The organism is Acinetobacter sp. X9 (genome assembly GCF_054889255.1).
The window spans coordinates 2,364,530-2,479,872 of the sequence record NZ_CM142679.1 but is presented as its reverse complement, the minus strand read 5'-3'; the positions used below and the strand labels follow the sequence as shown (position 1 = coordinate 2,479,872).

Annotated in this window: 102 protein-coding genes, 5 pseudogenes and 1 riboswitch (1 of these 108 cut by a window edge); of the genes and pseudogenes, 71 read left to right on the top strand and 36 right to left on the bottom strand. The window is 38.4% G+C overall.

Annotated features, from left to right (window positions below; all coding sequences use genetic code 11):
- A protein-coding gene (gene cysS / locus ACYU0V_RS11745) for a cysteine--tRNA ligase (protein WP_005076856.1) crosses the window boundary here: on the bottom strand, positions 1-712 show its 5' portion. Its footprint begins 710 nt before the window's first position; only the first 712 of its 1,422 coding nucleotides appear in the window; its start codon is at positions 710-712; its stop codon lies off the left edge, out of view.
- A gap of 213 nt (positions 713-925) precedes the next feature.
- On the opposite strand from cysS, the gene ACYU0V_RS11740 reads away from it, so the two are divergent.
- From ACYU0V_RS11740 to ACYU0V_RS11690, 11 genes are all read left to right on the top strand, one after another.
- Entirely contained in the window at positions 926-1,903 is a 978-nt protein-coding gene (locus ACYU0V_RS11740; protein ID WP_461847563.1) for a KpsF/GutQ family sugar-phosphate isomerase, read from the top strand.
- A 3-nt stretch (positions 1,904-1,906) separates the two neighbouring features.
- Positions 1,907-2,446, top strand: coding sequence for a KdsC family phosphatase (locus ACYU0V_RS11735; protein ID WP_002122322.1), 540 nt, complete (start codon positions 1,907-1,909; stop codon positions 2,444-2,446).
- Between the two features lie 37 nt (positions 2,447-2,483).
- Entirely contained in the window at positions 2,484-3,032 is a 549-nt protein-coding gene (lptC, locus tag ACYU0V_RS11730) for an LPS export ABC transporter periplasmic protein LptC (RefSeq protein WP_005070181.1), read from the top strand.
- Positions 3,016-3,564, top strand: coding sequence for a lipopolysaccharide transport periplasmic protein LptA (gene lptA, locus ACYU0V_RS11725; RefSeq protein WP_002122334.1), 549 nt, complete (start codon positions 3,016-3,018; stop codon positions 3,562-3,564). The genes lptC and lptA overlap by 17 nt, the downstream gene beginning before the upstream one ends.
- The gene (gene lptB / locus ACYU0V_RS11720; RefSeq protein ID WP_002122331.1) at positions 3,564-4,307 is read left to right on the top strand and encodes an LPS export ABC transporter ATP-binding protein; all 744 of its coding nucleotides are present in this window, start codon (positions 3,564-3,566) and stop codon (positions 4,305-4,307) included. The genes lptA and lptB overlap by 1 nt, the downstream gene beginning before the upstream one ends.
- Positions 4,308-4,580: 273 nt before the next feature.
- Positions 4,581-6,047: a TolC family protein gene (locus tag ACYU0V_RS11715; protein ID WP_005076852.1), complete on the top strand. Its 1,467-nt coding sequence runs from the start codon at positions 4,581-4,583 to the stop codon at positions 6,045-6,047.
- Positions 6,044-8,185, top strand: coding sequence for a type I secretion system permease/ATPase (locus ACYU0V_RS11710; RefSeq protein ID WP_005802602.1), 2,142 nt, complete (start codon positions 6,044-6,046; stop codon positions 8,183-8,185). Before ACYU0V_RS11715 ends, ACYU0V_RS11710 begins: the two co-directional genes overlap by 4 nt.
- Positions 8,182-9,378: an HlyD family efflux transporter periplasmic adaptor subunit gene (locus ACYU0V_RS11705; RefSeq protein ID WP_005076849.1), complete on the top strand. Its 1,197-nt coding sequence runs from the start codon at positions 8,182-8,184 to the stop codon at positions 9,376-9,378. The genes ACYU0V_RS11710 and ACYU0V_RS11705 overlap by 4 nt, the downstream gene beginning before the upstream one ends.
- Before the next feature lie 93 nt (positions 9,379-9,471).
- On the top strand, positions 9,472-10,071 hold the full coding sequence (locus ACYU0V_RS11700) for an IMPACT family protein (RefSeq protein WP_461847559.1): 600 nt from the start codon (positions 9,472-9,474) through the stop codon (positions 10,069-10,071).
- On the top strand, positions 10,064-10,675 hold the full coding sequence (locus ACYU0V_RS11695) for a chloramphenicol acetyltransferase CAT (RefSeq protein WP_002115833.1): 612 nt from the start codon (positions 10,064-10,066) through the stop codon (positions 10,673-10,675). The genes ACYU0V_RS11700 and ACYU0V_RS11695 overlap by 8 nt, the downstream gene beginning before the upstream one ends.
- Positions 10,676-10,830: 155 nt before the next feature.
- Positions 10,831-11,673: a universal stress protein gene (locus ACYU0V_RS11690; protein ID WP_002115820.1), complete on the top strand. Its 843-nt coding sequence runs from the start codon at positions 10,831-10,833 to the stop codon at positions 11,671-11,673.
- A gap of 116 nt (positions 11,674-11,789) precedes the next feature.
- Here the strand turns inward: ACYU0V_RS11690 and ACYU0V_RS11685 are convergent, their stop codons facing one another.
- The 5 genes from ACYU0V_RS11685 to mutS form a co-directional block, all read right to left on the bottom strand.
- Positions 11,790-12,458, bottom strand: a complete 669-nt coding sequence (locus ACYU0V_RS11685; protein ID WP_002115787.1) for an O-methyltransferase — start codon at positions 12,456-12,458, stop codon at positions 11,790-11,792.
- A gap of 138 nt (positions 12,459-12,596) precedes the next feature.
- A complete protein-coding gene (locus tag ACYU0V_RS11680; RefSeq protein ID WP_005802595.1) occupies positions 12,597-13,319 on the bottom strand; it encodes a D-Ala-D-Ala carboxypeptidase family metallohydrolase in 723 nt (240 codons plus the stop codon).
- Between the two features lie 130 nt (positions 13,320-13,449).
- Positions 13,450-13,773 (bottom strand): ferredoxin FdxA, encoded by a 324-nt coding sequence (gene fdxA / locus ACYU0V_RS11675; protein ID WP_002051033.1) that lies wholly within the window; start codon positions 13,771-13,773, stop codon positions 13,450-13,452.
- Positions 13,774-14,116: 343 nt separating this feature from the next.
- Positions 14,117-14,647 (bottom strand): GNAT family N-acetyltransferase, encoded by a 531-nt coding sequence (locus ACYU0V_RS11670; RefSeq protein WP_119684791.1) that lies wholly within the window; start codon positions 14,645-14,647, stop codon positions 14,117-14,119.
- Between the two features lie 61 nt (positions 14,648-14,708).
- On the bottom strand, positions 14,709-17,348 hold the full coding sequence (gene mutS, locus ACYU0V_RS11665; RefSeq protein WP_002115830.1) for a DNA mismatch repair protein MutS: 2,640 nt from the start codon (positions 17,346-17,348) through the stop codon (positions 14,709-14,711).
- A gap of 404 nt (positions 17,349-17,752) precedes the next feature.
- On the opposite strand from mutS, the gene ACYU0V_RS11660 reads away from it, so the two are divergent.
- Positions 17,753-19,093 carry an aspartate aminotransferase family protein gene (locus ACYU0V_RS11660; RefSeq protein WP_461847555.1) on the top strand — a complete coding sequence of 447 codons (1,341 nt, stop codon included), beginning with the start codon at positions 17,753-17,755 and terminating at the stop codon, positions 19,091-19,093.
- Between the two features lie 148 nt (positions 19,094-19,241).
- On the opposite strand, the gene qhpR is transcribed toward ACYU0V_RS11660, so the two are convergent.
- The 3 genes from qhpR to ACYU0V_RS11645 all read right to left on the bottom strand — a co-directional run bounded on the left by qhpR (position 19,242) and on the right by ACYU0V_RS11645 (position 22,975).
- Positions 19,242-20,276, bottom strand: a complete 1,035-nt coding sequence (gene qhpR / locus ACYU0V_RS11655; protein WP_014206266.1) for an AraC-like transcriptional regulator QhpR — start codon at positions 20,274-20,276, stop codon at positions 19,242-19,244.
- Between the two features lie 297 nt (positions 20,277-20,573).
- The gene (locus ACYU0V_RS11650) at positions 20,574-21,899 is read right to left on the bottom strand and encodes an HAD family hydrolase (RefSeq protein WP_461847553.1); all 1,326 of its coding nucleotides are present in this window, start codon (positions 21,897-21,899) and stop codon (positions 20,574-20,576) included.
- 74 nt (positions 21,900-21,973) lie between these two features.
- Positions 21,974-22,975, bottom strand: coding sequence for a phosphotransferase enzyme family protein (locus ACYU0V_RS11645; RefSeq protein ID WP_461847551.1), 1,002 nt, complete (start codon positions 22,973-22,975; stop codon positions 21,974-21,976).
- Positions 22,976-23,156: 181 nt separating this feature from the next.
- Between ACYU0V_RS11645 and eat the strand changes: the two genes are divergently transcribed.
- A complete protein-coding gene (eat, locus tag ACYU0V_RS11640) occupies positions 23,157-24,572 on the top strand; it encodes an ethanolamine permease (RefSeq protein ID WP_461847550.1) in 1,416 nt (471 codons plus the stop codon).
- 160 nt (positions 24,573-24,732) lie between these two features.
- Positions 24,733-25,359, top strand: a complete 627-nt coding sequence (locus ACYU0V_RS11635) for a hypothetical protein (protein WP_461847549.1) — start codon at positions 24,733-24,735, stop codon at positions 25,357-25,359.
- 158 nt (positions 25,360-25,517) lie between these two features.
- Here ACYU0V_RS11635 and ACYU0V_RS11630 read toward each other — a convergent pair whose 3' ends face one another.
- From ACYU0V_RS11630 to ACYU0V_RS11620, 3 genes are all read right to left on the bottom strand, one after another.
- Entirely contained in the window at positions 25,518-25,751 is a 234-nt protein-coding gene (locus ACYU0V_RS11630; protein WP_024436173.1) for a hypothetical protein, read from the bottom strand.
- 340 nt (positions 25,752-26,091) lie between these two features.
- Entirely contained in the window at positions 26,092-26,208 is a 117-nt protein-coding gene (locus ACYU0V_RS11625) for a hypothetical protein (RefSeq protein ID WP_119026689.1), read from the bottom strand.
- A 172-nt stretch (positions 26,209-26,380) separates the two neighbouring features.
- Positions 26,381-26,533 carry a hypothetical protein gene (locus ACYU0V_RS11620; RefSeq protein ID WP_081309097.1) on the bottom strand — a complete coding sequence of 51 codons (153 nt, stop codon included), beginning with the start codon at positions 26,531-26,533 and terminating at the stop codon, positions 26,381-26,383.
- A 385-nt stretch (positions 26,534-26,918) separates the two neighbouring features.
- Between ACYU0V_RS11620 and ACYU0V_RS11615 the strand changes: the two genes are divergently transcribed.
- From ACYU0V_RS11615 to ACYU0V_RS11605, 3 genes are all read left to right on the top strand, one after another.
- Positions 26,919-27,239, top strand: coding sequence for a hypothetical protein (locus tag ACYU0V_RS11615; RefSeq protein WP_032038393.1), 321 nt, complete (start codon positions 26,919-26,921; stop codon positions 27,237-27,239).
- Between the two features lie 239 nt (positions 27,240-27,478).
- A complete protein-coding gene (locus tag ACYU0V_RS11610) occupies positions 27,479-27,688 on the top strand; it encodes a cold-shock protein (protein ID WP_014206275.1) in 210 nt (69 codons plus the stop codon).
- A 172-nt stretch (positions 27,689-27,860) separates the two neighbouring features.
- Positions 27,861-28,049 carry a hypothetical protein gene (locus tag ACYU0V_RS11605; RefSeq protein WP_075382782.1) on the top strand — a complete coding sequence of 63 codons (189 nt, stop codon included), beginning with the start codon at positions 27,861-27,863 and terminating at the stop codon, positions 28,047-28,049.
- Positions 28,050-28,148: 99 nt separating this feature from the next.
- Here ACYU0V_RS11605 and ACYU0V_RS11600 read toward each other — a convergent pair whose 3' ends face one another.
- The 3 genes from ACYU0V_RS11600 to folE2 form a co-directional block, all read right to left on the bottom strand.
- Entirely contained in the window at positions 28,149-29,504 is a 1,356-nt protein-coding gene (locus ACYU0V_RS11600) for a dihydroorotase (protein WP_461847546.1), read from the bottom strand.
- Positions 29,494-30,054 carry a gamma carbonic anhydrase family protein gene (locus tag ACYU0V_RS11595; protein WP_461847544.1) on the bottom strand — a complete coding sequence of 187 codons (561 nt, stop codon included), beginning with the start codon at positions 30,052-30,054 and terminating at the stop codon, positions 29,494-29,496. The genes ACYU0V_RS11600 and ACYU0V_RS11595 overlap by 11 nt, the downstream gene beginning before the upstream one ends.
- Positions 30,055-30,184: 130 nt before the next feature.
- Positions 30,185-31,087 carry a GTP cyclohydrolase FolE2 gene (gene folE2, locus ACYU0V_RS11590; protein WP_032007517.1) on the bottom strand — a complete coding sequence of 301 codons (903 nt, stop codon included), beginning with the start codon at positions 31,085-31,087 and terminating at the stop codon, positions 30,185-30,187.
- A 911-nt stretch (positions 31,088-31,998) separates the two neighbouring features.
- Here folE2 and ACYU0V_RS11585 point away from each other — a divergent pair.
- From ACYU0V_RS11585 to ACYU0V_RS11570, 4 genes are all read left to right on the top strand, one after another.
- Complete coding sequence (locus ACYU0V_RS11585; RefSeq protein WP_461847542.1) at positions 31,999-32,562, top strand: TetR/AcrR family transcriptional regulator; 564 nt, start codon at positions 31,999-32,001, stop codon at positions 32,560-32,562.
- 316 nt (positions 32,563-32,878) lie between these two features.
- Positions 32,879-33,943, top strand: a complete 1,065-nt coding sequence (locus ACYU0V_RS11580) for a catalase family peroxidase (RefSeq protein WP_017386646.1) — start codon at positions 32,879-32,881, stop codon at positions 33,941-33,943.
- Positions 33,944-33,955: 12 nt separating this feature from the next.
- Entirely contained in the window at positions 33,956-34,552 is a 597-nt protein-coding gene (locus ACYU0V_RS11575; protein ID WP_461847539.1) for a cytochrome b, read from the top strand.
- Positions 34,553-34,901: 349 nt separating this feature from the next.
- Positions 34,902-36,206, top strand: a complete 1,305-nt coding sequence (locus ACYU0V_RS11570; RefSeq protein WP_461847537.1) for an MFS transporter — start codon at positions 34,902-34,904, stop codon at positions 36,204-36,206.
- Positions 36,207-36,292: 86 nt separating this feature from the next.
- Here the strand turns inward: ACYU0V_RS11570 and ACYU0V_RS11565 are convergent, their stop codons facing one another.
- Complete coding sequence (locus ACYU0V_RS11565) at positions 36,293-36,730, bottom strand: DUF2147 domain-containing protein (RefSeq protein WP_410242466.1); 438 nt, start codon at positions 36,728-36,730, stop codon at positions 36,293-36,295.
- Between the two features lie 512 nt (positions 36,731-37,242).
- Between ACYU0V_RS11565 and ACYU0V_RS11560 the strand changes: the two genes are divergently transcribed.
- Entirely contained in the window at positions 37,243-37,713 is a 471-nt protein-coding gene (locus tag ACYU0V_RS11560; RefSeq protein WP_461847535.1) for a Csu type fimbrial protein, read from the top strand.
- A gap of 124 nt (positions 37,714-37,837) precedes the next feature.
- Here the strand turns inward: ACYU0V_RS11560 and ACYU0V_RS11555 are convergent, their stop codons facing one another.
- Together ACYU0V_RS11555 and ACYU0V_RS11550 are read right to left on the bottom strand one after the other, a co-directional pair.
- The gene (locus ACYU0V_RS11555) at positions 37,838-38,866 is read right to left on the bottom strand and encodes a MerR family transcriptional regulator (protein ID WP_461847534.1); all 1,029 of its coding nucleotides are present in this window, start codon (positions 38,864-38,866) and stop codon (positions 37,838-37,840) included.
- A gap of 186 nt (positions 38,867-39,052) precedes the next feature.
- Entirely contained in the window at positions 39,053-39,952 is a 900-nt protein-coding gene (locus tag ACYU0V_RS11550; protein ID WP_461847532.1) for a LysR family transcriptional regulator, read from the bottom strand.
- A gap of 134 nt (positions 39,953-40,086) precedes the next feature.
- On the opposite strand from ACYU0V_RS11550, the gene ACYU0V_RS11545 reads away from it, so the two are divergent.
- Positions 40,087-41,475 (top strand): amidohydrolase family protein, encoded by a 1,389-nt coding sequence (locus ACYU0V_RS11545; protein WP_461847530.1) that lies wholly within the window; start codon positions 40,087-40,089, stop codon positions 41,473-41,475.
- A 24-nt stretch (positions 41,476-41,499) separates the two neighbouring features.
- On the top strand, positions 41,500-41,961 hold the full coding sequence (locus ACYU0V_RS11540) for a DMT family transporter (RefSeq protein WP_461847528.1): 462 nt from the start codon (positions 41,500-41,502) through the stop codon (positions 41,959-41,961).
- Positions 41,962-42,118: 157 nt separating this feature from the next.
- Here ACYU0V_RS11540 and ACYU0V_RS11535 read toward each other — a convergent pair whose 3' ends face one another.
- From ACYU0V_RS11535 to ACYU0V_RS11515, 5 genes are all read right to left on the bottom strand, one after another.
- Positions 42,119-43,744 carry a WD40/YVTN/BNR-like repeat-containing protein gene (locus tag ACYU0V_RS11535; protein WP_005132453.1) on the bottom strand — a complete coding sequence of 542 codons (1,626 nt, stop codon included), beginning with the start codon at positions 43,742-43,744 and terminating at the stop codon, positions 42,119-42,121.
- Positions 43,745-44,083: 339 nt separating this feature from the next.
- On the bottom strand, positions 44,084-44,782 hold the full coding sequence (locus ACYU0V_RS11530) for a DUF1826 domain-containing protein (RefSeq protein ID WP_069122736.1): 699 nt from the start codon (positions 44,780-44,782) through the stop codon (positions 44,084-44,086).
- Between the two features lie 154 nt (positions 44,783-44,936).
- Positions 44,937-47,468, bottom strand: a complete 2,532-nt coding sequence (locus tag ACYU0V_RS11525; RefSeq protein ID WP_130121160.1) for a TonB-dependent siderophore receptor — start codon at positions 47,466-47,468, stop codon at positions 44,937-44,939.
- Between the two features lie 67 nt (positions 47,469-47,535).
- Positions 47,536-48,492: a FecR domain-containing protein gene (locus ACYU0V_RS11520; RefSeq protein WP_461847526.1), complete on the bottom strand. Its 957-nt coding sequence runs from the start codon at positions 48,490-48,492 to the stop codon at positions 47,536-47,538.
- Between the two features lie 30 nt (positions 48,493-48,522).
- The gene (locus ACYU0V_RS11515) at positions 48,523-49,029 is read right to left on the bottom strand and encodes a sigma-70 family RNA polymerase sigma factor (RefSeq protein WP_005076797.1); all 507 of its coding nucleotides are present in this window, start codon (positions 49,027-49,029) and stop codon (positions 48,523-48,525) included.
- A gap of 363 nt (positions 49,030-49,392) precedes the next feature.
- On the opposite strand from ACYU0V_RS11515, the gene ACYU0V_RS11510 reads away from it, so the two are divergent.
- Positions 49,393-50,772 (top strand): putative bifunctional diguanylate cyclase/phosphodiesterase, encoded by a 1,380-nt coding sequence (locus tag ACYU0V_RS11510; protein WP_262729521.1) that lies wholly within the window; start codon positions 49,393-49,395, stop codon positions 50,770-50,772.
- Between the two features lie 124 nt (positions 50,773-50,896).
- On the opposite strand, the gene ACYU0V_RS11505 is transcribed toward ACYU0V_RS11510, so the two are convergent.
- The 3 genes from ACYU0V_RS11505 to ACYU0V_RS11495 are packed head-to-tail and all read right to left on the bottom strand — an operon-like array spanning position 50,897 to position 53,768.
- On the bottom strand, positions 50,897-51,811 hold the full coding sequence (locus ACYU0V_RS11505) for an alpha/beta hydrolase (RefSeq protein ID WP_461847524.1): 915 nt from the start codon (positions 51,809-51,811) through the stop codon (positions 50,897-50,899).
- Positions 51,795-52,694, bottom strand: coding sequence for an alpha/beta fold hydrolase (locus tag ACYU0V_RS11500; RefSeq protein WP_461847522.1), 900 nt, complete (start codon positions 52,692-52,694; stop codon positions 51,795-51,797). Before ACYU0V_RS11500 ends, ACYU0V_RS11505 begins: the two co-directional genes overlap by 17 nt.
- Positions 52,695-52,715: 21 nt before the next feature.
- Positions 52,716-53,768: a sugar phosphate isomerase/epimerase family protein gene (locus tag ACYU0V_RS11495; RefSeq protein WP_461847520.1), complete on the bottom strand. Its 1,053-nt coding sequence runs from the start codon at positions 53,766-53,768 to the stop codon at positions 52,716-52,718.
- A 180-nt stretch (positions 53,769-53,948) separates the two neighbouring features.
- Here ACYU0V_RS11495 and ACYU0V_RS11490 point away from each other — a divergent pair, with 180 nt between their 5' ends.
- The 4 genes and pseudogenes from ACYU0V_RS11490 to ACYU0V_RS11475 all read left to right on the top strand — a co-directional run bounded on the left by ACYU0V_RS11490 (position 53,949) and on the right by ACYU0V_RS11475 (position 62,703).
- Positions 53,949-54,548, top strand: coding sequence for a TetR/AcrR family transcriptional regulator (locus tag ACYU0V_RS11490; RefSeq protein ID WP_461847519.1), 600 nt, complete (start codon positions 53,949-53,951; stop codon positions 54,546-54,548).
- 738 nt (positions 54,549-55,286) lie between these two features.
- Positions 55,287-55,484 (top strand): annotated as a pseudogene (locus ACYU0V_RS11485) (hypothetical protein); the annotation flags it as partial.
- A 678-nt stretch (positions 55,485-56,162) separates the two neighbouring features.
- Positions 56,163-62,378 carry a polymorphic toxin-type HINT domain-containing protein gene (locus ACYU0V_RS11480; protein ID WP_461849939.1) on the top strand — a complete coding sequence of 2,072 codons (6,216 nt, stop codon included), beginning with the start codon at positions 56,163-56,165 and terminating at the stop codon, positions 62,376-62,378.
- Position 62,379: 1 nt separating this feature from the next.
- Positions 62,380-62,703, top strand: a complete 324-nt coding sequence (locus ACYU0V_RS11475; protein WP_461847517.1) for a hypothetical protein — start codon at positions 62,380-62,382, stop codon at positions 62,701-62,703.
- Positions 62,704-63,163: 460 nt separating this feature from the next.
- On the opposite strand, the gene ACYU0V_RS11470 is transcribed toward ACYU0V_RS11475, so the two are convergent.
- Complete coding sequence (locus ACYU0V_RS11470; protein WP_461847516.1) at positions 63,164-63,784, bottom strand: NUDIX hydrolase; 621 nt, start codon at positions 63,782-63,784, stop codon at positions 63,164-63,166.
- Between the two features lie 38 nt (positions 63,785-63,822).
- Entirely contained in the window at positions 63,823-64,332 is a 510-nt protein-coding gene (locus ACYU0V_RS11465; RefSeq protein ID WP_461847514.1) for a GNAT family N-acetyltransferase, read from the bottom strand.
- Positions 64,333-64,551: 219 nt separating this feature from the next.
- Here ACYU0V_RS11465 and ACYU0V_RS11460 point away from each other — a divergent pair, with 219 nt between their 5' ends.
- Complete coding sequence (locus tag ACYU0V_RS11460; RefSeq protein WP_032003265.1) at positions 64,552-64,794, top strand: CPCC family cysteine-rich protein; 243 nt, start codon at positions 64,552-64,554, stop codon at positions 64,792-64,794.
- 709 nt (positions 64,795-65,503) lie between these two features.
- Positions 65,504-66,058: pseudogene (locus ACYU0V_RS11455) on the top strand (TetR/AcrR family transcriptional regulator).
- An 83-nt stretch (positions 66,059-66,141) separates the two neighbouring features.
- Here the strand turns inward: ACYU0V_RS11455 and ACYU0V_RS11450 are convergent.
- Positions 66,142-66,498: a winged helix-turn-helix transcriptional regulator gene (locus ACYU0V_RS11450; RefSeq protein WP_032003267.1), complete on the bottom strand. Its 357-nt coding sequence runs from the start codon at positions 66,496-66,498 to the stop codon at positions 66,142-66,144.
- A 127-nt stretch (positions 66,499-66,625) separates the two neighbouring features.
- Here ACYU0V_RS11450 and ACYU0V_RS11445 point away from each other — a divergent pair, with 127 nt between their 5' ends.
- From ACYU0V_RS11445 to ACYU0V_RS11405, 9 genes are all read left to right on the top strand, one after another.
- Positions 66,626-67,483 carry an SDR family oxidoreductase gene (locus ACYU0V_RS11445; RefSeq protein WP_032003269.1) on the top strand — a complete coding sequence of 286 codons (858 nt, stop codon included), beginning with the start codon at positions 66,626-66,628 and terminating at the stop codon, positions 67,481-67,483.
- Between the two features lie 483 nt (positions 67,484-67,966).
- Entirely contained in the window at positions 67,967-69,133 is a 1,167-nt protein-coding gene (locus ACYU0V_RS11440) for a carbohydrate porin (protein WP_461847512.1), read from the top strand.
- A 10-nt stretch (positions 69,134-69,143) separates the two neighbouring features.
- Positions 69,144-70,439, top strand: a complete 1,296-nt coding sequence (locus ACYU0V_RS11435) for a serine hydrolase domain-containing protein (RefSeq protein ID WP_461847510.1) — start codon at positions 69,144-69,146, stop codon at positions 70,437-70,439.
- 285 nt (positions 70,440-70,724) lie between these two features.
- Entirely contained in the window at positions 70,725-71,429 is a 705-nt protein-coding gene (locus tag ACYU0V_RS11430; RefSeq protein ID WP_461847509.1) for a hypothetical protein, read from the top strand.
- Between the two features lie 140 nt (positions 71,430-71,569).
- On the top strand, positions 71,570-71,887 hold the full coding sequence (locus tag ACYU0V_RS11425; protein ID WP_005802557.1) for a hypothetical protein: 318 nt from the start codon (positions 71,570-71,572) through the stop codon (positions 71,885-71,887).
- Positions 71,888-72,061: 174 nt separating this feature from the next.
- Positions 72,062-72,256, top strand: a complete 195-nt coding sequence (locus ACYU0V_RS11420) for a hypothetical protein (RefSeq protein WP_133480554.1) — start codon at positions 72,062-72,064, stop codon at positions 72,254-72,256.
- A 250-nt stretch (positions 72,257-72,506) separates the two neighbouring features.
- A complete protein-coding gene (locus ACYU0V_RS11415) occupies positions 72,507-72,965 on the top strand; it encodes a hypothetical protein (RefSeq protein WP_262729510.1) in 459 nt (152 codons plus the stop codon).
- A 314-nt stretch (positions 72,966-73,279) separates the two neighbouring features.
- Positions 73,280-73,624 carry a hypothetical protein gene (locus ACYU0V_RS11410; RefSeq protein ID WP_017481463.1) on the top strand — a complete coding sequence of 115 codons (345 nt, stop codon included), beginning with the start codon at positions 73,280-73,282 and terminating at the stop codon, positions 73,622-73,624.
- Positions 73,625-73,746: 122 nt separating this feature from the next.
- A complete protein-coding gene (locus ACYU0V_RS11405; protein ID WP_199992801.1) occupies positions 73,747-74,691 on the top strand; it encodes a DUF4424 family protein in 945 nt (314 codons plus the stop codon).
- 128 nt (positions 74,692-74,819) lie between these two features.
- On the opposite strand, the gene ACYU0V_RS11400 is transcribed toward ACYU0V_RS11405, so the two are convergent.
- Positions 74,820-75,422: an HvfX family Cu-binding RiPP maturation protein gene (locus ACYU0V_RS11400; RefSeq protein ID WP_461847505.1), complete on the bottom strand. Its 603-nt coding sequence runs from the start codon at positions 75,420-75,422 to the stop codon at positions 74,820-74,822.
- A 164-nt stretch (positions 75,423-75,586) separates the two neighbouring features.
- Between ACYU0V_RS11400 and ACYU0V_RS11395 the strand changes: the two genes are divergently transcribed.
- The 15 genes from ACYU0V_RS11395 to ACYU0V_RS11325 all read left to right on the top strand — a co-directional run bounded on the left by ACYU0V_RS11395 (position 75,587) and on the right by ACYU0V_RS11325 (position 90,173).
- Positions 75,587-75,895 (top strand): HvfA family oxazolone/thioamide-modified RiPP metallophore, encoded by a 309-nt coding sequence (locus tag ACYU0V_RS11395; protein WP_004642275.1) that lies wholly within the window; start codon positions 75,587-75,589, stop codon positions 75,893-75,895.
- Positions 75,896-75,964: 69 nt separating this feature from the next.
- Positions 75,965-76,828 (top strand): HvfB family MNIO-type RiPP peptide maturase, encoded by an 864-nt coding sequence (locus tag ACYU0V_RS11390; RefSeq protein WP_461847503.1) that lies wholly within the window; start codon positions 75,965-75,967, stop codon positions 76,826-76,828.
- The gene (locus ACYU0V_RS11385) at positions 76,779-77,534 is read left to right on the top strand and encodes an HvfC family RiPP maturation protein (protein ID WP_086265093.1); all 756 of its coding nucleotides are present in this window, start codon (positions 76,779-76,781) and stop codon (positions 77,532-77,534) included. Before ACYU0V_RS11390 ends, ACYU0V_RS11385 begins: the two co-directional genes overlap by 50 nt.
- 2 nt (positions 77,535-77,536) lie before the next feature.
- Positions 77,537-78,157: an RNA polymerase factor sigma-70 gene (locus ACYU0V_RS11380; protein WP_086265092.1), complete on the top strand. Its 621-nt coding sequence runs from the start codon at positions 77,537-77,539 to the stop codon at positions 78,155-78,157.
- Positions 78,151-78,330, top strand: a complete 180-nt coding sequence (locus tag ACYU0V_RS11375) for a zf-HC2 domain-containing protein (protein ID WP_017400102.1) — start codon at positions 78,151-78,153, stop codon at positions 78,328-78,330. The genes ACYU0V_RS11380 and ACYU0V_RS11375 overlap by 7 nt, the downstream gene beginning before the upstream one ends.
- A 91-nt stretch (positions 78,331-78,421) precedes the next feature.
- Positions 78,422-79,333, top strand: coding sequence for a LysR family transcriptional regulator MumR (mumR, locus tag ACYU0V_RS11370; protein WP_014206319.1), 912 nt, complete (start codon positions 78,422-78,424; stop codon positions 79,331-79,333).
- A gap of 345 nt (positions 79,334-79,678) precedes the next feature.
- Complete coding sequence (locus ACYU0V_RS11365; RefSeq protein ID WP_014206320.1) at positions 79,679-80,932, top strand: NRAMP family divalent metal transporter; 1,254 nt, start codon at positions 79,679-79,681, stop codon at positions 80,930-80,932.
- Between the two features lie 34 nt (positions 80,933-80,966).
- Positions 80,967-81,731 (top strand): LamB/YcsF family protein, encoded by a 765-nt coding sequence (locus tag ACYU0V_RS11360; RefSeq protein ID WP_461847499.1) that lies wholly within the window; start codon positions 80,967-80,969, stop codon positions 81,729-81,731.
- Positions 81,732-81,733: 2 nt separating this feature from the next.
- Positions 81,734-82,549 (top strand): putative hydro-lyase, encoded by an 816-nt coding sequence (locus tag ACYU0V_RS11355; RefSeq protein WP_447511658.1) that lies wholly within the window; start codon positions 81,734-81,736, stop codon positions 82,547-82,549.
- Between the two features lie 33 nt (positions 82,550-82,582).
- The gene (locus ACYU0V_RS11350; RefSeq protein WP_461847497.1) at positions 82,583-84,169 is read left to right on the top strand and encodes a 5-oxoprolinase subunit B/C family protein; all 1,587 of its coding nucleotides are present in this window, start codon (positions 82,583-82,585) and stop codon (positions 84,167-84,169) included.
- Entirely contained in the window at positions 84,166-85,884 is a 1,719-nt protein-coding gene (locus tag ACYU0V_RS11345; protein WP_461847495.1) for an acetyl/propionyl/methylcrotonyl-CoA carboxylase subunit alpha, read from the top strand. The genes ACYU0V_RS11350 and ACYU0V_RS11345 overlap by 4 nt, the downstream gene beginning before the upstream one ends.
- 303 nt (positions 85,885-86,187) lie before the next feature.
- Complete coding sequence (locus tag ACYU0V_RS11340; protein ID WP_032038307.1) at positions 86,188-87,408, top strand: chloride channel protein; 1,221 nt, start codon at positions 86,188-86,190, stop codon at positions 87,406-87,408.
- A 109-nt stretch (positions 87,409-87,517) separates the two neighbouring features.
- A complete protein-coding gene (locus ACYU0V_RS11335) occupies positions 87,518-88,318 on the top strand; it encodes a tetratricopeptide repeat protein (RefSeq protein ID WP_119684758.1) in 801 nt (266 codons plus the stop codon).
- A gap of 61 nt (positions 88,319-88,379) precedes the next feature.
- Positions 88,380-88,964, top strand: a complete 585-nt coding sequence (locus ACYU0V_RS11330) for an FAD-binding oxidoreductase (protein WP_461847494.1) — start codon at positions 88,380-88,382, stop codon at positions 88,962-88,964.
- A 642-nt stretch (positions 88,965-89,606) separates the two neighbouring features.
- Positions 89,607-90,173: a TetR/AcrR family transcriptional regulator gene (locus ACYU0V_RS11325; RefSeq protein WP_461847493.1), complete on the top strand. Its 567-nt coding sequence runs from the start codon at positions 89,607-89,609 to the stop codon at positions 90,171-90,173.
- A gap of 51 nt (positions 90,174-90,224) precedes the next feature.
- Here ACYU0V_RS11325 and ACYU0V_RS11320 read toward each other — a convergent pair whose 3' ends face one another.
- Positions 90,225-90,656, bottom strand: coding sequence for an SRPBCC family protein (locus tag ACYU0V_RS11320; protein ID WP_002114206.1), 432 nt, complete (start codon positions 90,654-90,656; stop codon positions 90,225-90,227).
- A 128-nt stretch (positions 90,657-90,784) separates the two neighbouring features.
- Complete coding sequence (gene yddG, locus ACYU0V_RS11315) at positions 90,785-91,717, bottom strand: aromatic amino acid DMT transporter YddG (RefSeq protein WP_461847492.1); 933 nt, start codon at positions 91,715-91,717, stop codon at positions 90,785-90,787.
- Positions 91,718-91,921: 204 nt separating this feature from the next.
- On the opposite strand from yddG, the gene ACYU0V_RS11310 reads away from it, so the two are divergent.
- The 5 genes from ACYU0V_RS11310 (at position 91,922) to uca (ending at position 99,605) form a co-directional block, all read left to right on the top strand.
- Positions 91,922-92,872, top strand: coding sequence for a 3-hydroxyacyl-CoA dehydrogenase NAD-binding domain-containing protein (locus ACYU0V_RS11310; RefSeq protein ID WP_461847491.1), 951 nt, complete (start codon positions 91,922-91,924; stop codon positions 92,870-92,872).
- 238 nt (positions 92,873-93,110) lie between these two features.
- The gene (locus ACYU0V_RS11305) at positions 93,111-94,274 is read left to right on the top strand and encodes a zinc-dependent alcohol dehydrogenase (RefSeq protein WP_461847490.1); all 1,164 of its coding nucleotides are present in this window, start codon (positions 93,111-93,113) and stop codon (positions 94,272-94,274) included.
- A 189-nt stretch (positions 94,275-94,463) separates the two neighbouring features.
- A riboswitch (guanidine-I (ykkC/yxkD leader) is annotated at positions 94,464-94,559 on the top strand.
- A 28-nt stretch (positions 94,560-94,587) separates the two neighbouring features.
- Positions 94,588-95,328, top strand: coding sequence for an urea amidolyase associated protein UAAP1 (locus ACYU0V_RS11300; RefSeq protein WP_461847489.1), 741 nt, complete (start codon positions 94,588-94,590; stop codon positions 95,326-95,328).
- Positions 95,329-95,343: 15 nt separating this feature from the next.
- On the top strand, positions 95,344-95,997 hold the full coding sequence (locus ACYU0V_RS11295; protein WP_461847488.1) for an urea amidolyase associated protein UAAP2: 654 nt from the start codon (positions 95,344-95,346) through the stop codon (positions 95,995-95,997).
- Between the two features lie 2 nt (positions 95,998-95,999).
- Positions 96,000-99,605 (top strand): urea carboxylase, encoded by a 3,606-nt coding sequence (uca, locus tag ACYU0V_RS11290; RefSeq protein ID WP_461847487.1) that lies wholly within the window; start codon positions 96,000-96,002, stop codon positions 99,603-99,605.
- 39 nt (positions 99,606-99,644) lie between these two features.
- On the opposite strand, the gene ACYU0V_RS11285 is transcribed toward uca, so the two are convergent.
- A complete protein-coding gene (locus tag ACYU0V_RS11285; protein ID WP_001196261.1) occupies positions 99,645-100,181 on the bottom strand; it encodes an NAD(P)H-dependent oxidoreductase in 537 nt (178 codons plus the stop codon).
- Between the two features lie 93 nt (positions 100,182-100,274).
- Here ACYU0V_RS11285 and ACYU0V_RS11280 point away from each other — a divergent pair, with 93 nt between their 5' ends.
- The 5 genes from ACYU0V_RS11280 to ACYU0V_RS11260 all read left to right on the top strand — a co-directional run bounded on the left by ACYU0V_RS11280 (position 100,275) and on the right by ACYU0V_RS11260 (position 104,228).
- Complete coding sequence (locus tag ACYU0V_RS11280; RefSeq protein WP_000024061.1) at positions 100,275-100,628, top strand: winged helix-turn-helix transcriptional regulator; 354 nt, start codon at positions 100,275-100,277, stop codon at positions 100,626-100,628.
- A 192-nt stretch (positions 100,629-100,820) separates the two neighbouring features.
- The gene (locus tag ACYU0V_RS11275; RefSeq protein ID WP_001000625.1) at positions 100,821-100,946 is read left to right on the top strand and encodes a hypothetical protein; all 126 of its coding nucleotides are present in this window, start codon (positions 100,821-100,823) and stop codon (positions 100,944-100,946) included.
- 4 nt (positions 100,947-100,950) lie between these two features.
- The gene (locus ACYU0V_RS11270; protein ID WP_001118705.1) at positions 100,951-101,385 is read left to right on the top strand and encodes a CopG family ribbon-helix-helix protein; all 435 of its coding nucleotides are present in this window, start codon (positions 100,951-100,953) and stop codon (positions 101,383-101,385) included.
- Between the two features lie 12 nt (positions 101,386-101,397).
- The gene (gene atzF / locus ACYU0V_RS11265) at positions 101,398-103,209 is read left to right on the top strand and encodes an allophanate hydrolase (protein ID WP_461847483.1); all 1,812 of its coding nucleotides are present in this window, start codon (positions 101,398-101,400) and stop codon (positions 103,207-103,209) included.
- A complete protein-coding gene (locus ACYU0V_RS11260) occupies positions 103,206-104,228 on the top strand; it encodes an ABC transporter substrate-binding protein (protein WP_262441307.1) in 1,023 nt (340 codons plus the stop codon). The genes atzF and ACYU0V_RS11260 overlap by 4 nt, the downstream gene beginning before the upstream one ends.
- 51 nt (positions 104,229-104,279) lie before the next feature.
- Here the strand turns inward: ACYU0V_RS11260 and ACYU0V_RS11255 are convergent, their stop codons facing one another.
- From ACYU0V_RS11255 to ACYU0V_RS11245, 3 genes and pseudogenes are all read right to left on the bottom strand, one after another.
- Positions 104,280-105,161: an ABC transporter ATP-binding protein gene (locus tag ACYU0V_RS11255; protein ID WP_032070481.1), complete on the bottom strand. Its 882-nt coding sequence runs from the start codon at positions 105,159-105,161 to the stop codon at positions 104,280-104,282.
- On the bottom strand, positions 105,161-106,105 hold the full coding sequence (locus ACYU0V_RS11250) for an ABC transporter permease (protein WP_009389057.1): 945 nt from the start codon (positions 106,103-106,105) through the stop codon (positions 105,161-105,163). Before ACYU0V_RS11250 ends, ACYU0V_RS11255 begins: the two co-directional genes overlap by 1 nt.
- A 95-nt stretch (positions 106,106-106,200) precedes the next feature.
- Positions 106,201-106,600: pseudogene (locus ACYU0V_RS11245) on the bottom strand (hypothetical protein).
- Between the two features lie 144 nt (positions 106,601-106,744).
- Here ACYU0V_RS11245 and ACYU0V_RS11240 point away from each other — a divergent pair.
- The 6 genes and pseudogenes from ACYU0V_RS11240 to ACYU0V_RS11215 form a co-directional block, all read left to right on the top strand.
- Positions 106,745-109,822 (top strand): DUF2345 domain-containing protein, encoded by a 3,078-nt coding sequence (locus tag ACYU0V_RS11240; protein ID WP_461847482.1) that lies wholly within the window; start codon positions 106,745-106,747, stop codon positions 109,820-109,822.
- Positions 109,822-111,393: a hypothetical protein gene (locus tag ACYU0V_RS11235; protein WP_347745948.1), complete on the top strand. Its 1,572-nt coding sequence runs from the start codon at positions 109,822-109,824 to the stop codon at positions 111,391-111,393. Before ACYU0V_RS11240 ends, ACYU0V_RS11235 begins: the two co-directional genes overlap by 1 nt.
- An 11-nt stretch (positions 111,394-111,404) precedes the next feature.
- Complete coding sequence (locus tag ACYU0V_RS11230) at positions 111,405-112,412, top strand: PoNe immunity protein domain-containing protein (RefSeq protein ID WP_461847481.1); 1,008 nt, start codon at positions 111,405-111,407, stop codon at positions 112,410-112,412.
- A 61-nt stretch (positions 112,413-112,473) separates the two neighbouring features.
- A pseudogene (locus ACYU0V_RS11225) lies at positions 112,474-114,270 on the top strand (RHS repeat-associated core domain-containing protein); the annotation flags it as partial.
- A gap of 16 nt (positions 114,271-114,286) precedes the next feature.
- Positions 114,287-114,817 (top strand): hypothetical protein, encoded by a 531-nt coding sequence (locus ACYU0V_RS11220; protein ID WP_032034488.1) that lies wholly within the window; start codon positions 114,287-114,289, stop codon positions 114,815-114,817.
- 88 nt (positions 114,818-114,905) lie between these two features.
- Positions 114,906-115,244, top strand: a pseudogene (locus ACYU0V_RS11215) (hypothetical protein); the annotation flags it as partial.
- Positions 115,245-115,343: the final 99 nt, after the last annotated feature.

Sequence of the window (115,343 nt, the reverse complement as noted above, 5' to 3'; positions counted from 1 at the left end):
GCGGGAACATTAAATCTGAACCACCACCATGAATGTCAAAGTGATTGCCTAGGCAGCAAGTCGACATTGCAGAACATTCAATGTGCCAACCCGGACGGCCATTACCCCAAGGAGATGCCCAAGACGGTTCATTTTCTTTGGCATGTTTCCAAAGTACAAAGTCAAACGGATGTTTCTTTTCCACTTCTACATCAACACGCTCACTTGCGCCAGCTTGCATATCATCAAGCTTACGGCCAGAGAGGCGACCATATTTTTCAAATTTGGTGACTTCAAAATAAACATCGCCGTTTGAAGCAGGGTACGCAGCGCCTTTATTCACCAGATTGCCAATCATATTTTGCATCTGGTCGATATATTCCGTTGCTTTAGGTGCTTCATCAGGAGCTAAACAGCCTAGGTTCGCTGCATCTTCATTCATTGCATCGATGAAACGAGTAGTGAGTTGTTGGATTGTTTCACCATTCTCATTCGCACGTTTGATGATTTTGTCGTCAATGTCGGTAATGTTGCGAATGTAGCGAACATTCCAGCCTTGGCTACGTAAGAAACGAATAATGTAGTCAAATGCAACCATAACTCGAGCATGCCCGATATGACAGTAGTCGTAAACGGTCATACCGCAGACGTACATATCGATGTGACCTTCTTTGCGAGGTACAAATTCAACTTTTTTTCGTTGCTCAGAGTTATATAAAACAAACGGTTGCATAAGGGTTTTCAAACACTCAACAAAAACAGTGTTACATCATAACTGATGCATCATTTTTCACAAAGGTTTATGCAAGAATTTTATAAGCTTGTGAAATCTTATACATTTAAAAACGTGTAGATGATTGAGTTATGTTAGAATGCCCCCAAATCTTTTGATTAAAATCACCGATCTTCACAAGAGATCAGATCAATTATTTTGAGTCAAACTCGTATGCCCAATCCTACAGATTTCCAAAGCAGCGCATTAGCAACATTGCGTATTGAGCAACAAGCCTTAGACGTGTTAGCAACACAAATTGGTGACAGTTTTAACCGAGCTTGTGAAATATTGTTACAGTGTAAAGGTCGTGTTGTGATCACTGGCATGGGTAAGTCAGGGCATATTGGCCGTAAAATGGCTGCAACTTTCGCCTCAACTGGTACACCATCTTTCTTTATGCATCCGGGTGAAGCTGGACATGGCGATTTGGGAATGCTGGTTCGTGGTGATGTTTTAATTGCGATTTCCAATTCTGGAAAAAGTGATGAAATCATGATGTTGATGCCTTTAATCAAACATCTTGGCGTTCCTCTTATTACAATTAGCCGTGATGATAAAGGCCCAATGCCACAAAATGCCGACATCGCTTTAACTTTAGGTGAGTCTGACGAAGCGTGCCCATTAGGTTTGGCGCCTACGTCGAGTACTACAGCAACTTTAGTATTGGGTGATGCACTGGCTGTTGCTTTACTTGAAGCGCGTGGTTTTACTGCAGATGATTTTGCTCGTTCGCATCCAGCAGGTGCGTTGGGTAAACGCTTACTTTTACATGTAAAACATCTGATGCATACAGGCGATGAACTGCCAAAAGTTTCACCAGATACACCAATGAATCGAGTGCTTTATGAAATTTCTAATAAACGTTTAGGCTTGACGACAATTGTAGATGAACAAGAACATTTGCTTGGTATTTTCACCGATGGTGACTTGCGCCGTTTAATTGATAAACAGCAAGGTTTTGATGTGAATTTGCCTGTTTCAGAAGTGATGACAAAAAAACCATCAACGATTTCTCAAGAAGCACGTGCGGTAGAAGCTCTACAACAGCTGAACCTGAAAAAAATTAGTCAGTTTGTTGTGGTAGATGACCAAAACAAAGTGATTGGTGTAATTAGTATGCATGACCTTATTCAGGCAGGGGTAAATTAATCAATGGCATCTTATGCATTGTTAGAACAAGCACGTCATTTACAGGCATTGGTTCTGGATGTTGATGGTATTTTGAGTGATGGCTTCGTAACGTTAACCAATAGTGGCGATGAAATTAAATCATTCGATATTCGTGATGGTTTAGGAATGAAGCTTGCACAGCAAGCCGGCATGAAAGTTATCATTATTACAGGCAGGAAAAGTAATATTGTTGAAAAACGTATGTCTGATTTAGGTGTAGACCTCGTTTTTCAAGGCCGTGAAGACAAAGGCTCAGCACTTCGTGAAGCTTGTGCGCAGTTTAATATTTTGCCGTCAGATTGCTTGTATATGGGCGATGATTGGCCTGATTTATCTGCTTTTGCAATCGCAGGTATGAGTGTTACTGTGCCAAATGGTCATGAAGAAGTACGTCGCCGTGCGCATTTGGTTACGCAGTCGATGGGTGGGCGTGGTGCTGTGCGTGAAGTCTGTGATATGTTGCTGATCGCAAAAGGCATTTACCAAGAACTTCTTGAAAAATATCTTGCAGTACCGCATTAATAATAAGATTACTTAAAAAGGTAGGCTATTCCTGCTCATGGATACCAGAGTTTTATCAATTGTTGCTGTAGTGGTTGCTGCTATAAGTGGTGGTTACTACTACTATAGTGGCAAGGCAAAAAAACTAGACATTGGTTCTGCGAAGAATATGACATATTCAGCGCAGGGCGTCCATTTGACTCAAACTGATGATCAAGGCAATTTGTATATCCGTGCTGAAGTTCGTCAGCTTGAACAGGATATGCAACAAAAAACATCAAAGTTGGATCAACTTAATGCCTCGATGTATAAAGATGGCAAAGTTGATGCAACATTCTTTGCAAAACAGGCAAATGGCTACGATGATAACCGTAAAGTTATTTTATCGGGTGATGTGGTCGCAACTAAACTGGCGCCACAAGGGAAGATTGAGTTCCAAACTGATGAATTAACTGGATATCCAAAAACCAGAGAAATTGAAACAGATCACCAAGTGGTTGTTCAATCTCCGCAAGCCGAGTTTGTCAGCAAAGGGTTAAAAGCTAATTTGAATAATGGTCAGTACGAATTTTTTAATATTCGAGGAAAGTATGCACCAAAGTCTTAATTTAAAACGTTCTTCAGCTTTCCTAAAACAAGCTGCGGTAATTACATTCGTTGCTTTATCATCTGCTTCGACTTTTGCTTTACCGTCTGACCGTAATCAACAAATTTCGTTAGTTGCAGACCGTGCAACTTATAATGAGAAAACGGGTTTAACGACTTATACGGGTAATGTCGTGATTGAGCAAGGTACGATGAAGCTTCAAGCCGACTCAATTGTTGCTACGCTAAACTCTAAACGTGAAATTCAAACGATTACTGCCAAAGGTAGACCGTCTAAATTCCAACAGCAAATTAGTGCTGACAAGGGCGTTGCACGAGGCGAAGGTCAAACTATTGTTTATAATGCAGATACAGGCATTATTACTTTGACTGGTGGTGCATATCTATATCAAGATGGTTCAAGCATCCGTGGTAACTCATTGAAATATAGTATGAACAAAGGAGATGTTGAAGCTCAAGGTTCATCATCAAATCGTGTTCAAATTATTATTCCGCCATCAACTTCAAAAAGTTTCCCGGGAGCGCGTGACTAATGCAACAAGCTCTTCAACCCCAAACTTTGTGTATTAAGCACTTAGCAAAAAACTATAGTAAACGTTGGGTCGTCAAAGACGTATCTTTTAGTATGCAAAGTGGACAGATTGTTGGTTTGCTTGGCCCTAACGGTGCAGGAAAAACAACAAGCTTCTATATGGTTGTTGGGCTAGTGCGTATGGACAAAGGTGAAATTCACCTTGATGATCTTGATATGTCCGATTTGGCAATGCATGAACGGGCACGTAAAGGAATCGGATATCTTCCGCAAGAAGCTTCTATTTTTAGAAAGCTGACAATTGCTGAAAATATTATGTCTATTTTAGAAACACGCAAAGACTTAAATAAGCAACAGCGCCAACAACGTCTTACTGAATTGTTGAATGACTTTAAAATCAGTCATATTAAAGATTCATTGGGAATGAGTGTGTCTGGTGGTGAACGTCGCCGTGCTGAAATTGCACGTGCATTGGCTGCTGATCCTAAGTTTATGTTACTTGATGAACCGTTTGCCGGTGTCGATCCAATTTCGGTAGGTGATATTAAAGATATTATCCAAACCTTAAAAGATCGTGGTATTGGTGTGCTCATCACAGACCATAACGTACGTGAAACTTTGGCAATCTGTGAACGTGCATATATTGTGAGCGAAGGCGCGGTAATTGCGGAAGGTACTCCACAAGAAATTTTGGATAATGAACAGGTACGTAAAGTCTACTTAGGTGACGATTTTACAGTTTAAATAAAAAAGTTAATCTGTTTGGCTAAAAAGAGGTCAGTACCTCTTTTTAGTTTTTTTATATTTATTTTTTAAAAACAATAAATTAGAATCTTTATTTAATGAAAAAGTAATGTGTGAATTATTCCTGCATTTATGCTTCTTTATGCAAAAAAATATGTAGAATGTAAAAGCTTTTAAACGATAACAAACAAGATCAACAAGACAAGCATGATTGGATATAACCAGAGAAGAGTAAAAAGGACATGTAAAAAGCCAGCTTTCCTGAAAGGGTTGATGCTTTTAACTTCACTGCATGTACCTATGGTGATATATGCCGCTAAACCAAGTGAGCAATATCACACATTAAAAGACAACTTATCACAACTTTTTGCCCCTAAAAGTAGTGATGAATTTAAAGTCGCTAAGATGCAAGAGTTGAGTAATTTTAGGCTAGATCGTTCTAGAGTGCAGGAGTTTCCGACTGTTCAACTCAATGATAGAGCAGCTTCATCTTATTCAAATTTGCCATCAAGGAAAATGACTCTGCAGGAAGCGGTGAAAATCGCTATCCAGCGTAACCCTGATATTTCCCAAGCCATTTCTACTTTAGCTGGCCAAAACGCCGGTATTGATGTTGCAAAGGCGGGTTATTACCCTCAAATTTCAGGTGGTATCACCACAGGTGACTTGAGTAGCGGTGAGCGTGGTCGGCAGTTATTAACTTTAAATGCAACTCAAATGCTCTATGATTTTGGTAAAGTCAAATCAGGTGTATCGGTTGAGAAAGCCAAACTCCAAGTCGAACAGGCGAATGTTTTGGTCAGTATTGATGATATTGCACTTGATGTGGCTCAGTCGATTATCAATATTCAGCGCTATCTCCAATTAAATAAAATTGCCGAGCAGCAAATTGCAGGTATTCAGCGAATTCAGGAAATCGCTAATTTACGTGCAAATGCTGGTATTAGCAGTCAGGCTGACCCGATCCAAGCTCAGTCTTATTTACAAGCTGCACAGTCCGGTTTGATTGCACAGCAATCTTTACTACGTCAGTACCAACAACATTTAAGAACATTGTTGGGTGGTGATGTTTCACGTACAGGTTGGATTATTTCAGATGATTTGGTGAAAGTATCTGATTTATATGGTGAACCTGAGTTTAATACCATTCCAAAAATGATCGCTGCACAAGCGGGCATTGAAGTGGCTAAAGCTCAAAAGGAACAGACCCGTTTAACTCGCTATCCAACTTTGGCAGTGAAAGGCTCGGTCAGTCAGGCCATTAATGGAAAAAACCCAAACAATGATGAAGACGACGGTTTATATAGTTCCATCATGCTTGAAGCCACCAGTCAGTTTTATCAAGGTGGGGCAGTTTCTTCCCAAGTAAAAATGGCTAGTTATGCAGAAGAAGCCGCTAAATCTAAAGTGAATTCTGTGTATCTGGATGTGCTTGATCAGATCAGAACTAGTCGTGAACAAATTGAAAATAAACAACGTCAAATGCAGGTTTTAGCCAACCGCCAAGCGACAACAGTTCGTACACGCGAACTTTATCAAGAGCAGTACAAACTCGGTACCCGTTCATTGGTTGACTTATTGAATGCTGAACAGGCGATTCACAGTGCCAATTCGGAACTTGAAACTGCACGTTATGACATCTACAGCAGTATTGTTCAGTACATTGCAGCAACAGGACGTTCCCGCCAAGCTTATGACTTAAATAATATTTCAATTCAGGGGTTCGAAGTACAACCATGATGACAAAAATAAACTACCAGCCCTGGTTACAGGCGGTCTTAACGATTGCTAAACATTATAGAATTGAGCCTTCAGAAGAAAGAATTCGTTTACAACTTGACTGGAACCAAAATCAAAACCTTGATGATGTTTTGCAGTTAATGACCCGTCAGGTTGGACTCAATTTACGTAAAGTACCTTTTTCATTAGATTTACTTAATCCATGGCGTTTACCTGTCATGGTCGAGTTTAATGACGGACAAGTTGGTGTAATTGATAAAGCTGATACTCAAGGAAATGTCAGTATCCAGTTTAGTGGAGATCACGGCCTTTCCCAAAATTTAAGCTTAGATGTCTTAAAAACAACAATTAAGAATGTCTATATTCTGCGTCCTGAAACGTCTATTCCCGATGCGCGTATTGACGAATATATTAAACCATACGAAGCAAGCTGGTTCTGGTCGATTGTTTTAAGAGACTGGAAACGCTACGTTGATATTATGTTTGCCTCACTGATTGCCAACGTATTGGCACTGGCAACCATTATTTTCTCAATGCAAGTGTATGACCGTGTTGTACCATCTCAGTCTATCCCGACTTTATGGGTGTTGGCAGGTGGTGTACTCATTGCAGCACTTTTTGAGTTTACCTTGCGTATATCACGCGTGTACTTATCCGATATTATTGGTAAGCGTGCTGACTTACGAGTGTCTGATCGGGTATTTGGTCATGCCTTACGCATCAAGAATAAAGACCGTTCAAAATCTACCGGTAGTTTTATTTCCCAGATTCGTGAGCTCGAAGGTGTTCGTGAGCTGGTAACTTCAACCACCATTAGTGCAATTGCCGATTTCCCATTCTTTTTCCTCTTCCTGATCATTTTTGCGATTATTGGTGGAAAACTGTTTTGGGTGATGCTGCTGGTTGTGCCACTTATGCTTTTGCCGGGTATTCTGGCACAGAAGAAGCTAGCGCAACTCGCACAAGAAGGTATGAGAGAATCTTCAATCCGTAACGCCATTCTTGTTGAAGCGGTGCAGGGCATTGAAGACATTAAGCTATTACGTGCTGAGTCTCGCTTCCAAAACCAATGGAACCACATGAACGAAGTTTCAGCCGATATCGGGATGAGACAGCGTAAAATCGTCGGTACTTTAATGGCATGGACTCAAATGCTTCAAGGTTTGACCTATGCAATTGTGGTGTTGGTAGGATGTTTTGCCGTGATGGAAGGTGAAATGACTACAGGTGCGTTAGTAGCTTGTTCAATTTTATCTTCACGTATGTTGGCACCGATTGCTCAAATTACAGGTGTGTTAGGACGTTTACAGCAAGCAAAAGTCGCAAAACAAAGCCTTGATGAACTCATGCAACGTCCGATCGATCAGGCAGATCGTTCGCATTTGGTACATAAAGCAGTTTTAAATGGCGATTACGAATTAAAAAATGTCTTATTCCAATATGGCGAAGAAGACCCAAAACCAAGTTTGGCAATCCGTCATTTAAAAATTCGTGCTGGTGAAAAAATTGCCATATTAGGGCGTAACGGTGCAGGTAAATCGACACTGCTCCAGCTTCTATCTGGTATGCAAGTTCCAACTCAAGGCGCAGTGCATTTAGATGGTCTGGATCTTTCATTAATTGATCCGTCTGATGTACGTCGTGATATGGGTTTACTTAACCAGAATGCGCATCTTTTCTACGGTACGATTCGTGAAAACCTCACTTTAGGTGCGCCGCTTGCAACGGATGAAGAGATTCTTCGTGCGTTAGTAGTGACTGGTGCATTACCTTTTGTTCAAGAGAAAAAAGAAGGGCTAGATCACCTGATTTTAGAAGGTGGTGTTGGTTTCTCTGGTGGTCAGAAACAAGCGTTGTTACTGGCTCGTCTATTGATTCGTCAACCGAACATTTTATTGTTAGACGAACCGACAGCAGCCATTGATGACGTGGCAGAGAAACAACTGATTGATCATTTAAAAGGTTGGCTGGCACATCGTACTTTGGTCGTTGCGACCCACCGCCGCGCTGTTTTAGAACTTGTAGACCGTATTATTGTCGTGAACGAAGGCAAAATCGTGATGGACGGTCCAAGAGATCAGGTACTCAATCAATCAACAGCCCAACAAAAACAAGTGAGCCAAGGGGGTAATTCATGAGCGAACCACAACAAGAACAACAACTCACCCGTTCAATGAATGTATCTTATAGTGAGCCACCCTTACCACGTGCCAGTTTAGTGATCTGGATTGTGGGCATTGGCTTGGTTATTTTCTTTATCTGGGCGTGGGTATTTAAACTTGAAGAAGTTTCTACCGGTACAGGTAAAGTCATTCCATCATCTAAAGAGCAGGTGATTCAGTCTTTAGAAGGCGGTATCTTAACCAAGCTGAATGTACAAGAAGGTGACATCGTTCAAAAAGGCGAAATTCTTGCGCAGCTCGATCCAACCCGTTTTGCATCAAATGTCGGTGAATCAAGATCTTTACTAATCTCTGCTCAGGCGACAGCAGCGCGTTTGCGTGCGGAAGTAAACGGTACACCTTTGGTTTTTCCGGAAATTGTGATGAAAGAACCAAAGTTAGTACAAGAAGAAACTGCATTATATCGCTCGCGTCGTGCTGATCTTGAACAAACCCTTGCAGGTTTAAGACAGGCGTTGCAACTTGTGCAACAAGAACTGGCGATGACAGAACCGCTGGTTGCTAAAGGTGCAGCAAGTGAGGTTGAGGTTTTACGTTTACGTCGTGAAGCAAATGATTTGCAAAACAAAATGAATGATGCGCAGAACCAGTACTATGTGAAAGCGCGTGAAGAGTTATCTAAAGCGAATACGGATAGCGAAACGCAACAACAAATTGTACTGGGTCGTAGTGACAGTTTAGATCGCGCAGTGTTCAGAGCACCGGTACGTGGTGTGGTCAAAGAAATTGCGGTGACTACCCGTGGTGGTGTTGTTCCTCAAAACGGTAAACTGATGACGATTGTACCGATTGATGAGCAATTGCTTATTGAAGCGCGTATTTTGCCGCGCGACATTGCCTTTATTCGTCCGGGACAAGAAGCACTGGTTAAGATCACGGCCTATGACTACTCAATTTATGGTGGTTTAAAAGGTAAGGTTACGGTTATTTCACCCGACACGATTCGTGATGAAGTAAAACAGGACCAATTCTATTATCGTGTTTATATCCGCACTGATTCCGACAAACTTTACAATAAAGAAGGTAAAGCATTTGGTATTACACCGGGTATGGTGGCAACAGTAGATATTCGTACTGGTCAAAAAACAGTACTCGATTACTTACTTAAACCATTTAATAAAGCCAAAGAAGCGCTACGAGAAAGATAATAAAAAAAGCCCCGAGATTCGGGGCTTTTTTTATGGGTTTGATTCTATTAAATTCACGTTATAATTTGATTTTTATTGTGCTTTATCTTATTTATGGCTTTTACGATTGCATCACAGTTTACATTTGAAGAAGAAATTAAAAAAAGTAGATTTCAGGCGATTGCTGCGCCAGTAGAAAATGAACAGCAGGTTAAAGAGTTTTTAGAATACAACAAGGATATCTCGACCACTCACCAATGTTGGGCGTGGAAAATTGGGCATAACGTACGCTTTAACGATGATGGTGAACCGTCAGGAACAGCAGGCCGTCCAATCTTGGCGACCATTGAAGGGAATGACCTGACGAATATTATTGTAATGGTTAACCGCTGGTATGGCGGTATAAAACTGGGAACGGGTGGCCTTGTTAGAGCATATGGTGGCTGTGCTGGACAATGTTTATTATTGGCTGAGCGTATTGAACTCATTGCAAAGAAGACAATTCACTTTTCTTGTCATTTTAATGAGTGGGCGATATTTCAATATGAATTGACTCAACAGCAGATTGAATATCAGGAAACCTACACGGCAACAGGTGTAGATATCGAAGCGAGACTACAGATACATCAAATTGAACCGCTCGCCTTAAAACTCAGAGACGTAACACGTGGTCGTGAAGAATTAAAAATTGAAGAGGAATTAACAGATGACTGATTCCTTACTGAAATATCGTGAGCAACATAAGCACCGCTTAAACTATATGCCATGGTTATATTGGACTTTAAAACCTAAAAACCGTGCTTGGGCTGAAGAGTGGCAAAAGGAATATCAAGCTTATTTAATGGATATGGAAACAGTTGAGATTGGTGAAAATTGTTTTATTTCGCCGCTAGCACATATTTTTGCTGAACCAGGCCGCAAAATTATTATTGGGGATAATAGTTTTATTGCGGCTGATTGCACATTGCATGGACCACTCGAAATCGGCAATGAAGTCGCGATTAACCATCATTGTATTTTAGATGGGGGACGAACGGGCATAAAGTTGCATGACCAAGTCCGTATTGCCGCGTATTGTCATTTATATGCATTTGACCATGGGATGCAACTAGACCGTCCACTTTACCAGCAGCCAGTTACGTCCAAAGGAATCGAAATTGAGCAAGATGTTTGGTTGGGTGCACATGTGGGGATCAAAGACGGTATTAAAATCGGTAAACATGCTGTAGTCGGGATGAATAGTATGGTGACCAAAGATGTTGAGCCGTACCATATTGTCGGCGGAAATCCCGCAAAATTTATTCGCTTAAGAGAATAATGCAGTCTTAAGAATGTAATAAAATGTTTGATCTTTAAACAAAAAAGTTGGTTTTTATACATAAACCTTAACATACCAATTTTTATCTATGTTAAGTTAAAGCTAAGTTTTAATAATAATCTCCAAGGCAATAGACCTGAAGAAGAGAGGCTAACATGAACCGTGTTATTGCGTGTATTGACTCATCACCGTGTATTAATGCTATTGCTGATGCAGCAGCATGGGTTGCTAAAGCAACCGGACGGGAACTTGTATTATTACAAATTCTGGACTATTACCCAGCCAGTTACCATCTTGGTGAAATCAGTGGGGTAATCGGCTTTGAAAGCAATGCAATGCTGCTAAAAGAGTTAGCTGAGCTAGAGCAAAAACAAAGTGAACTCGCGTTAGATTATAGTAATAATTTACTCCGCCATATTTCTGATCTTATTCAAGAAAAACACGGAATTACCAGTTCGAAAATTCAAGAAAAAGGTGATTTTTTAGAACAAAGTTTTAATCTCTTACATGAAAATGACATCGTTATTTTAGGTCGAGTCGGGGAAAGAGCAGCCGAGAAACACAAACCAATCGGTAGCAATGTTGAAAACTTCATCCGCGGTGCGAACTGTACTGTTTTGACTATTGGTGAAAACTTTAAAGTGCCAACACGATTTATCTTTGCTTATGAATATTCGCCAACTTGTCAAAAAATGATGCGCCGTATTGCCCAAAGTGACTTATTGCGAACACTGCAATGTCATTTGGTGTATGTAGGTGATCATCCAGAAATATTAAATGAACCAGAACATTATCTTAAACAAGCGGGTCTAGATGTAGTCACCGTTTACCGTTATGGCGATGTTGCACAAAATATTTTAGAGTACCAACAAGAACACGGTATTCAAATCATTGTGTTAGGGGCATTTAGTCATAGCAAAATTCATCAATTCTTCTTGGGAAGTATTGCGACAACCATTTTCCGAAACGCGACTGTACCATTACTTGTGGCTAAATGATGAGATTTGCATATAGTTATCCGCAAATCTTGTGGATAACTATATGGAAAAGCAACAGTAATAAAAGTAATTAATTGATTATAAATAATAAAATAAAAAAGATGATTTTTTAACCATTATTTCACAATTGCAATTGCGAAGCCATCATGACCTTTTGAGCCAACTGTTTGTAAGGCTGTACAAGACAATATTTGCGGATGATTTTCTAAGGCTTTAAACATTTCACGGATGCCTTCAATACTCGGTTTTTTATTGTCAGGATTTAAAATATCACCTGCTCGAATTACATTATCGAGTACGATAATCGTACCTGATCTTGAGAATTTCAGACTCAATTCTAAATATTCAGGATAACCCTGTTTATCTGCATCAATGAAAATAAAATCAAAAGGCTCGATAGATTGAGGATCAATCGCAGAAAGGATATCTGCAGCACGACCAGCTCGAAGATCAACTTTTACAGGAAGATTGGCATGATCGATATTTTTTTGTGCCATTTCTGCATGAGTAGCACGGCCTTCTATTGTGAGTAAATAACCATCTTCAGGTAAGGCACGACCTAACCAGATGGTACTGTATGCAGCAAAGGTTCCGATTTCTAAAACTCGTTTGCATTTATTCATTTGAATAAGCATCTGCAAGAACATACCTTGGTTAGGAGCTACTGCAAGATGATTTGAAAAGCCGTGTTCGTCGGTATTCTTTAATGCATATTCGAGTCGCGGGTCTTCGGGAATTAAATGTGAATCGATATATTGGTCAATGTCTGTCCACATCTGCTGCATAATCAAATTTACCTATATGTTGATCGGGCTATTTTAAACGTTTATGCATAGAGTGCAAAAATCTTCGTTTCAAGAAATTTTGGTTGATTGGGAAATGTACAATAAAAAAACTCCTTTCAGTTGAAAGGAGTTTTTTTATTAGAAATTACACATCGAACTGTTTCGAGTGAGGTCAGGGCCCCAAGTACGATAGCCTTGAGTGTCGATATGAATTTGACCTGAACTATATAGACCAATACCCATATTTAAGCTCTGACCATGCTGAGCCCAGAACTGACAAAGTTTAAACTTGGTATTTTCGATAAATGCATAATCTTGAGCTTGTGGGAACTCAGGGCCAATACGGAAATCGATTGCCGAGTTAAATAAATGTTTAGATGAGCTTGCGCCGCCTGCACATTCATTTAAAGGTAAGTCTCGGTAAACCGAGGTAACTTCAAAGTCGGTTAGAACTTTTGCTGCAACTAAATATTTAAATACGCGTAGGGTAGATAAAGAATTTCCCCATAGCTCGCGATTAGGTACAGCATATTCAGAGCGGCCACATTTTTGCCAATCACGTGCTGAACGTAATAACTCAAAGCTTGGCACAATGCCTGCAACATTATTTCGGGTTAAGAATTTTTCGTATTCCCGAACACGTTGGTAATTTTCACCAGAACTTAACCAACTTCGATAAGATGCAGGCTCAACTTTAGGGGGAATTGGGCGCTCGATAATAACGCGCTCTTGTGGAATAAAGATTCGTTTACCACTTGGAGAGGTTTTGCCTGTTGTTGTGTGTTGGGGAGAGCTGACACAACCTACCATAACCGCTGGGATTATGCATAAGGGCACCAGACTCTGCAAAAACTTCCGCATAAGAAAAATTAAGCACTTATAAATATTGCGGGTATTTTAATGCAAAACAGTGCACAAATTACGAGGAATTTGCAATGAAATGTTTGAATAGGGTATAAAAAAAGATCAGCGATTGCTGATCTTTTTGAAATTACTTTTCAAGATATTGTAATTTATCAGGTTTGCCGTTCCATTCTTCACGGTCAGCTGGTTGATCGCCAATTTGAGTAATGTTAGGCCATTTTTGAGAAAGTTCAGCATTTAATTCAATAAACACTTCTTGACCTTCAGGTAACTCATCTTCAGAGAAAATTGCATTTGCCGGGCACTCTGGTTCACATAATGCACAGTCAATACATTCATCCGGATTAATCACTAGGAAATTCGGACCTTCGTAAAAACAGTCTACAGGACAAACTTCTACGCAATCTTGGTATTTACATTTAATACAATTTTCAGTGACAACAAAGGTCATGGCGACAGCTACCTAAAAAATATGGTTTCATTTCGAATAGCTTATTTTAGGCAAAAAAGGGGTAAACAAACAATTGCTTTTATTGATATTCTTTATTCATGCATATGAAGATAAGTTAATACGTTGATAATCAAGCATATCTTGTAAACATAGCAGAGCGTAATCTATAAAATTAAAATAATAATATATTTTATAAAACAATAACTTAAAAAATATTTTATTTAATTATTTAGATGTCATTTAAGTCAAGACATCTATTTTATTAAACGCCTTAACTTTTAATTTTTTCTTTTACAAATTTTGATTTACGGTTTTTTTCCTAAAAAAACTTAAATTTTTAGAGCTAAAGCTTACATACTAAATGGATATCTTCAGGTTCGAGCTGCCAAAGTTGTTGATCTGGAGCACTTAACGGTTGCGCGCCATGCTTCATATAGAAGTCTACAGTGCGTCGACTTGGGGTTGCTGAAATATACAGTTGGTCTGCACCGAGTTGCTTGGCTGACTCTTTTGCGGCTTGCATAAGCTTAGCACCAATGCCTTGACCTTGTTGGTCAGCATCCACATAGAAATAGTGGAGTAATTTTGCTTGGGGGTAATTCGCTATAAGTTGATTTGAGACTACGCTTACACCAACGAGCTTTTCAGAAGCATCAAATGCACCGACAAATATTGAACCTTGTGCAAAGAGTTGTTTGAGTTTAGGTGGGTCATTTTCTAAATGATATGAATCCCAATTTTGTACATCAAAAAAACAATCAACCAATTCTAGCTTTTGCTGTTTTTGTATGTAGTTTTGAGTGATTAATTCACGGCGGCTAATGTGATGCCAAATAAGATCAATTTCTGAACTTTGCAAAGATCTTAAGATCATATAAATATTATTCTCCGATATGAATAAGCAGGCCTAAGCCTGCTTATTCGGAAGTGCTTTATTAAGATTTGAGTGCAGCTTTTAACTCGTAGAGTTGTTCAAGTGCCTGACGAGGCGATAAGTTATCGACTTCAATTTGCTTAAGTAAATCTAGAGCAGGGGATGAAACTTCAATTTCGACAACTTTCTCTATGATTTGTGAACCAGAGTTTGCATCTGGTGGAGCAAACAAATCATTTTGAAAACTGGTTTGTAGATGTTGTTGCTGCTGTTTTTCTAAAATGCGTAAACGCTTCTGCGCTTCTTTAATAACATTGGCAGGAATACCCGCTAATTTTGCAACTTGTAAACCATGACTTTGACTTGCAGGGCCTTGTTGAACTTTATGCAATAAAATCAGATTGCCATTCAGTTCTTGCGCCGTGACATGATAGTTATCAATTCCTGCTTCACTACCAAGTTCGGTCAACTCAAAATAATGAGTCGCGAATAAACATAAACATTTTACGCGCTTGGTTAAATCGACCACACATGCCCATGCTAAAGATAAACCGTCATAGGTACTGGTTCCGCGGCCAACCTCATCCATTAATACCAACGACTGGTTGGTGGCATGATGCAGAATTTGCGAAGTTTCAGTCATCTCGACCATAAAGGTTGATTTGCCTGTAGATAAATCGTCGGCTGAACCAATACGTGTAAAAATTCGGTCAATTGGACCAAGTTTGACGGCTTTAGCCGGAACATAGCTACCGCAATAAGCAAGTAAACTGATTAATGCTGTTTGGCGCATGAAGGTTGATTTACCGCCCATGTTTGGACCGGTAATAATTGCCATGCGGTGCTGAGCATCAAGGAAAGTGTCATTTGGGGTAAATGGTGCTTTATTTAATGCTTCAACGACAGGATGACGACCTGCCTGAATTTTAATGCCCGTTTCCGGAGTAAATTCAGGGCGCGCCCAATTGTTTAAACGTGCTTGATGAGCAAAGTTTGCAATGACATCAATTTGAGCAATTGCTGAACTCATCATTTGTAGATGAGCGATATTTTCGCGAAGGTTTTCAAGCAAAGCTTCGAATAATGCTTTTTCACGTGACAGCGCACGTGACTCGCTCGACAGGACTTTATCTTCAAAACTCTTAAGCTCAGGGGTAATGTAGCGTTCAGCATTCTTTAAAGTCTGACGACGAATATAGTCGGCTGGCGCTTGTTCTGCTTGAGCACGAGTGAGTTCGATGTAGTAACCGCTTACACGGTTATAGCCGATTTTAAGGGTATTAATCCCTGTACGTTCACGCTCTTTAATTTCTAGATCAATTAAGAATTGACCTGCATGATCACGAATTTGGCGTAATTCATCAAGCTCAGCATCATATCCCTCTGCAATTACATTGCCATCACGAAGTAATACCGGTGGGTTTTCAACAATAGCTGCCATTAAATGTTGATGAAGTGCTTTGAAGTCTCCAAGTTCTTCATCTAGTTGAACTAATAACTTAGATTTCTTCGCTTGAATGACTGGAGTTAACGCCGTTCTTAAAGCTGGAATTTGTGCACATGCATGACGAAGTTGCACTAAATCACGTGGTCGCGCACTGCCTAGCGCAACGCGGCTAAGCACACGTTCAATATCACCAATTTCTTTAAGCACTAAACGAACTGGGTTTTCGTGATATCCCTGAATGAGTTGCTCAATCGCATCTAAACGAGCATCAAGCAATGCAGTATCACGTACTGGTTGCATGAGTGTGCGGCTTAATAGACGGCCACCCATTGCAGTTTGGCAATCATTTACCAGTTGAAATAATGATGTTCCGTGTTCAAATAATGGTTCAATAATTTCTAAGTTGCGACGTGTAATTGGGTCGAGCGCAATAAAGTCGGTACTTTGTTCAAGTTGGATTGAACGAATATGCGGTAATGCAGTTTTTTGGGTTTCTTTTGCATAGTGAATAAGTGCAGCGGCAGCAGCTTTGGCTAAAGGTAATGGGTCTAAACCAAAACCTGAAAGGGTTGATACCGTAAACTGGTCACATAAGGTTTTTTGTGCATTATTTAGGTTGAAGTCTACATTTGGACGTTTAGTAACAGGGCAATCTAAATGCTTTTTAATTTGTTCGATAATATTGGTGTCGACCAAATCTTCATCAATCAAGATCTCACTTGGCATTAAACGCGCAAGTTCAATAGGTAATTGTTCTGGCTTGTAATCTTGTTGTTGAACTTTAAAAATGCCTGCACTTAAGTCGAGTAAAGCAAAACCGATCTGGTTTTGATGAATGCACAATGAAACGAGATTAGATGATTGATAACTGCTGAGTAATGCATCATCAGTTAATGTACCCGGGGTCAGAATACGAACAACTTTACGTTCAACAGGGCCTTTGCCTGTTACTTCTCCAACTTGTTCGCAAATGGCTACCGTGCGCCCAGCTTTAACAAGTCGCGCCAAATAACCTTCTGCCGAATGATAGGGAACACCTGCCATTGGAATAGGTCGGCCACTGGCTTTACCACGATGGGTTAAGGTAATGCCTAAAAGTTTGGCTGCTAAATGAGCATCTTCAAAGAAGAGTTCATAAAAGTCACCCATACGGTAGAACAGCAACGCATGTTGATAGTCCGTTTTAACTTTGAGATATTGCTGCATCATAGGTGTGTGAGAAGATAAGTCAGCCATGATTTCAGCGCTATTCATGCGTATTAAACCCTTAAAAAAATCAATAATATTTTACGTTTGGTCATCTAACCAATTTCAAGTCTTTTAAAAATGAATGTCATTCAAGAAAAGAACACAACTGGATGAACTTTGAAAATTGGCATCCATAGTATAAAGCGAATTGGAGTCACTCCAGATGTGTAATGGTAACAAATTTGAGTTATTGAAAAAAAGAGTAGTGAAGCTCTGAAGTATAAGACCAGCAAGTTGACTTCAAATTGTGGCTTAAGTGGTCTGAGGTCAAGTTTTTTTCAAGATACTTAAGCAATATGGTTTGCGTAACTTCAAACAAATACTGAAATATGTCGAATCAGAGTATGAATTGCCTACGTCAGTCATTGTCTCGCGCAAAAGTATGCTGAATATAAATAGAGGAGTCATTCATGGGTACGCGTTCAACCATTATGGATACCAATAGCTTTCGTCCAGAACATGCTGCTGAGCTGGATCATGCTACCCGAAAACTGACAGATAAAAGAAATAAAATTTTAGGTGAATCCTATCGCTTGTTTTATCGTAATCCCGTGCATCTGGTGAAAGGTCAGGGTCAATATTTATGGGATGCAGCAGGTCATCAATATCTGGATGTTTACAACAATGTTGCCAGTATTGGACATTGTCATCCTGCGGTCATTGAAGCAGTAAATGAGCAAATGAAAATGCTCAATACCCATACCCGTTATTTACATGAAAATATTTTGGATTATACCGAAGAACTCTTACAAACCACTCCCGATGAAATTGACCGTGCCATGTATATGTGTACAGGTTCGGAAGCGAATGATTTAGCGATTCGTATTGCCCGCGAATATAGCGGTGGCACAGGAATTATTGTGTCTCAAGAAGCCTATCATGGGACCAGTAGCTTAACCTCAGGATGCTCTCCAGCACTGGGAACTGAACAACCTTTAGATGATACAACTCGCCTAGTTCCAGCACCTGATTATTATCGGATTCAAACTGATGATTTAGGTGAATGGTTCGCACAGCAGATTCAACAGCAAATTGACGATATGAACGCAAAAGGCATCAAGTTTGCAGGTTTTTTAGCGGACTCCATATTTTCTTCTGACGGTGTGATGCCTAATCCTGTTGGGTTCTTACAAAAAGCGGTTGATGTTGTCCATGCAAATGGCGGTATTTTTATTGCCGATGAAGTACAGCCAGGTTTCGCGCGCACTGGCGATTCTTTCTGGGGCTTTGGCCGTCACAACGTTGTTCCTGATATCATTACCACAGGTAAACCAATGGGTAACGGAGTTCCAGTATCAGGACTTTTAGCCAAGAGTGAAGTTCTTGCTGCTTTTAGCGATAAAATTCCATATTTTAATACCTTTGGCGGTAATCCTGTTTCTATGGCGGCGGCACAGGCTGTACTTAAAGTCATTCAGGAAGAAGAATTGCAAACTCATAGCAAATATGTGGGTGGGCAACTTCTAAAAGAACTCACCAAGCTTATGGACAAACATGAGATGATCGGTGATGTCCGTGGTGCTGGTTTATTTATAGGATTTGAACTAGTTAAAGATAGAGCGACAAAAGAACCGAATAAAGCATTGGCTTTGAATCTTATTGAAGAGCTCAGAAATACTCATCGAGTTTTAACCTCAGTTGCAGGTCCTTATGGCAACGTATTGAAACTGCGCCCACCTTTGGCCTTCCAAACAAAAGATATCGATTGGTTAGTCGGTGCTTTAGATCAAGCCTTAACAAAATTAAAGTAAGAACTTCTATAAAAAATACCCTTCAAGTTGGATGTTAAATCTAATTTGAGGGGTATTTTATTGTTCATATCTTATGTGTCGTTAGAAGTTATCTCGAATTACTTAAATAATAAAAAGGCCTTTATTCAAGGCCTGTATTTGTGATGTTTTAGTGTCTTAATTGACGGGGTGTAACACCAAACCAGCGTTTAAATGCACGAGATAACGCACTTACTTCTGAATAACCTAATAAGAATGCCATTTCTGAAATTGGAATATTTTTCTGTTTAATATAATGCTCAGCCAACTCACAACGGACCTGATCGACTAAATGGGTGAAGGTCAGTCCTTCAGTTTTTAAACGGCGGGTAAGGGTGCAACTACTTAAACCAATATCATGAGCGATTTTTTCAAGGTTTGGTTCACCTTCACTGAGTTCAAGTTGTATGTGAGAGCGTACCTGATCAGCAAGACATTGACTTGGTGAAGCGCGATTGAGTAGGTGCAATGTATCTAGAATCACTGTTAGTAAAATAGAATCACGTCCCGGCATAGTATGCTGGACGTCTTTTTTTGAAATGATGATGGAGTTAAATGGCTGATCAAAATAAACAGGCGCGTTAAATAATTTGCTATGTTCTTGCCAGAATTCAGGTCGAGTATGCTCAAAGTGAATTGCGCGTGGTGAATAATGAGGGCCCATCACTTCACGGATCACATTCATAAACATGCCCATGGTCAGTTCTGCATCTTGGCGACGAGTTAAAATCGCGCCGTGTTGAACCTGATAATCTATGCGCCAGCTATCTCCTAAATCGACCATTCGATTGAGCGTATCTTTCTGATGCAAATAAAAGTTATTGGTCATGTTCATGAGTGCAGACTCTAATGTGTTTGAGCAAAGACCGATGTAACCAATAAGCCCTAATGATTTCGGTTGAAACTGTTGACCATAATGCAGACCAAAATTATCACAACCTGAAACCAATGCCGCCTGTTCTAGCACCTTGCAATAATTGGGTAGTTGTAAGCTCAAAGTTGGGCTGATTAGAAGTTCAGGATTAATACCACTAATTCCTAAAACACGATCAACATCTGCACCTTTTTGATGAATAAACTCGCTTAATCCAGAGGCGGCTGCAGACAATACACCTTGATTACACATATTTGAATCGACAAGATGAGCTGGATTGAGATGTAACATGTCAAGTCTCATGATATTTATTCCTAACTATTATTATATTAAGCAAAAGCCATACCAGTTTTTGCTTACGTCCATGATTTTGTGTGGTTAAAAGTATTTATAAAATAATGGTTTATGTGTTGCTGTTTTAAGTTTCAGGTTTGATTCTTTAAGAAGATATCTTTAGGTTGGGTAGCTAACTAAAAAAAGGCAGAAAATGCATTAGAGATAGGCAAAAAGGGCAGAACTAAGACAAGAAATTAAGCGGCTTCTCATGCATACAACATGTATTGTAGGCATGAGAAAATAAGTGAAATACTAATTTTTTGTAGTTTTTGCCGTTTGCGCACCATAACTTAAACTGGCCATTGAAGGTCTAAATTGACCTGTATTGGCATCGCGGCCCTGTAGTAAAAACTTAGTATTGGCTTGACCATAGCCCTGTACAGCCTGCTGAGAAAACTTGCCGATATCAGAGTTTGGGCTGCGCAATCGGTTGATAATTAGAACCTTCTGAGTCATTGCAAAATCTTGCATCATATTTTGATCGCCTTCACTGTCACCTGCGATAAAAATTGGTCCGTAACCATATTTAGAGACTAAAAAACGCTGGATGGTTGCAGTTTTGCCTTTACCTTGAGTTTGCGCATAGCCATGATGAAACTCGGGTAAAATTCGATTTTGTGTATCTCGTTCTAACTCCATCGCGTAGGCATTTTTTTCATTAATGTTATAGCCAATCTCTGGATTAGAAATAATTTCCTTAATCACATCAATAAAAGATGCCGAACAGACATAGACATCAATGCCATTATCCTGAAAGGCCTTAAATAGATTTTGCATTTCACGGTATGGTCTTAAACCATTTTCCCAAGTGGTTTTCACAACGCCTGCTTGACCCGAAAGTGCAACGGGAGAGGTCCATGTCACGGGTCCAATCGGTTGCTGCATTTGCCAAGCCACCGTTGCTTTCACCAAATTACGGACTTGTTGTTCGGTAAGCCCAGTAAATAAATAAGTGACCCACGGATATGCAACTTCATGGTCAAACGTGTCTCCAATCGCCGCATATAGATATCTCATTTTAGTAATGAAATCGAGATAATGCGGATCTTGTTTAATTTGATCCAGACTTTGCTTACCTTTTAGACCGCTATACTGGTGATAAAGCCATGTATAGCTGGCAATAATATCTGGGGCAATTTTATCAATATTGACGACTTGGCCTTGCTGGTTGTTGTAGGCTGCTTCAAAATTTTGCGAGCTAATTCCTTTGCGAATAATCTGATTAAGCTGCTCTGGCGTGACATTAAACGCTAAGTGTTCAAGTTGATAAATTAACGTTGCTTCTTCGATGTCTAAAAATACCGAAGTATTGTCAAAGTCAGTGACAATATATGGGCGTTTTTCAGGATTATAGTTAGGGCTATCTTTTCCATAAGTAGCAATCAATTGGTTAAGTTGGTCAAAGTTAAAAGTGTCCCATTGACCTTTTTGTATATATTCCTTTTTGGGAATAGCGACTGCGGGAGATGTACTTTGTATAGGGTTGTAATTACATGCGCTTAGAGCAAGCATACTTGCCAGACTACTGGTAAGTAATAGTGCTTTGGCAACTTTGCTCAGTTGATGGGTAGCTTGCATAAACCCTTCCTTTAAATTCTATAAAATTTAAAAACTAAAAATTGAAAATGAAGAAAAGCGATCTAAATCACTTTTCAAATTCCTACAGGCATTTGACCGTTTAGATATTTTTTACAAAGACGCACAGTTTCATTGGACCATTGGTCTCCAAGACTTTGAGCCATTTCTGTTTGTGCGTGAGAACCATTCCAAGCCATCATTTGAATGCGGCGTTGCATGATAAAAGTTGGGATCATTTCATATTCTTCAGACTGAATATGACCTACGCGCTCGTAGCCTTTTAACCAGTAATCAACCCAATGAGGTGCATTTGCATAATGTTCATTGAAACTAATCGCGGCGGCGAGATCATGCATAAACCAGCTCATTCCGCAGTCATCAAAATCGATCACACCAATACGTTCTTGTTGTAGTAATAGATTGGTTAAACGCAAATCGGCATGAATCAGGCCATAGCGTTCTTGGGTTTTACCGAAGAAATCTAAATCTTTCGAAATTTGTGCAATGGCTTCTTCAATCACGCCGTGATCTTGAGGTCTTAAATGAGGTGCATTTTTCCAGTTTCCCCAGTGTCCATCCGCACCGATCATGGTTTCATGATTCCACACAATACGTTGAAAGTTTTTAGGCGCTTGCCATGTTTTACTATGGACGTGCAACTTTGCGGTAATTTGTCCTAGTTGCTCAAATGCAGTGGGGTCAACTTCAACAGTTGGCATATCGCCCTCAACCCAGTTGAAAAGGACTGCATAACGATAAATATCATTCGATAGTTTTAAAGTAATGACGCGTTCACCAGACTGATCTGCAATCGCAACAGGAACTTGGATTCCACTCGCATTTAAAGCATCTAACCATTCAAGCTCACTTTGTATATCGAGTTTGCTGTGATAGTTCGGACGGTGAATTCGAAGTGCATATCGGGCAGATCCAGTTGAAATCTGAAAGGTTGCATTTTCAGACTGACACAGTAGTTTGACCTGTCCTTGATAGTCTGATGGATACTGCTTAATTGCTTGTTCTGCCAGTATTTGTAATTGAACTTGGCTTAAAAATTCATTTTGTTCTACAGACATAACCCATCTCCTCAATTTAATTTTTAAACACGTTTCGTGTTGAGATGCCGTCGATCTTATAAAAGAAAAAATGAATCAACTTGACTTCAAGTGGTCGGGGAGATGTTTTGCTGTCAAGTTTTATGAATATCTTTTGCGCAACTATTGGTGGTGTAAATTTAGTCGATAAGGCAATACGACAATGAAAGAGTCAGAATTAAGCGTAGATGTGGGTGCTCTACAACAGGACGCAGAGTATTTTGCAAAACGTCAGTTAAAAAAGGGGGCAGTAGGTTGGTTACTTTTAGTGGGGCTAGGTGTTTCTTACGTCATTTCGGGTGACTTTGCGGGTTGGAATTTTGGGCTGGCACAAGGTGGCTGGGGAGGACTCTTTATTGCAACAGTTATCGTCGCGTTTATGTATCTCTGCATGAGCTTTGTAATGTCTGAGATGTCAACAATGTTACCTACCGCTGGCGGTGGCTATAGTTTTGCCCGCGTTGCATTTGGTCCTTTTGGAGGCTACCTCACAGGGACTGCGATTTTAATTGAATATGCAATTGCACCTGCCGCGATTGCCGTATTTATCGGTTCGTATTGCGAATCACTTTTTGGAATTGGCGGTTGGGCTATTTATTTAATTTGCTATTTAGTTTTCATGGGCATTCATCTGAAAGGTGCAGGTGAAGCACTTAAAATCATGTTTGGAATTACCGCCGTTGCTTGTATTGCACTGGTCGTATTCATTGTCGCGATGCTTCCACATTTTGACAGCGCACGTTTATTTGATATTCCAGTCAGCACTCATGCAGGTGCAAGTAGCTTTTTACCGTTTGGCTATATGGGAATATGGGCCGCAGTACCGTATGCCATCTGGTTTTTTCTTGCAGTTGAAGGGGTGCCACTGGCTGCCGAAGAAGCAAAAGATCCAGTACGTTCATTGCCACGAGGCTTGATTGGTTCAATGTTGATATTGGCATCGTTTGCACTTTTAATCTTATTTTTGGGAGCAGGTGCAGCGGGTTCAAATGCTTTAAAAAATTCAGGGGCACCTTTGGTTGACGCACTCATTGCAGTATATGGTCAGCACACATGGTTGGCAAGCTTTGTTAACTTTGTAGGTCTTGCTGGACTGGTCGCAAGTTTCTTCTCAATTATTTATGCATATTCACGCCAGATTTTTGCATTGTCACGTGCGGGATATTTGCCAAAAAACTTATCACTTACCAATGAAAATAAAGCGCCGTATTGGGCCATTATCATTCCGGGCATTATTGGTTTTTTACTCTCTTTAACAGGTGAGGGTGATTTACTCATTTTAATGGCAGTATTCGGCGCAACAATTTCTTATGTGTTGATGATGCTCTCACATATCAAATTACGTTTATCTCGCCCTGAATTACCACGCCCGTATAGAACGCCTGGTGGAATGTGGACGTCTTGTATTGCCTTGGTTCTCGCTGCTGTTGCTGTAGTTGCAGGTTTAATGGTAAATCCAAAAGTTTGGTTATTGGCCGCGCTTATTTATGTCGGATTTATACTCTATTACTTGTTATATAGCCGTCACCATTTAGTAAAAGGCACGCCTGAACAAGAGTTCGCGATGATTGATGAATGAGTTTGATTGCGATAAAAATAAAGAGGCTTCGGCCTCTTTTTTAAGCTTTATATTTCTGTACAAAAGAATATAAAAACAGCAAGTAGTACTTACTCAAATATCATTTTAATCTGATTGATATTTATACAATATAGTTACCAGATCACACGGATATGAACTCATGAAATTTCTAAAATTTCTAACTTTTAGCACCATTCTTACTTTATCCGCACATAGTTATGCGACAGTGGGCGGTGGACAAAAAATTGAAGTATTGGGCTATCAGCAAAAAGAGAAGAAACTTTATGTATTAAGACACTATGAAGATGGTCGAGGACGTCTACCACAACTATATTATTATCTATTAAATAGTAAATCACCTGATAAACTGATTGAAGTTAAATCTCTCTATATCAATCCAAAAACACATAAGATTGATTATGATCAAGATAGTAGAGCGTTTGATAAAGCTCTAAATAAAATTAAAAAGAATTTAACTCCTTTGATCGTAAGTAACAGTAAGAATGTAAAAATTCAGACGTTAAAAACTCATCAGAATCAAGTATCGTCTTGGTTTGATCCTTCAGGAAAGATCACGCAATATAAAACAGAATATGTTGTAAAATCGCCATCCTTACAAAGTAAGTCCCATGTTGCGGTTCATTACACCAAAGCAATAAAAATTTCCCAAAATTATAGCGTGCCTAAACACAATAAGAGGTTGGTTGTCGTTAAATATCTGGGAGTTCCAGAAGAAACTGGTTACGATATTGAAGACCCTGTTTTACTACTTCCTGTGAAAAAATAAGTTTGAGAGCAAATTATTTTCTTGGTTCAAAGCCGCAGCAGTAGAGCATCACTATCTAGATGTTTACAACAATATTGCTGGCATTGGTCATTGTCATTTCGCGATCATTGAAGCGGTAAATAAGCACAAGGAAATATTCACTTGTTACTTAGATTGATTCATTCAAGGTCGAGTTGGTCGTCATCTTTGGTGACTTTAATTTTTAACTTCTTATATTTCCGTTTATTGGGGTCAATTGCTGAATTTATAACTTCATCTGAAAAAGCTGAACATAACATCAATTTTGCATATGCTCGGTAACCTATCAAAATTCTTCGTAGTGGATAGTCTGTTCTTGTAGAGTAATAGTCGATTCTGGAGTTTAGTTCTTGTAGCAGAGTCTGCTGTGACATTGGAATAATTTCTGTAAGAGGTGTATGCAGCATATAGTGATTTATCTACTGTAAGAAGAATTATTTTGAAAATGTTATAAATTTTAGATAAATCAATATTTATATTACATATCAAAGCATTTTAGATATGTAAAATATATATTTATTCTCTTTAAATTTAAGGAGATATGCTGCAAACATAAATTTTTGATGATGCTGTAAAGATAATAGTAACAACTCTTTTTAAAGCCACAGTGCACTATGTGTTATAGTCAATTTCGATTAATTATTGGCATTAAAATGGATATCTGTATTGGCGGTATACTTGATGGGAAAAAAAGAAAAGACGATCAAAATCATTTCAGAGTAGATAGTCATTATTCTGATCATGGATCCGAATATAATAAAGAGCATTTTCATCTACATGGGCAGCTTCATACATTTTGGATAAGTGAAGAGATTGATTTTTGTGATGCACAAAGAAGAGTTGAATTAATATTAAATAAAAGATTAGAACTTGTTTAAATTAAAATAAATATATGTATTAGTGCTTTTTTAGATTCAATGTGGAAAATGAATAAAACGTTTTAATTAATATGATGTTAAACAAAAGCTCTATTTAATATAGAGCTTTTGAGCTATCAATTATTTTATTCCTTTTTTTCTTCATTATTATTTTCTGAATGATTATTTTCTTCTTCAGGCGATTGTACAGGTTTTTCAGTTTTATCCTCATTAGGTTGCGCATTAGAATCATTTTGGTTTTGTGTGGTTTTTTTTGAAAATTCTTTGAAATCAGACATTTTAAACTTCTTAATAATAGTAAGGAAGTTTTATGGTAGGCCTTTAATTCGCTTACATTGCGGTGATTATGAGAACTCTATGTAGAGATATGTGCCTAAAAGTGCTTAATTCTCGACATAATGTTTCTTTGAACCAAATAGACTGTTGATATATAAGTGGAAGAAAATTTTAATCAAATACAAGAGTTAATATATAGCTTGAGAGCTATTGTTTTTAATGGTTTTTTGATAATTATAATTTATTTAAATATATTATTTTAATTTCTTAAGTGGAGGGAATATTTTTAATTAAAGTGGGGGATTCGATCTGTAAATATATTTATACAACATAAAGATACAGTTTTACATGCATACTCAATCAAATTAATTAAAAAATGAGGGAAATATGGATGATGAAATGAAAAAATATTTTGATGTGGCTGAAAGTGTTTATAATAATATTCACTTTAAAAATCAGTCCTCTAAGGATTTAATTGACTGTCTGAATAGACTGTTAATTGAAATTAAAAAAGAAGCAGCTATAAACAATTTACAATTAAAATATCCTGTTATTGATTTTGAAAGTTGTTTAAATAGGCCAATGAAAGAGCGTATTGTTAAAATTGACTTAAGCCTTCTCCCTAATTTTGATAATGAACATGAATTTATTCTATGGTTGGCGGGATTTGTAAAAAGTATTTCTGTATCTAGAAGTTATTATTTTTAAATTATGATGTGATAGCAAATAAAATAAATATTTTTTAAATGTGTTGTATAAATATTTATTTGGCGTATACTCAATTTAACTAGAAAAAAAGACTTATTAGTAAATCCTCTTTTAGTATCGTAGTTTTATTCATAATCCTTCGTTTTTTTTAGATTTTAAACTCAATTCGTTATTATTTTTTCAAAGTTTAATGAGTCATGAAATGTGGCTTTATATTATTAAAAATCAAAGGATATATTATGTCTAATACAGCAATCGGTACAGTGAAATGGTTTAATGAAACTAAAGGTTTTGGTTTTATTCAACAAGATACAGGCCCAGACGTTTTTGCACATTTTAAAGAAATCAGTAGTTCAGGGTTTAAAACCTTATATGAAGGTCAACGTGTTAGTTTTAATATAGCTCAAGGACAAAAAGGTCTTACAGCTACTAATATTATTGCCCAATAATATTTTAAAAATAAAAAAAGCATCTTAGGTGCTTTTTTTTTGTTTGATATATCAATAGGATATAATTTGGTACATTTTTCTGATATTTAAAGTAAAAAAAGAGATCATAATAATTATATTAATAATAAGAAGGACAAATGAGATGGAACTTAGAGCCGTAAAAATGCATAAAATGTTTAGAGATTTTCATGAGGAAAAGGAACATGGCTATGTAGGGGAATATGATGAAAAACATAACCTTGTAGCAATATATAATACGTTTAAAGAAAAAATGCAGAAAATAGAAGGAACTTATCAATGGGTTTTACCTTCATCTGGTGAGGTATTTTTTGTTGAGGAAGATCCGCTATATAGTCGTTAATGGATTTTGCCTCCTACTTTAAGCAGATAAAAGCCTCATTATAAATCGCAATTTAACAATAAATTTTAATTATATTTTCTACTCTAAAATTTGGCGGTGTTATCTGTCTATGTCTAATGCTTTGCCTCGACAGCTTAAAAATAACTGATTTTGATGCCAAGCCAATTGCCCTGACACAATAGTTGTATCGACGTCATAGCGGAAGGTTTTATTTTGAAATGGCGTCCAGTTACATCGCATATAGTTTTTTTGATCTTTAACTGCAATAGCCTCTTTATTTTCTTTAAGTAGAACCAAATCTGCCCAATAACCTTCACGGATATATCCACGATTTTTGAGTTTAAATAAATCAGCGACTTGGTGTGATGTTTTCTTAACCATTGTTTCTATACTTATTTTTTTATCTGCCACAAGTTCCATGAGTGCTGGAACAGCATGTTGAACTAAAGGCAGGCCAGCGGGTGCTTTTAAATAAGATTGTTGTTTTTCGTCCCATGTATGCGGTGCGTGATCTGTACCAATAATATCTAAGCGATTGGACTGAGCAATCGCAGTGATGAGTGCATCTTTGTCTTGTTGAGTTTTAATTGCTGGATTACATTTTATTAAATGGCTAAGCGCAGCATAGTCTGATTCATCAAAACTAAGATGGTGAATACATACTTCAGCAGAAATATGCTTTAGATTTAAAGGTAAATCTTTAAACAAACACAATTCTTTGGCTGTACTTATATGTAAAACATGCAGTTGGGTCCCATATTTTTCCGCTAAAGACACCGCTAAACGTGAACTCTCAAAGCATGCTTGTTTATCCCGAATTTTAGGGTGCATATGTGCTGGAATATATTCACCATATTTCCCGAAATATAAATTTTCTCTTTCTTTAATGCGAGGTGTATATTCGCAATGCGTTAAAAGAATGGTAGGGACATTGGCAAACAATCGTTCAAGAATTTGCGGGTCATCAACTAACATATTGCCAGTAGAGGCTCCCATAAAAACTTTTACACCGCTGACGAGCTTGGGGTTAAGCTGCTCAATAATATCTAGATTTTGGTAGCTTACTCCAAAATGAAAGGCATAATTTGCCATGCTATATTGGGCGGCAATTTGTCTTTTTTGCATAAAGGCATCTAAAGATATTGTTGGGGGATTGGTGTTTGGCATATCCATATAACTGGTAATTCCGCCAATGACTGCTGCCATAGATTCCGAAGCAATACTGCCTTTATGTGGTGAACCTGGATCTCTAAAATGGACTTGATCATCGATCATTCCTGGAATCAGCCAGTTCCCGTTCGCATGAATGGTTTTAGCATTAACAACATGAGAAATTGATGGAGCAATTTTTTTGATTTGACCATCTTGAATAAGTACATCTACAAATTCCTGTTTTCCCTCATTCACTAAATTGGCATCTCGGATAATGATTTTAGAATAGGGTTTAAAACTCATTGTGTAATGCCTTATAGCCTTTGACCAATTCAATATTTGTTGAGACAACACTCTCGGAAAACTCACTAATAGAGATATCAACCGGAGTGTATTGGTTTAAGTCGGTTTTAGAGTTGATGTAGCTCATTGCAGGGACATAAAAATGGTTCGGTAAATCACGACCATCGACGACTGCGTTATGACGAATAGCGCTGTGATGACCGACCTTAGAGTTAAATATGACGCTGTTGAAACCGACAAAAACATGATGACCAATTTCACAAGGCCCATGAATAATTGAACGATGAGCAATTGATGTATTTTCACCAATCACAACTGATGCACCAGCTTTGGAGTGAATCACAACACCATCTTGAATGTTGGAATTTGCACCAATAATGATAGGTTCCATCTCTCCATTTTCGTCGGTTTCATCTGCACGAATCACCGCATAAGGGCCAATAAACACATTGGCATGAACAATGACTTTGCCGCAAATAATAGCGGTCTGATCGACATAGGCTGATTGATCAATAACAGGGAGATGGCCAGATGGATTTTTACGTAGCATTGGATTACCGTTTAAATCTGTTTATTTAAGTTGGGATATTGAGGGTAGTAAGTTGAAACTATTTAATTTGTGACAAACAACAGTCATTTTTGTAAAAATCTTGATCAGTTTCAGATATATATAAAATGTCCTACCATTGCCATGACCCTTTTGCCACAGCATCATGCGCATGTAGGCTTTCTGCATGAGTCACTTTAAATTTGAAACCATGAATATTTTTGTGATGTATAAACGAACCATAAAGGCGTCTTAATGCATCTTCGCAGAACATTAGATTTTGACCGTTGGCAACCGCAAATGCCTGTTCATCAATACGCTTCACGGCAGTTTGCACAGGAGTCATTAATGCCAGTTCAGCTTGGTTTATAAATTCGATGAGTGGAATGTTTTGAAGATTTTGATCTAATTTAAATTGAAGGAGGGCAAAACTTCTTTGGCTATGGGGCGTTGCTGCAATTGCATCTGTGGTATTTAACCAGTTCATAATGTCTTGTTGGTTAAGTCGAATTTCTTGATTTTGTAAGGCCGACTCAAACCGTTGTTGAATAATATTTCTTGAAAGTGCCGCAGAGCATGGGCAGGTTGAAGAATAGGGGATCTCGACTTTTAATTCTGCCTCAAATTGATCATTAGAAAGTTGGCCTGACAAAACAAAAGGATAGCTTTTCCACCCTGAAAGCTTGCTGACTAAGGCTGATCGCTCGATATAAAGTTTACTGTGAATTTCAATTTTGGCATGCTGCGATAAATCTTGATGGCTGTCTAAAAAGTCCTCTAAAACTAATTTTAAATCAGGCATATTTATATTTTCGAGTGATGTTAACTCTAAAAGTCGTGTGTAAAGACGCGACATATGAATGCCTTTTGCTAAAGGGTCATCCAGACTGACATAAGCATTTACGTGGCTTGGGCATAAGGTATTTTCAATTCGAACGGGTAATGCAATGTTTTCCATGCCAACCCAATCAAGGCGGTGGCTATAGGCATTTGGTAAAGTTGGCTCGGCAGATATATCTGGGAGAACAAGGTTCATTTATTAGCGGCTTATATTGTGATGTTAATGTTATGTTATAACATAACATTAATGGGTGGCAAGTTTGCTATAGGCCTTAATGGAGTTAAATAACATTGAATAAGTAAACATAGATATATAAGCTCCTTGTCTCTTTCCGTAATGGTAGGACGGGAGAGGGACACCTATGGTGTGCTAGTTGAGTGACTAGTGTGTCAACCCTTTTCCGTTTTGCCACCATAACTTTGATGTTTTGGCAGAACTTCTAATAAAAAGAGAAGCTAACGGTCATTTATTAAAGCCTAAGCTCAAATATTTACTTTAATTTTCAATCCCAATTTAACAATAAATTTTAATTATTTAGCCTTAGTTTTTTAATGATCTATTTTAAAACAAATGTCATTTTGTGTGCTTGACTGCAATAAATGTGAAGCTTATCCTTTGCCTGCTGGCCACATTGCCAGCCGGCTTTGACAGGCTGAATGAAAGATCGCATCAGAGTTATTCCGTCTGAGGGATACTCTTATGTGTAAACTCCTAGTCTCCTCCCGTAGCGGTAGGACGGGAGAGGGACACCTTCGGGTGTGCTGGTTATATCTTTCACCAGTCTGTCAACCCTCTTTCGTTCTGCCACCATAATTTTAATGTCTGGCAGAACTCCCAATAAAAAGGAGTTGGCTTTGCACATCCATTATTTCTTGGCAGCCCTTGCCATAAGCTATTACGACACAGCTTAAACGTTTAAAGCAGTTTGATTGCCTTAAGGTTTTCAGGCTTTAAATCGTCACGACCAAAAAACTTACTCAACAATAAAACTTGAGATGTGCCAAGCACAGTCTTTACGGCTTTGCTGTGCCTTTTTTTCTCCCAGAAAGGGCACAGGTTTTTTTATCTCATTTATATACAACAAGAATTTTTATAACGGTAAAACTATGCCAAAGTTAGTTCTCTCAACACGTGCTATTCAAGTTATTAATACGTCGATTGATTTATTTCAGCATCACGGCTTTCATACGGTTGGGGTCGACAGAATTGTGAAAGAATCAAAAATTACCAAAGCGACCTTTTATAACTTTTTTCATTCAAAAGAGCGGTTTATTGAAATCTGCCTAATTGTGCAAAAAGAACGTTTAAAAGAAAAAGTGGTTTCAATTGTTGAATACGACCAAGGCTCAAGCGTGAAGGAAAAACTTAAGAAACTTTATTTCTTACATACTGATTTAGAGGGACTGTACTATTTATTGTTTAAAGCCATGTTTGAAACAAAACTGACCCATCCAAAAGCCTATCAAACCGCGTTGAGATATAGAACGTGGCTCATTAATGAAATCTATAGTCAGCTTAGAGCAATCAAGAAAGATGCGACTTTTCAGGACGCCAAGCTATTTCTATATATGATTGAAGGCATAATTATTCAGCTTTTAAGTTCAGAACAGAAAGATGAGAGAGAAAGGGTGTTAGATTGTTTTCTCATCTCTACTATTAATTATCACTAGTTAACGAGCTCGCTTTTAAAAAGATCACCTCTTCGGACTCTTTCGGTCAAAGTCGGCGCTTCTAGATTCTTCGTTCTTATGCTGTATTTATCTCCATTCAAATGTTAATAAGATTAATACTAACCCCGAGGTGCGTACCTTATATGATCGGGAAATAAATATTATATTAAGGCTTATCTCTATTGGATCCAGAACTTTCGGGATTTTATTTACTGAGCTAATTTTGAACGTGATTCCATCAATGTAAGTAAGTCTCTTTTGACATGATCAAACTCTTTTTTAGGGATGCAGCCATACAATTTACACAGGATGAAGAATGAATAATTTGAATTTTAAAACTCTAAAGAAGTACTGGCTGCGATTCGTGGGTATTGCTGTAATCGCGGGCTCCCTAGTATTGGCATTTGCTTGGGTCGCCGGTCTATTTGGACATCGCACCACAAGCAAAACTTTTTTGGGAGACTCATTAAATAACTTTGATCCCGGATATCGACGTGCACACGGTAAGGGTATTTGTTTTGATGGCACTTACCACAGTAATGGTGCGGCGGCGGCACTCTCTAAAGCCACTGTATTTGCCAAGTCTGATATACCCGCGATTGGCCGATTTTCTATTGGAAGTGGTAACCCGCATGCGGCAGATAATTCGACAGCAACAGTAAGTATGGCTTTATTACTTTCCGCAGCTGATCATTCACAATGGCGTATGAAATTAAACAACTTTCCCTATTTCCCTACACGAAATGCCGAAGGTTTTTTGGCGCAGCAAAAAGCATTTAAACCAGTTCCAGCTACTGGCAAACCTGATCCAGCCCTAGTTGAGGCTTTCTTAAAAGAATATCCAGAAGCACGTAAGTCTATTGAGCAAAAGGCAAAGATGCCATTAACCGGTAGTTTCAGCGGCGCAGAATTTTATGTCGTAAATGCTTTTATATTGCGAGCCGCCAATGGACAAGAACAGCCAGTTCGTTGGTCTATGCGTCCTCATTCAAAATTTATTAGCCTGACGAAAGAACAACGTGATCAAGCTGGCCATGATTTCTTGTTTAAAGACATCAAAAAACGTTTAGCTGAAGGGCCGCTCTATTGGGATTTAGTTTTGCAACTTGCTGAGCCGGGAGACCCAGTGAATGACCCATCTCAACCTTGGCCAAAAGAACGTAAAGAAGTGATAGCAGGAACATTGGAAGTCAAAAATGTAACTGAACAGGTAAATGGCGTTTGCCGTGACATTAACTTTGACCCAACACTAGTTCCACCCGGAATTGAGTTATCAGATGATCCGGTACTCGCCGCACGAGCAAGCATCTATTCACAATCTTACAATGCTCGCTTACGTGAAATTGGATTTGGCAAAGCAACGGATGCCGTGGGCAAATAGGAGAGATCAGCCATGCAAAACAAATCTAACAATAATGCTCCACGTCATTTTAATTTGACTGCTCGAATTCTACATTGGTTTATGGCGCTAGCGATTTTGGCCATGCTATTTATTGGTGTGGGAATGACAACCTCAATCACTTGGCGTCCGTGGTTAATCGATATTCACCGTCCTTTAGGAATCGCAATCTTATTATTGGTCATCATTAGATTAATAAATCGACTCTATTTTCCAATTCCACCTTTGCCGCCGACTGTACCACGCTGGCAGGCGTTTATTGCCCACGCATCACATTGGCTACTTTATCTTTTGATGTTTAGTTTGCCATTGCTCGGATGGGCAACGCTATCGGCAGGTAACTGGCCTGTAACTTTATTTCCTGGTTGGGATCTTCCACCTATAGCACCCACCAACTCTACGCTTTATGCTTGGTTTCGTACTCTACACGGAATTTTGGCTTGGCTACTATTTGCTGTGGTTATTGGTCATCTGTCCGCTGCGTTATTACATGCATGGATTTACCGCGATGGCGTATTCTCAAGTATGGCTTTGGGTTCTTCTAAACCATCAAGTAATGGATCTTCTGCTGAAAAGAAGAATGCTGATTGAGGAGAGTGATTTAGCTCTTAAGCTCAGATTAGACGGACGAGAGGGAAAAGATTTTCGATTGTTTTTTTAATCATCTGTTTGAATCTAAAAATAATTTAAATAATAGGATGTATGGTTTGCTTGTTTTTTTGTTAGATGAGCAGACCATAGATCCCGTGCAATAAGATGAGCTCATTACTCAGACAGAATCAAATCATCTGATCTAACTTTTTGTTTATATTATAAAAAAATAATATTTTGACTTTGTTGGCATATTATTGCTATTTTATTTTACGTTAATCGTAAATTGATTACGTATTGCATAATTAAAATGAATTAATTTAAAGCATGTCATGGAGAAGGGAATACCATGAAAGAAGTTGCATTAAGTGATCTGATCAATCAGCAGAAAGTTGGACGCTATCAAAAATTTATTCTGATCACCTGTTTATTACTGATGATTATGGATGGCTATGACATTCAGTCCATGGCTTACGCAGCTCCAATGATTATAGAAGAATGGGGTGTTCAAAAATCCATGCTAGGAATTGTGTTTAGCGCCAGCTTATTTGGTTTGTTTGTCGGATCATTTTTATTAAGTTCACTCTCTGATCGTTTTGGCCGCCGTCCCATCTTACTGATCTCGACCTTTATGTTCTCTGTATTGATGCTGGTGACACCACATGTAGGCAATATTGAGCAATTGACTGCAATCCGCTTTATTACAGGAATTTTTTTAGGAGGTATCATGCCAAATGTTATGGCTTATAGCTCCGAAATTGTTCCATTCAAATCTCGTATTTTCACCATGATGGTCATTTCTTGTGGCTATACGGTAGGGGCAATGTTAGGGGGTGGTATATCCGCCTTATTAGTTCCTTGGGGAGGCTGGCAGGCAATTTTCTATTTTGGCGGTATTGTTCCTTTAATTATTTTCTTTATCACATACTTTAAGCTGCCAGAATCTTTATATTTTTTGAGTGAAGATCATAAAAATAATCCTAAGATTTTATTTTGGTTAAAGAAGTTTTATCCCACATTAACATTCAATTCAGAAATAAAAATCATCAATAACACTGAAGTTGAGGTTAAAAAGTCACCGCTTGAGTTATTTAAAAATCAGCGTGCGTTTTTTACCTATTCCATCTGGATCATCAGTATTTTAAATATGATCAGTCTATATTTTCTGGCGAACTGGCTCCCGACTTTGGCTAAAGAATCAGGGCTCTCACTAAATCAGGCATTGATGATTGGTTCTACTCTACAATTAGGCGGTACGGTTGGTAGTGTAGTGATGGGCCTTAAAATCGATAAGACAGGATTTTATAAAGTATTAATTCCTGTTTTTTTGGTAGCAGTGATGAGTGTTGCTTTAATTGGCTATGCTGTTAGCCATATTGTTTTATTATTTATTATCATTTTTATTGCTGGCTTTGCCATTGTTGGTGGGCAACCTGCCATTAATGCACTGTCTGCTAGTTATTACCCAGTTTCACTTCGTACTACAGGAGTGGGCTGGAGTATCGGAATTGCCCGTTTGGGTTCGGTCATTGGGCCGCTATTTGGTGGCTACCTTTCCCAATTTCTGGTCATTACCCATTTATTCGTGATTGCTGCAATACCTTCGCTACTCGTCATTATTATGCTAATGATTCAAGCTAAGTACCGATCATAAAAAACTATTACATGTATCATGCACATATTGATTGTAATTATGATCGGTAAGTAGATATAAGAAGTTGATTACTGCTACTTCATAAGCTATTTAACTCGATACCACGTTTGATTTCGGCCAATCGCAGAGATACCAATGTATCCACGCGCGGTAAGTTTTTCACCATCAGGTGATACTGTTAGGCTAAAGCGATAGGTCTTATCTGACTGTGGGTCGAGAATAGATCCTTTGTCATATTTATTTTGACCCACACTTTTTAAATTTTTGACGATGGTTAAGCCAACCAAAGATTTATTTTTATAAGTACCTTCACACATCGTACATTTGTTAGCTTCACTTGGAACAAGTATTTTTTCGATGTTTGCAGAGAGGTTGCCATTTTTATCTTGGCTAAATCTTACCAGCGCTCGAGGTTGATTAGTTGCATCATCAATGGTTTTCCAAACACTGCCATGTAATTTGTCCGATGCAAATGAATGAACCGAATAAAAGCTAAGTAAAAGTAAGAGTAAATATTTTTTCATATCAATGTTTTCTCGAATTAAAAATAAATGGTTTTAAAGGCCAGAATTATTCATTTTAAATTTAACTTCACAATTTTCTTAGTATTGAATCTATAAGCTAAACAATATGTAAAGTTATAATCTATTTGTTTGGATATTATTTTGATCGGTTTTTTTATGCAATTGCGAGAATGGACAGAATGATTAAGCAAGATTTAAAAGCAGATTATAAATTACTGATAATTTTTAGAAGTAGTGGGGTGATTAAACTGCATACAGTTTGATAAATAATGACAAAATTTACGCTTAGGAGAAATAAAAAACATCCACTACTTTTTAAATTAGTTAGATTGCGTGTAACTCATCACAAATAATAAAAATAATATGCAAATCATGTGATTAGTATAGATTGACACTGTGCAATATTAAGTCTTATAACTAAACAATCCTGAAAGCTGTTTCTTTAATAGGAACAGAAAAAACACAATATAAAGATGAATAGACATTAGAACAAAAAGTTAAGGAGAGAAGAAATGAAAGTCATTAGACATGCTTTATTTTCTCTGATGGGAATGTTGACAATAAATAGTGCAGATGCTGGAAATGCATCTACATCATTGAGGGTCAGTTTAACCATTCTAGAAACTTGTGAAGTTTCTACACAAGGAAACTTAGATTTTGGTTCAGTTGAACGTGCTCAGCCAGTTCCTACTGCAAGAACGGATGTAACTGTGCAATGCAGCAAAAATACACCGTATCAATTGGCTGTAACCTCAGACAATAACTTTGAACTTAAATCTACTGCCAGCCCAGCATCTGTTGCATATGTACTGTATCAAGATGCGGGCCACACTCAAATTTGGGGAGGGGCGGCAGATAAAGTTCGTTCACGAATTGCGACAGGGATGAAAGAAAATATTCCTATTCATGGGGCAATCACATCAAGCACCAATGTTCAGGCGACTAAGTATGAAGATTGGGTTCGTGTGAATGTTATATATTAATTGTGGAAACCAAAATAATTATAAATATCAAAAACCAATTTATAAAAAAAACTGTTTTTAGGGGTGAATAGAGTATTTTAAAAAGCTACACCAAATTATGGTGTAGCCAGCTGCTTTGATAGAACTAAGCACCACGCATTAGTGCTGCTACTGCTTTTTCCAGAAATTGTAGGGTCACTGGTTTGAGCCAAGTACCGTCGGCAAGGCTTGGTTCATTTTGCATTGCTGTACGGATTTTTTCTTGAGTACTTGGGTTTTTGCCAGCATAGCCTTGTAGCATAGAGAGCCATTGTTGTGCCAAATGCTTTGCTCCATCACTATCTGGTGTGACCTCGGCATCAATCAATTTTTCAATATCGACCAATAATTGAGGCCATTTTTTCATCTCACGAATGTAATTTTCTTTTAGGAAAGTAAACTCATCGTCAGATAAATAACGGGCAAAAATACTCAGCTTACTCTCAGAAAAAGCTTTAAGTAAAAACTCAACAACTTCTGGCGTTACGCCTAATTTTTCCTGAAATTCAGGCTCGGCTGAGTTTATGGCATTTAGTTTAACTAACCATTCTGGGTTAGCTCGCGTATTGTGCTCAAGAGTTTTCATCCACTTACGAGCCAAGTCTTGAGCGGCTTCGCTATTAGATGGTTCGCCAGCATTAAATAGTGCATTTGCTGCTTGAGTTAATTCTTGCCATTCTTGGTGGCTTTTAGTGCCTGCTTGTAAGAAAGTCAGTTTTTCAAGCTCTTCTTTTGTAAAGTATTTGTCAAACATCGCGATAAGCTCCAGTGTTTTTAGCCAATCCTCCAAACCAAGCTCTTCACCACTTATGATCTGAGATTTAAGTTTGCTGAGCTGATTCCGCAATTTCTTTTGCTCTGTCAGCCTTTGATCAATTGCTTGAATCTGCTGATCAATAATCGGTAAAAGTGCAAGATTGGGGTCTTCAAGAACCGTATGGATTTCGGCTAACGACATTCCCAGTCCTCGTAATGCTTGAATCTGATGCAAACGAGTAATGTCTTTACGGGTGTATAGTCGATAACCAGCATCGGAACGGACCGAAGGCTGAAGTAAACCGATATCGTCATAGTGATGAAGAGCACGGACAGTAAGTCCTGTTTGCTTAGCCAATTCACCAACTTTTAACAGCATCTTTTAGCTCCTTCTTCCCTAGGCGTGTTTTATGCTAGGGGCTTACGTTACGTGAGGGTCAACTACTTTAAATCATATTTTTCATTATTTTTGCTTTGGTAGATATTCGAACTTATCTCTTTATTTCAATAATTACCTGAGTTTCATTGCGAGATCTTAAAAAAAGGTCTTTTAAAGTGAGTTGATTTAATAATTCCTAATGAGCTCGGCTATCCAGTCAGAAAACACCCGTACTGCTGGTGAAAGAAAACGCTGATGTGGATAAAGTAAAGTCACGGCAACAGGTGGTGGACACCAGTCTTGTAATACTGCGATTAGTCGTTTTTCTTTTAAGTGATCTATCACAAGTCTTTCTGCAAGTTGAGCGAGGCCATATCCTTCAAGGCACATTTTGATATAAAGCTCAGTTTCATTAACGGCAACAGTACCATTCATTTGTACGGTTTTTTTCTCTTCATTTCGTACAAAGCGCATTTCACCAGCGTGTCTGTTGCTCCCTGAAAAATAATGAATAGCTCGGTGATGTTCCAAATCATTGGGAGTTTGTGGAAATCCATTTTCTTTTAAATATGCAGCTGAAGCGCATGTGACCCAGCGGAACTCACCAAGAGGGCGGGCTACCAGCGTGGAGTTCTCTAAATTTCCCATGCGGATTACACAGTCCACACCTTCTTTAATCAGGTCTACTTGTCTATCGCTGACACCTATCATGAGATAAATATCAGGGTAACGTTGTTGAAACTCTTGCAGATTGGGCATGATGACCGAATGAGCAATGCCCGCAGGCATATCAACTCGTAATCGGCCCTGTGGCTGTTTGATGGCGTTAGTCAGGTTGGATTCGGTGTGTTCAATGAGGTCGATTATTTCTCGGCACTGGATGAGATATTCTGCTCCCTCTGGCGTCAGGCTAACCCGTCTCGTTGTCCTATTTAACAGGCGTACCTGTAAATACTTTTCAAGATTTTTAACTGTGCTGGTGACTGTTGAAGCGGGTAGTGAAAGTGCTTCTGCCGCGTGGATAAAGCTCCCAGCTTCTGCCACCCGAACAAAAATCTGCATTGCCTGAATACGATCCAATCTCATACCTTTGTCCCAATACTATACTCACACTCTTAGATTATTCGTTTTTACTGAATAATAAAAACAGTTTAACCAGCTTTTTCAGCATTATCACTTCAGATAGATTTTCAGCATACATTTGAGAAGTTGGAATAATGATGACTGATTACAACAGAAACATAGTGCAGCTGACTGAGTCTTCGCCAAATAGAACACTGATTCGCGGGGCGACGATCCTAAGCATGGATAGCGTAATTGGGAACATGGTTCGTGGAGATATTCTTATCGAGAACGGTACGATTATCGCCGTTGGTGAAAATTTAGAAGCCGAAGGTGCAGCTATTATTGATGCATCCAATATGATCGCGATGCCGGGGATGGTTGATACCCATCGACATTCATGGGAAGGACAATTACGACGGATTAATCCGAATGCCGAAAGCTTAGAAGACTATTGCAACGCGACGCATTATTCTTTTGCCAAGTATTATCGCCCAGCAGATATGTACATCGGTAATTTGCTTACAGCTCTAGGTTGTATAGATGCGGGTATCACAACATTGATTGATAACTCACACAATAGTCGCAGTGCGGCCCACTCTGATGCGGCTGTTGAAGCTTTACTAGATGCTGGTATTCGGGCTGTACACGCTTCTGGTGCACCAGTAACAGGAGATTGGGATAGAGCGAACTGGCCTAGTAATCTCGAACGTCTTCAAGAAAAATATTTTAAAAATAGTAAAAACGGTTTGGTGTCATTAGCTGCCATGGCTCAGTTAGAACCCGAATTATGGGCTGAGGCACGCAGATTAGGGCTACCAATCATTACTGAATTTTTTGGTGGGGAAATGGCTGCTGCACTAGAGGGTCTGCATCAACAAGGTCTGTTAGGGCCAGATAATATCTTTAACCACTGTACCTCGCTGCCAGATGCTGGATGGAAAATTTTGCGCGAAGCTGGAGTGCGAGTAAACGTATGCCCACGATCAGATGCTCACTATGGTATCGAAGATGGTATGTTTGCCATGCAATCGGCCCTACGTCATGGCATTAGACCTGGTTTGAGTGTAGATAATGAAACGTCTTATAGTGGCGATATGTTTATGGAAATGCGCGTAGCATTTTACTTACAGCGTGTAATGGGCATGCACCAAAACAAATGTTGTGGTTCAGCACATTCGCCAGTGACCTTTCAGGCGCAAAACCTTCTCAAAGCTGCAACGGCTGATGGTGCTACTTGTGCAGGTCTGCAAGAAAAAATCGGCAGCCTGACACCCGGTAAACAAGCTGACCTGATATTAATTCGAACGGATGACATTAATCTTTATCCGTCTGGTAATGCATTTGGCACGGTTGTTCATGCAACTGAACGCAGCAATATCGATACGGTGATGATTGGTGGAAGAATCGTTAAACGTGACGGTAAAGTGTTGGGTGTGGACAGTGAGCAACTTCGTGCAGCGATTGATGAATCTCGCCAGCATCTTTTCGTTGCGGCTGGTTATGCTCCAGATATTTTTGCCGAGACGTTTCTACCTCTTGAATAAGTTGTCTAAGAGGGAGCAAACACTATGTCTATAAATGTTATCTATTACCTTATGGCTTTTGCTGCAGGGCTGGGGATTACTCTACAGACCACGTTGAATGGCCAACTGGCAAAAGGTATAGGCGGAGATTCTGTTGTAGCGGCATTATTCTCGTTTACTTCTGGTGCCATATGCCTTGGGATTTATTCTCTAATGCGGGGAGGAATAGCTCCTTCGCTGATTGCTATTCCAACCCAGCCGTGGTGGACCCTTTTAGGAGGGGTTCTAGGTTCATGTGCACTGCTGAGCTATGTCGTCCTTGCACCTAGAATCGGATTATCGGCTTTGCTAGGGCTGGCAATTGCTGGACAAATTATCTCGTCATTGTTGATTGATCATTTTGGATTACTAGGGGCGGCCGAACGACCAGTTTCCATGTTTAAACTATGTGGAACACTGGTCATGCTGATAGGTCTAGGGATTGCTCTTTTCGGTGACAGGGGATGAGTTTTGAAACTAGTATTTTTGGTATAAAAGAATCATCTAGGATTTCACATTAGTAAGTAGTTAGAGAAATTAAAAAATACTGTTTAGAGGTTTCTCTAAACAGTATTAATCTTTAAGTAATAGGTATAATAATTATGTTTATAAATTAAACATAATACTATTTTGATAAGTCTCTTAAATTTCTGTTATGGGTACTATAAAGAGTCTCCCAAGTTTTACCTTTATCATTCGATATTTTAACCAATGCATATTGGCCAGAATAAAGGATGTTAAGAAGTGCTCCTGAATTTAAAGTAACGATAGAACTAGGAGCCATTATTTCATGCATTTGCCAAGTCTTACCTGCATCTTCTGAAATTGCTAATTTGTCCCAATTAAATTGTGCACCTGATATATATAAGTCTCCCTGTCTTGAAACTTGGGCAGGGAAAACATTTACTTTAAAAGGGCTATTAACTTTTTGCCATGTTATACCATGATCATTAGAGTTAAATAGATTTGAAAATATACCTGCAAAACCACGCTTTGAAGTAATTACGCTAATTGATTTATCTGGGTTAACTATTAATTGAGAGATATTCTCATTATCTGGTACTTTATTTTCAGACCATTTTTTTGTTATATAATCATAATGGTTAATTTTTCCATACATATCCGCATAGCTAAATCCTTGCTCATCCTCCCATAACCAAAATCCACGTAATCCCCAAAAATTATCAACAATTTCTTTTTGTACAATTGGTTGCCAATCACCATTTTCTAAGCGATTACTTTTATAAACTGTAGCTTTATAACCTACTATATGAGATAGAAACCATCCGTTTTGATCATCACCCACGATAGAGGAAATTACGCCGATTGGTAAATTACCACTGTCAACTGGGGTAAGAACATCACTTCCTTTTAAGTGTTTATAAAGAGTATTCATTTCACCATAAGCTAGAAAATCAAAGTTATAATTTTCTTTTACAGTTATACAATCAAAAGCTAAGTTATCATTACTTTGAAAAATTTTAGTTTTTTTATTAGTATCGTGTGAGGGTAAGAAAAAAACTGAGCCAATTTTGCTTGATGCTATAATAGTATTATCTTTTAGCTCTTTAAAACACTGCATACCAAAGGGGAGTATCTTGCTTTCATCACCTATATTTTTTTCTAAAGTTGTAACTGGTTGTGTCCATCCATTCAAAATTTTATCTTTATAAATTGCTTCTAGATAACTATTCTTTAATTTATTAATTAAATCCTTATTTGAAGAATGTTTTTCAGATCTTGCTATGAAGTAGGCATCGTTAGCATGTGTTAAGTTAATACGTCCTAAATCAGTTGTGGTATTTTCTAGTACTTTAAAAGTACCCATCGGGTGAGGTTTATCTTTATCATTTAAATTAATAAATTGGATTTTACCTGAAAGAAAAGGATTTGGAGATGGTTGATAGTTGCTCAATTCAACAATGCGATATTCACCAGCTGGTAGTTGTCCACTATAAATAAATGTAGAGCGAGAGACATCTGAATTTATCATTTTAATTTCATAAATTTTATTATTTTTCTGTATTGCCGTTTTTTCTGTAAGGCTTTCTATTTTTAAAGAAGGATAAATTATTCCACTATTAAAACTAATACTGAGTACAATAGGATTTAGTTTTTCATCCGATTTTATAGTTTCCAGCACTCCTTTTGCTTGTTTATTCGTTATTTTCGGTTGTGGCGTCGTTGCACATGCCTGTAAAAGTGCGATCGCTATTAAGGTAACCCCTAATCTTAAATTAAATTTACTCATTTGTTGTGGATTCCATTTTTAGAAAGTATTTTAAAATGAAGTATTTACAGTGTCTATTTGATCGAGCGTGATATTACTATAATGCTAGTATTGATGGAATATTTATAGATAATTTATGACTAATAAATTTTTAAATAAACTGATTCGTTGAGCTTAAAAGTTATAAAAATTATTTTGAGTTCTTGTGTGCATTAAAAATTCTGTTTCAAAGGGCTAAAGTCTGTTTTAAATAACGGGATTGACTTAAAGTGAGTTAAATCAAAGTATTTAAGAAAAGAATAAAACTAAAACTTAAATTTTATAGAGGCCACATTCAATTAAGATATATGGAATAAACATTTAACAAATCAACAGCAATCGATACTCGCCATCTTTTTCAACAGGTGCTCGATGAACACAAGGTAAAACCTTTTGAGTGGGATGATCTACTGCTAAACGCCAAATATGTCCCGTACCTAAATTTACAGGTTGAGCATCGGGTTTAGGCTGATAATGCAAATCAAAAAAATACTCTGCCAAAAAAGCTTCAAATTCAGCATCAGAACCGTCATGTAATTCTTTGAGCTTTTCTCTAATTTCTGGAATTAAAACTTTTTGTTTAACCTGATCGTTGGGTACAATATCGCTAGCAGCGCCGTGATAGGTACATAAGAATGTATCGGTTTCAATGGGCGAGCGATCAACATGAAATGAATATACATCTGTTGAAATGAAATCTAGCTCTTCATCGCGTTCATAATGTTTAAGTAAGTTAAGTACTGGCGATGCGCCAAAATCAGTTAACAGCTCGATATCTTCTAAAATAATTGCTCTTGCCAAATTGCCTTTTTCTGAAAGTTGCAGGACTAACAGTTCTTCAATAGAAACTTCTGTAATATTTTCTTTTAACTGAAGTTTATTCACAATTTCTTTAAAGTCGCCCACCAAATTTCTGTGCCAGCAGATCGCATTTGTCTTTCCTTGAAAATGTGTATTTACAAGTTCAGAGAAACTAGACACTTTTCTAATTTGATTGCTGTCAGAAAACGCATTCTTCATAGGAGAATTAAATAAAATAATAGAGCATGTCTAATATTATAGCCTGAGCTTAGCTAAAAAATATTCCCTTGCAATTTATTACGCCAGCTTAAACTTACTTCAGAAGAACATTATTTGCCTCTGAAGTAAGGTCTTTAAAGGTCGAGTAATTTATTTACCACTCATATTTAACACCCACTCGAAAATTAGTCGGAGCGCCGTAATAGCTATTTGTGGTGCCTAAATGGTATTTCTCATTAAATAAGTTATTAACATTAAAGTTGAGCATTAGATTATTGTTGACCTTATAACGTGCCATTAAGTCGACTAAAGCGTAACTTTCTTGAGTAAATCTACCTGTTGCAGAGACCGCATTTTTTTCATAGATTTCGCTTTGCCAACGAACACCGCCACCAATGGTCAGGGCTTCATCAAGATAAGGCAGGGTATAGGTGGTAAACAGTTTGACTGTGTTATTTGGCACACCGGTATTTAATCGGTTGTCTTGGCTATCTTTTGATAAGTTACGGCTAAAGCTTGTGGAAACTTGCCATAAATCAGTCAACTTACCTGTCGCTTCAATTTCAAAGCCGCGACTTTTGGTGCCAGATTCTGTTCGATAGGCTTGTGAACCATCTGGAGCAAATACATCTGCTAATGCAATCGCTGTATTGTCCTCTTTAGTTTGATAAATAGCAGCGCCAACATTTAATTGATTATCAAAAAACTCACCCTTAATACCCAGCTCGGTACTATTACCTATTAATGGGTCTATGTATTCGCCTGTAACAGCTTTCTTATCTTGTGGTGAAAAAATATTGGTGTAGCTTGCATACGCAGTCCAGTTGTCAGTGAAATCATAGGTAATGCCCACATAAGGAATCACCTTGCCACTTTCTTCTTGTGTTGTGTAGGTGGTCTTATTATCAGCATCTGAATGGTTGCCAGTTACGCGCTCCCAGTCTTCAATTCGAGTGCCTAAAATGACTGCAAGATTGTCGGTTGCTTTAAGACGAACAGCACCAAAAATAGATTGGCTACGATCATCGCCACTGTACCAACCATCTATTTTTGTTTCGGGGCGGTTAGGTGTACTGCCATCCCAAGCAAAAATATTTTTTAGAGTTCCATCCCATGTCATTCCGTTATTCCAGCCCGAATAGGTTGGACGTTTATTTTTGCTTTTTGTGTAAGTTGTGCCTAACACCACGTCATGAGTTTGATTAAACAAATCAAATGAACCGTTTAAGGTTAAATTGAATAAGTCTTGAGTAGGGCGATAATCCCAACGGGTTGCATACAACATTGCCCCGCTACCAGTAGCTTTATCAATCCCTTTACTTGAGAAGGTATAACCTACAATTTCATCCGAATCTGTAATGGTTCTAGACACCATACCTTTTAATTTCCAGCGGTCATTAAACTGGTGTTCAATATCAGCAAAGTAAGATGTCGTTGAACGGTCTGAACCCGTCCAACTCGCCGCCGCTGAATCTGAACGGGACCAGTTAATCGGTGTGCCATCTGTATAAAAGCTTGGTAAACCACCTCTAGCGACACCAGTCAAATCGAGTTGTTGGTAACTTGCACCCAAACTTGCTTTGGTTTGTTCAGTTAAATCAGCTTCTAATACGGCATAAGCCACTTTACGTTCTTCGTTGTAGCGGTCGATATAAGAGTCTGACTTTTGATAGGCAAAAAGAGTACGACCACGAATACTTCCTGATTCATTAAGAGGTGTGGAAACATCAATATCGGTACGATAAGAATCCCATGAACCAATGTCAGCACTCACCGAAGCCTTAAAGTCCTGTAATGGTTTTTTTCGGACCAGATTAATACTTGCGCTTGCACTGCCAGCACCTGTCATTAAGCCATTTGCACCTCGCACGACTTCGACACGGTCAAATAAAGCCATGTCCTGACTCTGGAAAATACTTGCATATGAACTCATGAGCTTTACGCCATCGAGTAAATAGCTATCCACTTCTTTGCCACGAGCGTAAATAGGTGAGTTATCACTGCCAATGTTGCCGCCTTGTTTAATAGAAAGACCTGCTGCCTGACTCACAACATCGGTTAATTGGGTGAGGTTCTGATCTTTCATTTGTTGATTGGTGATTACACTGACCAGTTGAGGTGTTTCTTTCAAACTTAATGCCAAGCCAGTAGAGGCGGTGGTCGCTTTCGCTGTATATAAGCCAGAACCTTCGGTTGTTAAATTTTCGCCATGATCAGCATTAACATGAATTGTTGCTAAATGAGCCGTACCTGTTTCACTGCCTGCCGTATCAAATTCATTGTTATTATTTGCTTTTGTTTTAATGGCTTCTAACTGGAAAACTTTGGGTTCAATTGGAGCGGGTGGAGCCTTCACTCGGATGCTGTAACCACCATTGTTTACTTTAACGGCTTCAAATGGGTGACTTTGTAATAACAGACTTAAAGCATCTTCAACAGCGTAATTCCCTTGAAGCGCTTTGCTTTTTGTTTTTGAAAGACTGGCATTATCGTAGCTAATGGTTGTGCCTGTTTGAATTGCCAGTTGCTTAATGGCCTGATCAAGCGTGCTCTGGCGAATTGAAATACTGTAAGTTTGTGCAGCGTAAATAGACGTTGAGGTAAGCGCCGTGACCACCCATGGCGTACTCCATAGCACTGCACGTATAGCCAAAGCCAATTTACTTTTTGCTTGATAATCCTTCATGTGGTCTTCTCGACAGGGAGTGTATTTCTCTATAAGTCGAACCAGATCAAAAAAAGGGTCACATTTTTTATCTTTTTTTAATATTTAACAAATAGGGACTGTAATAGGTCAGCTCAAGTTGATGACTATAGGCCAAAGTTTCTAAGCTTTGCTCAGGGTTCTTTAGAGAAAATACCCCAGAAATTTTTATATTTTTTAATTCGGGGGCGAGATGGTAAGTTCCTTTTTTATAAAGAAATAGTTCATCCAGCACTTTTTGAAGTGGCCATTGATCTACAACCAAAAGTTGTTGGGTCCAATAGGGCTGATCGTTATCGAGAGGAAGAGCTTTTGATATATATTTTTCATCAAAAAAAGCACGTTGACCTTGTTTTAATATTTGGCGTTTAGACGAGTTCTCTGGTTCAATGGCTACCGCATGTTTATAGACTTTGACTTTGGTTTGTTCGCTATTTTCTTGACGAACCGTAAATTGAGTACCTAAGGCTTCTACTGAACCATTCTTGGTTTCGACAATAAATGGCCGATGTTGAGCATCCTTTGCCGTTTCAATATAAATTTCTCCATCAATCAGCTTTATCTGACGTTTCTCTTGCGTGAAATTTACATCGACATAGCAATCACTTGCCATAATCAGTTGAGAACCATCCTTTAACGATACTTTTTTAATTTCACCCACTTTGGTGTGATAGTCCGACTGCCATTTTTCCCAAGGTATGAAATAGGCAGACAAGCCAACGATGACTAAACCTGAAAGGCTCAACAGCATATTGCGTTTTGCAGCAAGATTAAATTTTTGATTAGACTGAACTAAAGCTTTGGAAGGGAAGTTACCTGCGAGGTTTGTTAAACCGTGGCTAAATTTTTCCATTTGCTGGAGTGCTAGCTGGTGTTCTTTTTTTTCGGCTTTCCACTGCTCAAATTGTTGTTGCTGTAATGCTGTCATTTCACCCGAATGTAGAAGTACCAACCAGTCTGCGGCTGCATCTAAAACATGAGGAGGAATTTTATTAATAGCTGACATACAGTAGAAATTTGAGCGCGTTGAAAAGGGTTAATTATAGAGGTCTATACAAGCCAAAAAAGCTTGTTTCATATCTCTTTTCACAGTAGCTTCAGAAATATTCATTTTTTCACTAATTTCTCGATAAGTCATGCCGTCTAGTTGAGACATCAAAAAGACCTGAGCCGTGCGGGTGGGTAGTTTTTCTAATATTAAATGAACTTGATATAGGGTTTCTTGAATATAAACTTCATGTTCAGCAGAGGGATAATATTCTTCTGGAAGATGCTGTAGGGCGTCTAGATATAAGTTTTCAATATGCTGACGGCGCCAATGGTCAATAATGACATGTTTGGCGATGCCCATAAGCCATGCCTGTGGTTCCTTAATTTTTTGAAAACAATATCCACTTTTTAAAGCACGATAAAACACTTCCTGACTCAGGTCTTCAGATTGATGATGGTGCTGAATTTTGTGTTTAAACCATGATAAAAGCGTAGTTTGCTGAGAACGGTAAATTTGGCTAAACCATACCTGTTTCTCTACATTGAAGTTCATAGCGGCGGAGTCCACAAATTGGCAATGAGTAGCGCAATTAAACACACAGTTAAATTATTCTTAAATAGTAATGATAATTATTATTAATATCAACAAAGAGAGCTCTATATTCTAAAAATTCTTATGCTCTAATTTTTCGCTATTTAGGGCCTGTACCTTAGTCGCAGACACATGTATCGTTAGGGGATGATCCTTTAAAATTATAAGGTGATTGAAAAACAAAATTATTCAATTAAACAACCGGACTGTGCCACCACAATTAAAACAACACCCACCTCAAGATGAGTCATATAAAAATAAATAAAACATGAGGTTTTATTGGTGAAAATTGACAGGGTATATCACTGTTCAAGCTTGGGGTTTATGAAGAAATATTTTACGGTTGATTTATTTATGATAGCTTCGTCTTACTTTAAAAAACGCAAAAAAAATTACCGTACCGTAAAGGATCAGCAGCTTACAATCGCCGCAAAAGCAAATATCTTCATTTGTATTATTTTTTGTTTGTTTTGGACCACATATTTTATATTTGCACAAATGTGGTTAATTGTGGGTATGGATATCATTTTTACACTGATCTCCATATTTAGCCTTTTTCTTATTTATATAAACCGCATTTCAGCGGGTATTCTTTTATCTCAAGTCGTTCTGCTTGTTTTTCCAGTCATTTTTTGCTTATTTTTTGATGTCGCTACAAGTGACCGTCCGCAAGTGGCTCAATTGTTTTTACCCGCTGGGGCGATATTGGGATATTTGAATTACCGTAGAAATCCAAGCTTTTTACAAGCTGCTTTAATTCTTTTATCGATCGGATGCTTTATATTTTTTAGTGGCAGCTCTTTTAATCTTGAGAGCGCCATACCTTTACCGGAAGATATTCGTGATCATGGGGGATGGATTGCAACTTGTGTCGCTACGCTCATGATCTGTATTTCAATTTACACCATGCAATTAGAGATACAAACTGAAAGCACTATGGTGCAAGACTTACGTTTAGCACTTGTTAAAGAACAGTTTGAGCTTTTTTATCAACCACAAATTAATGCTTCTGAAACGCTAATTGGCGCGGAAGCTTTATTAAGATGGCATCATCCTGTTTTAGGATATATTCCCACAAAAGATTTTATTCCAGCAGCCGAAACTTTTGGGTTAATGCCAGAGATTGGAGAATGGGTATTGGCTCAAGCCTGCAAAGTTCTACAAGATTGGAATAAAAAAGCCGAGACCAAAGATCTTACACTTTCAATTAATATTAGTGCTGATCATTTCATGCAACCAAACTTTGAGCAAACTGTGATTGGGCTGATCCAGAAATATGAGGTCAATCCATCTCGGCTCATATTAGAAATTACTGAAAATATTGCTTTAACGAATTGTGTAAGCATGGTCGAAAAAATGAACTTTTTATCTAAAGAAGGAATTCAGCTTTCTCTTGATGATTTTGGTACAGGTTATTCATCTTTAAGCTATCTACAAAAAATGCCCATCAGACAAATCAAAATTGACCGTAGCTTTGTGCAGGCAGCGTTGGATGATAAACGTAGCAATAAACTCGTGACTGGTATTATTAAAATTGGACTAGATTTGAATCTCAGAGTGTTGGTAGAAGGCATCGAAACGTCTGAACAATTTAGTGTTTTTAAAAATAACGGATGCACAGAGTTTCAAGGTTATTTATGGGGATGTCCGATGCCTTTAAATGATTTCTTAAAACAGATAGCCCATTTCAAAATGAAAAATTAATTTCAATAAGGACTCATGAGAACCGCTATTGATAGCCAAAATTTAATTAGGCCACTCCGAAAATGTCATTAAACAATTTTGAAGAGTGGCCCAACTAAGTAATATATTTGAATAATAAAAAGATCTACATTCGAATATTACGGTAGATAGATTTTACTTTGTCGGGACTAACCGTCAGCATGTGAATTGCGCCGTGAATCATTCCTTCTAATAAATAAAAGTTCACCTGAATGCCCGCATCCCACAGTTTTTGAGCATATCTTTCACCATCGTCACGAACGGGATCATATTCACACACAAAAATGGTTGCATCAGGCAGCCCCTCTAAAGACTGAGCGAGTAATGGGCTTACAAGCTCGTTCTGTTTTTCACTTTCATCCTGCATATATTGATCCCAGCAATAAAACATTGTGGATGACTCTAAACCATAACCTTCGGCGTATTGGTGATAAGAATTACTACTCATCGTGGCATCTAAGGCAGGATAGAAAAGAAGTTGATGGTTCACCTTAATTTCTGGGTGTTGTTTTGCCATTAAACATGTGGCAGCAGCTATATTGGCGCCCGCACTATCTCCGCCTACAGCCACGCGGTTTTGATCAACTCCGAACCGTGAAGCGTTCTCATAGATATAACGGAATGCCATAAAAAAATCATTCAAAGGTGTAGGGAACTTAAACTCTGGAGCCAAACGATAGTCCACAGAAAATACAACCAGTTGAGTAGTTTCTGCTAGTAATCGACAAGCACGGTCCCATGCATCTAAACTTCCGAGGCACCAACCTCCACCATGAGCAAAAACCAATGCGGGCTGTTGCTCAGTGTTTTCGAGTGAATAGGGAACATAAACACGCACTTCAATTTCCGCGCCATCTGAAACAGCAACATGAAAACTTTGTTGATAGCTTGCATCTTGCTCAATGCCTTGCTGATCAATAATGTCTTTATTTACTTGCTCCCTTAGCGCTTGTAACGAGTTTACTCCTTGTGCGGTAGGTCTGGATTTAAGCCAGTTTTCAATTTCAGCAAGTAGAGGCATGGCTTTTTTCCTGTTGCAAAAACTCTAAAATGAGTGAGCTAAATATTTTTGACTGTTCTTCCATAATGAAATGACCGCAGTCTTTTACAATTGCACTGGTTAAATGGGGTGAAACCTTTTTCATGGTTTCATAAGGTGCATTATCCGTGGCATGTTCAGCACCGATTGCTAAAACTGGCATGTCTAAATTTTTAGTTTCTCTCATTTTATTTTGACGTATGGTCTCTGGAATAGAGCGGTAATAATTAAACCCCGCCGCTAACCGACCCGGAATTTTATAGGCTTCAATATAAGTTTCAGTTGCAACTTTATCTTTGTGCCATGACCATTTATCAAACATATAATTTAAATAAGTATCTTCACGGCCCGCGATTAAAGCTTCGGGTAAATCTAGGGTTTGGTTAAACATGAAGTGCCAAAGAAAAATATTTTCACTCGGCTCAACAAAAATAGGAGGTGCGGGCGCTAAACCGGGAATCACAGCCTCTGTGACCGCAAGTCGAGTCACTGATTCAGGAAAGTCAGATGCAAGCGCATAGGCAACCCACATACCAATGTCGTGACCAATAACCGAATAAGTTGGATATTCAAGTTGAGTCATGAGCATCGATAAAATTTTGGCAATACGCCCCGTATCGTAACTTCCATCCAGTGGAGCTGAATTTCCTGTTCCGGGTAAATCAACCGCGATTGCTTGATAACCCTGTTTTGCCAGTTCAAGCATGACTTTGTGCCACGCGTACCATGTTTGTGGCCAGCCCGGAATTAGCAATACCGCTGGGCCTTCACCTAAGGTGACGTAGTGTAATTTTTTGCTTTCGATGTGAATGTAATGATGATCGAATTCGTTATGCGAGTTTTTATTGAATAATTGAGTTTTCATGTTGATTTCTCTTACGCTTCCTTAAATACCCAATAGCTGATTAATTTGAGTCTGATTAACAGGGGCAGCAGCAAAGTCATCAAACACTTTATCGGTAACATGAATAATATTTTGCTTAATGAACTCGGCACCTTCACGTGCGCCATCGTCTTTATTTTTGAGGCAACATTCCCACTCTAATGTGGCCCAGCCTTCGTAGTCGTAATGCGCTAACTTTGAAAAAATCGCTTTAAAGTCAACTTGACCATCACCCGTAGAACGGAATCGACCCGCTCGATTTCCCCAGCTTTGATAGCCGCTATACATTCCTTGGCGGCCTGTTGGATTAAATTCGGCGTCTTTAACATGAAACATGCGAATGAAATCTTTATAGATATCGATATATTCCAGATAGTTCAGTTGTTGCAAAACAAAATGGCTTGGGTCAAAAAGAATATGGCAACGAGAGTGGTTATGAGTCCGCTCTAAAAACATTTCAAATGTAATGCCATCATGCAAATCTTCACCGGGGTGAATTTCATAGCAAAGGTTTACGTCATGTTCATCACAAGCATTCAAAATAGGAAGCCATCGACGCGCTAATTCATCAAACGCCGTTTCGATGAGTCTTGATGGTCTTTGTGGAAATGGAAATACATAAGGCCATGCCAAAGAGCCTGAAAATGTTCCCATATCTTTAAGACCTAAGCGGGCAGATGCCTGAATTGAAGCGAGCATTTGTTGTTTTGCCCACTCGGTTCTAGCTACTGAATTACCATGCAAATGAGATGGGGCAAAGTTATCGCACATTGAGTCATAAGCAGGATGCACAGCCATTAACTGCCCAAAAATATGAGTCGTTAACTCACTAATTTTTAAGCCATGATTGTTTAAAGTACCTAATATTTCATCGCAATAATCTTGGCTTTCTGCTGCCAAATTAACATCAAATAAACGCTTATCCCAAGCGGGAAGTTGTACCGCTTCAAATCCTTGGTCTGATACCCAAGCAGCAATATCTTCTAGACGGTTAAAAGGGGAAATGTCATCGCTAAATTGAGCAAGGTGAATACTAGGACCTTTGAGCGTTTTCATAACAAAACCTAATTAGTTGTCAATCGACAAAAAATAGGCTTAATTTTTGAAAAAAACAACTTTTTATTTGAAAATCAAAACAAATCGAGACTATTTTTAATAAATCTCATTGATTTATTTGTGAAAATATTTTTTTCGAATAATAATGAAAAGAGGTAATAAATTTGATAAAGGGTCATTATGGCTGGCAGACCAAGAGAGTTTGATCGAGAAGAAGCCCTCGTAAAAGCGAGAGATTTTTTCTGGCTTCACGGCTATGAAGGCACATCCATGTCAGATTTAGTTGAAGTTTTAGGGATTGCCTCTGCTCGAATTTATAAAGCATTTGGCTCAAAAGAGGCTTTGTTTAGAGAAGCTGTAAATCACTATGAAAAGAACGAAGGTAATTTCGCCGTAAATGCCTTAAAGCAAAAAAATATTAAGGATGCAATCAGTCAATTATTTGCAGATGCACTAGCGCTTTACACGCAAGCCAACCATTCGTATGGGTGTATGGTTGTGTCGGCAGCGAGCGTGTTAGGTGAAGAAAACCAAGCTGTTTGGGAATGGATGAAAGCACAGCGTATTGCACGGGGCCAAAGCCTAGTCGATCGATTTATTCAGGCAAAATCAGACGGACAATTGGTGGCAGAGGCTGACCCTAAAACCTTAGGGCAATATTACGCGCTTGTTCTGCATGGGCTATCTGTTCAAGCAAGAGATGGATATTCGCAAGAAGAGCTTTCTCAGGTAATCCATTTTGCATTAAAGAATCTAGATCAATATGTTGTGAGTGTTTAGTGAATTGAGGTTTATTTAGTTTGTAATGTGGTGCTAGAACTATATATAGACGGATTCTGCCTTACTATTGAGTTTATATTAGTGACTCTCTTCTGGAGTATTTATGTCAAAAGAGATGCCAATTTTTAAGCAATTGTGTATATATTTTAATTAATAGTTATTTCTAACCTATAAAATTGGTATTTTATTAATTATTTCTTAATTAATAAAACTACTAATTGTCGAATGATACTTAAAAGCATATCTTGAGTTTTTAAAATAGACCAAGGATACTAAATAATTGTTAAGTTTTTATTATAGATTCTTGAAACTCATCTAAAGTAAAAATGGCGTATTAGAATTTTTTAAACCAACTATTCTTCTTTTAAAGATGCCTATGTTTCTGACAATAATACTAACTTTTACTTAATAGATAGTTATTTGCTGATGGTTAGGGATTTAATGATAAAAATGTTTGTAAATTGATCAATTAACTTAAAAAATAACTTGTTTTATTCTTAAAATTAATCATTAAAAAATTTAGTATTAAGTAGTAAAAATAGAGGATTAAATTCATGAAATGATAAAATAATATTAACCATATATTTTATCACTGGTAGGCTGGAAATCACAAAGAACAATATAATAATGGTTTTAATGAGTAATAGTGATTTTTACTACAGACTATAAAAATGTTTTATTACTTTATTTTTTGTATGCATTTGTTATAATTTGTTTTATTTACTTTAATTATTATACATGAAATATAAGCTATTATGCCTTTCTATTTTTATAGCAATTCATCAAGCCTATGCTGCAGAATCTGAACTCTCTTTGAGTTTGAATGGTGAATCAAATGTGGACTCTTTAGGGGTACTCAATCATTCTATTCCTATAGTACTACCACCTTCTATTAATGGCTTTGGTCCTCAGTTATCTATAAATTATAATGGTCAATCATCCAATGGAATCTTGGGTGTAGGTTGGAATATTTTAGGTATACCTTCTATAACCAGATGTAATGAGTTAAAAAATGGGAAGATATTCACACCACTAACATCAAGTATTGAAGAGAAGTCACAATCTATTCCATTTTCATCTTCTTGTTTTGTGTTAAATGGACAAAAGCTAATAAAAGTTAGTTCTGATTCTGTCGAGTTTGGAAAAGCTGAGTTTCGATTAGAAAAAGATGATTTCTCTAAAGTTACGATAGAGTTAGAGTCTAGTTCAAGTACTGCAATTAAAAAATTTATAGTTAAACATGGTAATGGTGTAATACAAGAGTTTTCTGCGGCTGTAAAAGGAAATTACAAAAATAATAATGGTGAATATGTTGAGAATATAAATGATCCTGTTATTTATGAATGGGGATTAAGCTCTGTTAAAGATGTAAACGATAATTACTGGACTGTGGAGTACCAAGATTTAAACAAAGGTTTTTTATATCCTAAATCTATTAAATATACCGGTAATAAGGGGAGTCTACAGCCATTAAATCCTACTAACTCTATTGATTTTGAGTATATAGATAGAGAGGAAGTAGAGAAAAAAACTGGTTATATTGAAAACAGATCTTTAAGAGTCTTAGATAAAAAACTTTCAAAAATAAGCATTAAATCGAATGAACTGATTAAAATGCAATATAATTTTGAATATGACAGTATTGATGATAATACCGCGAGTACCACTCGTTTAAAAAACATTAGTTATTGCACTTACGGTATTGAAAAGGTATGTAATTTACCAACTAAAATTGAGTGGACTTCATATGGCAAAGACTTGATAACAACTCCTGCTCGGGGTGTGGCTGAAAAAACTCCGGATATGACTTTCGGAATGAAAACTATAAGAATGAGTACACGTAAAGGTGTTACAACAAAAGAACTTATTTATTTAAGTAATAAGAAAGGTGTTGGTCTGCAAGTGTATTCAAACCATGTAAATCCGAATAGTGCAAGCATTAATACAATACTAACTTATCCATCAATTCTTGGATATTCTTTTTGGTTATTCACTACTGCTGATATTAATAATGATGGTATAGACGACTTGATTATGTATGGAAAAGGGCGTGAAGGAAGCGTTTCTTCTTTACTTTTTTTTACTTCATCATTTGATAATAATGGCATAAGAAAATTTGATTTTTATAAAGAGTTAAAAGATATTCCTGAACCTGGTTTTTATATCAAAGCTATTAAAGCAATAGATTTAGATAAAGATGGGATTACAGATTTAGTTCTTCATTCAGGTAGATATAGTAATAAGTCATCAGAACCAGACCGTTTTGATGCAATTAAACTTGACGTTAATGGAAATATTGTCTCAATTAAGTCGACAAGTTTTAATCCAAGTGTTTATGATAGTTATACTGATGGTTTTAGAAATGAACCTGAATTTGGTAATTTTAAAAGAGATGGAACACAAGATACTTTGAATTTTGCTCAACATAATTCAGATTTATACTTATGTACTTATAATGTGTTTAATAATATATTAAGTGATAATAAAACGATCAGTGGTTGTGAGAATAATCAAAAATTATCTGAATTTTATACTGGTTTGAACAATAAGTTCTTTGCTTATAACAAAGTCATTACTGATTATAATCAGGATGGTTTAGATGATATAGTGTTAGTTCAAGTCATTTTTTTAGAAAGACGTGATACTAAAGTAAGGTTTCAAGTTTCACTAGTGCCTATAATTTCTACCAGTAGTTTATCTGGGAACAATTTCGAGGTACAGAAAGAAATTTTTCTAGAACCATTTGAAATTGAAACTGACTTTGTGCCACCTGCATCTGGATATGGGAGGATGGGTACTTATCATTTTAGTGATCCAGTTTTTGCTGATTTTAATAATGATGGATATTTAGATTTTTTTATTTACGGAGGTAATCCTGATAAACCTTACCTATTGACTTATTTACAGCGACCTGGACAAAAATACGAGGGTTTTTTAAAAGATTTGAGAGGTTTCTATAAGCCAACTTCTGCAACAGAGGAAACTAAGTTTGCGACTAATGGATTTCCCACAGAATCTTCTTTATTTGCTAATTATGATGTCAGTATCGTACCTATCTTATCAGATGTTAATAATGATGGTTTTCAAGAAATTAATTTACAGTTTATCGCTAAATCTAAAACTGGATCTGATGGTTTTATTTACTCTCTATTTTCACAAGCAGCAAAAAGCGATGTTCAAAATCTTGGCGAGGCTTGGCTTTCACTTGGTTCTGGGGTTCAAAACTCTCCAAATTTGGTGAAAGCTATTGAAACACCGGATGGTCGCAAACAACAGTTTGAATATCAAAACTTCAGTCAAGCTTCTGAAAGCCAAGAAGCTAAACCTTTTCCAATACGTGGTAGTAGTGCACCAATTTTAGTCACTCAATCTGTAGAGAATTATTTAAATAACGTTTTAGGTTCGAAGGCTAATTATACTTATTCTTCACCGCGAGTAGATGTAAAGGATAATAGATTCTTAGGGTTTGAAACAACGACAGAAACATTAGAAAGTTATAATAAAAATGCGAGTGGGAATGATGTAACTGATAAGTTGGTCAAAGAAACCGTCTTTAACCAGAACTATCCTTTTATCGGGATGGCGAAATCTGTAGTGACCAAAGCGAATGATGCTGTGGTGTCTAAGCTAACCGTTGCTGATGCAGACTTTGTAAGCGACAGTGCATACCCAACCACCAAGGTTAAATTCCCACGAATTAAGAAATCTACAGTTGAGAATTATGAACTGGGTACACTGGTTTCCAAGACAGTCACAGCCAATAACTACGAGAACGTATTTGGTAATTTAACCGATTCAACGGTAACCACAAGCAGTGCAGATGGCACAAACGTATTTACCACGACAGTTAAACCCACTTATGGTACAGCTGACAAGACCAACTGGATTCCGGGCCTGATCAAAGACCGGGTGATGACAGCTTCACGTACGGGTCAAACCGCGATTCAAACAAAAACCAGTTATGAATATGATATCAAACGACAAGTCATTAAAAAGATTGATGAACCGGATGACGCAGCGTTAAAGCTACAGACCGATTATAGCTATGATGCCTATGGCAATGTGACCAAAGTCAGTGTAAGTGGTACGGGCAATGGAACGGATACGGGAGCAACGCGTACGTTCAGCTCAGCCTATGAGGCAGGAACAGGTTATCCTGCTGGTGTATTCAAGACCAAAGAGACCAATGCATTATCGCAGCAGTCTACAGCAACCTATGATCCGGTTACAGGACAACTCCTGACCTCCACAGATATCAACGGGGTTGCAAGCACCCAAAAAATTGATGCACTCGGCCGTGTGATTCAGACTAAATCAGCCAGTGGCGTGCAGACGGATATAAGCTATCAGTTATGTAAGACCTTTGTTGAGGTGGGAAGTAATAGCAGTGAATGTGAAAAGGGTGAAAACTATAAGATCACCTCGACTTCAACATTAAATGCACCGGTCATTACCTATAAGGATGCTAATGGCAACGTTAAGCGAACGCTGACCAAAGCCTATGACAATGTCAATAATACGGTGGTGCGTAATGAATATACCGCATCTGGCCGTCTGTACCGAAGCAGTAGTCCAAGCCTGAGCAATGTAGCCTATGCAAACCTGCAATGGACGACCTATGAATATGATGCGCTTGGACGTGTGAGTAAATTGACAGAGCCGGGTAACCGGGTCACCAGCTATACGCGCAGTGGCTTGCAAACCACAATGACCAATGCCAAGAACTTAAAGCGTACAGAGAAGAGCAATATCGCCAATGAAGTGGTTGAAATTGTTGATCATGATAATAAATCCCTCAAATACAGCCGAGATGCGCTAGGGCGAATTACCCAGACGACAGATGCATCAGGGAACAGCATTAGCCTAACACTCGATAAAAACGGGAATAAACTGCAACAGGTTGATCCGGAACTGGGAACCTGGAAGTATCGTTATAACGTATTGGGACAACCGGTATGGCAGCAGGATGGTAAAGGACAGCAGACGACTTTCCAGTATGACAGTTTAGGCCGCTTGATTAAACGAACCGAGCCGGACCTGACCTCGACATGGACATGGGATAGTGCAACCAAGGGTAAGGGACAACTGGCTCAGGTCAGTAGTACAAATGGCTTTAGCGAAAGCTATAGCTATGACAGTTATGGTCGACAAATCCAAACCACGACCAGTAAAAAGATTGACCCAATAGCTCAAGGGACGACAGATCCGGACTTTATCACCAAGTGGAACTATGACAATGCCGGACGTATGCTGGCATTTGCTTACCCAACAGGATTTGGCTACCGAAATATTTACGACACCAACGGTTATTTAAAAGAAGTCAGAAACCTTGCGGGCACGCAGCTCTATTGGTCAGCAGATGCACGGGATGCAAGAGGTAATGTTACTGAGGAGACTCTGGGTAATGGTCTGGTGACGAAAAGAGCCTATAAGGCAGACACAGGGTTCATTGAGTCAATTAGTACCGGTGATGCGAAGGTTCAGCAAAACACCTACAGCTTTGATGCACTAGGCAACCTGACCAACCGGAACCAGAACCTGGCGGGTATCTCGGTGAATGAAACATTTAGCTATGATAACATTAACCGCCTGACCAGTGTTGTTAACCAGAACGGTGGCAAAGTTACTGCGAGTTATGATGCGATAGGCAACCTGACGGCCAAGAGCGATACGGGAACATATAACTATGCAACAGGCGGGACGAGTTGTGGTGTACACAAGGTGTGTACGATCAGTTCAACGACCGGTGGTCTGAACACGGCTTTCAGTTACGATGCGAATGGAAACCTGTTAAGTGGTAATAACCGCAGTTATAGTTGGACAAGCTTTAATATGCCTTTGCAGATCAAGCAGGGGACGACGACAGAAAGCTTTATGTATGATGCCAATCATGAGCGAGTAAGACGTACCAGTGTAGAAAACGGGAAAACTACAACAACGTTATATATCAACCCAAGGATTGATACGGGCGGGACATTCGAGAAGAGCTATTTACCGGATGGCACAGCTGAATACACCCACTATCTCTATGCAGGTGGTGATGTACTGGGCAGCTATGTCAGTAAGGATAAGGGAACTCCGCCAACAGGAGATCTGGGCTTAACTGCTCAGGCAGGGGTTGCACCGAACAGTGCTAAGGCTGCGGTGAGTAAAACAGGACCTTACCGTTATTTCCACAGTGATCATTTGACCTCAATTGAGGTGATTACTGATGCTACAGGGGCGGTGGTTGAACGTTTGAGCTATGACCCGTGGGGCAAGCGCCGCAATGCGGATGGAACAGTGGCGAGTACTGTGCTGAAGGGAACCAAAGACAGCCATGGTTTCACCTCGCATGAGATGCTGGACAGTATTGGTCTGGTGCATATGAACGGGCGAGTATATGACCCGCAGGTGGGACGATTTACCAGTGCGGACCCGACTATTGATGGAGCAGATAATTTACAGGGTTATAACCGTTATAGCTATGTACATAACAATCCGGGAACGTTGTTAGATCCGAGTGGTTATAGCTGGCTTTCAAAAGTAACGAAAAAAATAGGTCATGCATTTACAACAGTTCTAGATGATTGGTTAGGCACGTGTTCAAAGTCTAGCGGGGACTGTAATGTCACTATTGGTGCTACCTATGGAGCAAATAACCAAGGGGTTGGCAGTAATAATGATGGTCGTACTACAGTACAGCCATTCATTGGTTTTGGTGGGTCGAATCAATATAATCAAATTAACCTTCCTTCTTATGAGGTAGGTGATATCTTTGGTGGTACGAGAGGAATTGATTCTGAAAGAAGTCGATTAATGGCGGAGGATGAATTGTGGTTGGAGAGAAATCTGATGCTACCAGCGCAGGGGTCAGATTCTGATGAAGATACTACGTTGCGAGTTATTGGTGTTGTAAATAATGAGCTAACTGCTTTTCATCATACTTGGACTTATGGGTTATATGGTAGTGAGCCTACATCTGGTGGATATGTTGGTCAGACTGCAGGTATGGTTGCTGGCCTCTTCACTGGTTCTACAGAGGCAACAATTGCTAGAAATGTCGGAAAGGGCGCTATATGGACTGCAACTAAAGCTAGGACCAGTTTTGGTAAATTATTTAGTCCTTGTGGTTGCTTCGATGATGATACACCCGTTCTAACAAAAGATGGTTATAAGCGAATTGTAGAAATTAAAGAAGGTGATTTAGTCCTTGCTCGCCATGAAGAAACTGGTGAGATTGCTTATAAACCAGTGAAGCGGGTATTTGTAATACCGAACAGACGTATTTACTTACTTAAAACAATTGATGGGGTGGGTAAAGAAAATATTATTGAAGTTTCTGACGATCATCCATTCTGGGTGGTTGATAAGAAGTGGGTGGATAGTATTGATCTGAAAGAAGGTGATCAACTCTTAGATGCCAATAATCAGGTTCATAAAGTTGTTTCTATAACAGAAACAGATCGAGTAGAAACGACTTATAACTTAGAGGTTGAAGGCTACCATACATATTTTGCAGGTGATGCAAGTATATGGGTGCATAATCAAAACCCATGTTCAAATATTCTAAGTGTTGTTAAGCAAGATGCCTTTTTATTTCGTGAAGCAAAAAAATTATCAGCTCAAGAAAGTAAAGGGATTAATTCTATGTTAGTACAAATTAAAAATGGGAATAATAATCCTGGAATTGGTACAAAAACATTCAATGGGATAACTGAATTTAGACATCGGGATGGTGGGCGTATTTATGCGCAGGGAACTGGAAATAATTGGACTATTGTTGGTTATTCTGGTAAGGGTAACCAGCAGAAAGTAATTGATCAGGTAGTAAAACTATATGGGAGATAAAATGGTAACTTATCAATGTGCTGAATTTAAGCTATTAATTATGCATGAACTAGATAGATTTAACGTATCTGAACAGAATGTGGATTTTAATATCACGGTTGATAGTAATACGTACGCAGGTACAGCAGTAACATTAAAAAATATTGAGTTTTTAATGGATAAATATAAAACTAGTGGAGAATGTAGTTATGGTCGTTATTTTTGGCAACATAATATGGTGATTTTAGATGAAATGTCTCTTGATTGTTTATGTGAGATGCTATTGGATATAGTTAAAGATAAGTCTGAAGAACTTCTTGATGATCTGTTTTATAGAGTTGAATAAAATATAGAATATATTGTTTTTAATGTTAATATTTTTCAACTATTTTTTGGTATTGTTAAGTATTTTTATTTAATTTTATGAATTATAAAGGCCTATATAATTATAGGCTTTTATAATTTAATTTTAAAAGAAGGTTTTTAAATATAGGGCTGCTTTAAAAGCTAATATATGATTTTTTAATGATTATTAGTATAAATATTTTTTACAATAATATATTGCATCATAGCTATATTTTTTATATACATAAACCTTAGAACCTCATTTTATATATAACAAGTTCTTGTTGAATGATAACTTGAAAAAATATGTAATTATCTTTGCCTAATCTATTGAAAGGACACCTTCGGGTGTGCTGGTTAAATATTTCACCAGTCTGCTAACCCTCTTTCGTTCTGCCACCATAATTTTAATATTTTGGCAGAACTCTAAATAAGAGATCTGCCTTACATTGAATTTTTAATTAATCAAACTTAGTAACGTCTGGTATTGACTCTAAATAATCAAAAAATTGCTGTATTTGCTCTTCTGTTACACGTGCTGTAGAAATAGGCGGTAACTCATCTCTACCAAAGAATCCAACTTCGGGTGTTTCAATACTTGGTGTCAGTTCACCATCAATAATTTCGCACCAGAAGAAAGCCTTATACACATGTAAAAACATTGGAGGATGTGGGTGCTTAGTTCTATCTGTTAAAGCCAATAACTTAATCGCCTTAACTCGTAGACCTGTCTCTTCTATAACTTCTTTTTCAGCATTTTCCGATGCTGAGTAACCTACGTCAGCCCATCCACCCGGAACAGACCATTTCCCGTCTCCAATTTCTTTTGCTAATAATAATTTATTTTCTTTAAAAACAACTGCTCTAACATCTAGTTTCGGAGTGGCATAACCTACATCTTGGAGCACGTTATTAATAAAATTTTCTGTTTTGATTTCTTTTAATTCTAATAAATACTCAATGTGCTCTAAGAGTTGTTCATAACGCTCTTTGTCATAAACATCTTTTGAATAATGTAAACCTGTTTGAGCAATACCAGTAATTTTATTTAAAGTTTCTAACCACTTAACTGAGTCATTCATTGGAATTGATACCTTTAATATATTAATTTTTTATTGATCTAAGAGTTAACAGGAATCTCATAAGTTACAAATTCATATTTGGGGCCTGTAGATTTTGAAACGACTTTACCTCCCAGAGATTCAGCAATTTTTCGACTTGGATAATTTTCTTCAGCAACTGGATAAATAAAATAGTCTGGTTTAACAAAGTCGACTGCCCACTTAGCGACTGCTGATACAGCTTCTCTTCCATAATCATGATAATGATAATCTTCGCTTATCCATATGCCTAACTCTGGATGAGGAGTTTGCATACGATGGAGGCCAACAAGGCCTATAAATATTTGAGTATGTACATCTCTTATAACAAATATAATTTCAGATCCAGTTTCGAAGTTTTTTAACCAAGCATTCCAAGTTTGATCAAACTCATGTCTTGGTTGAGGGTCCCACGCCATATAGCGTGTCAGAGTAGGCGTAATACAGTTATATGTCTCATCGGCATCTTCTGCCGTAAAAGGAGTTAGATTGAGTCTTTCAGTAGAGATGCTCACTTCATGTAAATCCATAATCTTCCTTATATAAATTACTTAAGTTTAATTGTTATTAAAAATATATTATTCATAGTAGGGTTAAAATAAATAATAAACTATCACTAATAATAGCTATAAAAAAATTTTAGTTTTGAATGTTAAAAATAGAGGAACACATTCATGAACTATCCATAAAATGTGTTTAAACATACTGATGGTATACTTTATTGGAATAGACAAAGATGGGAGAAAATAGTGTCTTACGCATGTCTATGTTGTGGTTATCTTACATTTGATGACTTAGCCTATGATTCGTTTGAAATCTGTCCAATTTGTTTTTGGGAAGATGATAATGTTCAAAATGAAGATCCTGATTATATGGGTGGGGCAAATGGCATTAGCTTAAATATGGCTAAACAAAATTTTCAATTATTTGGAGCAATAAAAAAAGAATTGATACCGTATGTCCGTAAACCTCTTGAAAAGGAAATACCTTGATAAATATACTTGTATGAATGGGATGGAATAAAATTATATATTTACATCCTATGTAATAAGGTTTTATCAATTTATTGGAAATTCTTAAAGCAGAAAAAATAGCCATTTGTCTTTATTTTAGTCTTTTATAAACTCCAATTTAACAATAAATTTTAATTATTTATCCTTACTTTTTAATGATCTATTTTAAAACAAATGTCATTTTGTGTGCTTGACTGAAAGAGGTCTGAATATTATTCTTCGCCTGCTGGCCACATTGCCAGTCGGTCGTCGCGGACCGCTTTTTTCGACCACATCAGGATTATTTCTTCTGAGGAATAGTCTTGTGTGCATCTCGTTCCCTCCCGTAGCGGTAGGACGGGAGAGGGACACCCTCGGGTGTGCTGGAGTCGAAACCAGTCCGCGAACCCTCTTCCGTTCTGCCACCATAATTCTAATGTCTGGCAGAACTCCCAATAAAAAGGAGTTGGCTTTGCACATCCATTATTTCTTGGCAGCCTTTGCCAAAAGTTATAACGACACAGCTTAAACTTTTAAAGCAGTTTGATCGCCGTAAGGTTTTCAGGCTTTAAATTACTTCGTCTTAAAACTTAATCAACAATAAAACTTGAGATGTGCCAAGCACAGTCTTACGGGCTTTGCTGTGCCTTTTTTTCTCCCAAAAAAGTATCTCATTTAGAAACAACAATAATTTTATAACGGTAAGACTATGCCAAATTTAGTTCTCTCAACACGCGCTATTCAAGTCATCAATAAGTCGATTGATTTATTTCACCATCGTGGCTTTCATACCGTTGGGGTAGATAGAATCGTTAAAGAGTCAAAAATTCCGAAAGCCACTTTTTATAATTATTTTCACTCTAAAGAGCGATTTGTTGAAATCTGTTTGATCGTACAAAAAGAACGTTTAAAAGAAAAAGTAGTTTGAATTGCTCAGTACGACCAAGGTACAAACGTGAAGGATAAACTCAAGAAACTTTATTACCTACACACCGATTTAGAGGGGATGTATTACCTATTATTTAAAGCAATTTTTGAAACTAAACTGGCCTATCCAAAAGCCTATATAACGGCAGTGAGATATAGAACATGGCTGCTTAATGAAATTTATAGCCAGCTTATAAAACTCAAAATCGATGCTACCTTTCAAGACGCTAAGCTATTTTTATATATGATTGAAGGTGCAATTATTCAGCTTTTAAGCTCGGATGTGGCAATCGAGCGGGAGAGAGTGCTTGAGTGTTTTTTGTTGGGGTTTAGATGATAGAGTCGGACTCTACGTTTGCTGATCAAAGTTAAATGAAGATATATCAGTCGTGAAGCGAGTTTAAATATGCTGAAATTTGCTTATAAAACTAAGTCTGAACGAGGCTGCTTTTCTAATAACCGAGATATATTATTTTCAAGCCAATCAGTTAAATCAAAAAGGCGTTCGGAAGCTTCTCGACCAAAGTCCGTTAATTGATAATCTACTCGAGGGGGCACTTCGGCATAATCCTGACGATAAATAAAACCATCTTGCTCAAGTGACTTTAAGGTTTGTGCCAGCATTTTTTCACTAATGCCATCAATTATTTTTTTTAATTCATTAAAGCGTAAACGTTGATCACGTAGTGCAACTAAAATTAAAACACTCCAACGGCTCGTTAGTGTCAACAAAATTTTTCTAGATGGACAATCTGCTGCAAAAACCTGACCTTTCATTGCTTATTACCTGCATTACAAAAGTTTACATTTAATGCTGAACTTACTTTTAGGTAAGTACTTACTTTTAGTAAGTTAAGATACTACGATGATTGAAATATTTCAACTACATCAGATGGAGATCACCATGCGTATTGCAGTTACTGGTGCAACAGGTCAACTTGGTCAATTCGTTATTTCTCAATTACTTGAACGGACCGAAGCAAAAAATATTGTGGCATTAGTCCGTAATCCAGAAAAAGCTATAGATTTAAGTTCAAAAGGGGTAGAAGTTCGTCCTTTTGATTATGTTCATGACTTAGAAAAACTTTCAGAGCAACTACAAGGTATTGATAAGCTTTTATTAATTTCATCAAATGAAATTGGTCAACGTACGGTACAACACCAAAATATTATTAATGCAGCAAAACTCGCACATGTAAAATTTATTGCTTACACAAGTTTATTAAAAGCAGATGTAACACCACTTTTACTTGCACAAGAACATGTTGAAACTGAACAATATTTAAAAGCATCAAATATTCCCTACACGTTATTACGTAATAACTGGTACAACGAAAATTATGCAATGGGTCTTAAACAAGCGGTAGAGCATGGCAAAATTTTTGGGGCAACTCATCACGGTAAAATTTCTTCTGCTTCACGTCTAGATTATGCAACTGCGGCCGCTGTGGTATTAACGCAAGACGGGCATGAAAATAAGATTTATGAATTGGCAGGTGATACAAGTTATACGCTTGATGATGTTGCAAAATGGACAAGCGAAATCACTAAAAAAGATATAACTTATCAAGATTTACCTGAAGCAGAATATAAAGCACTTTTAGTGCAGGTTGGTGTACCAGAAGGGTTTGCTCATATATTGGCAGATTCGGATGAAGGCGTATCTAAAGACGGTTTATATAGTGATAGCAAAGATCTGCATCAGCTCATTGGCCGTGCAACGACAAGTATGCAAGAAACCGTGAAAGAGTTTTTAAAATAAGTAGAAGCTTTTTAGAAAGATCTTTTAAGTTAACAATATATTTATCACTTGTCTGAAACCAAAGAGGCTTGAATTGATCTAATTCAAGCCTTTATTTATTTGAATTAAAAGATATAACTATAATGATTTGTGGTTTAAGTTTTTGATATTTAAAATTAATAAGAAGCTTGTTCGATTATCTAATAGTCTAAGTATTAAAAAATAGTATGTCATTTTTAGACAAAATTGATGTCATTCGCACACAAGTCAAACCAATATAAATATGTTGAAATCAGATTTATCAAATGGGACTGAAATAAATCAGTAAGCCAAAATTATCAATATTTATTAAATATAATTTATTAATTTGTGGTGGAGGATATTCAAAAATTATCAGAGTTAATAAATATTAAATTGAGCTAGAAATAATCATTATACCAAGTTTTTAATTATAAAAATATAAAACTAGGAAAATGATTAATTATATTTAAAGGAAAGGATTCTATGTATATATCTAAACAAGGATGTATAGGTACACTCATGCTTTTATATAGTATGAGTGCAAATGCAGAAGTGAGCCTAAAAGACAATTTCAAGTTCACAGCTAATTTTATTGATTTAGCGATGTATAGCCAAGAAAGTGCTGTAGATGACAATTTTACTAATTCAGCAGGTTTGTTTTTAAATACTGAAATTAAATTGGCGAATGAAAGTCATGACTTTGGGGTTTTAAAAGCACAATATGTGTTTAATGGTTTAAATGATGATGCACAGTTAAATACTTCAAACAATTGGTTTGGCGGAGTAGGAAGTTATGTCGGTGGAGCCATTGCTGCCAATGATTTGGCTTCATCCCAACTCAGTTTGCTGACTTGGGATAAGTATTGGAATGATAAAAAACTCTATACGTCCGTTGGGCGTACCAATCTAAGACGATATTTCCTCTATAACAATTGTCAAAATATCCTGTTGTGTACTGACCCAATTAAAGGCGCAATGGGTTCATTGCCGACTAACTATGCGTATTGGGGCGGTTATGCCAAATATAATTTATCAGACCATATCTATATGCATGCAGGGGTTTTTGAGGTCAACACAGATGATTATGTCTATAAGAAAAAAGGACTAGATTTTTCCTTTCATCACCAACTAGGTTATACCCAAGTATATGGTATGGGATATAAAGATAAAAATACTAAAGCAGAGTTATTATATTTTTATAATAATTCTGAATATCGTAATGCATATACTCAAGAAAAATATAATGGTACAGATGGTTTGAATTTTAGGTTTAACCATGATTTTAATAATCAGAATATTCCAACTGTATTTGGTGCTTACTCATATATTGATGAGAAAAATCAGCCTTATAAAAATTATTGGGAACTCGGGTTAAGCTATAAAATCAATCAAGGTAAAAATCATTTAGGCTTGAAGTTCGGTCAGTCTCAACTCAATAATGATTATGTTTTAATGACAGAAAAAATTAATGGCAATAATAATAAAACAACCTCTTTTCTTTCTTTAGATACCGATATTAATTACAAACGTCTGACTCTAAGCCCATTCGTACAATACATCTGGAATCCAGATAACTACTACCGCTCTACAGGAAAAGCCTTCAATAGCAATGTGATTGTCGGTTTAGTCACGCAAATTAAGCTCTACTAAGGGAAAAAAGATGAAGATTACAAAAATAAGCCTACTGTTCACTGGTCTATTCGTCAGTAGTGTCGCTTGTGCTGAATATAGCTGTCAGCAATTGGAACTAAAGGACTGTCCAATGACCGTGGATAAAAAATTACCTGACCCACATGATATGTTGACATGGACACAACAACAAAGGGTGGTGGGCTTTCGAAATACATTCCGTAGTTATGATGGCAGTGTTTTTCACCCCGATAAGAAAAATATACTGGCACTTCCAAAACTAAAGAACAGCATTAAAAATAAGGATATCCATTACTCGGTAGATGGCAAAAATTATAATTTAAATGACTACTTAAAAAATCAAAGTGTTGCAGGTTTGATCGTATTAAAAGACGGCAAAATTGCTTATGAATATTACGGACAAGGCAACAATGAAACGACTCTATGGACTTCTCGTTCAGTGGCAAAGTCTATTGTGGCAACGCTTATAGGTGTCGCTATTCAACAAGGTAAAATCAAATCGGTAGATGATCCAATCATTCAATACTTACCAGATTTGAAAGGAACTGCTTGGGAAAAAGTATCCTTAAAACAGCTTTTGCAACACACTTCGGGTGTTGAGTGGAATGAAAATTATAAAGATCCAAATTCAGATTTTGCAAAAATGACCTATTGTGAGGCAGCTAACAATCCAGATGCTTGTGTCTATAAAAATGTGAAAAACCTGAAAGCGAAATATGAACCGGGAACGGTATGGTCATATAGCACAGGTGGGTCATATCTGGTGGGTAAAGTGTTAGAAGCTGCTACACATGAAAATATTGCTAAATACCTAGAAGATAATGTTTGGAAGCGGGTAGGCATGGAGCGAGAAGGTGTTTGGCAGTCGTATACCCGCAATCAAGTTGATATGGGGGGCCATGGGTTTAATGCAACGTTACGTGATTATGCGCGTTTCGGACAATTTATATTGAATGAAGGACGTGTTTCTAATGGCGACAAGATGTTACCTGATGGCTGGACAGCACAAGCGACCAAATGGAATCAAGCGAAAGGCTCTGTCTCAGAAAACTATCCAAAAGGAATATATGGTTTTCAATGGTGGAACTCACATGCAAAAAAAGGTTCACCATTAAGTACACAAAATTCTGATGAAACTTTCTGGGGACTGGGTATTTTTGGGCAGATGTTAGCCATTAACCCTAAAGACAAGATTGTTATGATGCAGTGGAGCACGTGGGAAACCGCGATGCCTTCTGCTGAGCTTGATAATGAAAAAAGTTTATTTTTTAATGCGGTAACTCAGCATCTTACCGAGCAAAAATAAGCAGTTTTCTATGGCTTAGATTGTCATGAAATTTTAACTTGATATTTAACAACGGGAATTTTAGAATCCGCCCAACTAATTTTTAGGAGCTTCAATGTGAGTACTTGTTCGAGTGACAGTAGTCGATCGGTAATAGTCTAAGTATCCACTGAAGTCCTGACAGACCTCTTTTTGTGGATGCAAGAAGAGGTTTTTTTATTTTCATCTTTTCATTCCTATTATTAACCCATGATCTAATCATGTTGGGTTGCAGTACTTGCATGTGCTCCATGACTTATGGGAGTGATGCCAATGTTATTTACTTTAAAGAAACGCTCACTTATTTCTGGTTTCTGTTTATTCACATTATCTAATGCAAGCTATAGTGGACGACCTATGGTTGTTGACGATGCCGCTCTTGTTTCTCCAAAAACTTGTCAGCTAGAAACATGGGCACAGCATAACTCTGACAGCAAAGAATATTGGGCAACACCAGCCTGTAATTTTGGTGGCAATTTTGAATTTGCGGTAGGGATGGGAAGAGTAAACGATGATACTGAGCATGTCAGTTATGCAACTTTACAAGGTAAAACCTTATTAAAACCCTTAGAAACGAATGATTGGGGAATCGGCTTTTCTTTTGGCACTCAAATTAATACCAAAGATTCTTCAAAAAAAGATTGGACGGTTAATGTTCCATTAAGTGTTTCTACACTGAATGATAAATTTTTAATCCATACCAATATTGGTTGGCTGCGTGAAAATGCTACGCATAGAAACCAGACCACGTGGGGAATTGGAACTGAAACACAATTTGCTAACCCATTAACGTTCACAGCCGAAGTGTATGGTAATGACCGAAATAACTCCTTTTATCAAACAGGTTTTAAATACATGATTTATAAGGATCTTGTGCAATTAGATGCAAGTTATGGCAATCAAATGTCTCATCACGATAATGCTTTTTTCTCTGTCGGGTTTGTATTTCTCACAAAGCCATTTTTACCTTGATGGTTTAGAAATATCTTAACTATCAACAAATGTGACAGAATCTAACTTTTTATATCGTGTAAATAACGCTATCTTGATTGGACTTGAGCACATCCTTTTGAAGTGTTCGTCTTTTCGTTAGATTTTTAGGTATTTAAAAAATGAATAAAATGCACGTAACTTTAGCGGTGATTATTGGCTTAATTATTGGTGGTGTAATCGGTGCTCTAGGTTACTCTAAAACTGCTGCGCGTTATGACGCGATGACCACAGCCTGTGTCATGGTAAATCAAGCAGTTGAACATGGCATCTTACAACCAGAACAAGTCAAAGAGCTTGGAGAGTTAACTGGCCAAACCCTTAAAAAAGATTACGAGTCAGTTGCCTCTAAATTTAAATTCTCTGAAAAGCAATTAGGTAATGCATCTGAAGGTTCTAATTGTAGTCAGTTTATTGTTGGGGTAAATGCCGCACAATAACCATTTAGAAGCCCACAGTAAGTGGGCTTTTTTATAATGTTTAGTTAGGGCAGCTACAATATTAACTGAACATATCATGTATAGACTGCTATAATAATGATCAATTCAAAATCTGAAATATAAGCTTGCCTAAAGGCAGGCTTTTTGTACATGTAAATAAGTCTGCTAGGAAATATGAAACGCTATTTAAAACAAACTGAATCGGCTACGACTAATTGGACAACAGAGCAAGACTGCTTTTTGATCGAAAATAATTCTCTCTCAATTTGGGAGCTCATCGAGCATTTACCTTTTTCTGAAGAAGAAATACGAGTGCGTCGAGCTGTTCTGGGTTTAGTGAGACGAGATAAGCAAATGAAAGCATATTAATTTTACCAAATGGTAAAATTAATATGAAAATAAATGTTTCAAACTTTCTCTATTCAACCATGCATTTTTGCGGATGAGTTATCAAAACCATAATTTTTTTCGGTATTTTATTGGTGCGCTTTACATAAAGCACCAACTACTTACAAACAAGTCTAATAAGGTTACCTTTAATTACATGAGTTTAAGCATAATCAAATACATAAGACATTCATAGATCAGAACTTTATAACAATAGGACGGAGAGAGGTTAATGCCAAAGTATCTAGCTGTAGCCGAAAAGGTTTATAAAAATATAAAAAAAGATGGCTTATTCACTGATGACATTACTCAGAACCTTAACTGTTTAATTAGTCAGACCCGAAAAGCCATCAAGGGGACTGAGTTTAAGCTCAAGTTCAACTATATAGACTTTGAAGAAAACTTAACTAAACCGTTAAGTGAATGTAAAGTTAAAATTGATTTGAGTGTCATGCCAAAGTTTACAAACGAAGGTGAATATCTTCTATGGTTGGCTGGTTTTATTGAGCGAATCACAGAAGGGGGAAAGCCTAAATTGCCACCAATTTCGCATTTTTTACCACCAGGTTTTAAGATGTCGAAAGATTCGTTTCCTGTAACTGTTGCTCCTGCAAAAGAAGAGCATGCAGACATGATTATCAATTATTTTAAATCTGAGGATTTTATGAAAACCAATAAAACTCCTTCATAAAAGAATATAGAAGCGAACGTCCACCTTGCTTCTATATACTGCTGGTTTAAACTCAGCGACCGCCTTCTGGGGCGGTTTTTTTTGACTAAATATAATTGATAACTCAATTTTTTCTTATGTTTAAACTCAGATCATAGACAAGATTAATTGTATGTAAATATGCATGATTTTTATGTTTTATAATAAATAACAATGATTTAAGTTTATATTGCAATAAAGGAAAAGATACATTTTTCACATAACCAATGTGCCAAGTAACGCAATTAAACATTTAGCTGTTCATAATCTTTAAAAAAAAAGAGAAAGTGAACGATATGAATGAAAATGCAGAGCTTATAAAATACATTGATGTTGCTGAAAACGTCTATGAACGTGTCTATGAAAATAATCAAGTTTCCAATAATTTGATTGTTAACCTTAACCGCATCATGGCGGAAATCAAAAAACAGGCCCAAGAAAAAGATCTGAGGTTAAAATATAAGTCGATTGACTTTGAATATTGCTTGAGTTTGCCTTTGGCAGATAGAGATATAAAAATTGACCTTAGTTTGATGCCTCACTTTGAACATCGTGATGAATGCATTTTATGGCTAACCAACTTTATTGGAAAAATTAGTGTGCCTAAAAAGATGACGAGACAAAAACTAAGTTTTCATTAAAGTTTTTAGATTTAAAGCGATATATGAGTCATTACTAAAAAACTAATCGTATCTATGCTTAAATAGTTATGCTTTATTCCAGATCGATATTTTATAATTAGAAAATGACAGAGCGCTTTAAAATGAAAACGTTTGCATTAACCTTTGCTGTTTTAGCTTCGTTATCCACCTATGGTCTAGCCAACGACTCTACGGGTTACGTGGGTACGGGTGGGATTCAATATCTCAAAAACTCGCAGATTACCATGCAAAGCGAAGATCTATTCATCAGTAAAAAACTGATTAAGGTCGACTATCTTTATAAAAACTTAAGTAATAAAGACGTAACGGAAACCATCTTATTTCCGTTACCGCGCATTGATAATTTTTTTGAGGCTGATTTTGCTCACACCGAACAGCTTTTAAAAAGTTTTAAAATTGTGGTGGATGGTAAAAATATAAAGCCGGAGATGCATGTCAGAACCTTTATTCAAAAAGATGAAAAATCGCCCCTGATTGATGCTACGGATGAGTTTAAACAGTGCGGTTTTAGTGAAAAAGAGATGCTAAATCCGTGGACTCGTACTAACTATGATTATGAGTATTATGTAGATAAGCTAAAACAATGTAATAAGCCGCAAATACAGAAAATTTTAGCCAAATTTAAAAAAGATGATGTAATTCCATGGTCATCTCAAGTGATCTATAGTTGGAAGCAGACTTTTAAAGCCAATGGTTTGACTAAGATTCATCATGAATACAAACCTTTGGTCGGTGGCTCTGTAGCTCTCTATCCAGATGAATATAACCAGCAATTTTGTATGGATAAACAATTTAAACAGGGCTTAAAAAAAGCCAGTGCAGAAAATTCGCCGTTTAGTGCTTTGGGTTATATTTTGACGACGGGCGCAAATTGGGCAAAACCAATTGAAAACTTTAAGTTAACCATTGAGCGCGATAAAGACGAACTGGTTTCATTTTGTTGGGATGGGCCAGTTAAAAAAATTAGTCCAACTCAATTTCAAATGACCAAGACTAGGTTTGTACCCAAAAAGGACCTAGATATTATTTTTGTGAGAGTTCGATAATTTCATACAAGCTTCTGGTTTGACCAAATTGCCTCAATATTGATTGTGTGTCATGAACCAGACATGGCACACAATAAGAAAAAGATGCTCTATGTTGCTGTCAGTAGGATTCTGAGCGTAATGATTAATTAGAGCAGCTTCTTTTTAATCCAATAATCTAAACTGAAATAACGGCCGCCTCCAAGAACAAGCAGTGCGAGAAGCATGACTAAATACGTAACGGCAAACTCAATTCCATTATTTAAAATTACAAACGAACCACTAGACGTGAGCCAGTCGTAATTGCCGTAGGTTTGTAATATTTCACGAGCTTTCTCTAACTTTTCAGCCGAGGCCAAGACCTGCATGTTTGCAAAGGGTGCATTTGGATCAGCAATCGCTTGCCATCCATTCAGTAGATGGACCGTAAATATAGCAACTAACATCGTAATAATGAGGGGAATACTAATTAAACGCGTTAGCAAACCAAATGTTAATAATATTGCACCTGCTAATTCAGTCGTTGTTGCAAGCAGGGCCATTACATACGGAAAGGGAAGTCCTAAACCTCCATCTGAGTTGCCAAACCATTCTACAATGTCATTAAAGTGCATTAATTTATTTGTGCCGGCCATCCAAAATATAGGAACTAAATATAATCGAAGAGCCAGAGCTGCGATGCCGTCCGCATGTTGTAGAGTTTTACCCAGTTTTTGATAATATTGAGATAAGCCATAAATAAAATTCTTCATGATAATTTCACATCCGATGCGATTGAATATTAATTAGTCGGATAAAGACTGTATTTCTTACATAAAAAAAATTTTTATTTACGGTGTAATAAAAAAGGATTTGGTCCGTCTAACTATACGTACAAATGTACAAACCGAGAATTTATCTTTAAAGGAATACTAAAATGAACAAACTCAACTCAATGACTTCAGTGGCGGCATTATTAGCACTTTCAGTTGCTGGCGCTACACAAGTGGCGGTAGCAGCAACCCATACAACAACCGAAGCACATGCAACCAAAGCAGCAGATGGAAAATGCGGTGAAGCAAAATGCGGTGCTAGCAAAATGAAAAACCACGAAAAGTCTGCCGAAGCAAAATGTGGTGCAGATAAAAAAGCAGCTGATGGTAAATGTGGAGCAACCAAAAAAGCAGCGGACGGCAAGTGCGGTGCAGATAAAAAAGTCGCTGACGGTAAGTGCGGCGCTAAGTAAACAATCTGATCATGGATGATGTCGACCTTCTGATAAGTGTCGGCATCGTTTCTAAAAGGAGAAATCACCATGATGGATTTGTCAGGCGTAGGGCTGGGTTTAAGGCGTGATTTTATAGACTCGTTTTTAGATGCAAAAACATATCCCGATTTTATCGAAGTTGCTCCTGAAAACTGGCTAGGTTTTGGTGGACGACACGCTAAATTACTCGCACAGTGTGTTGAAAAAGCGCCGTTAATTTGTCACGGCTTGTCATTGTCTATTGGCGGTCCTCATCCACTCAATCTTGAATTTATCGGAAAAATAAAAAGCTTTTTAGAACAATATGATGTCTCTATTTATTCTGAACATTTAAGTTATACAAATGATGGGGGCTATCTATATGACTTGTTGCCAATCCCCATGACTGAAGCGGCTGTTCAATATGTCGCTGAACGTATTTTACGTGTTCAAGATATTTTAGGAAGACGATTAGTCATAGAGAATGTTTCTACTTATTTAATGCCAAATGCTGAAATGAGTGAAGCGGAGTTTATCCGTGAAGTTCTTCAATATGCAGACTGTGATTTGCTTCTGGATGTAAATAATGTCTATGTCAACAGTATTAACCATGGCAGTGATGCATTTGGATTTATTCGGGACATGCCAAAAGAAAGAATACGTTATTTACATATTGCTGGACATGAACAAGTTCAGAAAAATTTATTAATTGATACGCATGGCTCAGAAGTTTGTGATCGCGTATGGGAACTATTGAGATATACCTATCAAGTGTGTGGTGTGAAAGCAACTTTACTTGAACGCGACTTTAATATTCCATCATGGCAAGAGCTAGAAGACGAGCTAGCCAAAATTAAAATAATTCAACAACAGGAGAGTGGCTATGAAGGAAAATCAAATATCCTTTCAGACCATGCAACAACAGTTTTGTGACTGGATTAGAGATCCTGATTTGGAATTACCTCAAGCTCTTCCTGCCGAACGAATGAATATTTATCGAGACTTACTTTTTAATAATGTCTGTTCATTTATTGATTTAGTTTATCCCGTGGCTCGTGCGATGTTGCCAGAGTTAAAGTGGCAACAATTACTCTCGGAGTTTTTTCAAAAAGCCCAGTGCCGCTCGCCTTTGTATAATGATATTTCTCTTGAGTTTAGAGAGTATTTGACAGATCAGCAGCACCCGATATTGCAAGAATATCCTTGGTTGGCTGAGTTGTTGCAGTTTGAATGGCTTGAGTTGTATTTAGACACTGTTGAAATTGAAAAAATAGCTTTGCAGGAAAACTGTAATTGGCAGTTAACCACAAAGGTATGGGTATTGGTTTATCAATATCGCGTTTATACGTGGACAACTTTAATGACTCCAGAACAGGTCGAGCCTATGCCTGGAGCAATTATGGTTTGGCGAGATGAACAAGACAAAGTATGTATTGAACAGCTTTCGCCTTTGTTTGCTATGGTGATTGAACAGTTGACTCAAAATGTAAAGTTAACTGACCAAGATATTCATACACTGATTCAATCTGTACTCACTGATTTATCTGAACATGATATTTATCTGCAGATTCAAGAACTAAAAGCACTTTTAACTCGAATGCGATTGATTCAAACTCCCCATGATTTTAAAGAGGTATAAGGATGACTTCAGCCGTGGCATCAGATCATGAAGAAATAGGGGATCAGCTGCATAATCCAGGCTTTTTACAAGACTTAAGACAGCAAATGATAAAATTTGCTTTTTTACAGCTTTCTTCTCTTCCTCAAGCTGAAGATGTGGTGCAAGAGGCATTAACGAGTGCTTTCCAGCATTTAGATTCATTTAAAGGACGTGCTGCGTTTAAAACATGGGTGTTCGCGATTTTAAAAAATAAAATTATTGATGTGATTCGGCAAAAATCGCGTTTGGTCTCAATGACAGAATTATTTAAAGATGAGGAAAGTGAACTGAGTATTGATGCACTGTTTGATGCTTCTGGACATTGGCATAAATATGAAGCGCCTCAAGCATGGCAAAGCCCTGAAGAAATGATGGAGCAGGCAGATTTTTGGATGATTTTTGAAGCTTGTTTAAATCATTTACCTGCCAAATATGCTCAAGTTTTTATGATGAGAGAGGTGATAGAGCTGAGTTCTAATGAGATTTGTAGCAAGTTGGAATTGTCTATCTCAAACTTTAATGTGTTGATGTATCGGAGTCGTACCCGACTACGTGAATGTTTAGAAAATAAATGGTTATTGAAGGAGGATTGTTCATGCTGACATGTCGACAAGCCACTCAACTGTTGTCTGAAAAGCAAGATAGACCATTGTTATTACGTGAGCAAAGTGGTTTACAACTGCATTTATTGGCGTGCCGCTCATGCCGCCGTTATTCAAAACAGATCAAAACAATTAGTCAGCTTTCTAAAGCATTTAAAAATTTGGATGGCTAATTTTATTTAAAAATTTATTTATTGCTAGCCTAATCACGCTAACAACTCCCATACTATAAAAGTAAAGGAGTTTTTTAAGACAGGATGAAACGTGAATTTAAAGAATCTTGAAGCATTTTATTGGGTTGTGACTTTAAAGAGCTTCAATAAGGCCGCGACTAAATTACAAACCACCCAGCCTGCGGTCTCTCAAAAAATCACATCTCTTGAAAATGAATTAGGCTTTAAAGTTTTAGATCGAAGTTATCGGCAGCTTAAACCAACACACAAAGGCTTAACTCTATTTAAGTACGCCGAAAAATTTATGCGACTAGAGACCGATCTGGTTGCGGAGCTTACCGAAAATCAGCACCTGACTGGCACCATTCGTTTAGGCGTTTCCGAAACTATTGTTTATACATGGTTGGTTGAATATATCGAAAAGGTTCAGCAAGAGTTCCCCAAAATTTCAGTAGAAATTGTGGTAGACCTTACGCCAAACTTACAAGAAGGTGTTCGGACAGGTGACTTAGACATGGCTTTTTTACTTGGGCCCACTTTAGCTTTTGAGTGTATTGAACAAGCTTTGTGTGACTTTGAACTAAGTTTCTTGGCTTCACCTTCATTTAAAGGTGGTGTTGCTCAAATGTCTTTTAAAACATTAATGTCGCATACCATTTTAACTTATCCAAAAATTACCTATCCCTATAAAGAATTGAAAGCACGAATGAAAGAGCAAGGGATTGATGAACCACTTTCAATTACCAGTTATTCATTGGCAACTTTATTGCGTTTAGCCGAGCAGGGTTTGGGTATTGCTGTGGTGCCGACCTTAACAGCACTAAAAGAAATTACTGATGGCCGACTAGAAATATTAAATACGCCTATTCAGTTAAAAACGTTCCATTTCACCTCGATCTACATTCAAGGAAACGATGTTGCCTTAAAAGAGAAATTAACCGAAGTTGCGGTTAAGGTCTCTGAATGCGCTATGAAAAGACTCAATGAGCAAATTAAAAAATAAGCTGTTTTTGTGTGTCTTTTATCCCTATTTTTTCTTATTTAAAAAAGCTGTTTTGTATGTAAAACCATAAAAGCAGCTTATTAACTTCAATAAGTAAAGCTTATCCTGATTTTTTAATAATTAATAAAGCATTAAAAATCAAATATTTGAATTTTTAATTTTATGTAAAAAGTCTTATTGTCCGTAGGGATTAGCTATGTTTTTATTTTAGACACAAGATTTGATCACCGATTGTGTTAATTGGGGAACAGGGAATCTTTGTCATTTTAAAGGATTAAAGAATATCGTTTGGGACAAAAAAATGGTGTTCTTGGTTCAACTTGAAAATAGCGTTGTTAAGCTCAAATGGATGAGGAACGCATTAATATGTCTTTACTGAAATCTTCTTTTTTATCAGATCGCCAATGGGCCATTGTGGCCTCGATCTTTATGATGGCGACCTCTGCAATGGGGCCCGGATTTTTAACCCAAACTGCTGTATTTACAGTCAAGTTAGGCGCGGCATTTGGCTTTGCCATTTTAGTTTCCATTTTGATTGATTATGTGGTTCAACAAAATATTTGGCGAGTGGTCACACTTACTCAAATGCGTGCATCAGACATTGCCAATAAAGCATTGCCGGGTAGTGGTTATTTACTGGCGTTTCTAGTGATTTTGGGCGGGTTTTTCTTTAGTGTCGGTAACATTGCTGGTGCAGCTTTAGGTTTAAATGCGCTTTTTGGCCTCGACACAAAGTGGGGCGGTATTTTAAGTGGTGCTTTAGCCATTTTGATTTTTGCTTCAAGAAAAGCAACGCTTGCCATGGATAAAAGCATGATCGTGTTGGGATTACTTAAAATCCTCCTGATTATTATCGTTGCTGTCATTGTGATGCCTCCTGTCGGGCAAGCTGTACATCAAACCTTTGCTCCAGATCAGATCGACTTTGCCATTATTACCACCATTGTTGGCGGTACGGTTGGTGGCTATATCTGTTATGCGGGTGCACACCGTTTACTCGATAAAGGTGCTGTTGGCCCTGAAAATATTGATGAAGTTGCTAAAGCTGCGACCAAGGGCATTGTTGTGGTCGGCATCATGCGCTATGTGTTGTTCTTGGCTTTTTTAGGTGTGGTGGTGAGCGGTGCAACGATTGATTTAGCTAGCCATGACGCCAATCCAGCAGCTCAAGCATTCCAATATGCAGCGGGTACATTTGGTTTTAAATTATTTGGTTTAATTTTCTGGGCAGCAGGAATTAGTAGCACCATTGGCGCAGCATATACTTCGGTGTCATTCTTTACTGCGTTTAAAAAGAACTTAACACCAAAGCAAACCAACTATACGACCATTACCTTTATCGCATTGGCTTTATTACTTTATGTGTTATTGGGTGCAACTCCGGCAGGCCTACTCATTTTCGTAGGTGGTTTTAACGGATTGGTGTTGCCAATTGGCCTTACAATTTTTGTGTATGTTGCCGCGTGCCGTAAAGATTTAATGGGTAATTATAACTATCCAAAATGGTTGCTTATTTTAGGTGGATTAACATGTCTGTTAACGTGGTGGATGGGCTATATGTCGTTTACGACTGTATTTAACTATTTGACCAAGCTTTAAGCCAGACGTTGTTAAGTAATAAAGGAATAATGCCATGTTTGTAGATTTAAATAGTGATTTGGGTGAAAGCTTTGGCTCATGGAAAATGGGTAATGATGACCAGATTTTACCTGTCGTGACCAGTGCCAATATTGCTTGTGGCTTTCATGCTGGCGACCCACTCGGCATTTTAAAAACGGTTCGTAAAGCTGTTGAGCTTGGTGTGACTATAGGGGCCCACGTGTCTTACCCAGACCTTGTAGGCTTTGGCCGCCGTAATATGGATTTGTCACGTGACGAGCTGATTGCCGATGTGCTTTACCAAATTTCTGCACTCGATGGCTTGACTAAAGTAGCAGGTTCAAAAGTGCAATACGTTAAACCACATGGCGCGCTCTACAACACCATTGCACATGACCAAGCTCAGGCAGCAGCCGTGATTGATGCGATTAAAATGTATAACCCTGAACTGGTCTTAGTGGCTTTGGCTGGGTCGAACTTGGTAGAGCAAGCACGTGCGGCTGGTTTAAAAGTTGTATCAGAAGCATTTGCAGACCGTGCGTATAACAGTGATGGTTCATTAGTTTCTCGCCGTCTAGAAGGTGCGGTTTTACATGACTCGGCATTTGTAGCAAGCCGCGTGGTGTCTATGCTTAAAAATGGTGGAGTTGAGTCAATTGACGGCGTATTTACCCCAATTCAAGCCGACACCATTTGCTTACATGGTGATACCGACGGTGCGCTAGAGATGTCGGCAGCCATTAAAGCCGAGCTTGTAAAAAATAATATTGAAATCCGCCCATTTGTAAACAAAGCATAAGGATGAGCACCATGTATAAGGATATTAAAGTCGACCCAGCTCAGCTTGAAGCCGCATTAGATGCGCGTTTAAAAATCCGTGCTGGTTTTGATAAACCGACAGCAGGCATGGCTGCGGGCATGACGCAGGTCAACATGATTTCGGTGCCAAAAGAGTGGGCATATGACTTTTTGCTCTATGCACACCGTAATCCGCAAAGCTGCCCAGTGCTTGATGTGCTCGAAGAAGGCATCTATGCAACTAAGCTTGCAGCAGACTCAGACATTCGCACTGACTTCCCACGTTATCGCATTTGGAAAGATGGCGAAATGGTCGATGAAGTGACCGATGCAAGAGAGATTTATAACGCTCATCCTGATTTGGTGACATTCTTAATTGGTTGCAGTTTTTCGTTTGAAACAGCTTTGCAAGAAGCGGGCATTGAAGTTCGTCATATTCATGACGACACCAATGTACCGATGTATTTGAGCAATATTCAGTGTGAACCAGCAGGCCGTATTTCAGGAAATATGGTGGTTTCAATGCGACCAATTCCATCGCATCAAATTAGTGAAGCGGTAAAAATTACAGCACGTATGCCAAGCGTGCATGGTGCACCTGTACATATTGGGCACCCTGAAAGCTTAGGAATTTTGGATGTAAATAAGCCAGACTTTGGCGATGCTTCTCGTATTGAAGCGGGTGAAATTCCAGTGTTTTGGGCCTGTGGCGTAACACCGCAAGCTGCCGTCATGAACTCGAAAATTCCTTTTGCGATTAGTCATGCACCGGGTCACATGTTTATTACCGATATTCCTGACCATGCTTGGATTGGCTAACTGGACTAAAGAAGAATTAAAAAGGATAAGCAAATGCGTTTTTTATCGGTAAACGCCGACTGTTTCCTGATTGAGCTTGCGAGCTTAGAGGAAACTTTGGCGTTGTACAATAAATTGCAAAATACGCAATTGAATGGAATTAAAGACTTAGTCCCCGCTGCAAAAACAATTTTGGTTTTCTTTAATGAGATCGAAACCAATTTTAAAACGCTGGTTGCTTCAATTCAGAGTCTCAAAATTGATTCTGGATTTGAGCGTAGCGGCCAAGAAGTGATTGTGCCGATTTGCTATAACGGCGAAGACCTTGCTCAAGTTGCAGAGCTACAAGGGCTGACTGTTGCAGATGTGATTAGAAAACATCACCAAAGTGTGTGGAATGTGGCTTTTATTGGTTTTGCGCCGGGCTTTGCGTATATGAGCAGTCCCGATAAGCCTTTTACCGATATTCCGCGCTTAACGGTTCCGCGTAAAAAAATACCGTCAGGTTCTTTGGGATTGGCTGGAAAATACTCTGGTATTTATCCAAAAGACAGTCCGGGTGGTTGGCAGCTGATTGGTACTACATCAGAAAAAATGTGGGATTTAGAGCGTAAAAATCCTGCGTTACTGTTACCGGGCATGACCGTACATTTTGAAGATGTGACGCATAACCAAACGACAGTGACTGTACCGCAGCAAATCACGCGTACGGTTGAGCCAAAACAATCTGTGCCACTATTTACGATCACTGCGCCAAGTTTACAAATGCTTATTCAAGATGAAGGGCGCTTAAACCAGACCAATATTGGTGTTGGTGTGGCGGGTGCAATGGACTTATCTGCCATGCATAGTGCTAACCGTATTGTCGGGAACCCAACCGACACACCCGTTATTGAAGTTTTAAATGGCGGTCTAAAAGCCAAAATGCAGCAAGCTGGCGTTATTGCAGTTGCAGGTGCGATCTCAAACATTCGTGTGAAATTTGCCGATGGGCAAACCGCAGACTTTGCAAGCCATCAACCGATTGATCTGGATGAAGGCGATGAATTTCAAATTCAGCCACCAACTGCAGGCTTAAGAAATTATTTGGCTGTTCGCGGTGGTATAGACGTTGAACCAGTGCTCAATAGTGCCTCGTTTGACAGCTTGGCAGTGTTAGGTCCAGAGCCTTTAAAGCTTGGAGATACCATTTATCAAGGACAGGTAAAGGCAACCAATATTAGCGTAAATGAAGTGGGTAAAACCGATTTGCCACAAGCTGGTGAAGTCGTTGAGCTAGATATTGTGATGGGCCCACGTACCGACTGGTTCGAACAAGACAGTATTGAACTGCTATGTCAGCAAGAATGGCTCGTGACCAATGAAAGCAACCGAGTCGGGCTAAGACTTTCAGGTGCGCAGTCTTTAACTCGCAAAATTACCCATGAACTGGAAAGTGAAGGTACATGTATTGGCGCTTTGCAGATTCCACCGAGTGGCCAACCCGTTTTGTTTATGAATGATCACCCTTTAACGGGCGGATATCCGGTCATTGCCTCTGTTGCTAAACACCATTGGGATTTGGTCGCACAGATTCCGGCAGGTTGCCGCATCAAATTTAGAAAAATTGCCGAATTTACAGATTTTGAGAATGAAAGATGAATACAGAAAAATTATTGATTGCTAACCGTGGTGAAATTGCCATTCGTATTATTCATGCTTGCCGTGATATGGGAATTTCATCGGTTGCTTTATATGCAGATGACGATATTGGCAGCATGCATGTTGAACTTGCAGATGAAGCATGGGGCTTAGCTGGTGCAACTGCTAGCGAGACTTACCTAAATATTCCAGCCATTATTGAAGTTGCAAAAAAATCGAAAGCGACCATGGTGCATCCAGGTTACGGCTTTTTATCTGAGCGTGCTGAATTTGCTCAAGCTGTGATTGATGCAGGTTTAAAATGGGTCGGGCCATCACCAAGTGCCATTGAAAAACTAGGCGATAAAATCGAAGCACGTAAAATTGCAGCTTCGGTTGGTGCGCCGTTGGTTCAGGGTACGCAAGATCCACTCAATAATGCAGATGAAGCTTTAGAGTTTGCCAAACAATATGGTTTACCAATTGCCATTAAAGCGGCGTTTGGTGGCGGTGGGCGTGGCTTAAAAGTCGCGTGGAAACTCGAAGAAGTGAAAGAACTTTATGAGTCGGCAGTGCGAGAGGCAAAAGCTGCTTTTGGCCGTGGTGAATGTTTTGTCGAGCAATATCTCGATAAACCGCGCCATGTAGAAGCGCAGGTGATAGCAGACCAATATGGCAATATTGTGGTACTTGGTACACGTGACTGTTCATTGCAACGCCGTAACCAAAAATTAGTCGAAGAAGCACCAGCACCATTTATTAGCGATGAGATTTACCAGCAAATTTTAAGCTCGGCAAAAAATATTTGTCAGGCCGCAAACTATGTGGGTGCGGGTACAGTTGAATATTTACTGAGCCGTGACGGCAAGCTTTCCTTTTTAGAAGTAAACACACGTTTGCAAGTCGAGCACCCTGTGACTGAAGAAACATCAAAAGTCGACTTGGTCGTTGAGCAAATTCGCGTGGCACAGGGCCATGAGCTTTCTATTCAAGAAACCCCGAAAGCACAAGGCCATGCCATTGAGTTTCGCATCAATGCCGAAGACCCAGCACGTGGTTTTATTCCAGCCTTTGGTGTGTTGAGTTTATTTGAAGCGCCGTTTGGTAACGGTGTACGAGTCGACACAGGTGTTCGAACTGGGTCATTAGTGTCTAGCCATTTTGACTCACTCATGGCAAAACTGATTGTCACTGGTCCAACCCGAGAAGTTGCAATTGCTCGCGCTAAACGTGCTTTAAAGCAATTTAAAATTGAAGGTGTTACTTCGGTTTTAGACTTTCACCGTGCGGTACTTAATGAACCTGACTTTACAGATAAATTTAATGTACATACGCGTTGGATCGAAAACGACTTTAAACAAGAGTTAAAGCCAACCAAACGTGGCATTCCAAACCATCAACAACCGATGTTGCTGAGCTACATTGAAATTGATGGCAAGTTACACCGTTTAGGTTTACCTGCGGGTATGTTTGCACAAGGCCCAGCAACGGCAGCCCAAGCACAAACAGCCGAGCCAGAAGTGAGTGCCGAGCATTTACTTGCCCCAATTAATGGTGTGATTAGCGCTTGGAAAGTCGAAAATGGGGAGCAAGTGACAGAAGGTCAAGTAGTCGCCATTATGGAAGCCATGAAAATGGAAGTGCAGGTACTGGCACATCGCAGTGGTGTTATCCAGATTGGTGCAGAGAAGGGCGCGACCTGCCATGCAGAAACTGTGATTGCGAGAATTAATTAAGTTTTGAATAAATGATTTGGCTCACTTAAGCATTAGTTTAATTGGGTCAAATCGAATGCTTATTTATTCACTCGGTTTGTTATTTTTCACAGTACTCGTTAACCATTTTCAGCTTGAAAATCAGCCCTAATTGTGAGATATTCCTCACAGTTTAGTGATATGAAAATTAATCACTGTATTGAAAGCTCGCTTATGCGGGCTTTAATTTTTAGCCCAGTTTAAGCATTTCTCACTTAATGAGCTGGCAGCATAAAAACAATTTGAGAATTTGGCACTCACTCAAAGGCGAATTGAAGAAAGCGAATGAAAATTCTACCTTCATCTGAATATGATCAAATTCTAAAATACAGTGTCTATTGGCTCGTCATCTCGATCGTGATTGGAGTTGTAGCGGGGTTGGCCTCGACTTTAATTTTTGTCGCTTTTGATATTTCAAACAAAGTTAGAAGTCTGCATCACTGGCTCATCTACTTTTTGCCTTTTGTGGGGTTTGGTATTGGTTATCTCATTAAAAAATATGGATCACCGATTGAACGGGGAACCCATTTACTGATTGATGAAATTCACCAGCCTAAGTCGTTTATTCCAAAACGAATGAGCCCCATCATTTTTATTACTTCAATTTTAACGCAACTGTTTGGTGGTTCGGCAGGGCGTGAGGCCCCAGCGGTTCAGCTTTCGGGTGCCTTAATTGACCACTTGAGCCATATATTAAAAATCTCGGAAGACAACCGAAAAATTTGTTTAATCGCCAGTATTGGTGCAGGCTTTGCGGGGGTGTTTGGCTTGCCTCTAGCGGGTGCAATCTATGGTTTAGAAATTACTGCTTTAGGTAATTTAAGATACTCAGCTATTTTTCCATGTTTTGTGTCGGCGCTGATTGCATCGGCCATCCCTGAGTTATTTGATATTGTTCATCCGCATATTTTTTATGTAATTAGTGAGTTTCCAGCCATTCATTTTGGCACGCTCATGAACTTAATTGTGGCAGGTCTGATCTTCGGTCTAGTCGCACGTTTCTTTATTGCAGCCATTCATTTTGCGAGTGACGTTTTTTATAAATACGTTCGGTATTTGCCATTAAGAACGATGGCGGGTGGTATTGTCATTATGCTACTTACGTTGTTCACTGCACATCAGCAATACAACGGTTTGGGTACAGATAAAATCATTTCATCTTTTTATGTACCGATTGAGTTTTACGACTTTTTTAACAAGACTATTTTTACTGCTATCACTTTAGGTTCAGGCTTTAAAGGTGGTGAAATTACGCCATTGTTTTATGTAGGTGCGACATTAGGTAATGCTTTAGGCGCGGTTTTAAATCTGCCAATTTCATTGCTTGCAGGATTAGGGTTAGTCAGTTTGTTTTCAGGGGCAAGTAAGGCACCATTAACGTCTATTATTTTAGCTGTTGAGCTATTTGGGATGAATGTTGCGACTTATGCCATTATTACTTGTTTGTTGGCAGCGCTATTTTCTGGGAATTGTGGGTTGTATCGCCGTAAAAAGTTGATGGATTAGTGAGTGGTTTATAGGTAGGGCGTGATTAGGCTTTGGTTCAATTGTGCTTGAGAATTTATGCTAAAATCCATTAAATATATTTCTCATCACAAGCAATTTAATATTAACTATGTTTTTAATTTTAAGAAAAAAATTCCAAAGAATTAGTATCGTTTTATTGGTAATCAATTTATTAGCTTTTAGTCATCAGCCAGATTTTAAAGATATTTTGCAGTTAGCAGAAAGAGGCGATTCAGAAGCTCAAGCAAAACTTGGTGAATTATATGTAGAGGGAGAAGTTGTTCCTCAAAATTATAAAAAGGCATTTGAATGGTATAGCAAAGCTGCTAATCAAGGAAATGCAGAAGCACAGAATAATTTGGGAGCAATGTATGCTTTGGGGCAAGGGATAGATCAAAATTATAAAAAATCATTTGAATGGTACAGTAAAGCTGCTGAACAAGGAGAAATAAAAGCACAGCTTAATTTAGGGGCATATTATGCTAATGGTGATGGAGGAGTCCAAGATTATAAAAAAGCCTTTGAGTGGTATAGTAAAGCTGCTGCACAAGATAATGCTGAGGCTAAAAACTATTTAGGGGTTCTTTATGAGAAAGGTTATCTAGTAAAGCAAGATTATAAAAAGGCATTTGAATGGTATAGTAAAGCTGCTGAACAAGGCAATGCAGAAGCACAAAATCACTTAGGTGGATTGTATACATTTGGACAAGGTGTAGATCAAGATTATAAGAAAGCATTCGAGTGGTTTAGTAAAGCTGCTCAACAGGGAAATTCTCAAGCACAACTTATTGTAGGTATGATGTACTTTAAAGGGGAAGGAGTACAACAAAACAATGAATTAGCCGAAAAATGGCTAAGAAAAGCAGCAGAAAATGGTAATCAAGATGCCTTGTCACTATTTGAAGAATAGTTATATAGAAGTTTCTAATATAAGAATAAGTTTTTTAAGTAAGTAGTGATAGAGATACTTTATGAAAAATAAGCCGTGGATTGAAGAAAATGACCCTTTAAAAGAATATTATGGTTTATTGGATGATAACGAGCTAAGTAGATTTTTAAGTTTATTAAGTGAGTGGAATAAAAATGATTACTCATTAGAATCCGATATTGGTCAAGTTAAGACTGGAATTCAATTATTAGATTTCTTCGACTATTCTAATGAAAGTTGTCCTCTATCCTTATTTGAGAATTTATGCTCAATAATGGGAGGAGAGATTGAGAAGTTATACTGGATTCCTCTTAGTAATAACGAAGATATTATCTTTCAAGATTTTTCTCCTCTTATGATTGCTAAAACTTCGATTACAAAAGAAATGCTTGATTGTGTAAGTCGTTCATTTATGCAGATGTTAAATGGAGGATATATGTTTATTGATAGTAATTGTAGATTTGTAGGAGTAGTTATAGATGGATATTACGTGCAGGTCTATATGAAAAAAGATTTCATGGATGATGTAATGAAGCCGTATATAAAGAATTGGGAAAAGATAGATGAATTTTTAGATCCATTATTAATAAAAGATTTAATTGATCGAGTACATAGGATTTCAAGATAGATAGTATGCCAAGAGCATAATATTTAAGAAAATAAATAACAAAGAAACTAACTTATTTCCCCTAACTTTTTAACGATCTATTTTAAAGCAAATGTCATTTCTTACGCTTGACGATAACAAAAGCGAATACTATCCTTTGCGGGCTGGCCTACATTGCCAGTCGGTTTTAGCAGACCGTTTTCATCTAGATCATCAAAGAAGTAATTTTTTGGTGGTGAACTCGTTCGTCTCCCTTCGTAGCGGTAGGACGGAGGAGGGACGCCTTCGGGCGTGCCAGTTCCTAGATGACTGGTCTGCTAACCCTTCTTCGTTCTGCCACCATAATCATTTAGCAGTGATCTGGTAGAACTTCTATTTCATCTAGGAGTCCGCTATGCGTACTAATTCTTCTCATTTATTGGCCTTTGCCAAACTCTCTCTATTTATTCCGTTTAAATACTCTCGAAATCGGTTTAATCGACTCTAGGTTTTCTACACCTTAAGAATCGTTACGGCTCAAAAATCATAGCAACAATAAACCTGAGATAGGCGAGCACACCTTTATTGTGCCGCTTTTGCATGCCCGTTTTAAGCACTCAATTTAAGAGTGACGGCACTTCTATCTCTTTTACATACAACAAAAAATTATTTTAAGCGGTATATATGAAAAATTTAGAATCTTCATTTAGAGCACTAAGAGTGCTGCACACGGCAAAAGATTTATTTACTCAAGATGGGTTTAACAAGGTCGGGGTCGACCGAATTATTGCTGAAGCCAAAATTCCCAAAGCTACTTTCTATAACATCTTTCATTCAAAAGCACGACTGATCGAGATGTGTCTAACTTTTCAAACGGATGCGCTCAAAGTAAAAGTTCTTTCAATTATCAATTCATACAGAGAACTTATGGTGTTCGATAAACTCAAGCAAATTTACTTTTTACATGCCAATTTAGAAGGCTTTTATCGTTTACCATTTAAAGCAATTTTTGAAATTGAAAAGTGTTATGCAACAGCTTATCAAGTGGTTGTTGCTTATAGAAACTGGTTTATAAATGAGCTTTATAAGCTGCTTCTTACTGTAAAAACTACCGCTTCAATAAAAGATGCCCACATGTTTCTATTTGCAATTGATGGGGCAATGGTTCAGCTGTTAAGTGCCAATAGCGTAGATGAACGGGATAAATTATTAGATTACTTTTTATTTATGCTATCTGAGCATTCAACTTAAACCTTACATACAAAAAGCCCGTGATCGGGCTTTTTTGTAGATATTGGTCGATTAAAACTTAAGTTTTTTAAGCCCACGACTCACACCATTTTGTAGAGCGGCTTTAATGATAGGGCCAATAAAAGGAACGCGGCCTTTAAAGCTAATGGTGTAATCCAAACGAGTTCGATTATTTCCCAAGTCAGTAAATTTCATGACACCACGGTGGCCCTTAATTGGGCTAATCCCGCTCGTAATTGCATATTCAATCAGTTCATTTTCTTTATAGACTAAATTGGTTTCTACAAATGAAGGGGTCAATGGAATAGACATTTTGCGCGCAGAGCCAACACCATTACGAGCGTCTTTTCCGTTGCTAATGCGAGTCACTTTAGCAGGAGCGAAAAGTTTACTTAGGTTTTCATGCTCACTTAAAGTCGCGAAGACCTTGTCTACGGGTGCATCAAATTCTTGTACGATGTTGATTTTTTGAGTTTTTAACATCTTATTCCCTCTAGAAATTATTTTGACATTGGTAATTGTCAGAATTTGGATGTTAGCACGCTTTGGGCAATGGGGGAATTCTTCTTCGTCGGAGTTATCTTAAGTCCGAAAAAAGCATTGCGATCAATCTACAATACTTTTTGGCCTTTTCTTAATTTTTTAAAGAAGGGCTGAATCACAGACCAGTTGGTTGAAACCCAGCAAATAAAGGAACCAGCCGTCACCATTGCTGTTCCTTGCCAAAAGCTCATTGAAAGTTGAGTTTGTAAAACAAACATTGCCAAAATAGACGAAATAATCGGGGTGAAATAAGAGGCCACCACAAGCACGGTAATGTTTCCATGAATGATGCCAATGTTCCAAGCAGCATAACCAAAACCCATGGCAGCAGAAGCCACTAAAAGGGTGATGACTGTTGGAATATCCATTGATGGAATAGCGAATTGCCCCGATACAAGCAGCTTGAACCATAGCGTGAGCGCGACACCAACAAAGAAAATGGAAATTGGATTTTGCCCATTACTTAATTTTTTGGTGAGTACACAGTAAAAAGCCCAAATGATGGCGCCTGCAAATGCCAAAATATAGCTCAGTGGGTTGCTATGAAAATTATCGACAAGACTATTTAGACTAAAATCACCGCTTCCAGTTTGAATAAAAATAATGCCGAAAATTGAAAGTATTAGACCTAAAATAATAAGGAAATTAAACTTTAATTCCTTAAAAATAACAAAAGCTAAAACCGTTAAACTCGGCCACAGATAGTTAACAATACTAATTTCAATTGCCTGCCTTGCTGTCTGAGAATAAGCAATCGCAAATGAAAAGCACACTTCATAAGCCACGAACAGAATTGTGCCAAATATTAAGTATTTTTTAGAGATCTGCTTAAAATCTGGAACTTTGAAAATGGCAAGCAACAGTAGCGCACTTAAAGAATAAATAAAGGTAACACCTAGCTCAGGCCCAATGGCGGCACTGACTTGCTTCATCAGACCGACCAGAGATGCCCACATGAGAATGGCGCTTAAACCAATCAATGTTGCTAGATTTTTTGACATAAAATTCAATAAGTAACGGTTAAAAAAATGGTAAAAGATGAGGTTGTACTAATGAAAGGAATCAATTTTCAAGCTAAGGAATATAGGACAAATTATATAAAATATAAACAATTAAATTTATTGATTGGTTGAATCTGCTATGTTTATTTAGCATTCAATTGAGTAAAGAAATTTCGGATAAAACAACATTTGTACGAGGAAAATATGGAAGTCATTAAAACGGTTGGTGTTGTTGGAGCAGGTATAATAGGCGCAAGTTGGACAGCCTTATTTTTATATAAAGGATTTAAAGTTAAGGTCTATGACCCATATCCTATAGATGAAGCGGTCTTTAAAAATAGAATATCTACAAATTTAAATGATTTATTGGCTTTAGATCAAAACGCTGAACTAAGTCATTCTCCGCAAGATGTGCTGCTTCATCTGGAAATTTTTAATTATTTAAAAGATGCAGTTTCAGATGTAGATTTTATTCAAGAAAATGCCCCTGAACGTTTGGATATAAAACAACAGCTATACCAAGAAATCACTGCATATTGCCCTGAACATACCATTATTGCTTCAAGTTCATCGGGCTTAAAAGTGTCTGATTTTCAAAAAGAGGCGCAACACCCAGAACGTATTTTATTAGGACATCCTTTTAATCCACCTCATCTTTTACCTTTGGTCGAGATCGTTGGCGGTAATTTGACTGATCCTCAAATTTTAAAACAGGCTTCTGAGTTCTATAAACAACTGGGCAAGAATCCAATTGTTTTAAATAAAGAAGTAAAAGGGCATGTCGCAAACCGTTTGCAGGCTGCGCTATGGCGAGAAGCTTTTTCATTGGTTGAACAAGGTGTGTGCTCTGCTGAAGATGTCGATGTCGCGATTACCAGTGGGCCGGGTTTAAGATGGGCGCTCTTTGGTCCTTACATTAATATGCAGCTTGCCAACCAAAAGGGCTTTAAAGAAGCAATTCATCATTTAGGCCCACCAATGACAGAATGGTGGAATGATATGCACGCATTTCAACATTCAGACGAGACAATAGAGTTATTGGAAGCACAAACCAACCAGCTATTAACACAATATAAAGATATCGATTTATACCAAACCAGAGATAAAGGTCTGGTCGATATCTTAAAGCTCAGACAACAACTTAAGTTAGATTAATTCAAAATATTAGAATAGAGCCAATCATTTTATTGCAGAGATGATTGGCTTTTTTTATTGGGGTAAATAACAAAAACATCCCTAGCTGAAACAATCCTAGATTCATTAAATGTTACTGAAATTCCTATCGCGTTGCATTTGAACTATATGCCTTACGTGAAAAGTAAGAATCGTTGCAAACCGTAAAGAAAGCCTCCTCATAATCAAAGGACATGATAGAAAATAGAGGAATAACAATATGCGCGCTTTAACTTACCACGGTGCAGAAGACGTTCGAGTAGAAACAGTAGCAGACCCTATTATTCAAGAACCAGATGACATTATTTTACGCGTGACTGCCACAGCGATATGTGGCTCTGATTTACATTTATATCGAGGCAAAATCCCTAGAACCGAACAGGGCGATATCTTTGGGCACGAATTTATGGGTGTGGTTGAAGAGGTTGGTCCAGCTGTCACCGCAGTCAAAAAGGGTGATCGTGTCATTGTTCCTTTTGTGATTGCCTGTGGCGAATGTTTCTTTTGCCAACTAGACCTGACCGCTGCCTGCGAAACAACCAATACAGGGCGCGGCGCAATTATTAATAAAAAGCAGATTCCACCAGGCGCAGCTTTGTTTGGCTATAGCCATCTTTACGGCGGTGTACCGGGCGGGCAAGCAGAATATGTGCGTGTGCCAAAAGCCAATAAAGGCCCTTTAAAAGTGCCAACCTCATTGTCAGATGAAAAAGTACTTTTCTTGACCGATATTTTACCCACCGCTTGGCAAGCCGTGACCAATGCCCAAGTGAAACGTGGCTCGACCGTTGCAATTTATGGTGCTGGTCCAGTCGGACTGTTAAGCGCTGCTTGTGCCAAGATGCTCGGTGCTGAAAAGATATTTATGGTCGATCACAATGACTATCGATTGAACTATGCAGCGACAACATACGGTGCTATTCCAGTGAATTTCGACGAAGTCGATGCTGCTGAATTTATTATTCAACATACCGACAATTACCGCGGTGTCGATGCGGTGATTGATGCAATTGGTTTTGAGGCAAAAGGCAGTGTGATTGAAACAGTGCTGACCAATTTAAAGCTTGAAGGCTCAAGCGGTGCAGCGCTTCGCCAATGTATTGCGGCGGTTCGCCGTGGTGGTGCGGTCAGCGTACCGGGTGTATATGCAGGCCCAATTCATGGTTTTTTATTTGGCGATGCTTTTGATAAAGGACTAACTTTTAAAATGGGTCAAACCCATGTGCATCAATATTTACCGCAACTTTTAGAACTGATTGAGCGCGGCGAATTAACACCTGAAACGATTATTATCCACCGAATGAAATTAGAAGATGCCGCAGAGGGATACCGCATTTTTAATGAAAGAGAAGAGGACTGCCGTAAGGTGATTCTGCTTCCTTAAGATTCTCAATCTTATAATTTAGTTTCAAGCCTCTTAATGAAAGGGGCTTTTTTATTTTCAAGATGCACAATTTTTAGTGCAGATTTTTATTTTTGAACTTAAACCGCACCCAAACAGCTCAAGTTTAGTATTACTTTTAACCAAAAACGTAATACTAAGCTGGCATGTCCTTTGCATAGTCATAACCAATCAAAAGTGATCTAGGGTTCCGATACTTCACGTATGTCTGGACCGAGAGTTCACGGTTCCTAGCGAACTACACGGAGGGATAAAAGCCCGGGAGGAAGTCTAAAACTATCCGACAGGAGTAGCTATGAACACTGCAAGTTATCATAACAATCAGGCGATTTGGACCGAACTTTTACCCGGCGGACATCACTGGTCGGGGCGTATTCAAAAAGGAACTATTCTTAGATTTACATCGCTTGGCGCTCAGGCAAATGTTTCTTTGTTTTGTGTAAATGCTGCCGATGTGCTTGAACGTTTTAACATGCCGGACAGCTTAAAGGGGCAACACACAGCCTATTTAAAAGCTTCCAATGTATTGTATTCAGACCTTGGCCGTGTCATGGCTTCCATTGTTCATGACGATCATGGTTGGAACGATGCACTTTGTGGCCCAAGCCGACCTGAGCAAATTGAAAAGCAATTTGGTGCGCGTACATTTCAAGATGCCCGCAATGATATGTACCAAAACGGCTTAGACAGCTTACTCATTGAAATGTGTAAATACGGACTTGCCAGCCAAGACCTGAGTGCTACGGTTAATCTATTTTCTAAAGTTGTGCCAGATGAAAACGACGCTTTGTCTTATGTCAGTTCTGATAACACCGATCAAACCATTGAACTGCGTTTTGAAATGGATTGCTTACTATTTTTATCTGCCACGCCGCATGGTTTAGACACCAGCCCAAACTATCAACCTGCCGATATTCAACTTAGTTTATTTAAAGCCAATTCACTAACAGACAGCGATATTTGTCGTGATGCGTGTTCGCAAAATCAGCGTGCGTTTCAAAACACAGCCCGCTACTACGCGCTTAGCAATATTTAAATCAGGAGAAGCATCATGACAGTTTTACAATCATTTGAAAAAGCAGTTTTAAATGAAGTTTGTCCTGCGGGTGAAGCGTGGATGTGCGAGGTTAAAAAGGGCCAATATTTTCGAATTATTGATCTTGAGGGAAACCAAGCGGTCGATACTTTGTTTATGAGTGCCGAAAATCCAACTGAGCGTTATAGCGCAATGGATACTTTGGCCATCAACCAACAAATCTATTTAGAAAAGGGCACCAAGCTCTACAGTAACTTTGGCCGTCCAATTGCCGTTATTCATGATGATAACTGTGGTCGCCATGACACCATTGGCGGTGCCTGTTCGTGTGAAAGTAATACGGTTCGCTATGCACATGAAACGTATCCCATGCATAGTTGCCGTAACAACTTTATGTATGCCTTGGCAAAACATCCCATTGCAAAAAAGCATGGCTTAAATGTCCGTCATATCGGGCCAAATATTAACTTTTTTATGAATGTGCCTGTGACACTAGACGGTCAGCTTAAATTTGATGACGGAATTTCAGGACCGGGGAAATACGTCGAAGTTCGGGCAGAAATGGATTTAATTGTTTTAATTTCCAATTGCCCTCAGCTAAACAACCCATGTAACGGCTATAACCCAACCAAAATTCAACTGGTTGTCCGTGAAGCGGAAGGGGTGTAAGCATGTTTAAAAAAGTTCTGATTGCTAACCGCGGTGCAATTGCCTGTCGCGTAATTCGCACCCTTAAAAAACTCGGGATCGCTTCGGTAGCTGTTTACTCCGAAGCCGACCGTGATTCTTTACACGTGACTTTGGCTGATGAAGCTTTCTTGATTGGACCTGCACCTGCGCATCAAAGCTATTTAAATATTGAAAAAATCCTTGAGGTTGCTAAACAGTCGGGAGCAGAAGCCATTCACCCCGGTTATGGTTTTTTGTCTGAAAATGCCGAATTTTGTGATTTATGCGAAAGCCAAGGCATTGCCTTTATTGGGCCAACTTCAAGCCAAATGCTCGATTTTGGTTTAAAACATACTGCGCGTGAGCTGGCTATTAAAAGCAATGTGCCTCTACTGCCGGGCAGTTCACTACTTACCGATGAAGCCGACGCCTTGACCGAAGCTGCCCATATTGGTTATCCAGTCATGCTGAAAAGTACCGCGGGTGGCGGTGGTATTGGCATGCGTCTGGTCTGGAACGAAACCGAGTTAAAAGATGCCTATCAAACCGTGTCTTATTTGGCGCAGGTCAATTTTAAAGATGCGGGTTTGTATTTAGAGAAATTTGTACAACACGCGCGCCATATCGAAGTACAAATTTTTGGTGATGGGCAAGGACAAGTTTTAGCGTTGGGTGAGCGTGATTGTTCGGTACAACGCCGTAATCAGAAAGTCATTGAAGAAACACCCGCGCCACACTTAAATGAACAGCAACGTGAGTATTTGCAAAAAGTTGCGATTCAACTGATGCAGTCGGTGAACTACCGCTCGGCAGGCACGGTTGAGTTTGTCATGGACACCGAAACGCAAGAATTTTATTTCTTAGAGGTTAACACGCGTTTGCAAGTCGAGCACGGCGTGACCGAGCAAGTGTTTGGTGTCGACTTAGTCGAGTGGATGGTTACCTTGGCAAGCGGTGACTGGTCAGCACCCACTGAAAAGTTAGAGCCAACAGGACATTCCATTCAGGTTCGTCTTTATGCCGAGGACCCGATTAAACAGTTCCAGCCGAGTGCAGGTCTACTCACACATGTTAAATTTAACCCGCAAGCCCGAGTCGAAACATGGGTAGAAACAGGTTCAACGGTGTCGTCTTTTTATGACCCCATGATTGCCAAAATCATTGTAACTGCTGCAACACGGGACCAAGCCATACAGGCAATGAGTGCTAGTCTTGCCAACACACAAGTCGCAGGCATTGAAACCAATCTGGAATATTTACAAAACATTATTGCTTGCGATGTGTTTGCTTTGGGTACTCAAACGACCCGATTTTTAAATACGTTTGAATGGAAAACTCAAAAAATTGAAGTATTGCAGTCTGGTATTCAAACTGCCATTCAAGACGTAACAGGGCGATTAGGTTATTGGGATGTTGGTGTGCCGCCATCAGGTGCCATCGACCCACTCAGTTTAACTGTAGCAAACCAGCTTCTAGCCAATGAATCAAATACCGCAGGGCTTGAATGCACCTTGCAAGGGCCAACTTTAAAGTTTCACTGCGATAGCCAAATTGTGATTACGGGCGGTGATATGCCTTCAAAACTTGATGGCGAACTGGTGCCGATGTGGCAAACCATCAATGTGAAAAAAGGCCAAGTTTTAAAATGTGGGCTTATCCGTTCAGGTTGCCGTAGCTATATAGGTGTGAAAGGTGGTTTTGATGTTCCTGAGTATTTAGGGTCACAGGCGACTTTCACTTTAGGGCAGTTTGGTGGACATGCAGGTCGTAATTTATTAATTGGAGATATGCTGCCGATTACTGAATATTCTACTCAATCGACTACAGCTTTAGCTCAAGTGCAAATTCCTAGCTTTACCCAAAACTGGGAAATTGCAGTGATGTATGGTCCACATGGCGCACCAGACTTTTTCACCAAACAAGATATTGATACGTTCTTTACCAATGAGTTTGAGATTCACTATAACTCAAGCCGTACAGGCATTCGCTTAATTGGTCCAAAACCTGAGTGGGCACGTGAAGACGGCGGTGAGGCAGGCTTACATCCATCCAATATTCATGATAATGCTTATGCGATTGGGGCAATTGATTTTACGGGCGATATGCCGATTATTTTGGGTCCAGATGGTCCGAGCTTAGGTGGTTTTGTTTGCCCTGCGGTAGTGATTCATTCCGAGCTTTGGAAAATCGGGCAGCTTAAAGCAGGCGATAAAGTTAAATTTGTACCTGTGAGTTACGCGCAAGCAAAAGCACTCGATCAAAAATATCATCAAAGCTTAACTGCGGCTGATACAACTCAGATCGATTTTAACCCAGCCATTCAAGCAGAACCCGACACTTTAAAAGATGCAGTTTTGGCAACTTTAGACGGTAAAGCTGACTTACCAAGCGTGACCTATCGACCAGCAGGAAATAGCTATTTGTTGGTGGAATATGGCGAGTTAGTACTCGACCTAAACTTACGCTTCCGTATTCATGCACTCATGCAATGGGTCAAAGATCAAAACATTCAGGGTATTATCGATTTAACACCGGGTATTCGTTCACTACAAATTCATTTTGATTCAATTCAACTCGATCAACTGGAGCTTTTACAGAAACTTCAACAAGCAGAAGCCGAGTTACCCGATATTCAAAATATGCAGGTGCCTTCACGGACTGTTTATTTGCCTTTGGCTTGGGAAGATTCACAAACTCAACTTGCCACCGAACGCTATACACAAATTGTTCGACCAGATGCACCGTGGTGTCCAGATAACGTCGAGTTTATTCGCCGTATTAATGGCTTAGCTTCTAAGCAAGCGGTTAAAGATGTGGTCTATAGTGCGAACTATTTAGTAATGGGGTTAGGCGATGTGTATTTAGGTGCACCCGTTGCGACGCCGCTCGATCCACGCCAACGTTTAGTCACCACAAAATATAACCCTGCGCGAACTTGGACACCTGAAAATGCGGTCGGCATTGGCGGGGCGTATATGTGTGTGTACGGTATGGAAGGACCAGGTGGCTACCAGTTTGTTGGTCGTACCACTCAAATGTGGAGTCGTTATCGTAAAAATGCCGACTTCGAAGATGGCAAACCGTGGTTATTACGCTTTTTTGACCAAGTTAAGTTTTATGAAGTTTCTGAGGCTGAACTTCTGCAAATGCGTGAAGACTTTAAGGCAGGTCGTCTACAACTTCGTATTGAAGATGGTGTACTCAACTTAAAAGAATACAACGAGTTTTTAAAGACGCATCAAGACAGCATTCAAGCCTTTAAAGATACACAGCAAGCTAACTTTGAGGCTGAACGCCGCCGTTGGCACGAAGCGGGCTTGCAAGAATATATTTCTGAAAGCCTAGATGCGGTTGATGAAGGTGAAACCGTGGTTATTCCTGAAGGAGGCTGTACAGTCGAATCACACATGCCAGGCTCAATCTGGAAAATTGAATGTGCATCGGGTGATATTGTTGAAGAAGGTGCAACCCTTGCGGTAATTGAGGCAATGAAAATTGAAATTCCAATTATTGCGCCGGAACGTATGAAGGTAGAAACCATTACCATTGAAAAAGGGCAAACCGTAAAAACAGGACAAGTGCTATTTACCTTAGCACCTGTCGCTTAAACCAAAAGAGAGCATCAATATTGATGCTCTCTTTTTTTATTATGCTTCGGTCAAATGCTTTAATACTTTATGACCATGTTCAACAGCTTCTAATTTAATTTTCGACTCTGGATTACCTGATAAAGGCGAAACGTCATAAAGCAAGTAAGTGGCGCTTAACTGCATTTGCGTATATTGAATTGAATATTGAACCGCTTTTAAAAAACTATCCGCTAAGTTTTCTCGGTCATTCACCATATCGGCTTCTTTTTGCCCGACCGTCATACTAATAATGACTTTTTTATCTTTTAATTTGTCGCCTTGAGAGCCATAAGCAAACTGATAAGTAAAAACTTCATCAAACCATAACTTCAAAATTGCCGGCATATTAAACCAGAACATTGGATATTGCAGAATGATGGTGTCATGGCGTAGCAACGCTTCTTGTTCAGCACTTACATCAATTTTATAGTCTGGATAAAGCTGAAAAATATCTCGGACTTCAAGGTCCGGATAGGTTTTTATAAGTTCATTCACTATCGTTTTATTTGCAATTGATTGAGCGTAGTAGGGATGGGCCAAAATAAGTAAAGCCATAATAATGCCTTGTAGCTATAAAAATCATAGTCACTATAATTTTTATAGTATGGGTGTACAATAACTATCAAAGTTGATAGGTGGCGTTTAAAAATGGCAAATACTGAAAATAAATGTGAAATCACCATGAATGGAAAAACGTATCCATGTCATATCAGTATGGCTATGGATTTGGTGGGTGGAAAATGGAAAGGCGTTATTCTGTATTATCTAAAAGATGGGCCAAAACGTTTTAATGAAATCAATCAATTAATGCCAACGATCACAGAAATGACCTTAAGCCTTCAACTCAAGCAATTAGAGCAAAGTGGCTTAATATCTCGAACTGTTTATGGTGAAAAAGCACCGATTAAAGTGGTTTATGAAATGACCGAATTAGGCCAATCTTTTAAGCCTGTTTTAGAGTCTTTATCGGTATGGGCACATACAATGATCAATCAGTCATAAGATGAAAAATTAACTTTTTAAAAATATAAATATTAGCCCCATCCCTGTGCATGGGGCTTTTTTTTGCCCAAAAATCACTCATAAATTTCTGTCAAGCCTATCAAAAACCATGTTTAAAAACTGGCACATTTTCTGCATCTCATATCAGTAATACAAAAACTGAATTTGGTAATACTAAGCTAGAGGTGCGATATGAACGATGTAAAACCTGTGGTTCAACCAAAGCCAACTTTAAAAGCCTTTTTAGTCGAATTGCTTAGTGTACGTGCAGGCGTATATATCAAGCAAAACAATCAGCCGCCTAAAACAAAAGGATAAGACTGTGGCAAAACAAAAGTTGGCTCGAATCAGTATTACCGTACCTGAAACGACACTTAACGCACTCGATCAAAAAATTGTCGAGCAGAACTATGAAAGTCGCTCGCAAGCCATTGTCGACATGATTAATAAACACCTGATTGCAGAGCAAGCACAGGCCAATGAAGTCATGGTAGGCACGTTGACGCTGCTTTATGACGCTAGCCAAATGACCTTGCGTAATCAATTGGTCGATTTACAGCAACAGTTTTTAGCACAGGTGATTAGCTCACTTCATATCCAGCTCGACCAACAAAAGATATTGCAAGTCATGTTAATGCAGGGCGCGAGTTCTGAGCTTAGACAAATTAGCCAGCAATTTATTGTGTTGAAAGGGGTGATTAAAGGGCATTTAGAACTGATGGATGCCGTCATGCCGCCTATACAGCAAAATGACTAAATGAGGAGTAGCGTGTTGAAAAATTTATGGACAATTCAAGACTGGAAAACAGCATATCAAAACGGGCAAATCTATCTTGCAGATCTGATTAGCTATGTTGCAGAAATTAAAAATGATGACCACGCATGGATCGAAATTGCATCGAACGAGCAGATCCAATCGCAAATTGATGTTTTAAAAGACCAAAATATTGCTGACCTACCTCTATACGGTGTGCCATTTGCAGTTAAAGACAACATTGATGTCGCTGGCTTTCACACCACTGCTGCCTGTAAAGAAGCTCAATATTTAGCGACCCAAGATGCTGCCGTAATTGCCAAACTGAAAAAAGCAGGGGCGATTGTGGTTGGTAAAACTAACCTCGATCAGTTTGCAACGGGACTGGTTGGTGTTCGTTCACCTTATGGTGCAGTAAAAAATAGTTTTAACCCTGAATATATTAGCGGTGGGTCAAGCTCTGGTTCGTCAGTGGTGGTTGCCAATGGTATTGTGCCTTTTAGTTTGGGGACAGACACGGCGGGGTCAGGGCGTGTTCCTGCGGGCCATAACAATATTGTAGGCCTTAAGCCGACAAAGGGCTGGTTTTCTACCACAGGTTTAATTCCAGCCTGTCGAACTATTGATGTCATTTCTATTTTTGCGCTACATATTGATGATGCGTGGACCATTGCGAATTTAATGCAGGGCTATGATGAAACAGATGAATATTCACGAGTACATCCAGCCAATGTACCGACTCAGTTTTCTAAACGAAAAATAGCTATTCCAGCTCAGCTTGAGTTTTATGGCGATCTTGAATCTGAAAAAGCTTTTTTAGTTGCAGTCGAGCGCGTAAAAAAACTGGGCTATGAAGTTGAGAGTATTGATTTCAGCGCGTTTAATGAGCTTGCTGCCGCACTGTATAACGATGCATGGGTGGCAGAAAGAACTGTCGCTGTTGAACGCATGACAACACGTGAAAAGGCTCATCCAGTCATTGCCCAGATTATTGTGCAGGCAGATAAATTCAAGGCAACAGATGCACTTCAAGCCGAATATAACCGCGCCGTGCTTGCTCGAAAAATTAATTTGGCATTACAACCTTTTGATGCCTTGATGGTTCCGACAGCGCCAACCATTTACACCATTGCCGAAGTTGAAGCCGACCTGTTGACTAAAAACGCACACATGGGGGCTTATACCAACTTTGTCAATTTTGCCGATCTTTCGGCTTTAGCTTTACCAAATGTACTCCGTGAAGACGGCCTACCAAACGGCGTAACCTTTATTGCACCAGCTTGGCACGATCAGGCACTCGCCAATTTTGCGCAGCTTTGGCAAGCCGAAACATCGCTGAGTTTAGGTAAATCAACTCAACATTATCAAAAAAGTATAAACATCCAGTCGAATCATTCAGTGCAGCTAGCTGTGGTGGGAGCGCACTTAACAGGCATGCCGCTTAATTTTCAGCTCACTAGTCGCAATGCCACTTTCTTTAAGAAAACCCAGACAGCAGACACTTATAAACTCTTTGCCTTAAAAAATACCACACCACCAAAACCGGGGCTGCAATGCGACGCGACAGGTACGTCAATTGACGTCGAAGTGTGGGATGTTCCTCTAGCAAATTTTGGAGCTATTGTGGCTGAAGTGCCTGCACCACTTGGTATTGGGAACCTGAAACTAAAAGATGGAACATGGGTCAAAGGCTTTATTTGCGAAGCGTATGCCATTCAAGATGCAACCGATATTAGCCATTTTGGAGGCTGGCGAGCCTATATACAGTCACTCAATCAAACCGCTCAAAGTGTTGTTAGTAAAAATGTTGGGGAATTTTCTATATGATTAAAAAAGCGTTGTTATCCGTATCTATTTTATCGGCAGTTGTATTGGGTGGGTGTGACAATACCGCTAAAGTGCCTGAGGCTAAACAAGACACTCAGGCATCCACAAATACAAAACCAATTACCATTGGATATAGCGATTGGCCAGGCTGGGTGGCTTGGCAAGTGGCTATTGAGAAAGGCTGGTTAAAAGAAGCAGGGCTAAATGTAGAGTTTAAATGGTTTGATTATTCGGCTTCTCTTTCAGCTTTTTCGGCAAATCAGCTCGATGCTGTGTTGGTCACCAATGGCGATAACTTGGTAACTGCTTCGGGTGGTACTCAAGGCATGATGATCATGGCAACAGATTATTCTGCGGGCAATGATGTCATTATTGCAAAAGAGGGTATTAACACCATTCAAGACTTAAAAGGAAAATCAATCGGCGTCGAAAAAGGCTTGGTTGATCATCTTTTATTGGCAACTGCTTTAACTGACCATAACATTAAAGCGAATGAGGTAACGTTGGTAAATTCAGCGACGAACCAATTACCTCAAGTGTTTAATAGCCCCGATATTTCTGCGATTGCTGTTTGGCAACCTGTTGCAGGTCAGGCGTTAAAAGCAGTGGCAGGCTCTAAAATTATCTATACCTCTAAAGACAAGCCGGGTTTAATTTACGACACCTTAACAGTCAACATGAGCCACTTAACTGCTCATCAAGAGGAATGGAAAAAAATCATTCAAGTGTGGGATAAAACCGTTAAATATATTAATGACCCTGCAACTCATGCCGATGCGGTTAAAATCATGGCAAACCGTTCAGGGGTTGATCCAAAGCAATATGAGTTGATGGTCAGCGGTACGCATTTATTAGATATCAGTGCCAATAAAAAAGTATTTGCTAAATCTCAAGGCTTTGACTCAATTTATGGCTCTAGCTATCACGTCAATAAATTTAATGTCGAAAATGGTATTTATAAAACTGAACAAAATGTAGATGGGCTGATTTATCCGACACTCATAGAACAACTCAAATAAGCTCCATAAAGCAAAAAGCCCAAGTTGAACTTGGGCTTTTTTGTGTCTGATTTATTTTTCTGTACTGACTTGAGTCATACGCGGTATTTTTGGTAAGTCTTGCAACGCAGGGTCAAGCTCATCTTCTTCAGCATGTACCAGATAATCAACCCGTGAACGGAGCTGTTTGAACTCAGGTGTACTCATTAAATCGAGTGAGCGTGGGCGGGGTAAATTAACTTCAATAATTTCCTTAATTTCACCGGGGTTGGCTTTAAGTGCCACAATTCGATCTGCCAGTAAAATAGCTTCATCCATGTCATGGGTCACAAAAATAATCGTGATATCAATATTTTGCCATAAATCCATTAAGTGCTTTTGCATTTTTTGACGGGTGTGCGGGTCGAGCGCACCAAAAGGCTCATCCATGAGTAAGATCTTAGGTTGATTAACCAAAGCTCTAGCAATCGCAACGCGCTGTTTCATGCCACCAGAAAGTTGGTGTGGATACTGATTTTCATATTTTTCTAAACCAATAATATTGATCCATTCGCGTGCTTGAGCTTCGGCTGTCATTTGGCTAGCCCCACGCATTTGCGGACCAAACATCACATTTTCTTTTACAGTTTTCCAAGGGAAAAGGGTATAGCCCTGAAATACCATGCCGCGTTCAGGGCATGGACCCGTAATGCATTCGCCGTCTACTAAAACTTCTCCACTATGGTATGGGTCTAAACCTGCGATAACACGGCTCAGTGTTGACTTACCGCAGCCAGAAGGGCCAATCACACAAATAAATTCTCTTTTGTGAATTTTTAAATCGAGCTTATTTAAAACAGTGCGTTCGCTGTGACCATGCTTAAAGACTTGGCTCAGTTGTTTAGCTTCTAAAATCACAGGACGTTCATAAATTTTTTGAAAGTATTCATGCGCGTTAAATGTTGAATCGTTCATTATTTTGCTCCTACTTTCCAAGTGAACATCCGCTCACCTAACTTCATTAATAACCAATCACAGACCAGACCAATCACACCAATAATCAAAATAGCTGCATAGACATTGTCAAAGTTTTGATAGCGTGCCTGTTGGGTAATAAACCATGTAATACCCGAGGTCGTACCAATCAGCTCTGAAACAATTAAATAGGTCCATGCCCAGCCCAATAGCACACGTAAGTCGCGGTAAATATCAGGTAAGGCCGCAGGAATCACCACGTGAAATAAACTTTTGAGCTTATTGGTGCCAAGCGTATAGCCAGCTTCAATTAAGCTTCGATCAACCATTCGTGTAGTATTGGCAATAATGAGAATTTGCTGAAAGAGCGTACCAATCACAATAATGGCAATTTTAGGTGCGTCATTAATCCCTAAAATTGCCACTGCAAGCGCACCAAATGCAGGTGCGGGTAAGTAACGGAAAAACTCGACAAACGGTTCTGTTAACAGGGATATCCGCTTAGAAAAACCACACAAAATACCCAGTGGAATCCCAATCAAGGAAGAGATAAAAAAGGCTGAAAAAACCAGTTTAATACTGTGCCATAAACTTTGATGAAACCACGGTGAATCAGGTTGTTCTGGTGGTGTGGTAAATGCGGTGACCAAAGCCTTAGCGACTTCATGAGGAGCAGGTAAATAAATCGGATTGACCAAAATACCTTGTGGTGGTGCAGAATTTCGATTGACTGCATTTTGTGCTTCGAGATAGAACACATTTTTATCAATGCGACTTCCTACTTGTAAGTAAGAAACACTTCCCGAACTCGTGATTTGTACTTGAGGATGCCAAACAAAAGGTAAGTAACTGATTGCGCACCAAAGACATATTGGAATCACGAAAGAACAAATACTGAGAATCAGCTTGTTCTTTCGCGTAAATTCCTTTGCAACATAACCCATATCGAGAGCTCCCCATTTTGATCAGTATTACGATTTTCATGAAACGTAATATTGTTAAGCAAAATAGGTGCCATCTTTAAGGTGCTCTACATGACTTAAGACGAGGGAACAAAAGTTTCATGTAAATACACCCAATAACATTTTTTATCTTCTACTTTAATGCAGGCCGTAGAGGTACGCACTGTCTCGGTTTCATCAGTTTGCTGATGTTCCTGATATTGCACCCAACAATAATTTTCAAATTCGTATAAAGCTGTATTCTTAATAATGTTGATTTTTAAAGAAGGTTTTTTTTCCGATATTCTGACTAAATAAACTATTCACTTCTGCGAAACCAATGCTGTGCCCTTGAACGGTGACCATCTTAAAATTTTGATCAAAGCTATCTAAAAGCGGGCTCAGACTTTGCTCTGCATTTTTTCCTGTAAATACATTTTCTATTAAAATATGTAGGTCAATGACACTTTGAATGGCTTGATCCATTTGTTTAGACATGGGTTTTCTCCTTTAAAACCTTATCTTTCTTTTAAATAAACTAAAAAGTATGTAAGTTAAGGGAAGATAAGCTATTTTATATAAATAGACAATTCTGTCTGTTTTTTATAAAATATCGATGATTATGACTCAGTTTTTATAATAATGATGTCCCATAAAATATTTCAAATTTTAGATAGTTTAGGGTTGGTCGCACAGAACCGCGTTCTTCATGTGCAATTTTCCAACGCATCATTAAACAATCAAGTCTTCTTGCAACGCATCGAGGGCGAACATACGCTTAATCAGGGCAGCGTTGCTGAATTACTGTGTCTATCGACAAACGCGCATATTGCATTAAAACAATTTATTGGCTGTCAGGTTGCCGTCGATCAGGTGACCGATACAGGCCAGTTTTTTAGAACCACAGGCATTATTACCGAAGCGAGCCAAGGTCAAAGCGACGGTTCACTTACCATTTATAACTTAAGCTTAAAAGATTCAACTGCACTCTGGCATAAACGCCGTAATAGCCGTGTGTTTATGAACAAAAGCGTGCGGGATATTAGCGAAATTCTGTTTAAAGAATGGCAAGGGAAAAGCCCGTTATTTGCCTCAAGCTTAACGCTTGATACAGCAGGATTAACCAAAGACTATGATGTGCGTCCATTTGTGATGCAGTCAAACGAAAGCGATTATGACTTTTTAACCCGTTTGTGGCGTAGCGAAGGCATCAACTGGTTGGTCGATGAGTCACAGCTTTTTGTCGCTGACCCGAATGCTTCCATTCAGCCACAAGTATTACGTTTAATTGATGATAACCAAAACTATCAGGCGCTTGACCGTCGTAGTCTACGTTACCAACGCAGCAGTGCGACAGAACAGTTTGATACCATTACTCAAGTCAAGGCAGAGCGCCGCTTACAACCAACCTCTGTTCATGTACAACGCTGGCAAGCCGATGTCCTACAACAAGAAGAAGGCAGTGGCAGCGTACAAGGTAAGCAGCAGCACAGTGAACACTATGACAATGCCAGCCTAAACCTTGAAGATGCATGGCATGTTAGCCCAGCTTGGATGCAAGACCTAAAAGGCGAAGACCAAGCTACAGCTTCAGGCAATAGCCAGATTGAACAGTTTAACCAGCACATCAATGCTTACCATCACCTGAGTTCTAAACAGTTTACTATTTCAGGTAACGTCCGTGATGCACAGGTCGGTTACTGGTTTGAACTCAATGAGCATCCTGAACTCGACCAACATGAAAGTGCCGATAAAGAATTCTTAATCTTAAGCAAGCACTACTATAACCAGAATAATTTACCAAAAGAATTACAACAGCAACTTGAGCGTCTGTTGCCAAAAGACAAGCTCAAGGCAGCTCAACTCGATAGCCAAAACCCAGAGCAGCGCCACTATGCTGAGCTGAACGTGGTTCGACGCAACATAAAAGCTGTGCCTGAATATAACCCGTTAGAGCACCGACCAGCAGCTTACCCGCAGCGCGCTAGAGTGGTGGGACTGGAAGGCGAAAGCATTCATGTCGATCAGTGGGGACGCATTAAAGTCCGTTTCTTGTTTACCCGAGCCGACGACCATAGCCATGATGGTGGAGCTGGAAGTAACGACAATGACACCGACTCGGCTTGGGTCGATGTACTCACCCCATGGGCCGGTGCAGGTTATGGCGCACGCTTCTTGCCACGTGTTGGTGAAATCGTTGTGATCGACTTCTTTGACGGCAATATTGACCGTCCATTTGTGGTGGGACGCATACACGAAGCTGAACGTCACCCAACCCAGTTCGATCAGAAAGGCCAACTACCTGACACTAAAAAGCTCAGCGGTATCCGCTCAGAAGAAGTCGACGGTAAGGGCTTTAACCAACTCCGTTTTGATGACACCACAGGGCAAATCAGTGCCCAGCTACAAAGCAGCCATGCCGCAAGCCAATTAAACCTCGGTAACTTAAGCCATCCAAAAGACAAGGCTGAAAGTGAAGGCCGAGGTGAAGGTTTTGAACTTAGAACAGACCAATGGGGTGCGGTTCGAGCTGGCAGTGGCTTACTCGTTAGTACCCACAAGCAGGATCAAGCTCAAGGCGTACATCTTGATGCAAGCGAGGCCAAACAACAAATAGAAGGCGGTCTGAACAATGCCAAGGCACTCAGTGAAGTTGCTAAAAATCAGCAAACTGATCCATTGGAAGTTCTTGAGAGCTTAAAAACATTCATAGAACAAATTGAAGAAAAAGATCAAGACAAAGCTGCCGCTTTTAAGCAAGCCTTGATGATATTAACTGCACCCAACAGTATTGCTCTAGTCAGTAACGAGGACATTCACCTCAGCGCAGATGGTCAGTTAAGTCAAACTGCTGGTGATAGCATTAACCTGTCTACTCAAAAAAACCTGATTGCACATGCCCAAAATAAAATTAGCCTTTTTGCAGCTCAAGAAGGTGCAAGACTTTATGCAGGCAAAGGTAAAGTCGAGATACAAGCACAAGGTGACGGAGCAGATTTAATTGCCCGTAAAGCTGTTCAGGTGATTTCAACAGAAGACAAAATTGAAATTAGTGCTTCTAAAGAAATCGTTATTACGGCGGGTGGATCTCAAATCAAGATTAATGGCTCGGGAATTTTTCCAGTTACGGGTGGTAAGTTTGAGGTAAAGGCTGGGCAGCATTTGTTTATGGGGGGAGGGAGTGCATCTGCTACTTTGCCTGCTTTGCCAGCAGTAGAAAAAAATACGGGTTCAATAGAGCTTAATTATGTTTATGAAGATTTATCTCCTGTAAAACAAGCAACATATGAACTTTTATTTGAAGATGGGACCAGTAAAAAAGGTATGTTGGATGCAAATGGTTACGCTAAAATTGACAATATCGAGTTAGGTAAGAAAGCCAAAGTTTTATATGGTGAAGATATTAGAGTTAAACCTGAACATTTTATAGATCTTTTGAAAAATCCTATTGCTGAGCAAAAAATACGTACTGAAGAAGATATGTTATCTGCGAGGGCAACATTTTCTGATACATACAATACTTATCTAAAAGATAATTTTTTTGATGATGAAATTGAAGAAATGCAAAATAGCTGCGAAATTATACATGACTACTATGATGATTATATTTTAGAAAATGAAATTACACCTGAGACAAAACCATATAAAGAAATGCATTCGCAAGATTTAACAGGTGATGAAGCTGAATCCGAGCGTAGTTATCAAGAAGGTGATATTTAATGGCGATTTTACCTTCTGTACCAGCAAAAGCAACTAAACAACCTGTAACACAAAGAGTAACACCTCAGCAGTTAAAAAAAGCAGATGATGATGTGGGGAAGTGGTTTTTAGGCTTACTAGATGGGAGCGGTACGGGGCCTAGTCAAATTATTGTTACAGCAATTTTAGGATGTGTTCCGGTTGTAGGACAATTATTTGATTTACGTGATTTAATTAAGGGGATTATCTTAGTAGCCACAAATCCGGCTAATATAATGGGATGGGTAGATTTAGTCATAACTTTAATTGGATGTATTCCTGGATTTGGAGATGCATTCAAAGCAGGGTTTAAGCTTGCAAGAAGTGGTGCAAATGCAGAGCGTGTATTTGATGCTATGCGTAAATATGCCAAGATAGATCCTAAAAAAGCATTAAAAGAAATGGATTGGAATCAACTTAAAAACAAATGCCTTTCTTTACTCAATAAAATGATTGATGAATTTGTAGATGTTCTGGATTCTTGGTTGGCAAAACAAGTAATGGGTAGACCCAAAGTAAACGAAGTAATTCGTATGCTTCAACAAGTAAAAAAAGATGCTCCAAAATATATGAATTCTGCGTTTGCAGAAATTCAAAAAACAGTTAATCAAATGTTGAATATGCATCCCCCATTACCGAGTACAGCAGCAGCTAAGACCACACGTCAAGTTCCGCCTAGACAGACGACAGTTGCTGGCAAAGGAAAAAACTCATCTCAACAACCTTCAAATCATCAACGAGGTGGAGCACAGCAGCAAGTAAAAGACAAAGCTCCGACTGTTCAGAGTTCTGCTGTTAATAAAACAAAGCGTAGTCAAGAAATTAGGCAATCGAAAAAAAAGCGTTGGTCTACAGGGGTGCCTGCTGAGCATATTGTGGATTATTATTCAAAAGAAAGACGAAAGGGTTTACGTAAAATTAATGATAATGGACGTTTAATAGAAGAACATGATCGTTTAAAGCGTAATGCAGTGGGTGACCGGATACGTAAACAAGATATTAACCAAACTGGTATAGATCATTTGTGGTTTGGAAGTCATAAAGGTCGTAAATATTTGGTTGGTGAAACAAAGGGAAGTATTTTTGGTCATTTTGCTTTTTTAGCGGGAATGGCAGATTCTGATGCTAAAGCCATTGAAGGTAATCGGAGTGAGATTGGTAAAATTTTTGATGAAAAGACCGAATACAATGAACAGTCAGGGTTAGGTAAAAGATCGACTAGTGCAGAAACTTCTATAAAAAATGAAGGGGCTCTAACGGGCAGTCAAGGAAAAGCTGGGTTAAGTGGAACTAAGTCTAAAGGTCGTCAGATGAGTCATAAATGGATAGGAGCTTCCTTAAGAGAAGATATGTCTATTTCTATAACTCATAAAAATACTATATCCACAAATATTATAATTGCTCAGCGTAATTTTTCATACCCTACGATATATAACCGTGAAATTTATATGGTTACTGGTAAGCAATATGAGCAGCATGATCGTTCTAAAGGAAAAGTTCATAATATTCAGATGCCCTTAGTTGTTCTGCCAGATAATATTTTAGTTGAATAGAGAGTTAGTTAATGGAGTTATTGAACAAAGGTGATTGGGAGTCATTAAGACGAGAGCCATATCAAAAATATAAAGATTACGAATATACGGTATCTCAAGCTTTAGAGTCAGTCCAAACAATAGGTGAAAGGCTAAATGATAAGGAGTTTTTAAAAGATAAACCTAAAGGTGCAATTTACTTATCATCTAATCATTTTTTTGAAGCTTCTTTAGAGCTTATATTCTTTAGTTATTCTGCAGGTGTTTCTGTAAAGAAACTAGCTGAATATTTTCCTAATGTTATTTATGCACTTAAAAAAGCAGAATTTTACCATTTGGATTTTCATCAAAGTTCAGAATGTGATGGACACTTAGTACCGCACTTAGAATTAATTACAAGTGAATATTGGGAAGCTTTACAGTTAGTTTGTTTCTCTATTTTATTTGCTCAACCTGAGCATTTAAAAATAATTATGGAACTTCTGGCTTATGAAAATGATGAGCAAGATGCCTTACTGGATAAACTAGTTTCTCCATGGTTACCAGATCGGGAAATCTCGGAAGTCTATTTAAGACAACTTCCATATAGAAAGCTTGATAAAGTATTTACGGCGGATGAAGCTGACCGTCCAGCTCTGATGTCAGCTTACATGGATGAGTGGTATGGCGCAAGTAAAAGAGAACCCTATCATGATCGTCATAAAAGTAGTCAGTTTCCAGGTTATTGGTCATTAGAGGCAGCAGCAATTACAGTTATTTTACGAATAGATGACAGTAGTTATCGTGATAAACCATACTATCCAAAAGACTTAGTGGATTATGCTCGAAGCCAGTATACGGTTCTAGGTGAACATGGAAATATAGATGGAGAAGCTAACCGTTTACGTTGTGAAGCTGGTCAACCTTGTCCACAGTCTGGTGAATGGTATAGTCCAGCGAATGACATGCAAAAGCGTCATTTTAATCAGGGCGAAATTATGCCAGAAATTAAAGATAACTCTTGGGGCGAAACCATTTGGTATTTAGATCTAGAAAATTAATAATATTTATTTTTTGATCTTTTAATATAGGGCCTATCTAACTGATAGGCTTTTTCATTTCTGGAATCATGTTTATGATGAATTAAATAATTGAGCTACAACCATCCGACCAGATGGACAGAAAATAGATTGGCTCACTTATGGAAGTGGACATGTCTATGGCGTAGCTTTAAATGGTGAAGATGTTGTTAGCTTTGAACGTGATGATTTACATAGAGAGACATTACGACACTATGCAAATGGACTTAGCCAACAACAACGTTATGATGAAGTCGGGCGCTTAACTCAGCAATTAATGTTGAATGGGCATGATAAAGGCTATCAGGCCCAAACTAAAAATAATGCCATCCAGCATACCAACCAATTGATTGAACGCTTATATCACTACGATAAAACAGGTGAGTTAACGCTCATTAAGGATACTCGCCGTGGGGCTATTCATTATAAATATGATCCTGTTGGGCGTTTATTAGAAGCGACCAGTAAACTTGGGAAAGAGACTTTTAATTTTGACCCGGCAAGTAATATTTTAGATCGATATAACAGTACCAAAGATCAATCCGCACAGCACATTTCTAGTGAAAAAGGTTATAGCTATAACCGTTTAGTCAATAACGTCGTACAAGAATATCTTGACCAACAATATCAATATGATGCTTTTGGGCAATTGATTCGACAAAAGTCATCACAAGGTGATTTAAATCTTGAGTGGGATGTATTGGGACGTCTTATTCGTAGCCGAAATAATCAATACACGGTGGATTATCGTTACGATGCTTTAGGTCGACGTATTCAAAAAAGAAGTAAACATCACCATACTGGACAAGAGCAGAACATTATTTATGGTTGGGATGGTGATACTTTAGCTTATGAATCTAGCGCTGATATAACTAAACACTATTTCTACGAAAAAGATAGTTTCGTGCCTTTGTTGCAAGCGGCGTATCATCACTCAATTGAACTACATCAAACCCAAGACTGGACAGAAAAAACATATAGCATTTATAAAGCCCCTCTTTGGAATACAGTAAAACAAAGTCAAGGTTTTGATGATGTATGGTTCTATCACTGTGACCATTTAGGTACACCGCAAGAAATGAGTAACCTGACAGGCGCCATTGTCTGGAAAGCTCAATATAAAGCTTGGGGTGAATGTAAGCTAGAACAGGCTAACTCAGATTTCTTTGAAAAGTCAGAAATTATTAGCAATAATATCCGTTTCCAAGGTCAATATTTTGATGAGGAAACAGGACTTCATTACAACCGTTATCGTTATTATTCGCCGTATGTAGGTCGATTTATTAGTAAAGACCCGATTGGATTATTGGGTGGGTTTAATGTTTATGCTTATACTGCGAACCCCGTACAATGGATCGATCCATATGGATTAGCACCATGTAGTCTAGTTAGATATAAGCCAGATAAGGTAACACCTCAAGCTGGAAGTCGACAAGATGCTATTGATAGAGCTTGGTCTCTTGAGAAGCAGCTAATACAAACAACTGGAACAGGTACTAGGGATTGGAGTCAAGCTGAACTGGATACGATTCTTAGAACGCCAAGTGGTAGTGGTAAAGGTCAGCTCTCATCTGTTATGTCAAATCTTGGCTATACTGGTCATCACATTAACAGTGTTAAAAATAATGGAGCATTAGGCGAAAGTTGGAAAGGAGATCCGCGGAATATTGTTTTCTTGGAAAACCCTAAACATCCAAATAGTAGTCCTATGCCTAATGCATATAATGAGCATTTTCATTCAAAGCAAGGTCATCGAGGAAGTACGACTAATGTCTCCAGAGGAAGATTGATTGATAGACAAGCAATGATTAATCAGTTTAATAAAGGTTGTAGTATCTAATATTAGGATAGGTATCATGAATTTTAATGATTTATTAAAGAAAGTTGATGAATGTAATGAAATAATTTATGGTGAAAGATTCCTTATTAATCAGGTTAATTCTGTTAATGATGATCTGTTTAAAAGCTATTTAAGTTGTATTCCTGAAAATGATTTTAATATTGATTTAGGAGGGAATATAAATGATTTTTTAGGAAAAGATTCGTTAGATAATATTCAATATATGTTTGAAGATATATTCGAGGGGGAAAGTGCTACAGTATTCTTAACGCAACATGATGTAAATATCGTATACATAAATCATAATAGTGGCGAGATAGGGGCATGTATTTCAGGCGATGAATTACATATCATTGCTAAAAATTTATTTGATTTTTTTTCACAAATTAATATTGTGCAGAATTTAATTATTGACCTATATGACTCTAACCCTAGAGGTGAAAATGGAGGGTATAAAATAGGTTTTTTAGAAGAGTTAAAGAAAATTCTTATAAATGAAAAAGTATTGTTAGATGTAGAGTATTTTATAGAATTTTTTTATGGTTAAAGTGTAAGTAATATTCAAAAATAAGTAGTATTTCTAGATGTTTGTTTAGAAGTACTACTTTGAAATAAGATGTTTTAAAGGTTGGTCTGTGAATTTTTATACAATTTATCCGTCTGAATATATTGATAGATATTTTTCTTTTGACTTGAAAGGGAAGCAAGAAATTATTGTTGATTATTTTAAATTTGATTTAAGTGATAAGTTTTTAAAAAATCCTAGAATAAGTTTAGATTGTGGTAATATTTTTTCTGATCGATTAAATGAGATGTTAGAAACTGATTTTTATTATTCATCTTCTGGAATTTTACTATTTTCAAAAAGATTTTTTAATGAAGTGAAAGAAATTCTTGAAGATGATTGTGATTTCTATAAGTGCTCTGTGAGGAATGAAGAGGTAGATATTTATGCTATGTATATTAAGAGAAAAAACAATTTATTAGATGAGTATGACTTCATAAAAAAAGATCTTGTAACAGATGACTGTTTTATTGCTAGAGATACGGATAAACCTTATATCTATGTAGTA

Coding starts and splice junctions, on each gene's coding strand:
- ACYU0V_RS11740 (WP_461847563.1), top strand. CDS start 926: ATGCCCAATCCTACAGATTTCCAAAGCAGCGCATTAGCAACATTGCGT.
- ACYU0V_RS11735 (WP_002122322.1), top strand. CDS start 1,907: ATGGCATCTTATGCATTGTTAGAACAAGCACGTCATTTACAGGCATTG.
- lptC (WP_005070181.1), top strand. CDS start 2,484: ATGGATACCAGAGTTTTATCAATTGTTGCTGTAGTGGTTGCTGCTATA.
- lptA (WP_002122334.1), top strand. CDS start 3,016: ATGCACCAAAGTCTTAATTTAAAACGTTCTTCAGCTTTCCTAAAACAA.
- lptB (WP_002122331.1), top strand. CDS start 3,564: ATGCAACAAGCTCTTCAACCCCAAACTTTGTGTATTAAGCACTTAGCA.
- ACYU0V_RS11715 (WP_005076852.1), top strand. CDS start 4,581: ATGCTTTTAACTTCACTGCATGTACCTATGGTGATATATGCCGCTAAA.
- ACYU0V_RS11710 (WP_005802602.1), top strand. CDS start 6,044: ATGATGACAAAAATAAACTACCAGCCCTGGTTACAGGCGGTCTTAACG.
- ACYU0V_RS11705 (WP_005076849.1), top strand. CDS start 8,182: ATGAGCGAACCACAACAAGAACAACAACTCACCCGTTCAATGAATGTA.
- ACYU0V_RS11700 (WP_461847559.1), top strand. CDS start 9,472: ATGGCTTTTACGATTGCATCACAGTTTACATTTGAAGAAGAAATTAAA.
- ACYU0V_RS11695 (WP_002115833.1), top strand. CDS start 10,064: ATGACTGATTCCTTACTGAAATATCGTGAGCAACATAAGCACCGCTTA.
- ACYU0V_RS11690 (WP_002115820.1), top strand. CDS start 10,831: ATGAACCGTGTTATTGCGTGTATTGACTCATCACCGTGTATTAATGCT.
- ACYU0V_RS11685 (WP_002115787.1), bottom strand. CDS start 12,458: ATGCAGCAGATGTGGACAGACATTGACCAATATATCGATTCACATTTA.
- ACYU0V_RS11680 (WP_005802595.1), bottom strand. CDS start 13,319: ATGCGGAAGTTTTTGCAGAGTCTGGTGCCCTTATGCATAATCCCAGCG.
- fdxA (WP_002051033.1), bottom strand. CDS start 13,773: ATGACCTTTGTTGTCACTGAAAATTGTATTAAATGTAAATACCAAGAT.
- ACYU0V_RS11670 (WP_119684791.1), bottom strand. CDS start 14,647: ATGATCTTAAGATCTTTGCAAAGTTCAGAAATTGATCTTATTTGGCAT.
- mutS (WP_002115830.1), bottom strand. CDS start 17,348: ATGAATAGCGCTGAAATCATGGCTGACTTATCTTCTCACACACCTATG.
- ACYU0V_RS11660 (WP_461847555.1), top strand. CDS start 17,753: ATGGGTACGCGTTCAACCATTATGGATACCAATAGCTTTCGTCCAGAA.
- qhpR (WP_014206266.1), bottom strand. CDS start 20,276: ATGTTACATCTCAATCCAGCTCATCTTGTCGATTCAAATATGTGTAAT.
- ACYU0V_RS11650 (WP_461847553.1), bottom strand. CDS start 21,899: ATGCAAGCTACCCATCAACTGAGCAAAGTTGCCAAAGCACTATTACTT.
- ACYU0V_RS11645 (WP_461847551.1), bottom strand. CDS start 22,975: ATGTCTGTAGAACAAAATGAATTTTTAAGCCAAGTTCAATTACAAATA.
- eat (WP_461847550.1), top strand. CDS start 23,157: ATGAAAGAGTCAGAATTAAGCGTAGATGTGGGTGCTCTACAACAGGAC.
- ACYU0V_RS11635 (WP_461847549.1), top strand. CDS start 24,733: ATGAAATTTCTAAAATTTCTAACTTTTAGCACCATTCTTACTTTATCC.
- ACYU0V_RS11630 (WP_024436173.1), bottom strand. CDS start 25,751: ATGTCACAGCAGACTCTGCTACAAGAACTAAACTCCAGAATCGACTAT.
- ACYU0V_RS11620 (WP_081309097.1), bottom strand. CDS start 26,533: ATGTCTGATTTCAAAGAATTTTCAAAAAAAACCACACAAAACCAAAAT.
- ACYU0V_RS11615 (WP_032038393.1), top strand. CDS start 26,919: ATGGATGATGAAATGAAAAAATATTTTGATGTGGCTGAAAGTGTTTAT.
- ACYU0V_RS11610 (WP_014206275.1), top strand. CDS start 27,479: ATGTCTAATACAGCAATCGGTACAGTGAAATGGTTTAATGAAACTAAA.
- ACYU0V_RS11605 (WP_075382782.1), top strand. CDS start 27,861: ATGTTTAGAGATTTTCATGAGGAAAAGGAACATGGCTATGTAGGGGAA.
- ACYU0V_RS11600 (WP_461847546.1), bottom strand. CDS start 29,504: ATGAGTTTTAAACCCTATTCTAAAATCATTATCCGAGATGCCAATTTA.
- ACYU0V_RS11595 (WP_461847544.1), bottom strand. CDS start 30,054: ATGCTACGTAAAAATCCATCTGGCCATCTCCCTGTTATTGATCAATCA.
- folE2 (WP_032007517.1), bottom strand. CDS start 31,087: ATGAACCTTGTTCTCCCAGATATATCTGCCGAGCCAACTTTACCAAAT.
- ACYU0V_RS11585 (WP_461847542.1), top strand. CDS start 31,999: ATGCCAAAGTTAGTTCTCTCAACACGTGCTATTCAAGTTATTAATACG.
- ACYU0V_RS11580 (WP_017386646.1), top strand. CDS start 32,879: ATGAATAATTTGAATTTTAAAACTCTAAAGAAGTACTGGCTGCGATTC.
- ACYU0V_RS11575 (WP_461847539.1), top strand. CDS start 33,956: ATGCAAAACAAATCTAACAATAATGCTCCACGTCATTTTAATTTGACT.
- ACYU0V_RS11570 (WP_461847537.1), top strand. CDS start 34,902: ATGAAAGAAGTTGCATTAAGTGATCTGATCAATCAGCAGAAAGTTGGA.
- ACYU0V_RS11565 (WP_410242466.1), bottom strand. CDS start 36,730: ATGAAAAAATATTTACTCTTACTTTTACTTAGCTTTTATTCGGTTCAT.
- ACYU0V_RS11560 (WP_461847535.1), top strand. CDS start 37,243: ATGAAAGTCATTAGACATGCTTTATTTTCTCTGATGGGAATGTTGACA.
- ACYU0V_RS11555 (WP_461847534.1), bottom strand. CDS start 38,866: ATGCTGTTAAAAGTTGGTGAATTGGCTAAGCAAACAGGACTTACTGTC.
- ACYU0V_RS11550 (WP_461847532.1), bottom strand. CDS start 39,952: ATGAGATTGGATCGTATTCAGGCAATGCAGATTTTTGTTCGGGTGGCA.
- ACYU0V_RS11545 (WP_461847530.1), top strand. CDS start 40,087: ATGACTGATTACAACAGAAACATAGTGCAGCTGACTGAGTCTTCGCCA.
- ACYU0V_RS11540 (WP_461847528.1), top strand. CDS start 41,500: ATGTCTATAAATGTTATCTATTACCTTATGGCTTTTGCTGCAGGGCTG.
- ACYU0V_RS11535 (WP_005132453.1), bottom strand. CDS start 43,744: ATGAGTAAATTTAATTTAAGATTAGGGGTTACCTTAATAGCGATCGCA.
- ACYU0V_RS11530 (WP_069122736.1), bottom strand. CDS start 44,782: ATGAAGAATGCGTTTTCTGACAGCAATCAAATTAGAAAAGTGTCTAGT.
- ACYU0V_RS11525 (WP_130121160.1), bottom strand. CDS start 47,468: ATGAAGGATTATCAAGCAAAAAGTAAATTGGCTTTGGCTATACGTGCA.
- ACYU0V_RS11520 (WP_461847526.1), bottom strand. CDS start 48,492: ATGTCAGCTATTAATAAAATTCCTCCTCATGTTTTAGATGCAGCCGCA.
- ACYU0V_RS11515 (WP_005076797.1), bottom strand. CDS start 49,029: ATGAACTTCAATGTAGAGAAACAGGTATGGTTTAGCCAAATTTACCGT.
- ACYU0V_RS11510 (WP_262729521.1), top strand. CDS start 49,393: ATGAAGAAATATTTTACGGTTGATTTATTTATGATAGCTTCGTCTTAC.
- ACYU0V_RS11505 (WP_461847524.1), bottom strand. CDS start 51,811: ATGCCTCTACTTGCTGAAATTGAAAACTGGCTTAAATCCAGACCTACC.
- ACYU0V_RS11500 (WP_461847522.1), bottom strand. CDS start 52,694: ATGAAAACTCAATTATTCAATAAAAACTCGCATAACGAATTCGATCAT.
- ACYU0V_RS11495 (WP_461847520.1), bottom strand. CDS start 53,768: ATGAAAACGCTCAAAGGTCCTAGTATTCACCTTGCTCAATTTAGCGAT.
- ACYU0V_RS11490 (WP_461847519.1), top strand. CDS start 53,949: ATGGCTGGCAGACCAAGAGAGTTTGATCGAGAAGAAGCCCTCGTAAAA.
- ACYU0V_RS11480 (WP_461849939.1), top strand. CDS start 56,163: ATGCAATATAATTTTGAATATGACAGTATTGATGATAATACCGCGAGT.
- ACYU0V_RS11475 (WP_461847517.1), top strand. CDS start 62,380: ATGGTAACTTATCAATGTGCTGAATTTAAGCTATTAATTATGCATGAA.
- ACYU0V_RS11470 (WP_461847516.1), bottom strand. CDS start 63,784: ATGAATGACTCAGTTAAGTGGTTAGAAACTTTAAATAAAATTACTGGT.
- ACYU0V_RS11465 (WP_461847514.1), bottom strand. CDS start 64,332: ATGGATTTACATGAAGTGAGCATCTCTACTGAAAGACTCAATCTAACT.
- ACYU0V_RS11450 (WP_032003267.1), bottom strand. CDS start 66,498: ATGAAAGGTCAGGTTTTTGCAGCAGATTGTCCATCTAGAAAAATTTTG.
- ACYU0V_RS11445 (WP_032003269.1), top strand. CDS start 66,626: ATGCGTATTGCAGTTACTGGTGCAACAGGTCAACTTGGTCAATTCGTT.
- ACYU0V_RS11440 (WP_461847512.1), top strand. CDS start 67,967: ATGTATATATCTAAACAAGGATGTATAGGTACACTCATGCTTTTATAT.
- ACYU0V_RS11435 (WP_461847510.1), top strand. CDS start 69,144: ATGAAGATTACAAAAATAAGCCTACTGTTCACTGGTCTATTCGTCAGT.
- ACYU0V_RS11430 (WP_461847509.1), top strand. CDS start 70,725: ATGCCAATGTTATTTACTTTAAAGAAACGCTCACTTATTTCTGGTTTC.
- ACYU0V_RS11425 (WP_005802557.1), top strand. CDS start 71,570: ATGAATAAAATGCACGTAACTTTAGCGGTGATTATTGGCTTAATTATT.
- ACYU0V_RS11420 (WP_133480554.1), top strand. CDS start 72,062: ATGAAACGCTATTTAAAACAAACTGAATCGGCTACGACTAATTGGACA.
- ACYU0V_RS11415 (WP_262729510.1), top strand. CDS start 72,507: ATGCCAAAGTATCTAGCTGTAGCCGAAAAGGTTTATAAAAATATAAAA.
- ACYU0V_RS11410 (WP_017481463.1), top strand. CDS start 73,280: ATGAATGAAAATGCAGAGCTTATAAAATACATTGATGTTGCTGAAAAC.
- ACYU0V_RS11405 (WP_199992801.1), top strand. CDS start 73,747: ATGAAAACGTTTGCATTAACCTTTGCTGTTTTAGCTTCGTTATCCACC.
- ACYU0V_RS11400 (WP_461847505.1), bottom strand. CDS start 75,422: ATGAAGAATTTTATTTATGGCTTATCTCAATATTATCAAAAACTGGGT.
- ACYU0V_RS11395 (WP_004642275.1), top strand. CDS start 75,587: ATGAACAAACTCAACTCAATGACTTCAGTGGCGGCATTATTAGCACTT.
- ACYU0V_RS11390 (WP_461847503.1), top strand. CDS start 75,965: ATGATGGATTTGTCAGGCGTAGGGCTGGGTTTAAGGCGTGATTTTATA.
- ACYU0V_RS11385 (WP_086265093.1), top strand. CDS start 76,779: ATGAAGGAAAATCAAATATCCTTTCAGACCATGCAACAACAGTTTTGT.
- ACYU0V_RS11380 (WP_086265092.1), top strand. CDS start 77,537: ATGACTTCAGCCGTGGCATCAGATCATGAAGAAATAGGGGATCAGCTG.
- ACYU0V_RS11375 (WP_017400102.1), top strand. CDS start 78,151: ATGCTGACATGTCGACAAGCCACTCAACTGTTGTCTGAAAAGCAAGAT.
- ACYU0V_RS11365 (WP_014206320.1), top strand. CDS start 79,679: ATGGATGAGGAACGCATTAATATGTCTTTACTGAAATCTTCTTTTTTA.
- ACYU0V_RS11360 (WP_461847499.1), top strand. CDS start 80,967: ATGTTTGTAGATTTAAATAGTGATTTGGGTGAAAGCTTTGGCTCATGG.
- ACYU0V_RS11355 (WP_447511658.1), top strand. CDS start 81,734: ATGAGCACCATGTATAAGGATATTAAAGTCGACCCAGCTCAGCTTGAA.
- ACYU0V_RS11350 (WP_461847497.1), top strand. CDS start 82,583: ATGCGTTTTTTATCGGTAAACGCCGACTGTTTCCTGATTGAGCTTGCG.
- ACYU0V_RS11345 (WP_461847495.1), top strand. CDS start 84,166: ATGAATACAGAAAAATTATTGATTGCTAACCGTGGTGAAATTGCCATT.
- ACYU0V_RS11340 (WP_032038307.1), top strand. CDS start 86,188: ATGAAAATTCTACCTTCATCTGAATATGATCAAATTCTAAAATACAGT.
- ACYU0V_RS11335 (WP_119684758.1), top strand. CDS start 87,518: ATGTTTTTAATTTTAAGAAAAAAATTCCAAAGAATTAGTATCGTTTTA.
- ACYU0V_RS11330 (WP_461847494.1), top strand. CDS start 88,380: ATGAAAAATAAGCCGTGGATTGAAGAAAATGACCCTTTAAAAGAATAT.
- ACYU0V_RS11325 (WP_461847493.1), top strand. CDS start 89,607: ATGAAAAATTTAGAATCTTCATTTAGAGCACTAAGAGTGCTGCACACG.
- ACYU0V_RS11320 (WP_002114206.1), bottom strand. CDS start 90,656: ATGTTAAAAACTCAAAAAATCAACATCGTACAAGAATTTGATGCACCC.
- yddG (WP_461847492.1), bottom strand. CDS start 91,717: ATGTCAAAAAATCTAGCAACATTGATTGGTTTAAGCGCCATTCTCATG.
- ACYU0V_RS11310 (WP_461847491.1), top strand. CDS start 91,922: ATGGAAGTCATTAAAACGGTTGGTGTTGTTGGAGCAGGTATAATAGGC.
- ACYU0V_RS11305 (WP_461847490.1), top strand. CDS start 93,111: ATGCGCGCTTTAACTTACCACGGTGCAGAAGACGTTCGAGTAGAAACA.
- ACYU0V_RS11300 (WP_461847489.1), top strand. CDS start 94,588: ATGAACACTGCAAGTTATCATAACAATCAGGCGATTTGGACCGAACTT.
- ACYU0V_RS11295 (WP_461847488.1), top strand. CDS start 95,344: ATGACAGTTTTACAATCATTTGAAAAAGCAGTTTTAAATGAAGTTTGT.
- uca (WP_461847487.1), top strand. CDS start 96,000: ATGTTTAAAAAAGTTCTGATTGCTAACCGCGGTGCAATTGCCTGTCGC.
- ACYU0V_RS11285 (WP_001196261.1), bottom strand. CDS start 100,181: ATGGCTTTACTTATTTTGGCCCATCCCTACTACGCTCAATCAATTGCA.
- ACYU0V_RS11280 (WP_000024061.1), top strand. CDS start 100,275: ATGGCAAATACTGAAAATAAATGTGAAATCACCATGAATGGAAAAACG.
- ACYU0V_RS11275 (WP_001000625.1), top strand. CDS start 100,821: ATGAACGATGTAAAACCTGTGGTTCAACCAAAGCCAACTTTAAAAGCC.
- ACYU0V_RS11260 (WP_262441307.1), top strand. CDS start 103,206: ATGATTAAAAAAGCGTTGTTATCCGTATCTATTTTATCGGCAGTTGTA.
- ACYU0V_RS11255 (WP_032070481.1), bottom strand. CDS start 105,161: ATGAACGATTCAACATTTAACGCGCATGAATACTTTCAAAAAATTTAT.
- ACYU0V_RS11250 (WP_009389057.1), bottom strand. CDS start 106,105: ATGGGTTATGTTGCAAAGGAATTTACGCGAAAGAACAAGCTGATTCTC.
- ACYU0V_RS11240 (WP_461847482.1), top strand. CDS start 106,745: ATGATGTCCCATAAAATATTTCAAATTTTAGATAGTTTAGGGTTGGTC.
- ACYU0V_RS11235 (WP_347745948.1), top strand. CDS start 109,822: ATGGCGATTTTACCTTCTGTACCAGCAAAAGCAACTAAACAACCTGTA.
- ACYU0V_RS11230 (WP_461847481.1), top strand. CDS start 111,405: ATGGAGTTATTGAACAAAGGTGATTGGGAGTCATTAAGACGAGAGCCA.
- ACYU0V_RS11220 (WP_032034488.1), top strand. CDS start 114,287: ATGAATTTTAATGATTTATTAAAGAAAGTTGATGAATGTAATGAAATA.